The following is a 115,343-nucleotide window of genomic DNA, read 5'->3' on the forward strand; positions in this document are numbered from 1 at the left end:
TGCAGCTGAACCACCGTCATCGCGAGCAAGCTCGGCTCCCACAAGGATTTGTGGCAGTTACAGTTCTGTGAACACCCGCTCCCAGTGTCCAGGGCGGACCCAAATATTGGGTACATCCTCAGAACCAGTGTGGGAGCTGAGCTTGCTCGCGATGGCGGTGGCACATTCAACATCGATGCAGCTGAACCACCGTCATCGCGAGCAAGCTCGGCTCCCACAAGGATTTGTGGCAGTTACAGTTCTGTGAACACCCGCTTCCAGTGTCCAGGGCGGACCCAAATATTGGTACACCTCAGACCGGTGTGGGAGCAGCTTGCTCGCGAAGGCGTCCTTCCTGACGACCTGACTGCATCGGCTCAACGATCAACTTTCAGCGATCAACCAATCCATCTGCCACCCGCCCTGGGTCTGCCCCAGCTTTTTCGACAGCCACGGCAGCAGCTCGCGCAACTCTTCTTCCAGCCCCCACGGCGGATTGGCAATCGCCAGGCCGGAGCCGTTCAGGCTGTTGGGCGTCGCCAGTGGGTGCACCAGCAGCTCCACCCGCAACAGCTTCGGCGCGCCGGTGCCGGACAGGTCCTGGTAGAAGCGGCGCAACATCCGCTGGTCCTTCACCGGGTACCAGATGGCCGCCACCGTCTGACGCATCCGGCCAATGGCCTCCTTGAGCGAGGCGGCGCAGCGCTGCATCTCGTCAAGCTGCTCGAAGGGTGGATCGATCAGCATCAGCGCACGCTTTTCCGCCACCGGCAGCAACGCCCGCGGCACATGCCAGCCCTCACCCAAGTGCACCGCCACGCGACGGTCGCCTTTCATGTTGTCCTTGAGCAACACGCCGTCTTCCGGGTGTTTCTCGTTGAGCAGCACACGGTCCTGCGGTCGAGTCAGGCGCCGCGCCAGTTCCGGCGAGCCCGGGTAGTAGCGCAGTTGCCCGTCCGGGTTCATCTCGTGCAGCACTTTCATGTAGTCGGCAGTCAACGGCGGCAGGTCGCCCTCGCCCCACAACCGCGCAATGCCTTCCAGGTACTCACCGGTACGGTTGGCCTGGTCACCCTGCAAGTCGTACAGCCCGATGCCCGCATGGGTATCGAGGTAGGCGAAGGGCTGTTCCTTGCGCGACATCAACGCGATGAGGCGGGTCAAGGTCAGGTGTTTGAACACGTCGGCGTGATTGCCGGCGTGGAAGGCGTGGCGATAATTCATGGCGGCTCCTGCGAAGGGCGACGAGTTTACCTTGAAGCGCGTCGAACGTCAGGGGTTCGCAGCCCAGCGGACAGGCCACGATCAGCCCAACTCCCGCATCAAGTACGTCTGCAGTGACGCCTTCGGCGCGGCAGCCGGCTTTGATCGCTCAAGAAAGTGAGCAATCTTGCGCCGCAGGATGCGGGGTTCGACCCGCTCGAACAGATCCGGATGCTCTTCGCCCAACCATGTGAGCACGTTATCCACCAGACAGTCCGTCGGCGCCTCGGCCATAGTGTCCAGCAGCGCCACGGGCACTTCCCACCAAGGAAAAATCCGAGCCGGCCGCTGGGCGCTTCCTTTGATCTCAAGGGAGTGACCGTTGATCAGGCAACGACTGATGACCGGTAGGAGTTCCCCGACATCCACCGCCGTCGATTGCAGGATCGACCCCATGAAGCGCCCATCCCAAAAACGCAGGAAAACCGCCTTGCCACCCGGCAACAGCACCTGCGTCAACCCACGTAAATGCTCGGCAAGGGTTTCCTGGCTGGCACACGACACCGCCAACCACCCCCAATCGAGCGAATCGGTGGCCGCTATCCAATCAAGAAACTCACTGTCTGTCCGAACAATCCCTACATAGGGCATGACCGATTCCCACTCGGCGTACGGCGTATCGCCCCAGATCGGCGTGGGTGTCGCGGCCATCGAACGCCGCCAGGCAGACAACGCCCCGGCGCTGCTGGCGTTGCAGAAAATGGCGAACAATTGCTCGGACGCCTGCAACGGATGGTTCTCAAGCCAAGTATGGGGTGTTTGACCGCTGTTCATGGGCGCTCCTGGACGTCGACAGGTTTGTGAAAGGCCGAGGGTACGCAGACACCGTTCCTGCAACGCTCACACTCCTCGCAGAACGGCGCCGCGCCTTGGAAGCTGAGGATCTGCGCCAGGGAAAGCCGAGGCGCCGCCACTGGGACCGATTTCCCGACACTGCCCGACGAACCCGCTGACGCCCCCATCACCGCCATCGGCGCCCCACCGACCTCGATCGGCGCGCTGCTGAAAATCCCGTCGGCGCCAATGTTGATCCAATGGCCACCGGCCTGCAGGGTCACACTGGCGCCAGCCTCCAGGACCACTTGCTGGCCAGCACTGACATGAAACTGCTGGCTGGCGTTCAACATCTGGCTGCTCACGCGAACATGCCGCTCGCCGCTGACCAGCAAATGATCGTCCTGCCGGACTTCAGCCTGGCGCCGACCATGGGTAACGCGCTGCTCATCGGCCTTGAGTTCGTGCCGCGCCGTGCCGGTGACGACAATACTGCGCTCGTGATCGACCTGTACCCGCTGGTCGTGCAGCACATGCTGGGTCCAGTTTCGCTGGGCCCGCAGGTAAATCTCCTCCGCCCCCTTGCGGTCCTCGATGCGCAGTTCGTTATAGCCTTCCCCACCAGGGCTGCTCTGGCTGCGCCAGATACTGCGGGTCTTGTCCGCCGGCAGGTCCAACGGCACCGGGTTGGCGCCGTTGGGCAGGCAACCCACCACCAGGGGCTTGTCCACGTCGCCATCAATGAACCCCACCAGCACTTCCATGCCGACCCGGGGAATCATCACTGCACCGTAGTGATCGTGGGCCCACCCTGCGGCCACTCGCAGCCAGCAACTGGAATGCTCGTCGCGCGTGCCGTCGCGATCCCAGGCCAATTGCACCTTGACCCGTCCAAACTCATCGCAATGGATCTCGCTGTCCACCGGCCCGGTCACCACCGCTGACTGATAACCGTGGGCACGAGGCTTTTCGTGATGCAGGGGCGGCCGAAAGCACACGTCCCAAGGCGTGGCGAGAAAGGTGTTTCTGTAGCCCTGGAATTCATCCGGGCTGGCGGAGGCTGTTTCTTCCAGCACTTGGGGTTGACGGCCATGATGATCGATATGGGTCAGGAGCCAGAGATCGTTCCACGGCTCCCGGGGATGGGCCTCGATGCGCATGAAATGTCCGCTGACGAAAGCACTTGCGTCGCTGCCGCCCTGCGCTACGCGATGATCGGCACCGTGACGCTCAAGAGCACGCCGGGTCAGGTGCTTACCATCGTCACGGTCGCAGAACCCACCCGGGTACCGATAGTCCTCGAGCACAGGGAGCTGCCGATTGTCGAGATGGGTTTGCAATAACAAGCCGGGCTTGCGGAAGTCGTAGTCGCGCAACGTCACGGCCGTGGTGCGGGTCTGGAGTCGCACCGCCAAGCGCTTGATGGCCGGCGCATCGGCAGCCATGCCGCTGTCCGGCAGATACAGCGTCGATTCGGGCAGGCGAGGAAACCCGGTCTGGTCGTCGCCGAACACCAGCAGATGGCCGTCAGGGCGATGCCGAAAGTGGTAGTGGATACCGACTTCGGCGCAGATCCGCTCGATGAACGTCAGGTCGCTCTCGCCGTACTGCACACAGTATTCACGCTCGGGATAGTGCCCACCGAGGGTGAACTGGCAGTCCCCCGCCAGGATCCCGTGCTCCTTCAACACCCAGGCGACGATATCGGGCACGCTCAAGTGCTGGAAAATCCGCTGGTTGATGCGGTGGCGCAAATAAGCCAGGCGCGGCACCAGGCAGACCTGGTAACGGGTCAGGCGTTTGCCCGAATCGCCTTGGGCAACGCTATAGACCTGCCCGTGTATGCCACCTTCCCGGCCATACCGCAGAAATGCCTGGCGATGCAGGAGTGCTTCCAGTTCCAAGTCGCAGCGCTCGCTGACCAGTTCCACGTCAAAGCGATAGGGCTGGCTGATGGTTTCCTTGCCCTTGAACTCAAGCACCTTGAGATCATTCGGCCCGCTGTCGAGCGTCAGGGTGAAACGCGGTAGGTTGGCAGGCGGGAACATCCGATGTGCCTCTGCTGAATGGAGGCGGGCGATTCTGCATGAGCAATAAGGGAAGTGTATTGGAGGTCAGGAAAAACAGATTTGCCCTACAACCAAGAAGCTAAAAGCCGCAAAGCGTGATGCATTTTCCGATAGACATTCGAGACATTGCAGCCATCCGCACCGTCCTACACATCAATCAGCCGTTTCTTGCAACGCGCTCGATCTCACGGCGTTGGTGGGCGTGATAACGTGCCCGGGTCGCAAAAAAGCAAAGGACGCATGACATGACGACACGCTACGCAAAAATCGCAATGACCCTGGCGCTCGCCGCATTCGCCCTCCTGACCGTGTTCAACAACATCACGGACTACCGCTCCAACTTCAATTTCGTCCAGCACGTACTGAGCATGGACACCACCTTTCCCGACAATGCCGCTCGGTATCGCGCCATCGCTCAACCCTGGATGTGGCACGGCGCGTATTGGTTGATCATCCTCGGCGAAGCGCTGACCGCAGGGCTGCTGGGCTACGGCGCGCTGAAACTATGGCAGGTGCGCAAGGCCGAAGCCCAGGTGTTCGCCCGCGCCAAGCGCTGGACCATCGTCGGTTTGACGGTGGGCTTCTTCGTCTGGTTCTTTGGTTTCATGGTGGTCGGCGGCGAATGGTTCCTGATGTGGCAATCAGAGATCTGGAATGGCCAGGACGCTGCGTTCAGGTTCTACATGGCGATTTTGGGCGTATTGATCTTTCTCAATCAGCCTGACACCGAGGTGAAGTGATGCGCGTCCTTTGAAGATCCAGTGTGGGAGCGAGCCTGCTCGCGTATCAGCTTGCCTGGATGCTGAATGTGACACCTCATCGCGAGCAGGCTCGCTCCCACAGGTAACAGGCGCGGTCGATAAATTCGGCGCATAAAAAACGGCCCGTTTCCATTGGAGACGGGCCGTTTTTTATGTTCTTCAAGCGCGCCGTCAAGGCCGCGTTGAAGGCCTTACTGGTTCAGACGAAAATCTTTTTCCGCCGCGTCGAAGCGCTGCAGCATACCCGCGGTAGGCGAGCCCATCTTGCTGACGAAGTAGATGGCCAGGCTGGCGAAGATGAAGCCCGGGATGATTTCGTACAGGCCCAGCAACGCGAAGTGCTTCCAGACGATCACGGTGATTGCACCCACCAGAATGCCGGCGAGCGCGCCATTGCGGGTCATGTTCTTCCAGATCACGGAGATCAGGACAACCGGGCCGAAGGCGGCACCGAAACCGGCCCAGGCGTAGCTCACCAGGCCCAGTACGCGGTTTTCCGGGTTAGCGGCCAGGGCGATGGCCACCAAGGCCACCAGCAGCACCATGGCGCGGCCGACCCAGACCAGCTCCAGCTGGGAAGCGCTCTTGCGCAGGAAGGTCTTGTAGAAGTCTTCGGTCAGGGCACTGGAGCACACCAGCAACTGGCAGCTCAGGGTACTCATGACCGCCGCCAAGATGGCCGACAGCAACACGCCAGCCACCCATGGGTTGAACAGGATCTTCGCCAGCTCGATGAACACCCGCTCAGGGTTCTCGGTCACGGGGCCGGCCACGTCAGGGTGCGCCGAGAAGTAAGCGATGCCGAAGAAGCCCACAGCCACGGTACCGCCCAGGCAGAGGATCATCCAGGCCATGGAGATGCGACGGGCTTTGGCGATCGACTTGACCGAGTCCGCCGCCATGAAGCGCGCCAGGATGTGCGGTTGGCCGAAATAGCCCAGGCCCCAGCCCATCAGCGAGATGATGCCGATGAAGGTGGTGTTTTTCAGCATGTCGAAGGACGTAGGATCTTTCGCTTCAATGGCCAGGAACGTGGTGTCCACACCACCGGTGGCCAGCAGCACGATGATCGGCGTCAGGATCAGCGCGAAGATCATCAGGGTGGCTTGTACGGTGTCGGTCCAGCTCACGGCCAGGAAACCGCCGATGAAGGTGTAGGCGATGGTCGCTGCGGCACCGGCCCACAGCGCGGTCTCGTAGGACATGCCGAAGGTACTTTCGAACAGACGGGCGCCGGCCACGATGCCGGAAGCGCAGTAGATGGTGAAGAACACCAGGATCACCACCGCGGAGATGATCCGCAACAGCCCGCTCTTGTCTTCGAAACGGCTGGAGAAGTAATCCGGCAGCGTCAGGGCGTCACCGTTGTGCTCGGTCTGCACCCGCAGGCGGCCGGCCACGAACAGCCAGTTGAGATAGGCACCGATAACCAGACCGATGGCGATCCAGCTTTCCGACAGGCCAGACATATAGATGGCACCCGGCAAACCCATCAACAACCAGCCGCTCATGTCGGAAGCACCGGCGGACAATGCCGTGACCACGCTGCCCAGGCTGCGACCGCCCAGGATGTAATCAGAAAGGTTATTGGTGGAGCGGTAAGCCATCAGGCCGATCAGGACCATGGCTGCGATGTAGATCACAAAAGTGATCAAGGTGGGATTACTAACACTCATGAGTTACGCCCTGGCTTTGTTTTTATGGTGCGGTGGCAGTTGAAAGCGCCGACAACGCAGACGTTGTAGCGACGATTTGCAGTCCCGCGAATTTATGACTGATGTTTCCCCAGGAAAGCCATCAGCCGATGCCCCTCGGCTTGGAACCGGTTGCACCTTGGCCGTGAATGCTATTCAACAAATCAAATAAGGTGCAACCAGTTTCGTTCGAATAAGTTGCACCTGATCGGTTTTGTCGCATATTCGGCGTTTTTTGCTCCCTTTTAGTGCAGTCCAAAGCGCACCGTTAGAAGCCAAAGCACTATGCCGGTGCAGGAAGGACGGAGCCGAGCAGGCTTCCAGATGAGCTGCCGGTCATTTCACGAAAAAAAGGGTTGCACCCGGTTGCACCTCATTCATCGCGCAGCTAATCTTGCCGCCAGCTGATGCCACGCCATACGTGGTAAACATGAGGATAAAAATATGGCTACCACCACCCTTGGGGTCAAACTCGATGACCCGACCCGCGAACGCCTCAAGGCGGCCGCAACCTCGATTGATCGCACGCCGCACTGGCTGATCAAGCAGGCAATTTTCAATTACCTGGAAAAACTCGAGGGTGGTGCAACCCTGACCGAGCTGAACGGTTCCCCTCGTACTGACAGCGATGATGCTGGCGATGTACAGGTCGACCACGCTCACCAATGCTTCCTCGAATTCGCCGAGAGCATCCTGCCGCAATCGGTCCTGCGCGCCTCCATCACCGCCGCTTACCGTCGCCCTGAGCCGGAAGTGGTGCCGATGCTGATCGAGCAGGCCCGCCTGCCGGCCGAAATGGCCGAAGCCACCAACAAGTTGGCGGCTTCGATTGCGGAAAAACTGCGTAACCAGAAAAGTGCCGGCGGCCGTGCCGGTATCGTTCAGGGCTTGCTGCAGGAATTTTCCCTGTCGTCCCAGGAAGGCGTGGCATTGATGTGCCTGGCGGAGGCGCTGCTGCGCATCCCGGACAAAGGTACCCGCGATGCGCTGATCCGCGACAAGATCAGCACCGGCAACTGGCAACCGCACCTGGGCAACAGCCCGTCGCTGTTCGTCAACGCAGCCACCTGGGGCCTGTTGCTGACGGGCAAGCTGGTCGCAACCCATAACGAAGCAGGCCTGACCTCCTCCCTGAGCCGCATCATCGGCAAGAGCGGCGAGCCGATGATCCGCAAGGGCGTCGACATGGCCATGCGCCTGATGGGCGAACAGTTCGTCACCGGCGAAACCATCGCCGAGGCCCTGGCCAACGCCAGCAAGTTCGAAACCAAGGGTTTCCGTTATTCCTACGACATGCTGGGTGAAGCCGCACTCACCGAACATGATGCCCAGAAGTACCTGGCCTCGTACGAACAAGCCATTCACTCGATCGGCAAAGCGTCCCACGGCCGTGGGATTTATGAAGGCCCGGGCATTTCCATCAAACTCTCGGCCCTGCACCCGCGCTACAGCCGCGCCCAGTACGAGCGCGTCATGGACGAGCTGTACCCGCGCCTGCTGTCGCTGACCTTGCTGGCCAAGCAATACGACATCGGCCTGAACATCGACGCCGAAGAAGCCGACCGCCTCGAACTGTCCCTGGACCTGTTGGAGCGCCTGTGCTTCGAGCCGCAACTGACCGGCTGGAACGGCATCGGCTTCGTGATCCAGGCCTACCAGAAGCGCTGCCCGTATGTGATCGACTACGTCATCGACCTGGCTCGCCGCAGCCGCCACCGCCTGATGATTCGCTTGGTAAAAGGCGCGTACTGGGACAGCGAGATCAAGCGCGCCCAAGTCGAAGGCCTGGAAGGCTATCCGGTCTATACCCGCAAGGTGTACACCGACGTGTCCTACATCGCTTGCGCGCGCAAACTGTTGTCGGTGCCGGAAGTCATCTACCCGCAGTTCGCCACGCACAACGCCCATACCTTGTCGGCCATTTACCACATCGCCGGTCAGAATTATTACCCGGGCCAGTACGAATTCCAGTGCCTGCACGGCATGGGTGAGCCGCTGTACGAACAGGTTGTAGGCAAGGTCTCCGAAGGCAAGTTGAACCGTCCGTGCCGTGTGTACGCCCCGGTCGGCACCCACGAAACCCTGCTGGCCTACCTCGTACGCCGCTTGCTGGAAAACGGCGCGAACACCTCGTTCGTCAACCGCATCGCCGACCAGTCGATTTCCATCCAGGAGCTGGTGGCCGATCCAGTGGCCAGCATCGAGCAGATGGCAACCCTGGAAGGCGGTTTCGGCCTGCCGCACCCGCGCATCCCACTGCCGCGTGACCTGTACGGCAGCGACCGCGCCAACTCCAGCGGCATCGACCTGGCCAACGAGCATCGTCTGGCGTCGCTGTCCTGCGCCCTGCTGGCCACTGCCCATAACGATTGGAAAGCCGTGCCGATGCTCGGTTGCGCTGCCAGCGAAGAAACCCCGGCAGCGGTGCTGAACCCGTCTGATCACCGCGATGTGGTCGGCCATGTGCAGGAAGCCACGGTCGCCGACGTCGACAACGCCATCCAGTGCGCCCTCAACGCCGCACCGATCTGGCAGGCCACGCCGCCAGCCGAGCGCGCCGCGATCCTGGAACGTGCCGCTGACCTGATGGAAGGCGAGATCCAACCGCTGATGGGCCTGCTGGCCCGCGAAGCCGGCAAGACCTTCGCCAACGCCATTGCCGAAGTCCGTGAAGCCGTGGATTTCCTGCGTTACTACGCGGTGCAGGCGCGCAACGATTTCACCAACGACGCCCACCGCCCTCTGGGCCCGGTGGTCTGCATCAGCCCGTGGAACTTCCCGCTGGCGATTTTCAGCGGCCAGGTCGCCGCTGCATTGGCCGCCGGCAACCCGGTTCTGGCCAAGCCCGCCGAGCAGACGCCACTGGTGGCTGCCCAGGCCGTGCGTTTGATGCTTGAGGCAGGCATTCCGGAAGGCGTCCTGCAACTGCTGCCGGGTCGCGGCGAAACCGTCGGCGCCCGCCTGGTGGGTGACGAGCGGGTCAAAGGCGTGATGTTCACCGGCTCCACCGAAGTCGCCCGCCTGCTGCAACGCAACATCGCCGGACGCCTGGACAACCAGGGTCGTCCGATCCCGCTGATCGCCGAAACCGGCGGCCAGAACGCCATGATCGTCGACTCCTCGGCCCTGACCGAACAAGTGGTCATCGACGTAGTGTCCTCGGCCTTCGACAGTGCCGGCCAGCGTTGCTCGGCCCTGCGGGTCCTGTGCCTGCAGGAAGACTCCGCCGACCGCGTCATCGAAATGCTCAAGGGTGCCATGGCCGAATCGCGCCTCGGCAATCCTGAGCGCCTGTCGGTGGACATCGGCCCGGTGATCGACGCCGAAGCCAAGGCCGGCATCGAAAAACACATCCAGGCCATGCGCGACAAAGGTCGCACCGTCTACCAGATGGCGATCGCCGACAGTGACGAGTGCAAGCGCGGCACCTTCGTGATGCCGACCTTGATCGAGCTGGAAAGCTTCGATGAACTGCAGCGCGAGATCTTTGGCCCGGTGCTGCACGTGGTGCGCTACAAGCGCAAGGAACTGGATCAGTTGATCAACCAGATCAACGCTTCCGGCTACGGCCTGACCCTGGGCGTGCACACGCGCATCGACGAGACCATCGCCAAGGTCATCGACAACGTGCATGCCGGCAACGTCTACGTGAACCGCAACATCGTCGGTGCAGTGGTCGGTGTACAACCGTTTGGTGGCGAAGGCCTGTCGGGCACCGGTCCCAAGGCCGGTGGTCCGCTGTACCTGTACCGCCTGCTGTCGACACGCCCTACCGATGCGATCCAGCAATCCTTCGTCCGTGGCGATGCCCTGGCGGCGCCGGACCTGCGTTTGCGCGAAGCCATGGGTAAACCGCTGGCCGCTCTGCAAGCCTGGGCCGACAGCCAGAAGCTCGCCGAGTTGAGCGCCCTGTGCGTGCAGTTCGCCGCCCAGTCGCAAAGCGGTATTACCCGTCTGTTGACCGGTCCGACCGGCGAACGCAACAGTTACGCCATCCTGCCGCGCGAGCACGTGCTGTGCCTGGCCGACGTGGAAGGCGACCTGCTGACGCAACTGGCGGCCGTACTGGCCGTGGGCGGCTCGGCCGTGTGGCCGGAAACCGACACCAGCAAAGCGTTGTTCGCACGCTTGCCGAAGGACATTCAGGCACGTATCCAGCGGGTTTCCGACTGGGCCAAGGACGAAGTGGTGTACGACGCAGTCCTGCACCACGGTGACTCGGATCAACTGCGTAGCGTTTGCCAGCAAGTGGCCAAGCGTGCCGGCGCCATCGTTGGGGTCCATGGCCTGTCCCAGGGCGAAACCAGCGTGGCGCTGGAGCGCCTGGTGATCGAGCGGGCCTTGAGCGTCAACACGGCTGCGGCAGGTGGTAACGCCAGCCTGATGACCATCGGCTAAACCGCTGCAACCAGGCGCCTGCAAGGGGTGCCTGGTCATAGAAATCCCTGTGTGCGAGCTTGGTGGGAGCAAAGCTTGCTCGCGATCCAGGCGCTGCGGTCCTCAAGAGACCGCGGCGCTTTCATCGCGGGCAAGCCTTGCTCCCACAAAGCCCGCTCCCACATTGGATTAGTGTCACCCTAACCTCTGCATCACTGCCATCAATCATCCTGTTCAGCCTCCATTCCCACGCCTAGACTCGGCCCATTCCAAAAAAGGTAGGCCGCCATGTCCGAGACGTTGCTCAGTTCCCGCAATCTGGCTTTCGAGCTGTATGAAGTCCTCGATGCCGAGGGCCTGACCCAGCGCGAGCGGTTTGCCGAACACAATCGCGAAACCTTCGACGCAGCCCTCGGCACGGCCCGCAGTATCGCCGAGAAATTTTTCGCGCCCCATAACCGCAAGAATGATGAAAACGAACCGCGCTACGAGAACGGCCAGGCGATCCTGATTCCCGAGGTCAAGCCGGCGGTGGATGCCTTCCTCGAGGCGGGCTTTCTCAACGCCGCGCGCAGCTTCGAGGCGGGTGGCATGCAACTCCCGACGTTGCTGTCCCAGGCTTGCTTCGCACACTTCCAGTCGGCCAATGCCGCATCGACCTCTTACCCGTTCCTGACCATGGGCGCGGCGAACCTGATCGAAAGCTTCGGCAGCGAGGAGCAAAAGCAACGCTTCCTGCAACCGATGATCGACGGCCGCTTCTTCGGCACCATGGCCCTGACCGAGCCCCATGCAGGTTCTTCACTGTCGGATATTCGTACACGCGCTGAACCGGCTTCCGACGGTACCTATCGACTCAAGGGCAACAAGATCTTCATCTCCGGCGGCGATCACCCGTTGTCGGAAAACATCGTGCACATGGTCTTGGCGAAATTGCCGGACGCCCCACCGGGTGTGAAAGGCATTTCGCTGTTTATCGTGCCCAAGTTCCTGGTCAACGACGATGGCAGCCTCGGCCCGCGTAACGACGTGCTGCTGGCCGGGCTGTTCCACAAGATGGGCTGGCGCGGCACCACGTCGACCGCGCTGAACTTCGGCGACAACGGCGAATGTGTCGGTTACCTCGTAGGAAAACCGCACCACGGCCTGAGCTACATGTTCCAGATGATGAACGAGGCGCGGATCGGCGTCGGCATGGGCGCGGTGATGCTGGGTTACGCCGGCTACCTGTATTCCCTTGAGTACGCTCGCGAACGCCCACAGGGCCGAGTGCCCGACAGCAAGGACCCGACCACCGCCCCCGTGGCGATCATCCAGCACGCCGACGTGCGCCGCATGCTGTTGACCCAGAAGGCCTACGTCGAGGGTTCGTTTGACCTGGGCTTGTACGCGGCCCGGCTGTTCGATGACACCACCACCCTGGACAGCGAAGCCGAGCGTCGGCGCGCCCATGAACTGCTGGACCTGCTGACCCCCATCGTCAAATCCTGGCCCTCGGAGTTCTGCCTGAAAGCCAACGAGCTGGCGATCCAGATTCTCGGCGGCCACGGCTACACCCGCGAATACCCGGTGGAACAGTATTACCGCGACAACCGCCTCAACCCGATCCATGAAGGCACCCACGGCATCCAGTCCCTGGACCTGCTGGGGCGCAAGCTGGCGCAGAACGGTGGTGCCGGGCTCAAGCAATTGATCCGTCTGGTGGCCGACACCACTGAACGGTCCCAGGCTCACCCCTCATTGACGCCGTTGCGTCAGCCGCTGGAAGCGTTGGTGGCACGCCTGCAAACCGTCACCCTCGGCCTGCTGACGGACCTGGCCCAAGGCAAAGTCAACAGCAGCCTCGCCAACTCCGCACTGTACCTGAAGGTGTTCGGGCACATGGTGATTGGCTGGCGCTGGCTGGAACAGGCGATTCGGGCCGAGGAAGGCCTGGCCAAGGGCAATGCCGCGGACAGCGACTTCTATAACGGCAAGCTGCAAGCGGCGCGCTACTTCCTGACCTGGGAAGTGCCGGGGTGTCACCATGAGCTAGAGCTGCTCGAAGCGCGGGATGATACGTGTTCGGGGATGCGGGATGAGTGGTTCTGAGCCGGGTCTTGCAGCGGGGCTGAAAACCAATCGCGAGCAAGCTCGCTCCCACAGGGGGGGGCAAGTGGACACAATATTTGCGTTCACCACCAATCCATTGTGGGAGCGAGCTTGCTCGCGATAGCGGTATGTCAGTTGCAATTGATCTGCCTGATCCACCGCCATCGCGAGCAAGCTCGCTCCCACACAAACCCCACCGTCAGCATTCGCTAACGGTTCAGGCCTGCTGAATCGTCTTGGCAATCACCTCGACCGTGGCGCTGACTTGCTCTTGGTAACGGTCGAGTTCTGCCTGATGGCTCTTCTGCATTTCAATCTGTTGCGAACACAGATTCATGGCCGCCAATACCAGCAGGCGATCACCGATCAGTGTCGGGTATTTCCTTTTCGTGTCGGCCAGTGCGGCCTTGAGCATCGAAGCGGCGTCCAACAGGGCCTGCTCCTGCCCGGCCGGCGCTTTGATTGAATAGTCTTCTCCCAGGATCGAGATGACCGTCACCCCATCGACGCCGTGCTTCATGCGCTGACAGGACCGGCGCTAGCGCGCTCGATCAGGGCCTGGATGCGGGCGGCGGTGGCGCCGTGCAGTTCTTCCTGTTCCATCAGGCTCAGTTGCAGGCTTTCGTTTTCATCCTTGGCCCGGGCAAGTTCCGCGCTCAGGGTTTCGTTCAGGCCGGTCAGGCGCAGGTTCTGTTGCACCAGGTCGTTGACCAGTTGCTCCAGTTGGCTGAGGGATGTTTCCAACATATTGATTTCCAGGCTTTTCCAAGGGGCGCGTACGATAAAGAAAAGTCACCGCCGATGCCACGCTTTACAAAGGTGGCGGTGCTTGGCTCGCGAGCTGTAGAGACTACGATTCAAGCATCCGGTTCCTACCCTTCGTCGCGTGACAAGCGTTGCCCTGCGACAAAAGCCCACAGCGCCTCAAGACTTCAGGCGTATGACCGATAAGTCAGGGAACAGCAGTCTCAGCCCGCACGGACGCATCTTCTTTCGGTACTTTCCATGTCCCTACGTAATATGAACATCGCGCCGCGGGCGTTCCTGGGGTTTGCCTTGATTGGCGCCCTGATGCTGGCCCTTGGGGTATTCGCCCTGAGCCAGATGAGCAAAATCCGCGGGTCCGGCGAAAGCATTGCCCAAAACAGCGTGCCCAGCATCAAGGCCCTGGATGAGTTCACCCAGCTCACCCTGCGCCTGCGCGTATTGTCCTATCGCTTGCTGGTCAACCGCGAACCGGACATCCAGCAGAAAACCTACGATCTGTTCGAACAACGCAGCCAACAGATCCGCGCGGCCCAGACCGCCTACGAAAAGCTCATCAGCGCACCGGACGAACGAGCCGCCTACGATCAGTATGTGCAACTGCTCGGGCAGTACCGTCAGCTCGAAGAGCGCATGAAGACCCTGTCGCGCAACAATCAGGTCGATGAACTGCGCACGCTGCTCAACACTGAACTGCTGAGCAACTCCGATGCCATCAATGCCGCAATCGGCCGCTTGGTGGAGATCAACAACCAGCAAGCCGAGGCCCTCAATCAGGGCGCAGCGCAACAATATTCAAGCGCTTTCAACTGGGTAGTCACCTTACTGGTCATCGCCACCGGCCTGACCCTGCTGTTCGCCTGGCTGCTGACCAACAGCATCACCCAGCCGATTGCCAACGCGCTGGAGGCCGCCGAAGAAATCGCCAAGGGCAACCTGACCCGGCCGATTACCGTCGATGGCAGCGACGAAGCCGGCCGCCTGCTGCGGGCGATGTCGACCATGCAGGAAAAACTGCGCGACACCTTGCAGCGGATCTCCGGCTCGGCCACGCAACTGGCCTCCGCCGCCGAAGAGCTCAACAGCGTCACCGACGAAAGTGCCCGGGGCCTGACCCAGCAGAACAACGAAATCGAACAGGCCGCGACAGCGGTCAACGAGATGACCAGCGCCGTGGAAGAAGTCGCGCGCAATGCGGTCAGCACCTCCGAAGCCTCGAAACACGCCACCACGTCCGCTGGCGACGGCCGCGACCTGGTGCAGGAAACCGTCGGCGCCATTGAACGCATGAGTGCCGACGTGCAGAGCACCGCCACGCTGATCGGCAACCTGGCCAACGAGTCCCGCGACATCGGCAAAGTGCTGGACGTGATCCGTGGCCTGGCCGACCAGACCAACCTGCTGGCCCTGAACGCCGCCATCGAAGCGGCCCGTGCCGGTGAGGCCGGGCGTGGCTTCGCGGTGGTAGCCGACGAAGTCCGCGCACTGGCTCACCGCACCCAGCAGTCGACCAGCGAGATCGAACGCATGATCGGCAGCATCCAGAGCGGCACCGAACACGCCGTGGACTCGATGCGCAACAGCACCGAGCGCGCCGAATCGACCTTGAACATCGCCCGCGGTGCCGGCATGTCCCTGGACACGATCAACACCGCCATCGTGGAGATCAACGAACGCAACCTGGTGATCGCCAGCGCCGCCGAGGAGCAGGCCCAGGTGGCCCGTGAAGTGGACCGCAACCTGGTGAACATCCGCGACCTGTCGGTGCAATCGGCCACCGGCGCCAACCAGACCAGTGCCGCCAGCGCCGAACTGTCGCGCCTGGCCGTGGATTTGAACAGCATGGTTGGGCGGTTCAGCCTTTAACCGAACCTACCCTTGTGGCGAGGGGATTTATCCCCGCTGGGCTGCGAAGCGGCCCCCAATACTGTGCTGCCATACAGTCAGCAGGCGAGCGCTTCGCACTCGATCGGGGATAAATCCCCTCGCCACAAGGGTTGTACTCAGCTCCCCAATCCCCAACCTTTTTTGACAGCATCACATTTCAACAGGTTAGAATCGCTGGCACGCAGACTGCATGGTCAGTCTGTGCCCGCCCCTCAGTTTTCCCGGAGTAACGCCTTTGACTGCAACGACCATCAACAGCCTGTTCTTGATCGGCGCGTTGCTGGTAGGTGCGAGCATCCTGGTCAGTTCTCTTTCGTCCCGCCTGGGCATCCCGATTCTGGTGATCATCCTGGCCGTGGGCATGGTCGCCGGTGTCGACGGCGCCGGTATTCTTTTCGATAACTACGCCACGGCCTACCTGGTCGGCAACCTCGCCTTGGCGGTGATCCTGCTGGACGGCGGCTTGCGCACGCGGGTGTCGAGCTTTCGCGTAGCGTTGTGGCCGGCGTTGTCCCTGGCCACGGTCGGGGTGCTGATCACCACCGGGCTGACCGGCCTGGCGGCGGCGTGGCTGTTCAATCTGAACTTGATGCAAGGTCTGCTGATTGGCGCCATCGTCGGTTCGACCGATGCCGCGGCAGTGTTCTCGCTGCTGGGCGGCAAGGGCCTGAACGAACGGGTCAGCGCAACACTGGAGATCGAGTCCGGCAGCAACGACCCCATGGCGGTGTTCCTCACCGTCACCCTGATCGGCATGCTCGCCAGTGGCGAAACCGGCCTGCATTGGAACCTGCTGGGGCACCTGGTACGCGAGTTCGGCATCGGCGCGGTGATCGGCCTGGGCGGTGGTTGGCTGATGCTGCAATTGGTCAATCGCATCAACCTGGCCAACGGTCTCTATCCGATCCTGGTCATCAGCGGCGGCCTGGCGGTATTCGCGCTGACCAACGCCCTGCATGGCAGCGGCTTCCTGGCGGTGTACCTGTGCGGCCTGGTGCTGGGCAATCGCCCGGTACGCAGCCGCCACGGCATCCTGCACATGCTCGATGGCATGGCCTGGCTGGCGCAGATCGGCATGTTCCTGGTGCTGGGGCTGCTGGTCACGCCCCACGACCTGTTGCCGATCGCCCTGCCGGCCCTGGGGCTGGCGTTGTGGATGATCCTGTTTGCCCGCCCGTTGTCGGTCATGGTCGGCCTGCTGCCGTTCAAGGCGTTCCATGGTCGTGAAAAAGCCTTCATTTCCTGGGTCGGCCTGCGCGGCGCGGTGCCGATCATCTTGGCAGTGTTCCCGCTGATGGCCGGCCTGCCCCACGCCCAGCTCTATTTCAACCTGGCATTCTTTATCGTGTTGGTCTCGCTGCTGGTGCAGGGCACGAGCCTGCCGTGGGTCGCCAAGTTGCTGCATGTGACCGTCCCGCCCGAGCCGCTACCGATTTCCCGGGCCGCGCTGGAAGTGCACGTCACCAGCGAGTGGGAGCTGTTCATCTATCGCCTGGGCGCGGAGAAATGGTGCATCGGCTCGCCCCTGCGGGACCTGAAAATGCCTGAAGGCACCCGTATCGCCGCCCTGTTTCGGGGTCAGCAACTGCTCCATCCGTCGGGTAGTACGGTGTTGGAAGTCGATGATTTGCTGTGTGTTATCGGCCATGAACACGATTTGCCGGCCCTTGGAAAACTGTTCAGCCAAGCGCCGCAACGGGGCCTGGATTTGCGCTTTTTCGGCGACTTCGTACTCGAAGGAGACGCCCAGCTGGCCGCGGTTGCCGCGCTGTACGGGTTGAAGCTGGACGGCATCGATCCAGACATGTCCCTGGGCCGCTTCATTGCCCAGAAAGTCGGCGGTGCGCCGGTGGTCGGCGACCAGGTGGATTGGAACAACACCCTGTGGACCGTCGCGGCCATGGACGGGAACAAGATCGGCAAAGTGGGCGTCAGATTCCCCGAAGGAAGTCGCCCGGGTCCCGGCTTGTTCCTCTAAACTGCTCCCACTCTCACTTGCTCGACCGGTCTCTATGCCTACCCTGCGCTCCTTTTTCGCCATTGCCCTGCTGGGCCTGAGTCTCTCCGTCTGCACAGTACAAGCCGCAGATCTTCCCACCAGCACCTCGGTGCAGGCCAGCTTGGACAAGATCGCCGACCGCAAACTGCCGGAAGCCGACCAGAAAGCCCTGCAGGCCGTCTTGCAGAACACGCTGACCCAGCTCAACAACAAGGCTGACTACGAACAGAAGTTGCAGGCGCTCAAGCAGCAACTGGCCACTGCGCCCAAGCAGAACATCGAGAACCAGCGCGAACTGGCGCGGCTCAAGAGCACCACCGTGGTGCCGGTGGCGCAACGCTATGGCAACCTGCCGATTCCCCAGCTCGAGCAAATGCTCTCGGATCGCTCCACCCAGCAGAGTGATCTGCAAAAAGCCCTGGCCGATGCCAACAGCCTGATCATCACCGCCCAGACCCGTCCCGAGCGTGCCCAGGCGGAAATTTCCAGCAGCCAGACCCGCATCCAGCAGATCAATACCATCCTCAAGGCCGGCCGGGACGCCGGCAAGACCTTGAGCGGCGAGCAGCGCGACCAGCTCAACGCCGAGTTGGCGGCGCTCAATGCGCTGATCCCGTTGCGCCGCCAGGAACTGGCCGGCAACAGCCAACTGCAGGACCTGGGCAACGGCCAGCACGATCTGCTGATGGAAAAAATCGCCCGCATGGAGCAGGAAATCCAGGACCTGCAAAACCTGATCAACCAGAAGCGCCTGGCCCAATCCCAGGAGACGGTGACCCAGCAATCCATCGAGGCCCAGAAGGCCGGTGGCAGCAGCTTGCTGGCCACCGAAAGCGCGGCCAACCTGAAGCTCTCCGACTACCTGCTCAAAAGCACCGACCGCCTCAACGAGGTCACCCAGCAAAATCTGCAGACCAAGCAACTGCTGGACAACGTGACCCAGACCGACGCCGCCCTGGACGAGCAAATCAGCGTGCTCAAGGGCAGCCTGCTGCTCTCCAAGATCCTCTACAAGCAGCGCCAGACCCTGCCACGCCTGAAGCTCGACCAGAACCTCGCCGACCAGATCGCCGACATCCGCCTGTATCAGTTCGAAGTCAGCCAGCAGCGTGAGCTGCTGAACAACCCCAGCGCCTACGTCGACAACCTGCTGGCCTCCCAGCCTTCGGAACAAGCCACGCCGCAACTGCGCAAGACCTTGCTGGAACTGGCACTGACCCGCGTCGACCTGCTGGAACGCCTCAACCGCGAGTTGAGCGCGGTGCTCAACGAATCCATCACCTTGCAGCTCAACCAGAAGCAGTTGCTCAGCACCGCCCAGAACCTGCGGGCGACCCTCGAAGAGCAGATGTTCTGGATTCCCAGCAACAAGCCGCTGGATTTCGAATGGATGCGGGCCGTGCCGACGCGCCTGGAGAAACAGGTCGACTCGCTGCCCTGGGCCTCCAGTCTCAGTGAACTGGCCGATGGCCTGACTCAGCGGCCATTGCTGTTCCTGCCCCTGGCGCTGCTGATCGGTGCCCTGCTGTGGCGGCGCAAGCATCTCTATGCTCGCCTGAACAAGGTTCACCAGGACGTTGGCCACTTCAAGCGCGACAGCCAGTGGCACACCCCCCAGGCGATCCTGATCAATATCCTGCTGGCGATGCCGGTGGCCCTGGGGCTGACCCTCTGCGGCTATGCCTTGCAGATCGACGCCCGCGGCCAGAACGCCAACCTCGGCGCGGCGCTGCTGCAGATCGGCCAGGCCTGGCTGGTGTTCTACACCGCCTATCGAGTGCTGGCGCCGGGCGGCGTGGCCGAGTTGCATTTTCGCTGGGAGAAACCCCAGGTCGAATTCCTCCAAGGCTGGATCCGCCGGCTCGGGCTGGTGGTGCTGGCGTTGGTGGCCGTGGTGGCCGTGGCCGAGTTGCAACCCTCGACCCTGGCCGATGACGTGCTCGGCATGCCGGTGGTGCTGACCTGCTACGCGCTGATGGCCTGGTTGCTCAGCCGCCTGTTGCTCAGCAGCCCAACGCACAGGAACACCTCGCTGTTCCGCAAGGCCGTCGGGGTGCTGTTCACCGCGCTGCCGATCGCGCTATTCGTAGCAGTGTGCTTCGGCTACTACTACACCGCGCTGAAGCTCAGCGACCGCTTGATCAACACCCTGTACCTGCTGATGTTCTGGCTGGTGATCGAGGCCACCTTCGTCCGCGGCCTGTCGGTGGCGGCGCGGCGCCTGGCCTACCAGCGTGCCCTGGCCAAGCGTCAGGCCGCCAAGGAAGCCGGCGACGGCGAGGCGGTGGTCGAGGAGCCGACCCTGGACATCGAGAAGGTCAACGAACAATCCCTGCGCCTGATCCGCCTGGCCCTGCTGGGCGGTTTCATCGCCGCGCTGTACTGGGTCTGGTCGGACCTGATCAGCGTGTTCTCCTACCTGGACAACATCACCCTCTACGAATACACCAGCGGCACCGGCGCCAACATGAGCATGGTGCCCATCAGCATTGGCGACATGCTCGGGGCGCTGATCATCATCGGCATCACCTTCGCCCTGGCGCGCAACCTGCCAGGCCTGCTGGAAGTGTTCGTGCTGTCGAAGCTGAACCTGGCCCAGGGCAGTGCGTATGCCACCACCACGTTGCTGTCCTATGTGATCGCCGGCGTCGGCTTTGTCACCACCCTGTCCACCCTGGGCGTGAGCTGGGACAAACTGCAATGGCTGGTGGCCGCGCTGTCGGTGGGCCTGGGCTTCGGCATGCAGGAGATCTTCGCCAACTTCATCTCCGGGATCATGATCCTGTTCGAGCGTCCGGTGCGCATCGGCGACACCATCACCATCGGCAACCTGTCGGGCACGGTCAGCAAGATCCGCATTCGTGCGACCACCATCACCGACTTCGACCGCAAGGACATCATCGTCCCGAACAAGACCTTTATCACCGGGCAACTGATCAACTGGTCGCTGACCGACACCGTCACCCGGGTGACTCTGAAACTGGGCGTGGACTACGGCTCGGACCTGGATCGGGTGCGTGAATTGCTGCTCAAGGCCGCGCGTGACAACCCCCGCGTCTTGAAGGAGCCGGAGCCGATCGTGTACTTCCTGAACTTCGGTGAAAGTACCCTGGACCATGAGCTGCGCATGCATGTGCGCGACCTCGGCGACCGCAACCCGGTGCTGGACGAGATCAACCGCTTCATCAATCGGGAATTCAAGAAGGAGCACATCAACATCTCCTTCCGGCAGATGGAAATCTATCTGAAGAACCTTCAGGGCCAGGAATACAAACTGGTGCCTGCCGAGCCCGACAAAAAGACCATCACGCCCGTGCCGTCGGCTGTCGCCAGCATCAAGCCGGTGCCTGAACCGCCGCAAGGCACACTCGACTGATCGCGGGTTGCCTGCGGGCGTCCCGCCGGAGACGGCCATGAAAACGCTGGAAACCCTGACCTTCGATAACCGCTTCGCCCGCCTGGGCGACGGTTTCTCGGCCCACGTGCTGCCCGAGCCCATCGACAATCCACGACTGGTGGTCGCCAGCCCGGCGGCCATGGCGTTGCTGGACCTCGACCCCGCTGAAGCCGACGCACCGCTGTTCGCCGAGATCTTTGGCGGCCACAAGCTCTGGGCCGAAACCGAGCCACGGGCGATGGTGTATTCCGGGCATCAGTTCGGGCATTACAACCCGCAATTGGGTGATGGCCGCGGGTTGCTGCTGGGCGAGGTGTACAACGAGGCCGGCGAGCACTGGGACCTGCACCTCAAGGGCGCCGGCCAGACGCCGTTTTCACGGATGGGCGACGGGCGCGCGGTGCTGCGTTCCTCGATTCGCGAATTCCTCGCCTCCGAAGCCCTGCACGCCCTCGGCATCCCCACCACCCGCGCCTTGTGCGTGATCGGCTCGGACACCCCGGTGTGGCGGGAAAAGCAGGAGCGCGCCGCCATGGTGCTGCGCCTGGCCCCCAGCCATGTGCGCTTCGGGCATTTCGAATATTTCTACTACACCAAGAAGCCAGAGCTGCACGCGGCCCTCGCCGAGCACGTGTTGAATCTGCATTTTGCCGAGTGCCGCGAGCAGCCGGAACCGTACTTGGCGATGTTCCGCGAAATCGTCGAGCGCAACGCCGAGCTGATTGCCAAATGGCAAGCCTACGGTTTTTGCCACGGCGTGATGAACACCGACAACATGTCGATCCTGGGCATCACCTTCGACTTCGGACCGTTCGCCTTCCTCGACGACTTCGACGCCAACTTCATCTGCAACCACTCCGATGACCAGGGCCGCTACTCCTTCAGCAATCAGGTGCCCATCGGCCAGTGGAACCTCAGCGCCCTGGCCCAAGCCCTGACACCGTTCATCAGCGTCGACGCCCTGCGCGAGACCCTCGGGTTGTACTTGCCGCTGTACCAGGCCCACTACCTGGACCTGATGCGCCGCCGCCTCGGCCTGACCGGCGCCGAAGAAGATGACCAGAAGTTGCTGGAACGCCTGCTGCAATTGATGCAGAACAGCGGCGTCGACTACAGCCTGTTCTTCCGCCGACTGGGCGACCAGGCGCCCGAGCAAGCCGTCGCCACCCTGCGCGACGACTTCGTCGACCTCAAGGGCTTCGACGCCTGGGGCGAGCTCTATGTCGCCCGCGTCAACCGCGAAGGCCCCGTCGACCAAGACCAGCGCCGCGCCCGCATGCACGCCGTCAACCCGCTGTACGTGCTGCGCAACTACCTGGCCCAGAAAGCCATCGACGCCGCCGAATCAGGCGACTACGAAGAAGTCCGCCGCCTGCACACGGTGCTGAGCAAGCCGTTCGATGAACAACCGGGCATGGACAGCTACGCGCAGCGCCCGCCGGAGTGGGGCAAGCACCTGGAGATCAGTTGCTCGTCATAACACTCCCTTGCCACAGGTTCAGGGTTGTCTGGGAGAAAGTCATCGCGAGCAACCTCGCTCCCACATTGGGAACTGTGTGATCGCAATACTTGCGACAACACTCACCCCCTGTGGGAGCGAGCTTGCTCGCGATAGCAATCTTCAATTCATCAAAGACTTCTCAGTCCAACGCCTGAACATCAAGCCAATCCACTCCCGGTAAAAATCACCGCGTTTATTTCGATGTAGGACCATTCAGGAGCAGGCTACGCCGCCTTGCGCCATTGCCTACAACTACGCCAGAATCCGCCGGCTTGTGCGCCTTGGGGTCGGGCTTTATCGTTTCCCCGTCGCTGAAAATCAGCGATCGGGTTTAGCAGCTCGAACAACATCAAGGCACGCCAGTGTCGCCATTCGAACAGTTGATCACCATCAACTTGTCAGCATTATGGCGGCTATGCGTGGGGCACTTCGGTGCGCCGGGTTCCTTGATGCCTGGTCTGCTAACCCGCGTACAGCCGCCACCCTCTTCGTTTAGCAGCGACGGGTGACGACTCCACTCATCAAGGAGTTTCATCTATGTTCAAAGCAACCCCCAACCCACCCGATACCGATCCAGCCAACCCAAACTCAAAAGAATTCGACGAAACGGCCGACCGCGTCCTCGACTACTACCTCAACCCAAAACCCAGCAAACCCGAGGCCGATCCAGGCCAACTGTTCACCGTCGTCAATGGCGTCGACACAGAAACCCTGCTCGCCAACCTCAGCGAAAACCTAGCCTCGGCCAACGCCATGATCAGTGACCTGGCATTCGATCTGAAAGGCTCCAGGCGACACATTGCCATGGGCATTCAGCAGTTGATCGAACTGAGCGGCTTACTGGCGAACCGCGCACTGGACAGTGTCGAACCACACCAGTCGACATAGCACATCCTCTGTGGCGAGGGAGTTTGCTCCCGCTCGGCTGCGCAGCAGCCCCAACACCTCATAAGCGACGACTGCTTCGCAGCCGAGCGCGAGCTTGCTCCCTCGCCACAGCGCGCCAAGCCATCAAATAAAGGTTTCAACCGATACGCTGAAGCGCTCCGCCAGCCAGCGGATCTGCCTTAAATTGAGCTGGCGCTTGCCGCTCAATATCTCCGACACCACCGACTGGGTGCCTATGCCCGGCAAATCGCTCTGGCTCAAACCGTGTTCACGCATCAGATAACGAAGCGCCTCAACGCCAGTGGCCTTGGGCATCGGCCGGTGTTGATGGTCCCAGGCCTCGATCCATTCACCGATGATGTCCACCAGGCTCATCAGCGGATGGGCTTCTTCTTCGCCAACCAATTCCAACAATTCATCGAGCGCTGCAGCCAACCGGTCGTAATCCTCTTCGCTCCTGGGCTTACGCAGCAGGGGCGACACAAACTCCCAATGGGCGGCGACTTGTTCGATCAGTGCACTCATCCCTTTTGCTCCTTCCACTTGCCTCTGTCATATTCCCGATGGTCAAGCACGCATTTGATATACAGACGCTGCGCTCGGTATCGAATCACCGCAATCAGCCGCAACTTGTTTCCACCGATGTCAAACACATGCAGCGGACCGACCTTATCGGTTGCCGGAAATATGGATTTCATCGCTGCGAAATCTGCCGGGCTATTACGCTTGATCAGCCGATACCATTGATCCAACGCATTCGCTGAATGTGGCCATTTCTCCTTGGCCTCCCAAATGCGTTTCTCAGTGATCACATGCATGCAACGTCCTTATCGCATTTTGCTATGGAGGAAGTTAACCACAAATCTGGCGCATCGCAAATTGCGATAGCGCCAGTTAGACAAATGGTCAGCTCTTGCTGGTTTCCAGCCTAGTCGCCAAAAGCTTTAGGTCTCGGTAAGAAATGTGAGCAGATATGAGTCCTGCTCATCCAACCTTATCGTTCCCCTGCTCAGGCGTCTCGATCCCCGGTTCTGCCTCCTCAACCCCCTTCTCCTTGGGTTTGGCAGGTGGCTTTTCCTCGGGATAGCCGGGCATGCCGCGGACGTCTTCAGGGGTCAGTTCATCCCGGTCGTGGCGGCGGTCGATGGCGTAGGACGGAGCGGCGTTGGGATCTTCGTCGCGGCCGGCGGTGCCGAGGACGAAGCCGTCGTCATTGGGGTTGTCCACTGCCTGGGGCGTGGTTGGATCTTGAGGATGGCTCATGGGACCTCCTGGGTTGCAAACAGGTACGTGGTGTCTTTTTGAGGCCGTGACACCTTTTCAGTGCAGCGCACCTGATGAATGGCAGCCTTGGATACCTTTGGCGAAACTCGGAAGGAAGATCGGTGAAAAGCCTGTGGGAGCTGAGCTTGCTCGCGATGAAGGCACCACGATCTACCGGAAGATCGCGTTATCGTTCATCGCGAGCAAGCTTGGCTCCCACAGAAGCACGCTCACTCAAGAGCGCCTGCCCTACGCCATATCGCTGTGGCTGAATTCCTCGGCGAGAAAATCGATCAGCGTACGCACCGACGGCAGCAACCCACGTCGTGAGGCAAAGATCGCATGGACGATCCCGCACTTGGGCGTCCAGCCTGGCACCAGTTCCACCAGCCGCCCGGCCGCAACGTCCTCACGCACCACCACGGTGGGCAGGTGAGCGATGCCGATGCCTGCCAGCACGGCGTGACGCAGGGCCAGCAGGTCGTCGGTGACCATGCGCGGTTCATGGCGGATCAGCGCGCGGGTGCCGTCCGGGCCGAACAACTCCCATTGGTATTCCCGCTGCGCCGCGCCCCAGTGCACGCTGGGCAAGCCGTTGAGGTCCGCCGGGGAGGCCGGTGAAGACAAGCACTCCAGAAACGCCGGGCTACCTACCAGGCATTGGGTGCTGTTGCTCAGCACCTTCATGACCATGTCGGTGTTTTCCAGCGGTGGAAAGCGCACCCGCAAGGCGATATCGAACCCTTCGTGAATCAGGTCGACCCGGCGGTTGGTGCTCTCGATGAACAACTCCACCCGTGGGTACTTGAGCATATAGCGGGTCAGCATCGGCCCGACCCAACTGTTGAGCAGCGCCGTCGGGCAACTGATGCGCACCAGCCCTTGGGGCTCGGAACGGTTGCGCTCGATCACCTCCGCCGCGCTCTCGGCCTCGACCCGCATCGCCAGGCAGCGCTGGTAATAGGCCTGGCCGATCTCCGTCAACGTGCAGTGGCGGCTGGTGCGATGGAGCAAGCGTACCCCGAGCCGATCTTCCAACTGGGCGATGCGCCGGCTGAGCTTGGACTTTGGCATGTCCAGCGCCCGGCCCGCGGCGGCGAACCCACGGTGCTCGACCACCTGGGTGAAGTAGTAAAGCGTATTGAGGTCTTCGATGATCGTTCTCCAAATAGAACGCTAAGGCGGATTTTTGCAGTCTAGCGCTTCAAAGGTACCAGTTTTAATCTACACCCATCGAAACGCAACACGGTTTGAAGCCGAAGCGCTTCGACCGGATGAGTCACCGATCAATCGCTACACCGACATTAAAAACCTTAACCACGCCGAAACCTTCGGCAACCAAAACTTAATGAGGGCTACGCCATGACTACTTCCTACAACCGTCTCGACAAAGATAACGCCGCCGTTCTGCTGGTCGATCACCAAGCCGGCCTGCTGTCCCTGGTACGCGACATCGATCCGGACCGCTTCAAGAACAACGTGCTGGCCCTGGCTGATCTGGCGAAGTACTTCCAACTGCCGACCATCCTCACCACCAGCTTCGAAACCGGCCCCAACGGCCCGTTGATGCCCGAACTCAAGACCCTGTTCCCGGATGCGCCGTACATCGCTCGCCCTGGTCAGATCAACGCTTGGGACAACGAAGATTTCGTCAAGGCGATCAAGGCCACCGGCAAGAAGCAACTGATCATCGCCGGCGTCGTCACTGAAGTCTGCGTAGCCTTCCCGGCACTGTCGGCCCTGGCCGAAGGTTTCGAAGTGTTCGTGGTCACCGACGCGTCCGGCACGTTCAACGAACTGACCCGTCAATCGGCCTGGGACCGCATGTCGTCCTCGGGTGCACAACTGATGACCTGGTTCGGCCTGGCCTGTGAACTGCACCGCGACTGGCGCAACGACGTGGAAGGGCTGGCGACCTTGTTCTCCAACCACATCCCGGACTACCGCAACCTGATGACCAGCTACAACACGCTGACCAACGCCAAGTAATAGCCACACCGATCTACCCTTGTGGGAGCGAGCTTGCTCGCGATAGCGGTCTGACAGTCAATGCAGTATTGACTGATACGCCGCCATCGCGAGCAAGCCCGCTCCCACAGGTTTTTGTGGTGATTTCTATATAGTGTTCAATCTGTAAATGATTTTTCCTGGAGACTGACCTGATGCTGATCCCCTGCCCCCATTGCAACGGGCTCAATCGCATACCCGCCGAACGCCTGGGCGACCAGCCCAAGTGTGGGCGCTGCAAGGCCCAGGTGTTATTGAGCAAACCGTTCGAACTCAAGCAAGGCGACTACGCCAGCCAGATCAAGGGTGACCTGCCATTGCTGGTAGATGTGTGGGCCGATTGGTGTGGGCCGTGCAAGTCCTTCGCGCCGGTATTCGAACAGGCCGCCGCGCAACTGACGGGCAAATGCCGGCTGGCCAAGCTCGACAGCGAGGCCAACCAGCAGTTGTCGGCGCAGTTGGGGATCCGCTCGATTCCCAGCCTGATCCTGTTCAAGGATGGCCGGGAGGTGGCGCGCCAGAGTGGGGCGCTGCCGTTGCCGCAGTTGATGGGTTGGTTGCGTAGCCAGGGGATTTAAAACAAAGCACTGTGTGGGAGCGAGCTTGCTCGCGATGGCGATGTATCAGTCAATACTGCATCGACTGTCAGACCGCCATCGCGAGCAAGCTCGCTCCCACAGTGGACTTGTATAAGCCTGTCTATCAGGCACTTTCCAGCAAACTATGCAACTCCATGAACTGCTGGGTCAGCTTGTGCCGTGGGTCGAGATGGATCAGCGGCAGGCTGGCCTGGTGGGATTCGCGCATGCGTACTGAACTGCTCAGGTACACCGGCAATACCGGCAGGCCTTCGGCGATCAGTTCGTCGAGAATCTGCTGTGGCAGGCTGGCGCGAGCCTGGAACTGATTAACCACAATGCCTTCGACTTCCAGGCCTTCGTTATGGTCGTCCTTGAGCTCTTCGATTTCCGCCAGCAGGCCATACAGCGCCTGACGGGAAAAACTGTCGCAGTCGAAAGGGATCAACACCCGATCAGCGGCGATCAACGCCGAAACCGCATAGAAATTCAACGCTGGCGGGGTGTCCAGGTAAATCCGGTCGTAATCCTCCTCCAGCTCTTCGAGCAATTTGCGCAGCTTGTTGATCTTGTGCTTGGCCTCGAGCTTGGGCTGCAGGTCCGTCAACTCCGCCGTGGCGGTGATGACATGCAAGTTGTCGAACGGCGTTTCGTAGATATCCACCTTGTTCTTTTTCGAGAAGGGCCCGGACGACAGGGTCTGCTTGAAGAAGTCGGCAATGCCCATGGGAATGTCATCGCCGGTCAAGCCAGTCAGGTACTGAGTGGAGTTGGCCTGGGCATCCAGGTCTACCAACAACGTGCGATAGCCCTCGCTGGCGCTGACTGCCGCCAGATTACAGGCGATGCTGGACTTGCCCACGCCACCTTTCTGATTGAACACCACACGCCGCATGTCAAAACCTCCGTGTATCAAAGATTCCCGAGTGTAGTAGGCCGCGACACCGCTTAGCTACCTTCTGGGTAGAAGGACTACAGCAACAGTGGCTTTTCCAACGATTCAGGCGTCAATTTTGCCGGGGCAATGACAGAAACAACCGGCAGACACGCTCACGGTGATCACGACAATGGTCCAAGCCCTGGCATTGAGCGGACCGGCCCGTACATTTTGCTGGGCAAAATGTAACCAGTATTTGCTACAAGCCAACCGCACCGGGATAATGCGCGCCACTTGGGTCGCAAGACCATGCAGGGTTGGACGCGGGTCAAACCACTGAACCGTGACAATAAAAGCCCGCAGGGGTGGGATGAAGTTTGTGATCAATTTCAATATCGCCCAATGGCGCGCGTGGGCCCCTGGGCTCGAAAGCGTGGACGATTGGCAGGCATGGAGCCGACAGCCGGTGGTATTGCCGGCCAGCGACGCCGCCCCTGACGTATCGTTCCTGCCGGCCATGCAGCGTCGGCGCCTCAGCCGCCTGGCGCGGATGGCCTTCAGCGTCGGCTGGCCACTGGCCGAGGATCGGCCGGACCTACCGTTGGTCTTTATTTCCCGTCACGGCGAAACCCCGCGCACTTTCGAGATTCTCAAGGACCTGGCAGCCGACCAGCCCTTGTCGCCGACCCAGTTCAGCCTGTCGGTGCACAACGCCGTGATTGGCCTGTGGTCGATCATGCGCGGCGAAACCAGCGAAATGACTGCCCTGGCCGCTACCGGTGACGGCTTGGAACACGGTGTGCTGGAAGCCGCCGCATTACTGAATGAGGGCTCGCCGGCGGTGTTGCTGGTGATCACCGAAGAACAACCGCCGCAGGTCTACGCACCGTGGGTCAATGACGTGCCATTCCCCTATGCCGTGGGCCTGCTGCTGACCCCGGGCGATGACTGGCAACTGGACCTGTCCGCGCAGGCCGGCCAGTTGCATGGCAACGACTGGCCCCATGCCCTGGACCTATTGCGTACCCTGCTGAACAACGAAACCACCTGCCAACATGCCTGGAAGAATCGCGTATGGACCTGGCAACGCAACCGGTGACCGGTAAACATCGCGACGCCTATTACTGGCGCCTGGTCGCGACCGCCGCAAGCTTCGCCCTGTTCGGGCTGGGCGGGTTGTGCCTGCGTTTGCTGGTTTTTCCGTTGCTGGCCTGGCTGCCCGGCGATGCCCAGGCCCACCGACAAAGGGCCCGCCGCACCGTCGGGCGGTTGTTCTGGTTCTTTATCCGCTTCATGGCCCGCACCGGCGTGCTCACCTACCAGATCGACGGCGCCGAACGGCTCGGGCGCCCCGGGCAGATGATCATTGCCAATCACCCGTCGCTGATCGACGTGGTGTTCCTGATCGGGCTGGTGCCCGACGCCAACTGCGTAGTCAAGCAAAGCCTGTGGGACAATCCTTTTACCCGGGGCCCATTGCGTTCGACCCAGTACATCAGCAATGACGGCAGCATGGACATGCTCGATGCCGCCAGCGACGCCCTGCAAGAGGGCCAGGCGCTGATCGTCTTTCCCGAAGGCACGCGCACCCAGCCAGGCCAGGTGCCGGCCTTTCATCGGGGGGCCGCGGCCATCGCCCTGCGGGGTGCGAAAATCCTCACGCCCGTCACGATCAAGGTCAACCCCACGACCCTGACCAAGGCTGAACCCTGGTATCGCATCCCTCTGTGCCGCGTGCACTTCAGTTTTCACGTCGGGGCCGATATAGATCCACAGGCGTTCGCCGCGCTCGGCCCGCCGCCCCAGGCCTCGCGCAGGCTCAACGATTTTTTGCATCACTATTACATCAAGGAGCTCGCCGAAGATGAGCGATCTGCACCGTGACATCAAACAGCTGATCATCGACGCCCTCGGCCTGGAAGACATCGGCATCGACGACATCGGCGACCACCAGACCCTGTTCGGCGAAGGCCTGGGCCTGGACTCGGTGGATGCCCTGGAGCTCGGCCTGGCGATCCAGAAAAAGTACGGCATCAAGATCGACGCCGACGCCAAGGACACCCGTAATCATTTCAGCAATGTGGCGAGCCTTGCGGCCTTCGTCAGTGCAAAACAAGAAGCCTGAGACCGGACCATGCAAACTCGCGACGACATCTTCAACACCCTGCGTGATGCTCTGGTCGAGCTCTTCGAGCTGGACCCCGAGCGCGTGACGCTGGAATCGAACCTGTACCAGGACCTGGAAATCGACAGCATCGATGCGGTCGACCTGATCGACCACATCAAGCGCCAGACCGGCAAGAAAATCGCCGCCGAAGAATTCAAGTCGGTGCGCACCGTCAATGACGTGGTCGAGGCGGTCTATCGACTGGTTCAACCGGCCGCATGACCCGGCTGATTGGCCTCGGCCTGCTGCTGGCGGGCCTGCTGTACCCCTTTGCGGTGTATTTCGGCATGGAGCATTTCGCCCCGTGGCAGTTCGGGCTGCTGCTGGGTAGCCTGTGGTTGGCCCGGGCAGTGCTGGGCGAGGGCGGCGCCGGCAGCCGTTGGATGGCGGCGACGGCGATCGTGTTTTGTGTGTTGCTTGCGCTGTTCGACAGCCCGCTCCTGCTGCGCTGGTACCCGGTGCTGATCAGCGCGTTCATGCTCGGGCTGTTCGCCCTGAGCCTGAAATACGGCCCGCCGATGATCGAACGCCTGGCCCGCCTGCGTGAACCGCAGTTGCCGGCCAAGGCGGTGGTGTATACGCGTCAGGTCACAGTGGCCTGGAGCGTGTTTTTCCTGTGTAACGGTTTGCTCGCCGCCGCCCTGACCCTTTGGGCGCCGCTGAGCTGGTGGATGTTGTACACCGGCCTGATTTCCTACGGATTGATGGGGCTGCTGTTTGCCATTGAATGGCTCATACGACAACGGGTAAGAGGCCGCCCATGAATTGGATAACACTTGAGCAGATGTTGCTCAGGGCTCAGCCGGAACGCGCCGTCGCGGTCGATCCGACGCTGGATCATTCGCAACTGCGGGACGCGGCGCTGCGCCTGGCGGCCGGCCTGCAAGCCCGGGGCGTGCGCCATGTGGCAGTGCACCTGGAAGATGCCGCCGACCTGGCCATCGCCCTGCTCGGTGCCTGGCGCGCCGGGGTACGGGTCCTGCTTCCCGCCGACCTGCAAGCGCAGACACGCCAGCGCTGGGCTGCGGACGTCGACCTGTGGCTGACCGACCAGCCCGGCGACACCCATCCCGGCGATTTGCAACAGACGCCGATGGACGCCGCCGAACTGGACCTTGATCAGTGCTGGCTGAGCCTGTGCACCTCCGGCTCCAGCGGCGAGCCCAAGCGTATCGAGAAAACCCTGCGGCAGTTGAGTAACGAGGTCCAGGCCTTGGAACACCTGTGGGGCGCCGACCTGGGCCCGGCCTGCGTGATCGGCAGCGTTGCCACCCAGCACATCTACGGGCTGCTGTTCCGGGTGCTGTGGCCGCTGTGCGCCGGGCGTACCTTTGTGCGTCGGCAATTGGCCTTCCCCGAAGACCTGCAACGCGCCAGCCGCGAGCAACCGGTGTTCGCCTGGGTCGCCAGTCCGGCGTTGCTCAAGCGCATGGGCGATAACCTCGATTGGCCGGCCCTGAGCAGCGTGCGTCGGGTGTTCTCCTCCGGCGGCGCCTTGCCAACCGAGGCCGCGCAAAGCCTGCAGCGACGCCTGGGACAATGGCCGACGGAAATTTTCGGCAGTTCGGAAACCGGCGGTATCGCCTGGCGCCAGGGTGGCGGATTGTGGCAACCCTTTGCCGGCGTCGAACTGAGCCAGGACAGCGACGGCGCCTTGCTGATCGCTTCGCCCTATCTGCCGGTCGGGCATGTGGAGCACACCGCCGATGCGGCGCGGATTGCCGAAGATGGCCGCTTCGAACTGCTCGGGCGACTGGACCGTATCGTCAAGCTCGAAGAGAAACGCATCTCCCTGCCCATGCTCGAACACGCGCTGGTGACCCACGACTGGGTCAGCGAAGCACGGCTGGGGGTGGTACAGGAGAGTCGCGCCTCCCTCGGCGCGCTGTTGGTGCTGAGCGACGCCGGCCTGCGGGCCTTGCGCAACCAGGGCCGGCGCGCCGTGACCGAGGGCCTGCGCCGGCACCTGAGCGAACATTGCGAAACCCTCGCTCTGCCACGGCGCTGGCGCTGGCTGCGACAGTTGCCGCTCAACGCCCAGGGCAAGCTGCCCCAGGCCGAGGTCGAGGCGCTGCTGATGGCGCCACGCCCCAAAGCCCCCGAAGTGTTGGAGCAGGTCGAAACCGACGGTGAATGGAACCTGCGACTGGTCGTGCCGCCTGACCTTGCGTACTTCAGCGGCCACTTCCCCTGCGCTCCGGTATTGCCCGGCGTGGTGCAGGTCGACTGGGCCTTGAGCCTGGGCCAGCAACTGCTGGACCTGCCGCCCCGATTCGGCGGCATGGAAGTGCTGAAATTCCAGCAACTGGTGCGCCCTGGCGATGAGCTCCAACTGCACCTGCGCTTCGACCGCGAACGCGGCAAGCTGTACTTTGCCTATCGCAACGCCACGGCGGCCTGTTCCAGCGGGCGGATTGTGTTGGGGATGGCCGATGACTGATTGCACCGCGGTGCTCCTGTGGCGAGGGGATTTAGCGAAACGTCGCACCGCCCCGCTCGAGTGCGGAGCGCTCGCCATCAGTCTGTGTCGTTGCACAGAATTTGGGGTCGCTGCGCAACCCAGCGGGGATAAATCCCCTCGCCACAGGAAGGTTGTGCACAGTGAAACCGTGGAGGGAGCAGAATATGCATAACCCCTGCGCCGTCATCCCGGTCTACAACCACGAAACCGCCATCTCGGCCGTGGTCCAGGCGTTGCTCGCCAACGGCCTGCCCTGTGTGCTGGTGGATGACGCCAGCAGCCCGGCGTGTGCCGCTGTGCTGGAACGGCTGGCCGAGGGCGATCAGGTGCATCTGGTCAGGCTCGCCGTCAACCAAGGCAAGGGCGGCGCGGTGATGACCGGCTTGCGCGAAGCATCGCGGCTGGGTTTCAGCCACGCCTTGCAGGTGGACGCCGACGGACAGCACGATTTGGGCGACGTGAAGACCTTCATCGAGCAATCCCGTGCCCACCCGGACGCAGTGATCTGTGGGTATCCGCACTACGACGCCAGCGTGCCGAAAGGTCGCTTGTACGCACGCTACCTGACCCACGTCATGGTCTGGATCAACAGCCTGTCCCTGCAAATCCGCGACTCGATGTGCGGCTTTCGGGTCTATCCCCTGGCACCGGTCCTGGCACTGATCGACTCGGCCAACATCGGCAAGCGCATGGATTTCGACTCGGACATCCTGGTGCGCCTGGCCTGGCGCAATCAGCCAATGCGCTGGCTGCACACCCGGGTCCATTACCCTCAAGACGGGGTTTCGCACTTTCGCCTGTTCCACGACAACGTGCTGATTTCCAGCATGCACACCCGGCTGTTCTTCGGCATGCTCGTGCGTTTCCCCCTGATTCTCTGGCGACGGTGGCGGACATGAGCCTGCAGGCAGACAAGCAACATTGGGCCGACCGCCAGGAGCGCGGCAGTTTCTGGCTGATGAAACTCACCGCGGTCGCCGCCAAGGTCCTCGGCCGGCGCCTGCTGACCCCGGTGCTGTACGGCATCGTCCTGTACTTTTTCATTTTCGGCCGCAGCGCGCGCCAGGCCGCCTGGCAATACCAGCAACGCCTGGCCGACTGGAGCGCACGCCCCGAACTGCGCCCGACCCGCTGGCGGGTGTTCGGGCAGTTCATGGCGTTCGCCGATTCCCTGCTGGACAAGCTCGACGTCTGGAACGGTAAGCTGAGCATCGACCAGATCGAAATCGTCGACCCGGCGCTGCTGCGCAATCACCTGCGCGATGCCCGTGGACAAATGCTGGTGGGCGCGCACCTGGGCAACCTGGAGATGTGCCGGGCACTGGCCGAACTGGGCGAGAAAGTCACCATGAACGTGCTGGTGCACACCAAGCACGCCGAGCAGTTCAACCGTTTGCTGGGCGAGGCCGGTGCCACACACTTGCGACTGATCCAGGTCAGCGAGCTGAACCCGGTGATCATGTTGCAACTGAGCGAGCGCCTGGAGCGCGGCGAGTGGCTGGCGATTGCCGGCGACCGCGTACCGCTGCACGGCGGACGCAGCGTGACCGTGGACTTCATGGACCACCCGGCGGCATTTCCGCAAGGCCCCTGGCTGCTGGCCGGCCTGCTCAAATGCCCGGTCAACCTGCTGATGTGCCTCAAGCACGAGGGGCGCTATCGCGTCACCCTCGAACCTTTCGCCGATGCCGTGGCGTGGAAACGCAACGAGCGCGAGCAAGTGATCGCCCACTGGGCCGCCCGCTACGCCGAGCGCCTGGCGCAGTATTGCCTCCAGGGGCCCCAACAGTGGTTCAACTTTTACCCTTTCTGGAAGACCGATGACGATGCCCACTCTTGAGCCGGTAACCTTCGGCGAACGCCCCTTGCGCATTGAAGATGTGCTGGCCCTGGCCAACCGCCAGGCACCGACGCAATTGCAGGACGACCCGGCGTTCCGCCAACGCATTGCCAAGGGTGCGCAATTCCTCGATTCCCTGCTGGACAAGGAAGGCGTGATCTATGGCGTGACCACCGGCTATGGCGACTCCTGTGTGGTAGCCGTGCCGCTGCACCACGTCGAGGCCCTGCCGCGCCACCTGTACACGTTCCACGGCTGCGGCCTGGGCAAGCTGCTGGACACCCAGGCCACCCGTGCGGTGCTGGCGGCGCGTTTGCAGTCGCTGTGCCACGGTGTGTCGGGGGTGCGGGTAGAACTGCTGGAACGCCTACAGGCCTTTCTCGAACACGACATCCTGCCGCTGATTCCGGAAGAAGGTTCGGTGGGCGCCAGCGGCGACCTGACGCCGCTGTCCTACGTCGCCGCCACGCTGTCCGGTGAACGAGACGTCATGTTCCGTGGCGAGCGGCGCCTGGCCGCCGACGTACACCGGGAACTGGGCTGGACGCCGCTGGTGCTGCGGCCCAAGGAAGCTCTGGCGCTGATGAACGGCACCGCCGTGATGACCGGCCTGGCCTGCCTGGCTTTTGCCCGCGCCGACTACCTGCTGCAACTGGCGACCCGCATCACCGCGCTGAACGTCGTCGCCCTGCAAGGCAACCCGGAACACTTCGACGAACGCCTGTTCGCCGCCAAGCCACACCCGGGGCAGATGCAAGTCGCCGCGTGGCTGCGCAAGGACCTGGCGATCGACGCACCGACCGCGCCGCTGCATCGTCTGCAGGATCGCTATTCCCTGCGCTGCGCGCCCCACGTGCTCGGCGTACTGGCGGACAGCCTGAACTGGCTGCGTTCGTTCATCGAAACCGAACTCAACAGTGCCAACGACAACCCGATCATCGACGCCGAAGCCGAGCGCGTGCTCCACGGCGGGCATTTCTACGGCGGGCATATCGCCTTCGCCATGGACAGCCTGAAGAACCTGGTGGCCAACGTCGCCGACTTGCTGGATCGCCAGCTCGCGCTGCTGGTGGACGCGCGCTACAACCATGGCCTGCCCAGCAACCTGTCCGGCGCCAGCGCCGAGCGGGCGATGCTCAACCATGGCTTCAAGGCCGTGCAGATCGGCACCAGTGCCTGGACCGCCGAGGCTCTGAAAAACACCATGCCGGCCAGCGTGTTCTCGCGTTCCACCGAGTGCCACAACCAGGACAAGGTGAGCATGGGCACCATCGCCGCCCGGGACGCGATCCGCGTGCTGGAACTGACCGAACAAGTCGCCGCCGCCACCTTGCTGGCAGCCAACCAGGGCGTGTGGCTGCGCAGTCGCGCCGAAGACGCGCGACCGCTGCCGCCGGCCCTGGCCGCCATGCACCAGCAACTGGCCGAGGATTTCCCGCCTGTGATCGAAGACCGCGCCCTGGAAGGCGAACTGCGCCTGTGCCTGCAACGCATCGCCGAGCAACACTGGAGGCTGCATGCGTAGCCAAGGTGTTTTGCACGTCGACACGCAGATCGTGGTGCCGTTTTTCGACGTCGATTCGATGAACGTGGTCTGGCACGGCCACTACGTCAAATACCTGGAAGTGGCCCGCTGTGCGCTGCTCGACCTGATCGGCCACAACTACAACGACATGCTCGAATCCGGCCATGCGTGGCCGATCATCGACCTGCAACTTCGCTACGTGCGCAGCGCCGTGTTCGGCCAGGCCCTGACCGTGCGCGCGAGCCTGGTGGAGTGGGAAAACCGGCTGAAGATCAACTACCTGATCAGCGACGCAGCCACGGGCGATCGCTTGACCCGCGCCAGCTCGGTGCAAGTGGCGGTGGACGTCGCCAGCCGCGAAATGCTGCTGGCCTCGCCCCGGGTCTTTGTCGAAGCCGTTGAAAGGAAACTGCCATGAAGCGCCTGGCTATCTGGTTGTTGCTGTGCTGCCTGGCGCCTGTGGCCCAGGCATTCGACTTGCAACAACTGAGCGACCAACTGGCCCGCCCGGAAGTAATCCACGGACAGTTCATCCAGGAAAAACACCTGCGCGCCCTGCCCCAGCCCCTCACCAGCAAGGGCCGCTTCGTGTTGGCGAAAAACCACGGTCTGCTGTGGCTGCTGCAAACCCCGCTGCAACAGGACTACCGCATCACCGCCGAGGGTATCGCCCGGCGGGACGGCAATGCCTGGCAGATGCTGCCGAACAAGAGCGCCGGCGCCGAGCAGAACCGGCTGTTCCTGGCGGTTCTGCAGGGCGACAGCAGTGGCTTGCAACGGGATTTCGAGCTGAGCCTGTCGGGCGAACCACAACAGTGGAAACTCACCCTGACCCCGCGCTCGGTACTGCTCAAGCAGGTCTTCAACCAGATCAACATTGACGGCGGCGAACTGGTCCAGCGCATCGAACTGCTGGAGACCCAGGGCGACAGCACCGTGCTGCGCATGCAGGGCGCTACCGGCGCGCAACCGTTGAGCGAAGCGGAGCAACATGATTTTGCCGAGTGAACGGATGCTGCCCCGGCTGTTCCTGATCCTGCTGCTGGCGGTGTTGGCGCTCGCCGGTTGGCAATGGCGCAATGGCGCGCCGCTGTCGGCCAATCTCATGGAACTGGTGCCGGGGACGTCTCCCGATGCCTTGGAGATCACCGCCGAGCAGCGCATGCAGGAGCCGCTCAACCGCGAGGTGCTGGTGCTGGTCGGCCACACCGATCGCCAGCAAGCCATCACCCTGGCGCAAACCCTGGGCGAGCAATGGCAGGCCAGCGGCCTGTTCGACAAGGTGCAGTGGACGCTGCAGGCCGACTTGCCGGCGCTGCGCACGCAACTGCTCAACGGGCGGTTGGCGATGCTCTCGGCAGAGGACCGGGAGCAATTGATCGAACAGCCCCAGGCGTTCATCCAGCAACGGGTGCAGGCCCTGTTCGACCCGTTCAGCGGCTTCAGCCTGGTGCCGAACCAGGACGATTGGCTGGGCCTGACCGGGCGCATCCAGAACAGCCAGCCCCAACGCGGCGCGATAAAATTCGACATCGGTAGCGGGGCCTTGGTCGCCGATGCCGACGGTAAAAGCTGGGTGATGCTGCGGGCCCGTGCCCAGGGCAACGCCTTCGACATGAACCTGCCGCTGCAAGTGGCCGAACTGCTGCAACACAGCCGCGACCTGGCGAGCCAGGCTCAAGGGCAACTGCTGGCGGCCAGCGGCCTGCTGTACGCCGCCAGCGGCCAGCAACAGGCGTCGCGGGAAATCACCTGGGTCGGCGGTGGTGCGACGGTCGGCATCCTGCTGCTGTTGTTGCTGGCCTTCCGGCGCCTGCGCGTGTGGCTGGCGTTCGTGCCGGTGCTGGTGGGCATGCTGTTCGGCGCCGTGGCGTGCGTGGCCTTGTTCGGGCGCATGCATGTGATGACCCTGGTACTGGGTTCCAGCCTGATCGGCGTCGCGGTGGACTACCCCCTGCACTACCTGTCCAAGAGTTGGAGCCTCAAGCCTTGGCGCAGCTGGCCGGCCTTGCGCCTGACCCTACCGGGGCTGAGCCTGAGCCTGGCGACCACCTGCATCGGCTACTTGGCCCTGGCCTGGACACCGTTCCCGGCCCTGACCCAGATCGCGCTATTTTCCGCCGCCGGACTGGTTGGCGCCTACTTGACCGCGGTCTGCCTGTTGCCGGCGCTGCTCAAGGGTGCAGACCTGCGTCCAGCCCAATGGCCGCTGCGGCTGTGCGAATGCCTGCTTCAGACCCGCCAAGCATTGTTGGCGCGGGTGCCCACGCCGCTGCTGCTGGTGTTGTTGCTGAGTTTCTGCGCGGGCGGTCTCTGGCACCTGACCACGAAAAACGACATCCGCCAGTGGATCGGCACGCCCCAGCACCTCACCGACGAAGCCCGCGACATCGCGCGCATCACCGGCTTCCAGCCCACCAGTCAGTTCTTCCTGATCCGCGCCGACGATCAACCCCAACTGCTGGAGCGCCAGACCGCGCTCAACGAGCGATTGGATCAGTTGATCGCCCTGGACAAGCTCCAGGGCTACCTGTCGCTGAACCAACTGGTGAGCACGCCCGCCGACCAGCAGAAAGTACGCGAGGCCCTGGCCCGGTTGCCGGCCTTCTGGCAACCACTGCTGGACCTGGGCGTACCGGTCGCCGCGCTGCAAACAGAGCTGGCGCAATTGCAGGCCCTGCCGGTGGCAGACATCGATGCCGCGCTGGCCGGGCCCCTGGCCGAACCCTACCGCACGCTCTGGCTCGGCCCCACCGCCCAAGGCGTGGCCGCCATGATCAGCCTGCAAGGCTTGAACGATGCCGCGCTGCTGCGCGTGCAAGCCGTGGACCTGCCGGGTGTTCAACTGGTGGATCGCCTGGGCGACCTGAACCGGGTCTTCGCCGCCACGCAGGTCAGCGCCGCCGAGTTGAAACTGGCCTCCTGCGTGCTGATTGTGCTGGTGCTGATCTGGCCCTTCGGTGTCGGCGCGGCCTTGCGCATCGTCGCCCTGCCATTGTTGGCCGCGCTGTGCAGCCTGGCGAGCCTCGGCTGGCTGGGGCAGCCACTGACCTTGTTCAGCCTGTTCGGCCTGTTGCTGGTGACGGCCATCGGTGTCGATTACGCGATCCTGATGCGCGAACAGATCGGCGGTGCTGCCGTGAGTCTACTGGGCACCTTGCTGGCGGCGGTCACCACCTGGCTGTCGTTCGGCCTGCTGGCGTTGTCCAGCACACCGGCGGTGAGTAATTTCGGCCTGGCGGTGAGCCTGGGGCTGGCCTTCAGTTTCATGCTGGCGCCGTGGGCCGGGCGCCAGGAACACCCTATACCTGCTCAAGAAGACCAACGATGACCAAGGATATTCAAGGAACCCCAATGCCTGTCACTGAAACGGAATATCGCCAGGTCGTCATCATCGGTGCCGGCCCCTCCGGCGCCATCGCCGCTGCGCTGCTCAAGCGCAAGGGCCACGATGTGCTGGTCATCGAGCGCCAGCATTTCCCACGGTTCTCCATCGGTGAGAGCCTGTTGTCCCATTGCCTGGATTTCGTTGAAGAAGCCGGCATGCTCGACGCAGTGAATGCCGCCGGGTTCCAGCGCAAGAACGGCGCCGCGTTTGCCTGGGGCGAACGCTACAGCGCCTTCGATTTCGGCGATACCTTCAGCAACGGCAAGCCCACGACCTTCCAGGTGCAGCGCGCCGACTTCGACAAGTTGCTGGCCGACCAGGCCGCCCTGCAAGGCGTGGAGATCCGCTACGGCCAGGCGATTGCCAGTGCCGACTTCACCCTCGCCAAACCACGACTGGGCGTGCAGCGCGAAGACGGCAGCGAGTACTGCGTCCAAGCTGACTTCGTGCTTGATGCCAGCGGCTACGGTCGCGTCCTGCCGCGCTTGCTGGACCTGGAGGCGCCGTCGAACTTCCCGGTGCGCCAGGCCGTGTTCACGCACATCGAGGATCGCATCGATGCCCCGACGTTCGACCGGGAAAAGATTCTGATCACCACCCACCCGAGCAAACGCGACGTGTGGTTCTGGACCATTCCGTTCAGCGGCGGACGTTGCTCGGTGGGCGTGGTCGCGGCGGCGGAACATTTCGCCGGCCGCACCGACGACCTCGACGCCTGCCTGCGCGGTTTCATCGACGAAACCCCGAGCCTGGCCGGCGTGCTGCAGAACGCGGTGTGGGACACCCCGGCGCGGACCATCGGCGGCTACTCGGCCAACGTCAAGACCCTGCACGGCCCTGGCTTTGCCCTGTTGGGCAACGCCGCGGAATTTCTCGACCCGGTGTTTTCCTCCGGCGTGACCATTGCCATGCGCTCGGCGAGCATGGCCGCCGACGTGCTCCACCGCCAGTTGCAAGGTGAAAGCGTGGATTGGCAAAGCGAGTTTGCCGAACCGCTCAAGCGCGGCGTCGACACCTTCCGCTGCTATGTCGAGGGCTGGTACGCCGGCACCTTCCAGGACGTGATTTTCTACACCGAAGGTTCGGACGACATCCGACGCATGATCAGCTCGATCCTGGCTGGCTACGCCTGGGACCAGCGCAACCCGTTCGTCAGTGAACCCAAGCGGCGCCTGCGCATGCTCTCGGAGATCTGCGCGAGCCCGGCGCCGAGTCAGCAGCCATGAGCTACCTGAGCGACAACTACGTCGAAGAAACCCGCTTCGGCTTCTGGTTCCTGCGCAGCCACACCTGGCAGCATCACGTGTTGCGGGTGGCGATCAACGACCTGCGCAGCCTGTTCAGCAGCCCTCTGCCGGCCAACCCGGTGCTGCTGGATGCCGGCTGCGGCCAGGGCAAGTCGTTCCAGTACCTGCGCCAGGTGTTCGCGCCACACCGCCTGATCGGCGTGGATGCCGACCCCCACAGCCTCGACCTGAGCCGGGAGGAAGCCACGCGCCAAGGCATGGCCGTGGAACTGATCGGCAGCGACTGCGCGACCTTGGCGGTGCCCGACGCCAGCGTCGACCTGCTGTTCTGCCACCAGACGTTCCATCACCTGGTGGAGCAGGAAAAAGCCCTCGCCGAGTTCTACCGCGTGCTCAAGCCCGGCGGCTATTTGCTGTTCGCCGAATCCACCGAGGCCTACATCGATACCTGGGTGATCCGCTGGCTGTTCCGCCATCCCATGCACGTGCAGAAAAGTGCCGCGCAGTACCTGCAGATGATCCGCGCTCAAGGGTTCCAGTTCGAAGACCGCAACGTGTCCTACCCGTACCTGTGGTGGAGCCGTGCCAAGGATTTCGGCCTGCTGGAGCGCTTCGGCCTGCGTCGGCCCAAGCCCTTTGGCGAGCGTGAGGAAACCCTGGTCAACGTGGTGGCGCGCAAGCCTCACGAAGGGGCTGTCGGATGATCCGTGGCCTGCTGATCGCCTGTGTGTTGCTGCTCAGTGCCTGCGCCAGCCAGGCGCCGCTGCCCGCCCGCACGCCGACCCTGGCGTTGCCGATGCAATTGCACGTCGAGCGGACACTGGCCGGCCAACGCCAGGACTGGTTGCTGGTGATCCAGCGCGAAGACGCCGGCATCCGTTGGTCGATGATGGACCCGCTGGGCATTCCCGTGGCCCGCCAGCGCCTGGTCGACGGCCAGTGGCAGGCCGACGGTCTGCTGCCGCCCAATGCCGAAGCCCGGGAGTTGTTCGCCGCGCTGTTGTTCGCCCTGACCCCCGAAGGCGAGCTGTCCGGCAACTATCCGGCGGCCCGGAAACAGGCATCGCAACGGACCCTCGATAATCGTTGGCAGGTGCGCTACACGCAGCCGCTGGATTTTGAAATGAGCCTGCCCCAAGGCCCCCGCTACCGCATCACACCGTTGACCGAGAACGCCCCATGACCGCCTACCTGAATGCCCTCGGGGTGATCTGCGCCCTGGGCCGCGACAAGCACACCGTCGCACGCAACCTGTTTGCCGGCGACTGCTCGGGCGTGCGCAGCGAGGATGGCTGGGTGGCCGAACGGGCCTTGCCGGTCGCTGCGGTGTCGGGTGAGCTCGCGCCCATCCCGCCAGCCCTGGCGGCGCAACGCAGTCGCAATAATCAACTGCTGTTGGAAGCGGGGCTGCAGATTCGCGCCGAGATCGACCAAGCCATCCAAGCCTACGGTCACGCCCGCATCGGCATCGTCCTGGGCACCAGCACGTCGGGCATCGATGAGGCCAGCCAGGGCATTGCCCACTACTTGCGTGAGCAGCGCTTCCCCGACGGCTACGACTATCAGCAGCAGGAACTCAGCGCGCCGGCCAACTTTCTTTCCGACTGGCTCGGCCTCAGTGGCCCGTCCTACGTGATTTCCACCGCTTGCACCTCCAGCGCCCGGGCCTTGATGAGCGCCAGGCGCCTGTTGGACCTGGGCCTGTGCGATGCCGTGCTGTGCGGCGGCGTGGACAGCCTGTGCAAACTGACCCTCAACGGTTTTTCCGCGTTGGAAGCGGTGTCGAACGAACGCTGCAATCCGTTCTCGGTGAACCGCAGCGGCATCAACATTGGCGAAGCGGCGGTGCTGTTTCTCATGAGCAAGACGCCAGGCGAGGGAACACCGATTGCCTTGCTCGGCGACGGCGCCAGTTCCGATGCCCACCATATCTCGGCGCCCGAACCCAGCGGTCGCGGCGCGCGCCAGGCCATGGAAAAAGCCCTGCGCTGCGCCGGCCTCGACGCCCGCCAGATCGACTACCTGAACCTGCACGGCACCGCCACGCAACACAACGACGCCATGGAAAGCCAGGCCGTGGCCGGGCTGTTCCCGGCGGGTGTGCCCTGCTCCTCCACCAAGCCCATGACCGGTCATACCCTCGGCGCGGCCGGGGCGCTGGAGGCGGCGTTCTGCTGGCTGGCCCTGAGCGCGGAAAACCCTGCCCAGGCCCTGCCGCCGCACGTCTGGGACGGCCAGGCCGATCCTGCCCTGCCAGCACTGGACTGGGTCAGCGCCAACACCCGCCTGAACCCGGCCACCCCGCGCCGCCTGATGAGCAATTCATTTGCTTTCGGCGGCAATAACGTCAGCCTGATTATCGGAGACGCCCCATGATTGACTGGCCGCTCGCCGAACTGCTGCCCCATGCCGGCGACATGATCCTCATCGACCGGATCCTGTCGTTCGATGACGAACAGATCCATACCCACACCACCGTCAAGCCCGGTGGTTTGTTCAACCGCGACGACGGCGCGCTGCCGGCCTGGGTCGGCATCGAGCTGATGGCCCAAAGTGTCGCGGCGTTCGCTGGTTGCCACGCCCGCCGACGCGGCGATGCCGTGGAGCTGGGCTTTCTGCTCGGCACCCGCAAGTTCGAATGCAACGTCGACTGTTTTCCCGCCGGCACCGAGCTGAGCATCCATGGCGTGCGCTCCCTGGAAGACGACAACGGCATGGGCGTGTTCGAATGCCACATCCACGCCCCCGGCATCCATGCCACGGCCCGGCTCAATGTATTCCGTCCACCCCAGGCCGCTCATTACCTTCACGAACCGTCCGCAACAGGAAACCCGTCATGACTGAATCAGTACTGGTCACCGGCTCCAGCCGTGGCATCGGCCGCGCCATCGCCCTGCGCCTGGCCCAGGCCGGGCACGACATCGTGCTGCACTGCCGCAGCGGCCGTGCCGAGGCCGAAACAGTCCAGGCACAAATCCAGGCCCTGGGCCGCAACGCCCGGGTGCTGCAGTTCGACGTATCTGACCGCGCCGCCTGCAAGGCCATTCTCGAAGCCGATGTCGAAACCCACGGCGCCTATTACGGTGTGGTGCTCAATGCCGGCCTGACCCGCGATGGCGCCTTCCCGGCCCTGAGCGAGGACGACTGGGACGTGGTGATGCGCACCAACCTCGACGGTTTCTACAACGTGCTGCACCCGGTGATGATGCCGATGATCCGTCGTCGTGCCGCCGGGCGGATCGTCTGCATCACATCGGTTTCCGGGCTGATCGGCAATCGCGGCCAGGTCAACTACAGTGCTTCGAAGGCCGGTTTGATCGGCGCGGCCAAGGCGTTGGCAATCGAGCTGGGCAAGCGCAAGATCACCGTCAATTGCGTCGCGCCGGGGTTGATCGACACCGCCATGCTCGATGAAAACGTACCCGTGGAAGAACTGATGAAAATGATCCCCGCCCAGCGCATGGGCACCCCGGAAGAAGTGGCTGGTGCAGTGAACTTCCTGATGTCCGCCGAAGCCGGCTACATCACCCGGCAGGTCCTGGCCGTCAACGGAGGCTTGTGCTGATGAAGCGCGTTGTCGTCACTGGCATGGCCGGCATCACCTCCATAGGCAGCGACTGGGAGACCATCGCCGCCAACTTCGCCGCCAACCGCAGCGGCATCCGTCGCATGGATGAGTGGGACCGTTTCACCGAACTGAACACGCGCCTGGCCGGCCCCATCGACGACTTCCAGGTCCCGGCCCACTGGACCCGCAAGCAATTGCGCAGCATGGGCCGGGTCTCGCGCCTGGCGGTCGCGTCGGCGGAACAGGCCCTGGCCGACGCCGGCCTGCTGGGCGACGAATCGATCAAGGACGGGCGCATGGGCGTGTCCTGCGGTTCGTCCACCGGCAGCACCGATGAGATCAAGGCGTTCGGCAACATGTTGCTCAACAGCGTGGCAGAAGGCCTGAACGCCAACTCCTACGTACGCATGATGCCCCACACCACGGCGGCCAACATCAGCATCTTCTTCGGGCTGACCGGACGCCTGATCCCCACTTCCAGTGCCTGCACCAGCGGCAGCCACGGCATCGGCTATGCCTACGAGGCCATCAAGTTCGGGCGCCTGCCGTTGATGCTCGCCGGCGGGGCGGAAGAACTGTGCCCGACCGAAGCGATGGTCTTCGATGCGCTCTACGCCACCAGCTTGAAAAACGATGCGCCGCAAACCAGCCCACGCCCTTACGACAAAGGCCGCGATGGCCTGGTGATCGGCGAAGGCGCCGGCATGCTCGTGCTTGAAGAACTGGAACACGCCCTGGCCCGTGGCGCACGGATTCATGCCGAAATCGTCGGCTTCGGCAGCAACGCCGACGGCCAGCACGCCACCCGCCCTGAGCTGGTCACCATGCGTCGGGCCATGGAGCTGGCCCTGGAAGATGCCGGCCTCGAACCCTCGGCCATCGGCTACGTCAACGGCCACGGCACCGCCACCGAACAGGGTGACATTGCCGAAACCCTGGCCACCAGCAGCCTGTTTGGCGAGCACATGCCCATCAGCTCGCAGAAGAGTTTCCTCGGCCACACCCTGGGTGCCTGCGGGGCGTTGGAGTCCTGGTTCAGCATCGAAATGATGAACCGCGACCTCTACGTGCACACCTTCAACCTCGATGAGGTTGACCCCCAGTGCGGCCAGCTCGATTACCTGCGCAACGAATTCCGGCCGATGAGCCATGAATACGTGATGAACAACAATTTCGCCTTTGGTGGGGTCAACACCTCGCTGATCTTCCGCCGCTGGCACTGAATCGGATTCAAAACCCCGTTACCCCTCGTCAAGGAGACTCATGATGTCGTTGAAGAAAATCGCCGTGACCGCCGCGCTGTTGCTCAGCACCCTGCCAAGCCTCAGCCAGGCCCGTGATACCGCGCTGTTCCTGCCGTTTGACAAGGTTGTCGCCGAAGCCATCCGCACCGGCAAGATCGACGGCAGCGTGAAATTCTACCTGGCCGGCAACAAACCGGCGGGCAACGTCACCGTGGTCAGCCCCGGCGCCGTGACCAACAAGAAAACCAATGCCTTCAACAAGTCCGATGAAGTGGCCTGCGAATGGGTGCTGCAATCAGCCCTGATCAGCCTGCACCAGGCCGCCAAGAACGCCGGCGCCAACGCTGTCACCAATATCGTCAGCTTCTACAAGAGCAACGAACGCAAAGACCCCACCACCTACGAATGCCACGCGGGCGCGATCATGGCTGGCGTTGCGTTGAAGGGGGATTTGGCGAAGGTGCAATAAAAAGCGCGCCTTTTGAAGTCCCCGCTCAGGTGTAGGAGCTGTGTAGGAGCTGACGAGTGCAACGAGGCTGCGATCTTTCCCCTGACACTTGAGTCCCAAAAGATCGCAGCCTTCGGCAGCTCCTACAGTGTCCGATAGCGGTGGGTCAGGGCCGGTGATGTTGGCTGTACTGCCGTCATCGCGAGCAAGCTCAGCTCCCACAGGGTTCGGTGGCACACCCAAATATTGCCGACACCCCAGATCCAATGTGGGAGCGAGCTTGCTCGCGAAAGCGGTAGGTCAGTACCGGTGATGTTGGCTGTACTGCCGTCATCGCGAGCAAGCTCGCTCCCACAGGGTTTGGTGGTGTGACCAGGTATTCGTGTGCCAAGCACGAACCTTGTGGCGAGGGAGCTTGCTCCCGCTGGGCTGCGCAGCAGCCCCTCGTTCATTGGATGTCCTCCCTCATCGCATTCGAGTGCAAACGATGAACCTCGGCCAGCCGAAGCGCAGGCAAAAAATCCTCCGCCATCGGCACGCCCTCACGCACGATGATCATGAATCGTCGCTGAAGCGTATTGATAATCTCGTCGCCATTGCTCAAGCGACTGCCAACCAGCGCGATGTTGCTATTGGCTTCCCCGGCGCCGGTGATGATCCGTGCCGTGCTGCCATCGGCATACACCACCTGGTCGCCTTTCTGCGCGGCGCGTACTTTCCAGCCATTATCCAAGGTGAACGTCAACGACGATGACACCTGCTGGATCGTTCCGCCGTTACGCGTCTGGCTGCCCTCGGTGGCCACTCGATAAATAGCGATGGGTGGATGAGCTTCGACGAATGCTTTTTGTCGATTAACGAATGCCGCGACTTCTTCGCCGTAACCTTCCAGTTGGCGTGGCTCCAAGTACAAGTCATCCAAATGACGGAGAGATTCACGGGAAATTTCGTTGGTGTAAGGGGCATCCAAAGATGAGTGCATTTCCAGGGACCTTATTCATGGGCTTCAGGCTGCGCCCCTTGCCGCTGGGAAGGAGCACTGAGCCGGACGATTTGCAATGATGAATAAGACGTTGCAGCGCTGGCGAGTCGCAAGCCCAGCGGCGTGGTATCTGGAGCGAATAGGAAGTGTCGTAACCAGAAAAGCGCGTTTTCCTACAGTCCAGGCGCCTGACGCAACATCCATCCTTCCGCCCTTTTTCTGCCGCCCTCAATCGAAGCCGCACTTTTTGCCTGTTGTCGGAACTGTCAACTCTGACAGTAGCAAAAGTGCTCGGAATAGCTTCAGGCTTCCAGACGTCGACGCTCGATCAAACCGTTCGACCTTATGAGCTGTGATTCGCAGCCCATAAAATTACTTTGGCTCCAAACATGGATAAAAAATTGATAAACACAATAGCCTGGTCGGGCCGCCCCCCCATGTCCCTCAAACAGCACGACACATTGCCTTCAACGGAACCAAACAGCGTTGTTGTCGACGGCGCGACATTTACACATGCCTACGTATCCGTGAACGGTATTCGCCTCCACTACCTCATGGGCGGTGATGGCAAACAACCGGTCCTGCTGGTGCATGGGTTTCCAGGCAGTTGGCGTAGCTGGGAGCCATTGATGGGCGCGTTGGTGCATGCCGGTTTTACCCCCATCGTTCCTGATTATCGCGGCGCTGGCGAAACGGATATTTCAGTCGGTGGCTACGACAAAAAAAGCATGGCCCATGATCTGCACGAACTGGTCACCCTCTTGAACATCAAGCAGGTCGATATCATTGGCCATGACATGGGCTTGATCATTGCCTACGCCTACGGGGCGCTTTATCCGGCTGAAACCGGGCGCATGGTGTTGATGGATGGATTTATTCCGGGCATTCCCGGATGGGAAGTTGCCTATAACGGAGATGCAGCAGCCGGCATAACCAGCAAATGGCACTTTCGTTTCTTTGGCAAAGCGGCCCTGGCCCTGATTCAAGGACAAGAGAAAACCTACCTGGACATGTTCTTCGATGACTTCGTGCTCGCGCGCAACGCTAAAGTCAGTCACGAGGTGCGACAGGCGTTGGTGCAAGACTACTCCCGACCTGGACGCATGGAGGCGGCCTTCAAGCTCTATTCCGCCTGGGTAGAGCAGGATGCAAATGACAACCTGGAATTTTCCAAGAACAAATTGACTGCTCCACTGCTCACCATCGGCGGGGACCACTCGAGAGGAAAGACCTTGGCCGAACAGGCCTTGCACATTGCGACGCAACCGCACTCATTGATATTGGTAGATACCGGGCATTGGGTGCTGGAGGAACAAACGCAGGCAACCCGCGAGGCGATTCTGGCGTTTTTCACAATCACTCAATGACCCAAGGGCGCCTAATGCCGGCGGTTAAGCGCAATCCCTGTGGGAGCGGGCTTGCTCGCGAAGACGGCGGGACCGTCAACATTGAGGTTGTCTGACACACCGCTTTCGCGAGCAAGCCCGCTCCCACAGGTTCTGCGACTAACTGACAGACATTGCCGAGTGCCCCACGTCCTAGCCGCTCATTGATTGCTCTTACCCTATCGCCCCTCCCTGCATGCGGTAGCTATGTACCACCCACCCAAACTTTTATTGAATAGGTTGTGCTGCCAACATTCCTCCAGGAAGAAAGCAGTGGAACACACCCCCTTAACAACGTCTCATGACTTACTGTCGGCCGACAGCGCCGTGGTGGCGGATGCCCCGCTGGTCAGCCAGCTCAAGGTTTCGCAACAACACATGATTCGCCTGAACAACACCATCCCACGGCCTTCCCATGTAATGAGGCAACACCTGGATTATTGGTTCAGGAGAACCTTCCCTGCCTTGGCCGGCAATGTGACGGTGCACGAGCTGTCCGTGCGCACACTGCGAGAAGAGGCGATCCCGCCTGCGCAGCGCACAGCCGATGGCCCGGCGACCCGTAAGACGGTGACGGACATCCTCTTCCTGGAGACGCTTTTGCTGCAGGCCGTCGCCGGCAGGATCGATCCAGGCGCGTTGCTCCGTGACCTGGACAACATCGAGATTGTCACCCGCCGGGACAGCACCACCGCAGCGCCCGTCGCCCTGAACGAGCGCGCCGTAAAAACTGAAATCAAGCGGCTGATCAGCACCATGCCGGCGCTTTATGAACGCCTGCTCACCCACGCATTGGATGAGTTCTGGCACACACCGGCCGACTTCAGCCAGGACCGCAACGTCGGCGACTGGCTAGCGGATGAACTCGCCAGGCAACTCAAGGCCCAGGCCAATCTACATTGGCTGGACATGGCATTGAGCCCGCAGATGCATCAGGCGCTGACCGACTATGCGCTGTCGGCACCGGACGCGGCGTCTCGTGCACTGTTGGCGGAACGGGTCCGGCCCGGGGTCTTCAGCCTGGAGATTACACCCCAGCGGTGGAGCCTCAGCGTACCGGTGTCGGGCGCCGTGGCCTTGTCGCGATATGACAACGCCAGCGATTCGGGAAGTGCCGCGCTGTACCGTCCGGGCCAGCCGTTGCAACTGTATGACACGCTGGCGGCGCTCAAGGCCGACCTGGTGCAAGACGGTGACGCAGGGGATGAAGTCGACACCGAGCCTGTCACCGAGCACTTCTTCGCGCGTCTGGTCACGGAGCTACGGGCGGGGCAGAAAACCGCCGTGCGCAATGCCGTGCTGGACGGTCCCGCAGCGTCGGAAGAAATCACCGCCTGGATGAACAGGATCGACGTGGCGGCAGACATCGGCCACAAACTGGACCTGACGAACGCCATGGCCGAGCGCGAATTGCGGCTAAATCTGAAGAGACTCAATGACTGGCTGCACGGCAACCCGCACGTCACCGCCAGTGATCGCCTGGCGTGGTGGGCGGCGACCCAGGCTCTGCACAACACCCTGACGGATCTGCCCCCGCCGCCGGATCCGGTGACGCTGGCCACCCCGGACGCCCTCCGGGAGCGGACCCGTCAGCTGCTCGCCGACGTCATCGAGGCGAAATACCCGCCGGTCGACCCTGAGGACGTGTCCCTGAGCATCAGAAAAACCGTGGTCGATCCCCACGCTCCGACGGGTAGCTCGCCGTTTGGCTCCGGGGTTTCGCAAGGCAGCGTGAGGGGAATCGTCGATGACCGTCGCTCCCTGACGCAGTGGGCGATGTCCAACCTGACCCACGACGAACGCAATGCCCCTCACCCAACCGTGGAAGGGCCGCTGAGCTTCGCGCAAATTGTGGAAGTCATTGAAAGGGCGAACATCGGCGCTCGGCTTCCGACCGAGCTGCAACGTGTGACCCGGAAAGGCCAGGCGCAGTGGATGGTCCTGAAAGGGCAACAGATGCGCGCCCAAGTGTGGGCTGCCCATATTTCGGGAGACTTGAGGCACGACCGGGACAATACCGGCTTGAAGCTGGTGCTGGCCGCGCTGGACGGCCCGACCGCGGCGACGCGCGACAAGGTCAATGGGCACGAGGTGGTGGTCCGTCAACTGCAATGGGGGGACAGCGTACTGAAGGAGTTGCTGGCGTTTGGGGTGAAGAGGACGGCGAGCCGCCCCTCGTTGACGCTGTACACACCCGGCGCTCCCGACGGCAAGACGTTCAGGGAAGTGGATGCGCCAAGCGCGCGGGCGTTGGAAATAACCTTGGCGCAAACACTCACCGCCACATCGGAGATGATCCGTTGGCTCATTTCGCACCTGCCGCTGCTCGAACAGGCCAAGCAACTTGCCAGCCTGGTGCCGACTTCGGAGGATCTGACGCGCGAGGAAAAAATCAAGAAAGTCACACAGTCTGTCTTCGCGTGGGCCAAGGACCGGGCACAGGATGATTTCGCGAAGACCATCGCTTCGCCCGTGGTCGAGGGGGATTTGTTCAAAGCCTTGCACGAGACGCAAATCGCCCATGGGATCAAGGCGGTGGAAATGTTGACGGTAACCCATGCCGAGCGCGACAGCGCCTCCGCGCAGGAGGGACGCCGCAGCGCCGTCATGCTGCTGACGGGTGCGATGTCGATGTTCCCGGTCGGTCGGCTGGGCGGTCTATTGGGGCGTGCGATCCTGCCGACCATGACCGCGGGCGCCGCGGTATCGGCGATAGACATCGAGGGCGGCAGTCTCCATCAGTGGACCCATGATTTTATCGCTGGGTTGGGGGAGGTCCTGGCCGAGGCCGGGCAGGACTTGATCATGGCCCGCGCCGGCCGCCGTCGGAGCCAGGCACGCCAGGCGCTATCGACCCTGCCCCGAATGCCGGACCCGAACCTGGAACCGTTCGCTCTCAAGCGCTTTGACGGCAAGGGGTTGGTGCCCGAGGGGCGCAACCGCTACAGCGACGCCAGCGGACAGGAGTATCTGAAGTTGGGCAAGGATTACTACAAGACGCAGATGCAGGGCGGCGAAAGAATTATCTACGCGCCAAACAACCGCACGCACCAACGAACGGTGACTTGGGAGAACGGTCAATGGAAAGTTGAAGAACCGCTATGGTTGCGCGGTGGCGGCCCTGTACACAGCCTGTTCGGCTGGACTCCGGAAACCCCACGACAGACAACACTCAACGCGTTGATAGAGGGCGTGCTGGTCAAGAATCGCTATCGCTACGCCGATGCGGCCACTACAGCAGAGCGTATTTTCCATTCGATGCCCGATGAACTGGCCGAACGCATCCTTCGCGAAAGTATGGCGGAGATAGACGCGCCCGATATAGAAACTTATCGCTCGCGGATATCCGACCTGAGTCAGGGATACCTGACTTTTTCGACTCAATATGAAACGGCGTATGGCAACCTGCTGGACAAGATGAAAACCTGGAGCATCGTCACCCTCAGTAGCACTTCCATAGAAAGGAAAGTACGCGGCGTGCAAATTACCGCCACTCAAAAAATAAAAATTTATGACACGGTACTGACCCACAAAAACCAGTTCTTCAGCAGCGACCGGATCCAGGTCAATACAACAGTCATCACCGATTACATTACCGGTGCCGTATTCCTGGCCTACACCCCCAGACAAGGAAAAAAAAAGCTAGCCATAGAAAAAATAGCGAGAGACACCGTGCAGATGATAAAAGCCGCCGATGCGCAAATGAAAGCCAAAGCAACGAGCTTATTTCCAGGGGATGAGCCGGATGCCGTCGCCGCCAGAAGGGAATACACGACCTCAGTCGAATACTATAACGAGTTGATTGACGTCCTCAGGGAAGAGAAAGTACGCCGGCATAAACCCGGATTGCTGACAGAAATAAGGAATCATCGAATACCCTACCTGATCGCCAACAGAGGCAAGACACAACGAAACATGACGTTGGTCTCTGGGGAGGATATTAAAAAGTTTACGAATACCCTCTCTCACTATGAACCCTTCGATATCGAAATCGTAACCCAGGCACGCACACATAAAGTGACCGGCACCCAACCTGCCACCACCGCTCCTGCCTTACCCGAGCCAACACCCGCGCCGGACAAGTTCAGGGTAGACATCGGCCCACTGGCTGAAGCACAGATGTCATACGCCAACTTTCCCGAGACAGCCCAGGCGAAGATGCTGGAAATCATGGATGACATCCGCGCCGGCAGGGTGACGACCAAGCGAATCAATCGGTATTACTGGTACGACATGGCCCGTCTGGCCCCCGGCGGCGGCCGAGGCGCATGGCGCGCCGCGTTTGAACGCCAGGGCGATACCTGGACGCTGCAAGGGTTTTATGACTATCACGTCAACGGGCCTGCGACAGTCTGGGGGGATTGAGATAAAAGACCATTACTCTCTGAAAAACGCCGGGACATCTCAGCCGCATCGATGCTAGCTGAGATTGCAGTGCGAATACTGGAAACCAAAATGTGGGAGCGAGCTTGCTCGCGATGGCAGCCTCTCAGCCGATTAAGTATTGACTGATCCAACGCCATCGCGAGCAAGCTCGCTCCCACAGGACTTTCTTCGTCCCCGGCAATTTCTATTCAGGCTGAAGCCGGCGTTGCGGGTCAGGCAAGTATCCTCCGCGCCGACACTAACCACTGGATAACTCCACCCCATCGGTCAACAACGCCACAAACGCCGCCGCCATCGGCGAACGCTGATCCTTGCGCTGTACCAGCCACACCGCCGACACCGCCGCCGGGTCGAGCAGCGGTCGATAGACCACCCCGTCGATACGCATGCGCTGGTAGGACGCCGGCAGTACCGAGACGCCCAGCCCCGCCGCGACCAAGCCAATGATGGTCATGGCTTCGCCGGCCTCCTGGGCGAAATGCGGGCTGAAGCCGGCGTCACGGGCCAGGCTCAGGAGTTGGGCGTAGAGGCCGCTGCCGTAGCTGCGGGGGAAAAACACGAACGGTTCCTGGGCCAAGGCCGAGAGAAAAAGGCCGTCTTCATTGCCCTGGGCCAGGGGATGCTTGGCGCTGAGCACGGCCACCAGCGGTTCGCGGCTGAGTTCGATTTCCGTCAAGGTGTCCGGCAGCGGCAAGGGTCGCATGATGCCCACCTCGATCACTTCGTCGAGCAGTGCGTCGGCCACTTGGGTGCTGCTCATTTCCCGCAGGTTCAGGTGCACCGCAGGGAAGCGTTGCCGGAATGCAAAAATCGCCTGGGGAATAGTGGAATTGAACGGTGCCGAGGAGGTGAAGCCGATTTTCAGCTCGCCCAGTTCCCCCAGTTGCGCACGGCGGGCCACGTCGGCGGCCTTGTCGACCTGGACCAACACCCGTCGCGCTTCTTCAAGGAACAACCGCCCGGCTTCGCTCAATTCGACCCGACGATTGGTCCGCTCGAACAACCGTGCGCCAATCTCCTGTTCCAGTGCCTGGATCTGCTGGCTCAACGGCGGCTGGGAGATGCCCAGGGCCAGCGCGGCGCGGCCGAAATGCAGTTCTTCGGCAACGGCGATGAAGTAACGCAAGTGACGCAGTTCCATGGGCCATCCAATAGGTCGTTAAACGTCTTAAACAGGTCGAATAATATATTGGATAGAAACATTAGCGGGCTATATGCTTTTTTCATTGCCTGCCTGATCGTGCCCTTGCGAGGTCCACCGTGAAAACTGCCGTCGCTCCCCTGGCCCATGAAATCCCACCTCCTGCCGATAATGTCGGCGCCGAACGGAACGACATCTACATCGAAAAAGGCACCCCGCTGTTCATGCGTACGGTGATGGCGCTGTTCTGCGGTGGCTTTGCGACCTTCGCCCTGTTGTATTGCGTGCAACCGATGATGCCGCTGCTATCCAGGGAGTTTTCCATCAACGCGGCGCAGAGCAGCCTGATCCTGTCGGTGGCGACCGGCCTGCTCGCCATCGGTCTGTTGATCACGGGCCCGATTTCCGACCGCATCGGCCGCAAATCGGTGATGGTCACGGCGCTGTTCGCCGCCTCGATGTGCACGATTGCCAGCGCGATGATGCCGACCTGGGAAGGCGTCCTGCTGCTGCGCGCCTTGGTGGGGCTGTCGTTGAGCGGGTTGGCAGCGGTGGCGATGACGTACCTGAGCGAAGAGATTCACCCCAAGCACATCGGCCTGGCGATGGGGTTGTATATCGCTGGCAACGCCATTGGCGGCATGTGCGGACGCCTGATCACCGGCGTCTTGATCGACTTCGTCAGCTGGCACACCGCGATGCTGGTGATTGGCGGCCTGGCACTGATCGCGGCGGCGGTGTTCTGGCGGATCCTTCCCGAGTCACGCAACTTCCGTCCCCGTTCGCTGCACCCACGCAGCCTGCTGGATGGTTTCACCCTGCACTTTCGCGATGCCGGGTTGCCGCTGCTGTTTCTCGAAGCCTTCGTGCTGATGGGCGCGTTCGTGACGCTGTTCAACTACATCGGCTACCGCCTGCTGGCCGAGCCCTATCACCTGGACCAGGCCTTCGTCGGGTTGCTGTCGGTGGTGTACCTGTCGGGCATCTACAGCTCGGCCAAAGTCGGCGCACTGGCGGACAAACTCGGTCGTCGCAAAATGCTCTGGGCAACCATCGCGCTGATGCTGGCCGGCCTCGTGCTGACCATGGCCACGCCGCTGTGGCTGGTAATCCTGGGCATGCTGGTGTTCACCTTCGGCTTCTTCGGCGCCCACTCGGTCGCCAGCAGTTGGATCGGCCGCCGCGCCCTCAAGGCCAAGGGCCAGGCCTCGTCGCTTTATCTGTTCAGCTACTACGCCGGATCCAGCGTGGCAGGTACGGCGGGCGGCGTGGCGTGGCACCTGGGCGGCTGGAACGGGATCGGCCTGTTCATCGGTGGCTTGTTGGTGATTGCGTTGTGGGTGGCGGTGAAGCTGGCGAAATTGCCGTTGTTGCCGGGGAATGTGCAGGTCTAGTCATCGCGAGGGCCCTGTCCAACCCTGAGACAGGGCGAACACTTTGTGGCGAGGGAGCTTGCTCCCGCTGGGTGGCGAAGCAGCCCCAAAACCATACACCGCGGTGCAACAGGTGAACCCTGCAAACCGGCTTGCGACTGCTGCACAGCCGAGCGGGAGCAAGCTCCCTCGCCACACTTGCCACAGAAGCCTGTGCACCCCAAGACCCTGTGTGCCCTCTGGGGAAGCATGTCGCTGACACACTCCCACCATCCCACAAAGGCCTCTCATTCCCTGGTCAAAACCGCTGCGTGTCATTGACGCAAAACCGCCCGCGCGCCCAACACACCATTCTCCACTTCCAGCGTCAGCGACCGCAGCACCGCGCCCTCTCGCTCTTGTTGATCCAACCAACGAAGCAACGCACTCGCATCACCACTGACGGCGAGTCGCAACGAGTCGCCGTCGACCTCCATTTCAGCCATGTCCAACCCCGCCGCTGTCGCACTTTCATTGACGCGCACCGACAAGGGCCCTGTGGCGGCAGTCATATCCCGGGTAGGTTCCGCGCGCTGGATCCGGGCACTCAGTTCAACCTGCTGACGATGCTGTCGTTCGGCAACCTCCAACCGCTGCCGGGTTGGTTGCCAAATCACCGTGTAGGCCAGCGCCACCGACAACGCCCCGGCAAGCCCCAGCAACATCCCTTGTTCTCGGCGCGACAGGCTTCCCCAAGTCTGTTTCAAGACCCGCCATCCACTAACGTTCATCAACTGTTCTCCAGTGTGAGGATGGCCTGCACGCGGTTGCTCTGCTTACTGGCGCTGCCCAGGGTGACGGGCAATCCGTTTTGCTGCCCGCGCTCACGCAACTGTTCAAGCTCGACGAAACTGTTCGCCGTCAGCTGGATTTTCCAACCTTCGCCTTCGCGAAAATCGATGCGCTGCACCTCGACATTGCTGGCACCAATGACCTGCTCGGTCAGACGGGTCAGACGCGCGACCTGGGTGTCGTGGCTTTGCCCGCGCCGACTCTGCAATGCCTGGAACTGCGCCGCCAGGTCGACGATCCGCTCCTGCCCGGGATACAGCGATCTGAACCGCTGCTCATTCTGGGCATACAAACGCCGGGTTTCGCTTTCAAGAAAACGCACACGGGCTTCGCTGAAGACCCAGGTGAGCAGCAACATGCCCAGTGCCACCGCCGAAACGCCACGCCATGGCAACGGTCGGCGGCGTCGCCGGAACTCCCCTTGCAACAGGTCGATGGGACGCCCATCCGCGTTCAGCAGCCATTCATCGATACCCAGGCAATCGCGCTCTTCGTCCAGCCAGTGAATGTCCTCGGGCAAACCGGACTTCAGCGCCGTCAAGGCCCGCGCCGACAACGCCACCCGCGCAGGCAACCCTCCACCCAACAACCAACGCCCGAACCAGCGCACGCCCAATGCCTGGTCCTCAGCAAGCAGGTCGGCATCGACATGCACCGCCCGCGTATCGATGCCATGCTCGGCCAGCAACGCCAACAGTGCCTGGAACCGCGCCCGCTCCGTCACCATCAGCGGATAGCGGTGCTGACGGTCCCGCGGGCCGATGCCGATGTGCAGCGCCTCCAGGTTTTCACTCAGTTGTTCTTCGATGGCGAATGCCAGGGCCTGGGGCCGGGGCTGGCGTCGAGAGGGCCACGGATCGCTGCGCAACCAACTGCACATTTCCATCGGCAACAGCACATCGACGGGCCGTCCGCTCAACTCGCCGGCCGCCTCATGCAACGGCAAGCGACGACGCTCGCCGGTGGGCGACCACACGCAGCATGGCCAGTTGGCGCAAGACGCGGCCAGGCCCTCGGCTGTCAGGTAAAGCCAGGTTTTCATCAAGGAAGCTCACTGGGGCTGAAGGGTAAGAAACGTCGCTGACGAACCGTCCAGCGTCCACTGACAGAATCACGCTCGATATCCGAGGCCAGGCGCAGACGGCTGTCGGCATGAATCACGCTCACGGTGATGCGAAACCAGCGACTGCCCACCCCCAGCCCATGGCTGTTGAGGCCCACGCCGGACAGCAACGGGTCGTTGGTAAAGGCCTGCACGCTGGCATATGGCGCATTGCGACGCTGGCTGACCAACGCCTGGGCGGCCCCGTCTTCCATGCCATCGAGGGTCATCAGCACACGCTGCGGGGCGGTATTGATGTTCAATCGCGCGTCCTTGGGCAGCAACACCACCCAGGGTTCCAGGCGCCGTAGCGTCGGACCGTCGATGCCCGGCAACAGGCGCAGTTGACTCAATTCCTGCACCGGCCCGACCTGGGGTAACGACAGCGGCGGCAGATCCAGCAAGGCCAGCAGGCGGGTCCAGCGACCAAGGGTGGTCTGATCGATTTGACCCAGGGCCAACAGCCCATTGAGATTCAGGCGCCCGGACAAATCCTCGATACCGATGTGCAGCTCGGCACCATCCACTTCCAACACGGGTTCGAGCCGGGCCCAATCCTGGCTCAGGTCAACGGGCCCGGACGGCGTTATCCCACTGTTTTCCAACACCACCCGCGCCCAGTCTTCCCCAGCCAATCCCAATTGCCGCAACTGGACCTGTTGCAGTTGCTGCGCGCTGCTGTGCAACAACAGGCGATGACTGCGCAACAGGCCACCGACCAGCAGCAAGGCCAGGCTCAGCACCAGCAGCACGCTGATCAACGCCACGCCGCGTTGGCGCTTCATGGCAACGCCTCCGGCAACAGCAGCACTCGACGGATTTGTTCGAAACGCCCCGCCGACACGATCAACTCCAACGCCAGCGGCGCGGTGCCGCTCGCGGTTTCGCGGTGCCAGCCCCGTTGCCGGTCGAACACGCGCCAGCTCAGGGAATGGACGTCGTCGAGCAATTTCTGCCGCTGCACAAGCGTCATGCCTTCGCCGACACTCTCGCGCCATAACACGCCGGCCTTGAGTCGATAGCTCACCGTTTGCCGTTCGCTGCGAGGCTGGTCCAGCGGGTTGCGCCAATGACTGCGCTGCAACTGCAAATGCCCGGGGGCGAGCACGACCGAGTCGACAACCGCCTGCCACACATCTCGTTCGATCACGCCGACAGCACGCTGCAAGGCCCTGATGTCGCGTTCATGCTGACCGGCTCCCTGCTGGGTCCGCACGACCCCATCGAACAACCGCCAACTGGCCAGGCCGAGCAAGGCAAAAATGGCGATGGCGATGACCAGCTCCAACAAAGTGAAACCCGATTGCTTATTCATGGCGGTTGCGGATCCACCCGATGGTGCGGTGCGCGACGGTCGCGCTGTCGACGCGACTGACCTGGATCTCGACCTGCAACAGGCGCCCATCACGGGCCGGGGCGATGCGCTGTTGCAAGACCCAATCGCGTCGATCCAGGTGCCGGCTCAGTCGCTGTTGCCCGGGCGGCGTGACGGCTTGCAGGCGCAGTTCGCTCAGTTGATTGTCCGCCAACCAGGCGCCGAACAGACGATCCTCAAGCCCCGCGCTTTGCTTGAGCACGAACTGGCTGGCCGAAAGCACGGCCGCCGCCAGCGTCGCGAAAATCGCCAGGGCGATCATGACTTCCAACAGCGTGAAACCCTGGCATCCGGCGGCCTGCCTGCGCACGTTACTCATCGATCAGCGGCTCCGCCAGACCATCGCTGGACACCCGGGCAATCGTCTGCCCAGCGACGTTGATGAGCAGCCTGAACGGGCTGATCTCGTCACTGCTGAGTATCAGCAACTGGGGTGGGCCTTGAACGTGATCGAGGCGCAGGACATGGCCGTCCTGCTCCAAGCCAAGCGTCAGCCCCTTGGGCAATCGATGTGACGCCGACACCACCGTCCAGTCCTGGGCTTCGAGCCGCAACGCCTGATAACCGTCAGGCTGAACGCGCACACCGTATTCCTGCCCGTCCAACACCGCCCGCTCACGTAACTGCTGCACCACCGCGACGAAGTCCCGGGCCTGCTGCCGCGCCTCACGCGCCGGGCTCGCCCCCGTGGCGAAGTGGACCATGCCCGCCAGGATGCCGATCAAGACGATAACGACCATCAGTTCCAGCAAGGTGAAGCCCCGGCAACGACGCTGCATGTTCACTCGGCCCAATTACCGATATCGGCAGCCATCCCTTCACCACCCGACACGCCGTCGGCGCCCAGGGAATAGAGGTCATAGCTGCCATCGACGGACTTGTGCCCGGGATTGAGGTACTGGTAGGGCGTGCCCCAAGGGTCGACCGGCACGCTTTTCAGATAACCCTGGGGGTTCCAATTCCTGGCCGCGGGCGTGCCGGACGGGCGCTTGCTCAACGCCTCCAGCCCTTGTTGGGTCGAGGGGTACTGGAAGTTGTCGAGGCGGTACATTTCCAGGGCCGTGGCGATCGCCTGGAGATCGGTGCGGGCGGCCGTGACCTTGGCCTGGTCGGGTCGGTTCATGAACTGCGGCACCACGATGGCGCCCAGCACGCCAATGATGACCACCACCACCATGATTTCAATCAGGGTAAAGCCGCGTTGTTGATGGCGTGCAGGTCGGTTGCTTTGGAGTTTCATCGGTCAATTCACCAATTGGTTGAGGCTCAGGATCGGTAGGAGGATGGCCATGACAATCAGCAGCACGACGCCGCCCATCAGCACCAACATGGCCGGTTCGAAAAGGCTCACCACCAGCGCGATGCGCGCCGCTAGGCTGGTTTCTTGTTGTTCGGCGGCCCGGGCCAACATGTTTTCGAGTTCGCCGACCCGTTCGCCGCTGGCGATCATGTGCAGCATCAGCGGCGGGATATCACCGCCCTGCTCCAGGCCACGGGTCAGGGTTCCGCCCTCGCGGACCGAACGGGCGACGTCGGCCATGCGGGCGCGGATCGTCAGGTTGCCAATCACCTGCGCGGCGATGTGCAGGGCGTCCACCAGGGGCACCGCGCTTTTGCTCAGGATCGCCAAGGTGCTGGCGAATCGCGCCGCTTCCATCGCCCGCAACACTTCGCCCAACAGCGGCAGCCGCAGCAGCAAACGGTGCCAGCGCAGGCGCCAGGCCGGTTGGCGCAGGCTCCAGCGCCACAGCCCGAACAGCCCGGCCAGGGCACCGAGCAGCAGCAGGCCATGGCGGCGCAAGCCATCGCTCACGGCGATCAGCGCCTGGGTCAGCCAGGGCAACGGCTGACCGCTGTCGATGAAAATCTTCACCACGTCCGGCACCACGTAGCCCAGCAGGAAGGCGACAATCGCGACGCAGGCCAGCATCAGGATCAGTGGGTACACCAACGCCAGTTGAATGCGCTGGCGCGAGGCCTGGCGCGCCTGGGTGTAGCTCGCCAGCTGTTCCAATACCTGCCCCAGGTGACCGGATTGCTCACCCGCCGCGACCGTGGCGCAGAACAGCTCGGGGAACGCCTGGGGAAAGTCCCTCAGTGCCGTCGCCAGCGCGTGGCCCTCCATCACCCGGCTGCGCACCGCCGCCAGCAGGTGGGCAACACGGCGCTTCTGGCTCTGTTGCGCCACCGCCCCCAGCGATTCCTCAAGGGGCAGGCCGGCCTGGATCAGGGTGGACAGTTGCAACGTCAGCAATGCCAGATCAGCCGGGCTCAAACGCCCCCCAGCCTGGCGCCCACCCAGGGATCGCGGTTCCCTGGCTTCAGCCAGTTCGCTGGGCAGCAAGCCGCGCTCGCGCAGCAATTGCCGAGCATGGCGGGGGCTATCGGCCTCCACGCGGCCCTTGCAGCGTCGGCCCTGGAGGTCTTCGGCCCGATAGTCGAAGGTCGGCATGGCGCTAATCCTCCTGGGTGATACGCAGCAGTTCATCGACACTGGTCAGGCCTTCCAGCACTCGTTGACGACCGTCCTGGAACAGGCTGCGGGAGGTTTTGCGCGCCTCCGCGGCCAGCGCCTGCTCGGTGGCGCCCTGGTGAATCAGCTGCGACAGGGCAGCGCTGACACTCACCAGCTCATAGATGCCGAAGCGTCCGCGATAACCTTTTTGGCATTGCTCGCAGCCCTGGGCCTTGAACAACCGGGGGGCGGCCGCGGCGTCGAGGCCCAAGCGCCGGCAGGTGGCAGCGTCGGCCACATACGGCGTCTTGCAGGACGGACACAGACGGCGCAACAACCGTTGGGCGACGATGCCGGCCAGGGACGACGCCAGCAGATACGCATCCACGCCCATGTCCACCAGCCGCGTGACCGCGCCGACGGCGGTGTTGGTGTGCAGGGTCGACAGCACCAAGTGCCCGGTCAGCGACGCCTGGACGGCGATTTCGGCGGTTTCGCGGTCGCGTATTTCGCCGATCATCACCACGTCCGGGTCCTGGCGCAAAATGGCCCGCAAACCGCGGGCGAAGGTCATGTCGACTTTCGGGTTGACCGGCATCTGGCCGATGCCCGGCAGGTGATATTCGATGGGGTCTTCGACGGTGAGAATATTGCGGCTCTGGTCATTGATACTGCTCAGCGCCGCGTACAGGCTGGTGGTTTTCCCCGACCCCGTGGGCCCTGTCACCAACACGATGCCGTGGGGCTTGCCGAGCAACTGGCGCAGGCTCGCCAGGGTGTCGTCGGGCAGGCCCAGGCGTTGCAGATCCAGGCGCCCGGCCTGCTTGTCGAGCAGGCGCAACACCACCCGCTCGCCATGGGCCGACGGCAGGGTCGAGACCCGCACATCGACCTCGTGGCCGGCCAGGCGCAACGCCATCCGGCCGTCCTGGGGCACACGTTTTTCGGCGATGTCCAGGCGCGCCATGACCTTGATCCGCGACACCAACAGGTTCGCCAGTTCCCGGCGCGGACGGAGCATTTCCTGCAACTGACCGTCGATGCGCATGCGCACCGACAGGTATTGCTCGAACGTTTCCAGGTGCACATCCGAGGCGTGTTCGCGGACCGCCTCGCTGAGCAGGGCATTGATCAGGCGGATGATCGGCGCATCGCCCTGCTGTTCCAGCAGGTCGGTGGTCTGCGGCATCTGGTCGGCCAGGCTGAGCAGGTCCAACTCCTCGTCCAAGCCTTGGGCCACCTGTTCGGCGGCGCTCTGGCCCTGGCGATAGACACTGGCCAGGCGCGCAGCGAACGGCGCTGGTTCCAGCACCTGGATCGGCAAGTCCCGCCCACACAGGCGCCGCACTTCGGCCACGGCCGTCAGCGGCGTATCGCGCCGTATGACCAGACTCAAGGTTGGCCCAACGCCTTCCAGCAGCACGCCCAGGCGCCTGGCGAAACCAAACGGCAATGGGGCCTGCGGGTCAGTCACAGGGCACCCGAACGCTGCTGCGGATCGGTCGTCGATGCATCCGTGGATGACTCGAACAACTGGCGGGCATCCCGGGGCAACAGCAGCGAATTGTTTTTCCGCGAGCCGGGTTTGCTCAGCTCCCGGAGCGCGTCGTAGCGCTGGCGGCTGACCTCGGCCAGGTCTTCATTGCTGCGCACGATGGTCGGACGCAGGAACACCATCAGGTTGCTTTTGGTCTGGATGTCGCGGTTCCAACGAAACAACGCGCCCAGGTACGGAATGCTGCGCAGCAGCGGCACGCCGCTTTGCTGGGTGCGGACACTGTCGCGGATCAGGCCGCCGATCACGATGATCTCGCCATCGTCTGCCAGGATCGTGCTCTTCAAGGCGCGCTTGTTGGTGATCAGGTCGGAGGAATCCACACCGGAGACCGACGGCGCGATGTCCGAAACCTCTTGCTCGACTTCCAGGCGCAAGGTCGAGCCTTCGTTGATGTAGGGCTTGACCTTGAGGCTGATGCCGACGTCCTTGCGCTCCACGGTGGTGAACGGATTATCCGCGCCGTTGCCGCTGGTGGCGTAGGAACCCGTCTTGAACGGGACGTTCTGGCCCACGATGATTTCCGCTTCCTGGTTATCCAGGGTCAGCAGGCTGGGGGTGGACAGCAGGTTGCTGTGGGTATCGCTCGCCAGCGCGGAGACCAGCGCACTGAAGCGATCGCCGCCCAGCCGCAGGAAGGCGCCTTCGGTCTTTTTATCCAGCTTGTCGAGGTCCAACCCGATGATCGGGATGTCGGTTCCCGGAAAGTTGACGGCCCCTGTCGCGCTGCCACTCTTGAGCCCCCACTGCACCCCCAGCGCTTCGGAGATGTCCCCGGTGACCTCGACGATGGCCGCATGAATGAGCACCTGGGCTCGGGGCTGGTCCAATTCGCGGACGATGTTTTCAATGGTGCGGACCTGGGCCGGTTCGGCGATCAAGACCAAGGCATTCTGGCTTTCATCGGCCTTGATCATGAACGGGCTGGCGCTGGCACTTTCCCGCAGGCCAGCCAGGGCCGGCGTGGTTTTCTTGTCCTGCCCGACTGCCTCCAGCACCTCCGCCAGTTGCTTGGCATCGCTATGGCGCAGGCGGATGACCCGGGCGTTGTCCTGGGAGGCGGCGGCCGGGACATCCAGGCTCCGCGCCAGATCGACCAGGCGCTGGCGCACCGCCGGGGCGCCAATGATCACCAGCCGATTGCTGCGGGCATCGGCGATCACCACACCCGCCGTATCCCCCTCGCGCTTACCGCCGGAGGCTTCCATCAGCGGCGCGATGTCCACGGCCAAGGCGTGCTGCAGGCGCACTACCACATGATTGCGGTTACGCCCTGAGTCCAGCTGCTGCACCACCCCGGCGATGCGCTGGACATTGGCGGCGGTGTCGGTAACCACCAAGGCATTGGACGATACCGAAGGGCCGACGTAACCATTGGCCGACACCAGGGGCCGGACCAACCCGGCGACATCGGCCGCGATACTCGATTGCAGGTCGAGCACCCGGGTGACGAACTGCGACGGGGTGGCGCTGTGTTCGTCGGCGATACCGGCGCGCGTCTTCGCATCGCTGACCGGCGTGATCAAGATCCGCTCGCCCTCGTCGATCACGGTGAAGTTATGCGCATCGAGTACCGAATAGAACAACCGCCGCACGCCTTCGCGGTCCAGCGCCTCACGGGACATGACGGTGATGCGCCCCGACACCCGGGGATCGAGCACCACGGTCTTGCCCAGGATCGCGGAGAACTCCTCGACCACGTCGCGCAGTTCCGCGTTGTTCATCGCCAGTTGCCATTGGGTTTCCTCGGCGTGCAGCGAACCGGAGAGCACCAGCGGGCACGACGCGGCGAGGCAGAACAGGACGCGCGAAACACGGCCCCGGATAAAGCTGTTCATGAATTCGATCACTCTGATTGCCCGGCCACCGGGCGTAGGTATTGCGAGGAATGAAGCGCGGCATGGCGCCCGTCTTCGAGACCCAACCGGCGCAACAACGGCTTGGCCGCGGGTTGCAGGGCCAACCGCTCTTCCCGTCCATTGCGCCACAACGTCACATGGCTGGCCTCGACCCGACGCAGCACGCTGCCACCGGGCAGGCGCTCGCCCACCTGGTAAATGCGCGGGCCGGCGGCGTCCGCCAGCAAGGCCCGCGACAGACCTTGGTCGGCAACAAAACTGGCTTGCAACGTAATGGGTTCGGCGCTCGGTGCCTGGGCACCTTCAGGCGCCAGTCCGAGCACGGTCGCCACCGCTTGGACGTTGGGTCGGTCGCGAACCGGCGCCGCTGGCGAGTCGGTCACCACCGGCACGTCAAGGCCCAATGCCTGGCGAAAACGCCACTCTTGCCCGGCCAGGAATACTCCGTAGAGCAGCGGCACGAGCGCCAAGACCAGCGTCGGCAAACGGCTGCCGACCCGAAACGAGCGGCTCACCTTTGCGCTCTCTGACGCATGCTTGCAGGCTTGGCGAAGGACATCCGCCGCACCACCCGGCGTCCTGAAAACTCATGCCAGAGCACCGCGCACAGATGCAGCGCGACCAGCATCGCAAGCACCACGCAAGACAAGGTGTGGACGGTGTTGGCCAGTTCGATCAACACCGGATCAGCCAAGGGCTGGGGGAATCGAACGAGGCCGAAGACACTGATGGCGCTTTTCATCATCAGCACGCCAGTCACCAGCACGACGCCGATGACCAGGTAGATCAGCGTATGCACCGCCAAGGCCAGCCTTTTGTTCAATGTAAGCGCCGCCCCACGGGGCTCCAGCTCGCAAACGAACAGCCAGGCCCGCCATACGAAAAACGGAATGAACAGCGTGGTCAGCGACACATTGAGTGAGCCGACCCACTGTTCGGTCGAAGCTGACACCGGGTTGAACGCCACATAAAAACCGGACGCCAACGCCCATAAAATAATGACCGCCGACACCCAGTGCAGCAGCACCCGTCGCCTGGAGTAATGAATAGACATCACTGCGTTCTCGTCTGAAGGCCCCAGGCAAGCCAATGGATCGCCTGGGGCCATGCCTGTCAGGACTTACAGCTTGTTCCAAGCTTCAGTCCAGGAGGCACCGACACCCGGCTCGAAACCGTTCGACGTCGGGCTGTACTGCTTGCAGTAGCCAGACGCAGGGAACGGCTTGCATTCGAAGACTTCGTCAGTCTTGGGCTGCAGCACTTTCGTGCCGGCGGTGTAGTCGCTGACGCCTTCAGGGAACACGAAGTCGTACTCGATGCCGACGCCCTCACCGGTCAGGGTGACCGTCTGGGTCTGCTGGCGCGTGGTGCGGCCGTCTTCGGTGGTGCCTACCAGCGTCAGGGTGTGCGCGCCAGGGGCGGCGCCGCGCACGTCCAGGCTCAGGCCGGTATTGCCTTCACCTACGGTCTGCACGATACCCACCTGCTTGTTCTTCTCATCGAACAACGTGGCTTCGAGGTTCATCCTGCGGTTTGTCTGCGCGGTAAACGCCATGCTGACCCGGCCTTTGTCGAGTACATACTCTGGCTGCAGGGAGGACAGTTCCATGCTGGCGTTGGCGTCTTCTTGCATGTCCAATTGCACTTCATAGCGGGTCACACCGCTTTCTTTCTGGGCATACAGGGTGTTGGCGCCCTTGACCGGCGTGATGTTGTCGTCTTCGTCACGAATACCGGCACGAATGAGCGGGTGGGCGCTGTTGAGGGCCTCGGCCAGTTTGAACGACCAGTTTTCAGCCTTGCCTTCCTCAGCGTTGTCGATGCTGATTTCCACGCTGTACTCGGCATTTTCGCCGGTGGCGGAGAATGCCCGGGCCTTGACCTTGTCACCTGCCAGCAACGGGGTCGATGGCGAAATTCTGCCCACTGGCGACCAGCCGCCTGGCAGAGCGGCTTCGGCGAGGATGTTCACATCGATCGGGTTGTAGAAGGCGTTATCGGTGTCAGCCACCGTCCAGACCCCCAGGATGACGTGCTGACCCGTCTTGCTGTCGGGAATGACGCAATTGTGCGGGGCGCCGGCTACCGGAGGTTGATTACCGCCCTCCACCGTGCAGAACGGCGTGCTGTCGAACGAGGCACGCTTGAGCACTTCGTTCGGATTCCAGCCGTCACGGGTAATGAAGTATTCGTGTTTGGTCGCTGGATGCGCCGCGGAGTATTTCCATTGAAAGGTAATGTTGCGGTCACTGATTTCAGTCTGGTGCCAGCGCGTGGCCGATTGCGCATCGAGGGCAGAAAAATTGGCTTTACCGCCGCTGGCGATTTTGCCGTCGATAGGACCTTGCAGCGGTGCACCACCGACGCCATTCGGGAAGCCCTTGAAGGTTTCGCCGGTACTCTGCGGTTCGTATTGCGCGCCGCCGCAGTTCAGGTTGACACCTTTCTGACACAACAGTGCACGAGAAGGTGGCACTTCGACGAAGCCATGGGCCAGCACACTTTGCGATGCCGCCATGGCCGACAACAGAACTAATGAGGACGCACACCCCGTTAATACATTGCTCTTGTTGAAGTTATTTTTCATATAAGTTCCAGACTAGTCATCAAAAATGAAAGACGGATCACCGCCCTCTTGAAAGGTGCGCCAGACCGCTCAACGCTTGCCCTTTCAAGTGCCAGGAACCTTATAGAAAGTCGAACATTCTCTATGTAGGATAAATCTCTCAACATAGAAGGAATGATCTCTGAATCGATTTCCCCTACATAACTAGAGAAACATCTTACGAACAGAAATAACTAATCAACCAAAGACAAACAAACACATCCGAAAGAAACGATCGGCTGTTTTAGATCGGATCATTAAACGAACGGACATTAAAAAGCCCGTCCGGCACAGGTCCGGACAGGCTGGGTGGCAAGGGCCGCAATCAGACGTGATATTGCGCCGATAGCTCATGCACCGCCCGCAGGAAGGCGCCGGCGTGTTCCGGGTCGACTTCCGGGGTGATCCCATGGCCGAGGTTGAACACGTGGCCGCTGCCACTGCCGTAGCTGGCCAGGATGCGCCCGACTTCAGCGCGGATGGCTTCGGGCTTGGCGTAAAGCACGGTCGGGTCCATGTTGCCTTGCAGGGCGACCTTGTGACCGACACGCTCGCGGGCGTTGCCAATGTCGCAGGTCCAGTCCAGGCCCAAGGCGTCGGCACCGGCCTCGGCGATGCTTTCCAGCCACAGGCCGCCGTTCTTGGTGAACAGGATCACCGGGACCTTGCGCCCCTCGTGTTCGCGGATCAGGCCGCTGACGATCTTGCGCATGTAGGCCAGGGAAAATTCCTGGTATGCCGCCGCCGACAGGTTGCCGCCCCAGGTATCGAAGATCTGCACCGCTTGCGCACCAGCCAGGATCTGGCCGTTGAGGTAGGACGTGACCGACTGGGCCAACTTGTCCAGCAACAGGTGCATGGCTTGCGGGTTGTCGTAGAGCATCGCCTTGGTCTTGCGGAAGTCCTTCGACGAGCCGCCTTCGACCATGTAGGTCGCGAGCGTCCACGGGCTGCCGGAGAAACCGATCAGTGGCACGCGGCCGTTGAGCTCACGGCGAATGGTACTGACCGCGTCCATGACGTAGCCCAGATCCTTCTGCGGATCGGGAATCGGCAGGGCCTCGATGTCGGCCAGGGTGCTGACGACTTTCTTGAAGCGCGGGCCTTCGCCGGTCTCGAAGTACAAGCCTTGGCCCATGGCGTCGGGGATGGTGAGGATGTCGGAGAACAGGATCGCCGCGTCCAACTGCGGATAACGGTCCAACGGCTGCATCGTGACTTCGCAAGCGAACTGCGGGTTCATGCACAGGCTCATGAAGTCACCGGCCTTGGCGCGGCTGGCGCGGTACTCCGGCAGATAGCGACCGGCTTGGCGCATCATCCATACGGGGGTGACGTCCACGGGTTGCTTGAGCAGGGCGCGAAGGAAACGGTCGTTCTTCAGGGCAGTCATGTCGGCATCCGGAAAAAAAGTGCGGGCATTTTCTCAGAGCGCGACGCAAAAGGCACGGCAAGAGCCGTGCCTTTTATCTATCGGGGCAATTTGTCGCGGTGGAACACAGTTTTCGCAACTCCACAAAACCGATGTGGAAGCAGTTTTGTGGGAGCAAGGCTTGCCCGCGATGAAAACACCGCGGTCCATTGGGTACCGAGGCGCCTGGATCGCGAGCAAGCTTTGCTCACAAAGCTCGCTCCCACAGGGGTATTGCATTGCAACTCTGGATCGAGGTCAGACTTGCAGGTAATCCAGAATCCCTTCCGCCGCATTGCGGCCTTCGAAGATCGCCGTCACCACCAGGTCGGAACCCCGGACCATGTCGCCACCGGCGAAGATCTTCGGGTTGCTGGTCTGGTGCTTGTACTGGCCCTGCTCCGGGGCCACGACGCGGCCCTGGCTGTCGGTCTGGATGCTGAACTGCTCGAACCACGGGGCCGGGCTCGGGCGGAAGCCGAAGGCGATGACCACGGCGTCGGCCGGGATGATCTCTTCGGAACCCGGGATCGGCTCGGGGCTACGACGGCCGCGGGCGTCCGGTTCGCCGAGACGGGTCTCGACCACCTTCACGCCTTCGACCTTGTCTTCACCGACAATGGCGATCGGCTGGCGGTTGTAGAGGAACTTCACGCCTTCTTCCTTGGCGTTCTTCACCTCTTTGCGCGAGCCGGGCATGTTCGCTTCGTCGCGACGGTAGGCGCAGGTCACCGACTTGGCGCCCTGGCGAATCGACGTGCGGTTGCAGTCCATCGCCGTGTCGCCACCGCCGAGCACCACGACCTTCTTGCCTTTCATGTCGACGAAATCTTCCGGCGACTTTTCAAAGCCCAGGTTGCGGTTGACGTTGGCGATCAGGAAGTCGAGTGCGTCGTACACACCCGGCAGGTCCTCACCGGCAAAGCCGCCCTTCATGTAGGTGTAGGTGCCCATGCCCATGAAGACCGCATCGTATTCTTCGAGCAGTTGCTCCATGGTCACGTCCTTGCCCACCTCGGTGTTCAGGCGGAACTCGATGCCCATGCCGGTGAAGACTTCGCGACGATTGCTCAGTACGGTTTTTTCCAGCTTGAACTCGGGAATGCCGAAGGTCAGCAGGCCGCCGATTTCCGGGTTCTTGTCGAACACTACCGGGGTCACGCCACCGCGCACCAGCACGTCGGCACAGCCCAGGCCCGCCGGGCCGGCACCGATGATCGCCACGCGCTTGCCGGTCGGCTTGACCTTGGACATGTCCGGACGCCAGCCCATGGCGAATGCAGTGTCGGTGATGTACTTCTCCACCGAACCGATGGTCACCGCGCCAAAACCGTCGTTGAGGGTGCAGGCACCTTCACACAGGCGATCCTGCGGGCACACCCGGCCGCAGACTTCCGGCAGGGTGTTGGTCTGGTGGGACAGCTCGGCGGCCTGGAGGATGTTGCCCTCGGCCACCAGCTTCAGCCAGTTGGGAATGAAGTTGTGCACCGGGCACTTCCATTCGCAGTACGGGTTACCACAACCCAGGCAGCGGTGGGCCTGGTCGGCCGACTGCTGGGGTTTGAACGGCTCGTAGATTTCCACGAACTCTTTCTTGCGTTGACGCAACAGTTTCTTCTTCGGATCCTTGCGCCCGACATCGATGAACTGGAAGTCATTATTCAGACGTTCAGCCATTGTTAAAACCTCATCAAACTCTTCAGGCGCATATCACTGCGGGTTGGCACGAGTGCTGGAAAGCAACGACTTCAGGTTGGCAGCCTTGGGCTTGACCAGCCAGAAACGGCGCAAGTAGTCATCGAGGTTCTCGGCGAGTTCACGACCCCACTCGCTGTCGGTTTCCGCGACGTACTCATTCAGCACGTTTTGCAGGTGGCTGCGATAGGCTTCCATCGCCTCGCCGCTGATCCGCTGGATTTCCACCAGTTCGTGGTTGACCCGGTCAACGAAGGTGTTGTCCTGGTCTAGCACGTAGGCGAAACCGCCGGTCATGCCAGAGCCGAAGTTATAACCGGTCTTGCCCAGCACGCAGACAAAACCACCGGTCATGTACTCGCAGCAGTGATCGCCGGTGCCTTCCACCACAGTGTGGGCCCCGGAGTTACGCACGGCAAAACGCTCGCCCGCAGTGCCGGCGGCGAACAGCTTGCCGCCCGTGGCGCCGTAGAGGCAGGTGTTGCCGATGATGGCACTGTCCTGGGTCTTGTAGACGCTGCCCTTGGGCGGAACGATGACCAGCTTGCCGCCGGTCATGCCCTTGCCCACGTAGTCGTTGGCATCGCCTTCCAGGTACATGTTCAGGCCACCGGCGTTCCAGACGCCGAAGCTCTGGCCCGCGGTGCCCTTGAAGCGGAAGGTCACCGGCGCCTTGGCCATGCCCTGGTTGCCGTGCTTGCGGGCGATTTCGCCGGAGATCCGCGCGCCGATGGAACGGTCGCAGTTGCAGATGTCCAGCTCGAACTCGGCACCGCTCAGGTCGTTGATCGCCGCAGCGGCCATGTCGACCATCTTCTCGGCCAGCTCACCCTTGTCGAAGGGCGGGTTGCGGTCGACCTGGCAGAACTGAGGTTTGTCCGCCGGGATGAGGTCGCTGCCCAGCAACGGGGTCAGGTCCAGGTGCTGCTGCTTGGCGGTCTGGCCCTCGATCACGTCCAGCAGATCGGTACGGCCGATCAGCTCTTCAAGGGAGCGCACGCCCAGCTTCGCCAGCCACTCACGGGTCTCTTCGGCCACGTAGGTGAAGAAATTCACCACCATGTCGACGGTACCGATGTAGTGGTCCTTGCGCAGCTTGTCGTTCTGGGTCGCCACGCCGGTGGCGCAGTTGTTCAGGTGGCAGATGCGCAGGTATTTGCAACCCAGGGCGATCATCGGCGCGGTGCCGAAGCCGAAGCTCTCGGCGCCGAGGATGGCGGCCTTGATCACGTCCAGGCCGGTTTTCAGGCCGCCGTCGGTCTGTACCCGGACCTTGCCGCGCAAGTCGTTGCCGCGCAGGGTCTGGTGGGTTTCGGCCAGGCCCAGCTCCCACGGCGCGCCCGCGTACTTGATCGACGTCAGCGGCGATGCACCGGTGCCGCCGTCGTAGCCGGAAATGGTGATCAGGTCGGCATAGGCTTTGGCCACGCCGGCCGCAATGGTGCCGACGCCAGCTTCCGCCACCAGCTTCACCGAGACCAGCGCCTTGGGGTTCACCTGCTTGAGGTCGAAGATCAGTTGCGACAAGTCTTCGATCGAGTAGATGTCGTGATGCGGCGGCGGCGAGATCAGGGTCACGCCAGGGACCGCGTAACGCAGCTTGGCGATCAGGCCGTTGACCTTGCCACCGGGCAACTGGCCGCCTTCGCCGGGCTTGGCGCCCTGGGCGACCTTGATCTGCAGCACTTCAGCGTTGACCAGGTATTCCGGCGTCACACCGAAGCGGCCGGTGGCCACCTGCTTGATTTTCGAACTCTTGATGGTGCCGTAGCGCGCCGGGTCTTCACCGCCTTCGCCGGAGTTGGAACGCGCACCGAGGCGGTTCATGGCTTCGGCCAGGGCTTCGTGGGCTTCCGGGGACAGTGCGCCCAGGGAAATACCGGCCGAATCGAAGCGCTTGAGCACCGATTCCAGCGGCTCCACTTCACTGATGTCCAGCGGCGTGTCGAGCGTCTTGACCTTGAGCAGGTCGCGGATCATCGACACCGGACGGTTGTCCACCAGCGAGGTGTATTCCTTGAACTTGCTGTAGTCGCCCTGCTGCACGGCCGCTTGCAAGGTGTTGACCACGTCCGGGTTGTAGGCATGGTATTCGCCGCCATGGACGAACTTCAGCAGGCCGCCCTGCTGGATCGGCTTGCGCGGGCTCCAGGCTTCGGCGGCCAGGGCTTTCTGCTCGGCTTCGATGTCGACGAAGCGCGCACCCTTGATGCGGCTCGGCACGCCACGGAAGCTCAGCTCGCAGACTTCTTCGGACAGGCCGATGGCCTCGAACAGTTGCGCGCCACGGTACGAGGCGATGGTCGAGATGCCCATCTTCGACAGGATCTTGAGCAGCCCCTTGGTGATGCCCTTGCGGTAGTTCTTGAACACCTCATAGAGGTCGCCCAGCACTTCACCGGTGCGGATCAGGTCGCCCAGCACTTCATAGGCCAGGAACGGATACACCGCCGAGGCACCGAAACCGATCAGCACCGCGAAGTGGTGCGGATCGCGGGCGGTGGCGGTTTCCACCAGGATGTTGGAGTCGCAGCGCAGGCCTTTTTCGGTCAGGCGGTGGTGCACCGCGCCGGTGGCCAGCGAGGCGTGGATCGGCAGCTTGCCCGGAGCGATGTGGCGGTCGCTGAGGACGATCTGGGTACGCCCGGCGCGCGCGGCTTCTTCAGCCTGATCGGCCACGTTGCGGATCGCCGCTTCCAGGCCGACGCTTTCGTCGTAGTTCAGGTCGATGACCTGACGCGCGAAGCCCGGACGGTCGAGGTTGGTCAACGAACGCCACTTGGCCGGGGAAATGACCGGCGAGCTGAGGATCACCCGCGAGGCGTGTTCCGGCGACTCCTGGAAAATGTTGCGCTCGGCACCGAGGCAGATTTCCAGGGACATCACGATCGCTTCGCGCAACGGATCGATCGGCGGGTTGGTCACCTGAGCGAACTGCTGGCGGAAATAGTCGTACGGCGTGCGCACACGCTGCGACAGCACGGCCATCGGCGTGTCGTCACCCATGGAACCGACCGCTTCATAGCCCTGCTCGCCCAGCGGACGCAGCACCTGGTCACGCTCTTCGAACGTCACCTGGTACATCTTCATGTATTGCTTGAGCTGGTCGACGTCATAGAAAGCCGAGCCGTGGTCGTTGTCTTCCATGGTCGCCTGGATGCGCAGGGCATTCTTGCGCAGCCATTGCTTGTACGGATGACGGGACTTGAGGCGGTTGTCGATCGCGTCGGTGTCGAGGATCTGGCCGGTCTCGGTGTCCACGGCAAAGATCTGGCCCGGACCTACACGGCCCTTGGCGATGACGTCTTCGGGCTGGTAGTTCCAGACGCCGATTTCCGACGCCAAGGTGATGAAACCGTTGGTGGTGGTGACCCAGCGCGCCGGACGCAGACCGTTACGGTCCAGCAGGCACACAGCATAGCGACCGTCGGTCATGACGATACCGGCCGGGCCATCCCACGGTTCCATGTGCATGGAGTTGTATTCGTAGAAGGCCCGCAGGTCCGGGTCCATGGTCTCGACGTTCTGCCACGCCGGCGGCACCAGCATGCGCACGCCACGGAACAGATCGATGCCACCGGTCACCATCAGCTCCAGCATGTTGTCCATGCTTGAGGAGTCCGAGCCCACGCGGTTGACCAGCGGGCCGAGCTCTTCGAGGTCCGGCATCAGGTCGTTGGCGAACTTGGTGCGACGGGCCACGGCCCAGTTGCGGTTGCCGGTGATGGTGTTGATCTCGCCGTTGTGGGCGAGGAAGCGGAATGGCTGGGCCAGCGGCCATTTCGGCAGGGTGTTGGTGGAGAAGCGCTGGTGGAACACGCAGATCGCGGTTTTCAGGCGCTCGTCGCTCAGGTCCGGATAGAAGGCGGTGAGGTCCGCCGGCATCATCAGGCCTTTGTAGATGATGGTCTTGTGGGAAAAGCTGCAGATGTAGTGGTCGGTGTCGGCGGCATTGGCCACGGACGAACGACGACGGGAGCTGAACAGCTTGATCGACATGTCCTGGTCGCTCAGGCCTTCGCCGGCGATGAACACCTGTTCGATCTGCGGCAGGCGCTCGAGCGCCAGGCGGCCGAGGACGCTGGTGTCGATCGGCACTTTGCGCCAACCAACCAGTTGCAGGCCGGCGGCCAGGATCTCGCGATTCATGTTTTCGCGAGCCGCCTGGGCCTTCACCGGGTCCTGGTTGAAGAACACCATGCCCACGGCGTACTGCTTGGGCAGGGTCACGCCAAACGTTTCCTGGGCTACGGCACGCAGGAACTCGTCGGGTTTTTGAATCAGCAAGCCACAACCGTCACCGGTCTTGCCGTCGGCGTTGATCCCACCGCGGTGGGTCATGCAGGTCAGGGCCTCAATGGCCGTTTGCAAAAGGGTATGACTGGGCTCGCCCTGCATATGGGCTATCAGGCCGAAACCGCAGTTATCCTTGAATTCATCTGGTTGGTACAGACCTGCTTTCATAGACACTTTCTCACCAGGCTGCCTCTAATCGAGGCAAATTTCTTTTCAATTCAACCAGTTGCATGCCGCGCCGAACGTACGCCAGCTTTGCGGGGGCAAAAGGGAGGTCATTGTACACACCGACACAGGGGCTCACAAATTTGACGACGAACTGTCGCAAATCCATGTCGCATTTGTGAAAGGTTTAAAGCTATATGCTGTGCTAGTCAAAACTTTTTTGGGTTTGACCGCTACGACTCAAACGCTACTGTGACGCAGACACCACAAGGCGCGCGGCCTGAAAGGTCGCCCGCCCCTGCGGAAATTTTGAGGTTGCCGGGAGAGGCGGCCTGGGTAAGGCCGCCGAATCTTCAGCGAGTTGCTGCCAGTTCCTGTTGGACGCTGGCGACAGTGCGAGGCCAAGGTTTACCAGCCTGAACCTTCGCTGGCAAGGCCTTGATGGCGGAAACGGCCGCATCACGGTTGGCAAAGCTGCCGTAGGTGATGACATACAGCGGCTTGCCGTTGAGCACTTTCTTGAAATAACGGTACTCGCCGCCCTGCTCCTTGACGAAGTTCTGCGCCGCGGTTTCGGAACTGGTGCCGAGGATCTGCACCACGTAGTTGCCCGGTGCCTGGCCGGCGTACCAGCTACCGCCCGCGGCCTTGGCCGGGGCAGCAGGCTTAGCCGCAGGTGCTGGCGCCGCTGGCTTGGCCGCTGGCGCTGGAGTCGGTGCAGGCTTGGCGGTGGCCACCTGGGTCGGCGCCGGGGTCGGCTTGGCAGTCGGAGCAGGCGTTGGCGTTGGCGTTGGTGCAGGACCCGCCGGCACGCCCGCAGGCGGTGCGGTAGTGGTCACGGTCGGCGGCACGTCACTGCTGTCGTCGATCGGTGGCGCTGCGCCGTCGTCGCCTTCGGTGATACCTCCGGCCGCTTCGGCCAGCGGGCCACGCATGACCGGCTGCGACTGGCCGACCAGCGGCAGCGGCATCGGCTGGGTGTTACCGGCGAACTCCACGGCCGGCGCGCCACCGTTGGGTTGCGGCGTACCTTGGCCGGGGGGCAGTTGCGCCTGTTCGTTGGCTGGGGCACCCGTGGTGGGTGCCTTGGTGCGACCCGGCATCAGCCAGGCGGCGGCAACCGCGACCACGACCACGGCGGAAATTGCCAATACGTGTTTCTTCGGCATGTTGAACCCCATACTTGGACGCTTCACCGCTGAGCGGCTGGCAATCATGACTTCGATCAGAGCATCGCGGGCAACCTGGTTGATGTTGCCAGGCCAGCCGTCGGAGCTTTCGTGAATCTCAGAGATCTGATCGGCGGTGAAAAGTTCGATACCCCGGCCCGCGCCTTCAAGGCGCTGGGCCAAATATTCACGCGTCTCTTCCTCGGTGTAGGGCGCCAGTTCGATGACATGGAAGCGCTCTTCCTCGAGGTTCAACTGGTCCAGGTCGGCGATCAGCGAGGACTCGCCAAACAGGAACACATGAGGGCGTCCCTCCGGCGCACCGGCCGCCAAGGCCAGCAGGGCTTCGAGGGCCGACTCGTCGAGTTGCTCGGCATCGTCCACGAGCAGATAGACTTCCTGCCCGGTCAGCGCCAGTTGCACGATCTGCTCGAGAATTGCACCAACTTCGGCCTGGGCGACGTTCAGCGCCTGGGCCACCTGGCGCAACACACCGGCGGCATCGCCGGCGCCACGGGCCGACACCACCACGCTTTGCACGGACTGTTTGTTGGTGCTGGCCACCAGGGCCTGGCGCAGCAAGGTCTTGCCGCTGCCCTGGGGACCGGTGACTACCAGAAGCAACTGGCTGTAGCGCGCCAGGTGATGCAACTGACCCAGCACCGGCTTGCGCTGGGCGGGGAAGAACTTGAAGCCCGGGACCCGTGGGGCAAAAGGGTCATGACTCAATTGGAAATGGCCGAGGAAAGCCTCGTCGGCATGCAAACTAGTCATCGGAGTCTTATTAACCTTTAAGCTGAGCCAGGGCGCGGTAGTCCGCTCCCAGCGTGGCCTGTAGAACTTCTTTCGGATAATCGTCGGTCACCACCGCTTCGCCCATGTGGCGCAGCAGCACCAGGCGCAGACGACCGTCGATCACTTTTTTGTCGATTGCCATGTGTTCAAGAAAATCCGCCTCGCTCATTTCCTCGGGCGGAACCACCGGCAGCCCGGCGCGCTGGAACAGACGAATACCGCGATCGCGCTCCTGTTCGCTGATCCAGCCCAGGCGCGCGGACATCTCCAGGGCCATGACCGTACCGGCCGCAACCGCTTCACCGTGCAGCCAGACACCATAGCCCATGTGGGTTTCGATGGCATGGCCGAAGGTGTGTCCCAGATTAAGGGTGGCGCGCACCCCGGATTCACGCTCATCGGCACCGACCACGGCAGCCTTGGCGGCGCAGGAGCGCTCGATGGCGTAGGTCAGGGCCGCTTGATCCAGCGCACGCAGGCGGTCGACGTTCTCTTCGAGCCAACCCAGGAACGGTTCGTCGCAGATCAGCCCGTACTTGATGACTTCCGCCAGCCCCGCAGACAGCTCGCGGGCCGGCAAAGTATTGAGGGTGGCGGTGTCGATCAGCACCACGTTGGGCTGATAGAACGCGCCGACCATGTTCTTGCCCAGCGGATGGTTGATCCCGGTCTTGCCGCCCACCGACGAGTCGACCTGCGACAGCAGCGTGGTAGGGATCTGGATGAAATCGACGCCACGCTGATAACAAGCGGCGGCAAAACCAGCCATGTCGCCGATCACGCCACCGCCCAGGGCAATCACCGTGGTGCGGCGATCGTGCCGTGCGGTCAGCAGGCCGTCGAAAATAAGTTGCAGGGTTTCCCAGTTCTTGAAGGCTTCGCCGTCGGGCAATACCACCGAAATGACCGAAAAGGCCGACAGGCTGCGGGTCAGACGTTCCAGATACAGAGGCGCGACGGTTTCATTGGAAATGATCGCCACTTGCCGCCCGGCGATATGCGGCGCCAGCAGTTCGGGCTGGTCCAGCAAGCCTTCGCCAATATGAATCGGGTAGCTGCGCTCGCCCAGGTCGACCTTAAGTGTCTGCATGTGTCCCCACAGAGAAGATGGAATCAGGCGTCCTGCCTGCAATTAACGAAAGTCCACGGTGCTTGTTCCCACGCCAGTTAATGGCCATCCGCCACGCCCCAGCCGGGCCATGACGGGACGTCGAGGATAGCGCATTTCGCCAGGCGCATTAACGGGGCGGTAGTTGTTGAAGGCGCTCGAGGATGTCCAGCACCACCATCCGCGGCGGCCGCTCGTCGGTTTCCACCACCAGGTCGGCGATCTCCCGATACAGCGGGTCGCGCAGCGCCAGCAGGTCGCGCAGGGTCTTGGCCGGGTCGGCGGTGCGCAACAGCGGCCGGTTGCGATCCCGGGCGGTGCGGCCGACCTGCTGCTCGACAGAGGCGTGCAGATAGACCACTCGTCCGCCGGCATGCAGCGCCCGACGATTGGCTTCGCGCATCACGGCGCCGCCACCGGTGGCCAACACCACGCCCTCGAACGCGCACAATTCGGCGATCATCGCCTGCTCACGGTCACGAAAGCCCGGCTCGCCTTCCTTATCGAAGATCCATGGGATATTGGCACCCGTGCGCAATTCAATTTCCTTGTCGGAATCTTTGAACGGCAGGCGCAGCTCTTTGGCCAGCAAACGGCCGATGGTGCTTTTTCCAGCGCCCATCGGCCCAACAAGAATCAAATTTCGCACAGAATCAACGACTCACAGCAATCGCCTGGTTATTCATGATACGCGGAGTGAGGAACACCAGCAGCTCGGATTTTTTCTCCGAAACCACATCACGCCGGAAAAGGCGGCCAAGATACGGCACATCGCCAAGAAATGGCACCTTATCTACGACCTTGCTCTGAGTATTTGAGAAAACCCCGCCAATCACAATGGTCTCGCCATCATTGACCAGGACCTTGGCGTTGACTTCGTTTTTCTTGATCGGTGGCACTTCCTGCACCTTGTTCAGGTAATCAGGCTCATCCTTGGTGACCTTGACCTCCATGATGATGCGGTTGTCCGGGGTGATTTGCGGGGTCACCTCCAGCGATAGCGAGGCCTCCTTGAACGACACCGAGGTGGCGCCGCTGGAACTGGCTTCCTGATAAGGGATCTCCGTGCCCTTGAGGATCTTTGCCGTCTCCTTGTCAGATGTCACCACCTTGGGCTGGGAGACAATTTCGCCGTTGCCGGTTTTTTCCATGGCAGTCAGCTCAAGGTCCAGCAACACGTTGTCGGTGATGAACGCAATGCCGATCCCCGAGGTATTACCCGAGGCACCCAGGTCGACGAACGGCTGGTTGGTGCCGGTACTGCCCGGCGTGCCGATGGTCGTGGAGGTGCCAGTGGTCACCCCCGAGGAGTTCCAGTTGCCCTTGTTCTGTATCGACCCGCCCCAGCGCACGCCCAGGCTTTTGTCGTAGTCGACATTGGCCTCGACAATCCGCGCCTCGATCATCACCTGGCGCACCGGAATATCCAGCTGTGCCACGATCCGGCGCAGTTCGTCGAGCCGGTCCTGGGTCTGGTAGGCAATGATGTTGTTGGTTCGCTCATCGACCGTGATCGTGCCGCGCTCGTCGGCTTTCGCCTCGGCACTGGTCACCGACTGGAACAACTTGGCGATGTCCGCCGCCTTCGCATAGTTGACCTGCAACAGCTCACGCCGCAGCGGCGCCAGGTCGGCAATCTGCTTCTGCGACTCCAGTTCCTGGCGCTCGCGCGCCGCGATTTCATCGGCCGGGGCCACCAGCAGCACGTTGCCGACCTTGCGCTTGTCCAGGCCCTTGGTCTTGAGCACCAGGTCCAGCGCCTGGTCCCAAGGCACGTTCTGCAACCGCAGGGTGATGCCACCCTGCACTGTGTCGCTGGCCACCAGGTTCAGGTTGGTGAAATCGGCAATCAGTTGCAGGACCGAACGCACTTCGATGTCCTGGAAGTTGAGCGAGAGCTTCTCGCCGCTGTAGGCGGCGCGGTCGGCATTGCGTTTTTGCAAGTCGTCCACGGTCATGGGCCGGACGCTGACGGTGAGCTTGTTGTCGGTCTGGTAGGTCGAGTAGTCGAAGGTGCCGCTGGGCTCGATGCTGATGGTCGCCCGGTCGCTGCCAGCGCTGGCATTGACGAATTGCACCGGGGTGGCGAAGTCCTTGACGTCCAGGCGCACCCGCAGTGGCTCGGGCAATTGGGTCCTGGCGAAATTGAGGATGATCTTGCCTTCGCGCTCCTGGATGTCCGGGGCGATGGATGGATCGGACAAATCGATCACCACGTTGCCTTCGCCCTGGGTCCCGCGCTGGAAATCCACCCCACGAATCGCCTTGCCCGCCGGCGCACTGGCCCGCGCGGGCGCAGCGCTGGCAACCGCCGGGCGCGGGGCCTGGGCAGAGGGCTTCGAAGCAGTATTCTTCGGGGTCTGGCCCTTGCCAACCACCACGAACAGGTTATTGCCTTCGACCCGGGTTTCATACGGCGCCAGTTGGGTCAGGCCGATGATCAACCGGGTGCGATCCCCCGCCTCGACCACGGTGGCGCTGCGCGCATTGCCCCCGCCCAGGTCGTGACGCCTGTTGGTCAGTTGATTGGTCACGCCTGGCAGGTCCAGGGCAATCCGGGCCGGCTGTTCGGTGGTGTAGCCCCGGGGTGTTGGCGGCGGCCCGTCGAAGGTGAGCTTCAACTCGACACGGTCCCCCGGCAACGCCGCCACATCCAGCGTCTTCAGACTGGCCCCAAGAACCATCGGCGACAACAGCGCTATCCATAGCGAAATACCGAGGGCTGAAAAAATCCTGTTCATTGTTCGAGTTCCACTATGAATGCTCTTTCAAAGGAATGGTCCGTGGTCGCTCCAGCCAGGCACCCTCGCCATCGGGAACGATTTCGACCACATCGACCTGGGTGGCGCTGATGGCGACGATCCGCCCGTCATTGCGCCCCAGATAGTCACCGACCTTGAGCCGATGCACCCCGCCCGCGCCCCGCAGGAGCGCGAAGGAGCCACCGGCGTTGGAGATCGTACCGACCATTTCAAACTGCTCGATGTTGAAGCCTTCCAGGTATTGCTTGACCCGGTTGGGGTCGGGCCGGACGTTGCGCGAGCCGCGCTGCCGGTCGGCCTGGTCGACGCGGACCTGCCGGGAAAACGGGCTGCGCAGGTTCGCGGCGCTGTAGGTAAAGGTCTCGTAGGGCCTGAACGTCGGCGTCGGCTCGATCTTGCCGGGCGGACGCAGACGCACTTCGTTCATGTAGGCGTCCAGGTCGCTGAACCCGTTGTCGTTGTTGCAGCCCGCCAGCGCGACCAGGCCTGCCAGCAGGCAGAGGCGACACACCAGCGGCCTCATGGCTGAGCCTCCTGCTCGTTGTAGCGGTAGGTCTTGGCCTGGATGCTCATGCGCAGCTTCGTGCCTGCCTCGGGCTCCATCGGCGCAATTTCGAAATCGTGCAGCGTGACAATCCGGGGCAGCCCGGCCACCCCACTGACGAATGTCGCCAGGTCGTGATAGCCGCCGGTCACGGTGATCTGGATCGGCAGCTCGATGTAGAACGGTTGGGTGACTTCCGGCAGCAGCTTGATTTCCTCGAACTCCAGGCCGCTGCCCAGGCCGGTGCGAGTAATGTCTTCCAGCAGGCCCGGCACTTCGGTATCGCTGGGCAATTGCCGCAACAGCACACCAAAAGACGCTTCCATCTGCTTCATCTGCTCGGTGTAGCGTTCCAGGTTTGCGGCCATGTGCGCCTTGCCCGCGAATTGTGCCTTGAGGGTGTTTTCTTCCTCGCGCACCTGCTGCAGCTGGTTTTCCAGATCACTCAAGGCAAAGTTATAGCCCAGCCCCAGCACCAGGACCACCAGCAGGACGCCGGCCAGCCATTTGATCGGTGCCGGCCAGGAACCGATGTTGTTGGTGTCCAGGTCACTGATGTCGATCTTGCGCAGCGCGTCGAACCACTCTCCAGGCTTCATTGAGCGTCCTCCACTTCGACCGGGCGGGTCTGGCGAACCGTCAACTGGAAAACGTTGGCCTGGTCGAGCTGACCGGCGGTGGTGGCCTTGACCTCCGTCAAACTGGGCGCATCGAACAGGTCCGACGAGTCCAGGTTGCGCATCAGGTCCGAGACCCGGTTGTTCGATTCCGCGGCCCCCTTGATGAAGAGCGTCCGATCTTCCATCTTCACTTCGGTGAAATACACCCCGTCCGGCAAGGTTCTCACCAACTGGTCGAAGATGCGCCCGCTGACCGGTCGGTTCCCTTGCAAGTCCTGGATGATGCGCATGCGCTCCAGCAATTGCTGACGACGGGCTTTCAACTCGCTGATCTGCTTGATGCGCTCGTCCAGCACGGCGATCTGCTCGGAGAGGTGACTATTGCGGGCGACCTGGTGGTCGATGGCGCTGTCGAAGTAGCGCACGGCGACCAGGACCACGCCGACCGCCCCGACCAGCGCCCCGACCAAGGCCAGCAGAAAGCGCTTGCGCCGCTCTTCGCGCAGCTCTTCACGCCAGGGAAGCAGGTTGATCCGCGCCATCAGTCGAAACTCCTGAGGGCCAGCCCACAGGCAATCATCAGCGCCGGCGCATCACTGGCCAGGGCACCGGCATTGACCTTGCTGCTCAGGGCCATGTTGGTAAACGGGTTGGCCACCTGGGTCGGCGTGCCCAGGCGCTGCTCGATCAGCCGATCCAGGCCGGCGACCGACGCCGTGCCCCCGGCCAGCAGAATGTGGTCCACCGCGCTGTACTGGCCCGAGGCGAAGAAAAATTGCAGGGACCGCGAGACCTGCTGCACCAGGGCCTCGCGAAAAGGTTGCAGCACTTCGCTGAGATAATCGTCCGGCAACCCACCCTGCTTCTTTGCCAGGCCGGCCTGTTCGGGTGTCAGGCCGTAGCGGCGCTGAATTTCATCGGTCAACTGGCGCCCGCCGAACAATTGTTCGCGGGTATAGATGATGCGCCCGTTGTGCAGCACGCTGAGGGTGGTCATGGTGGCGCCGATGTCGATGACCGCCACCGTCAGCCGCTCCTGGGACGCGGCCAGTTGCGTGGCGAGCAGGCCAAAGGCTCGCTCCAGCGCATAAGCCTCCACATCGACCACCCGGGCCGTCAGCCCGGCGAGCGCCAACGCGGCCTCGCGAACCTCGACGTTTTCCTTGCGACAGGCCGCCAGCAGCACTTCGACGCGCTCGGCGCTGCGCGGCGAAACGCCCACCACTTCGAAATCGATGGCCACCTCATCCAGCGGATAGGGAATGTATTGATCGGCCTCGATCTTGAGCTGGTTCTCCATGTCGTCGTCGGAGAGGCCCGCGTCCATCTCGATGATCTTGGTGATCACCGCCGAGCCCGCCACGGCCACCGCCACGCTACGCAAGGGCGTCTTGGCCTTGGCCAGCAGCCGCGACAACGCCTGGCCCACCCCTTCGAGTTCGGCGATGTTCTTCTCGATCACTGCATTGGCCGGCAACGGTTCGACCGCGTAGGACTCGACGCGGTATCGCTCGCCCTGGCGACTCAACTCGAGCAGCTTCACCGACGTCGAACTGATGTCGATCCCCAGAAGTGCATGGGCTTTTTTATTGAAGAGTCGTAACACTACCAATTCCCTATGACTATCCGTGAGTTACGGACTCTCTAATATGCATTGCGTTCAATCACCGCCGTCCGACGGACGTCCGGATGGCGTTCCCGACGAAAAAAAATGCTTATAATGCCCAGCGTTTTTTTTCGCTTTGTTGCAAGCACGGGTCCATCCCTGCACCTGGCGCCTTTTTCATTCTTTGCCTGGATATCCAAAAGCCTTGATTCGTCTGCTGAAATTTTTCGGATGGTCCATCGTCGCCGTTTTCTGCGGACTGCTCTTGGGCCTGAGCGGTGCTTTTCTTTACCTTAGTCCGGGATTGCCGTCCGTGGAGGCGCTGAGAAGTATTCAGTTGCAGATTCCTTTGCGGGTGTACAGCAGCGACAACAAGTTGATCGCCGAATTTGGCGAAATGCGCCGTACACCGATCCGTTTCGCCGACATTCCCCCCAATTTCATCAATGCGTTACTAAGTGCTGAAGACGATAACTTCGCCAACCACTATGGCGTCGATCCCGGCAGCCTGATGCGCGCTGCCAGCCAGTTGATCAAGAGCGGGCACATCCAGTCCGGCGGCAGCACCATCACCATGCAGGTGGCCAAGAACTTCTTCCTGACCAGCGAGCGCAGCTTCTCGCGCAAGACCACCGAAATTCTCCTGGCCCTGCAGATCGAGCGACAGCTGACCAAGGATGAAATCCTCGAGCTGTACGTGAACAAGATTTACCTGGGCAACCGCGCCTACGGCATCGAGGCGGCGGCACAGGTGTATTACGGCAAATCGATCCGCGATGTGAGCCTGGCGCAGATGGCGATGATCGCCGGCCTGCCCAAGGCACCGTCGCGCTTCAACCCGCTGGCCAACCCGGCGCGTAGCAAGGAACGTCGCGACTGGATCCTGGGGCGCATGTACAAGCTCGGCAAGATCAGCGAGGCCGACTACACCGCCGCGATCAATGAGCCGCTGAACGCCAGCTATCACGTGCCGACTCCGGAAGTGAACGCCCCGTACATCGCCGAGATGGCCCGTGCCGAGATGGTCGGGCGCTATGGCAGCGACGCCTACACCGAAGGTTTCCGCGTGACCACCACGGTGCCAAGCAACTTGCAGGAAATGGCCAACACTGCATTGCACGAGGGCCTGATGACCTACGACCAGCGCCACGGCTACCGTGGCCCTGAATCGCGCCTGCCGGGCAAGACCAAGGAGGCCTGGGCCCTGGAGCTGACCAAGCAGCGCACCATCAGCAGCCTGGAGCCGGCGATCGTCACCTCGGTGGACAAGGACGGCATCAAGGTGCTGACCCGCAACGGCGAGCTGGAAGAACACGTGGCCTGGGACACCATGAAATGGGCCCGTCCGTTCCTCAATACCAACAGCATGGGCGCCAACCCACGGCAGCCGTCGGACGTTGCCCAGGTCGGCGACCTGATCCGCGTCCAGCGCCAGGCGGACAACACGCTCAAGTTCAGCCAGATCCCGGCCGCCCAGGGCGCGCTGGTGTCCCTCGACCCGCAGAACGGCGCCATTCTTTCGCTGGTGGGTGGCTTCGCCTTCGAGCAAAGCAATTACAACCGGGCGCTGCAGGCCAAGCGCCAGCCGGGCTCGAGCTTCAAGCCATTCGTCTACAGCGCCGCGCTGGATAACGGCTACACCGCCGCCAGCCTGGTGAACGATGCGCCGATCGTGTTCGTCGATGAGTACCTGGACAAGGTCTGGCGCCCGAAGAACGACACCAATACGTTCCTCGGCCCGATTCGCCTGCGCGAGGCGCTGTACAAATCCCGCAACCTGGTCTCGATCCGCCTGTTGCAGGCGCTGGGTGTGGACCGCACCATCGACTACATCAGCAAGTTCGGCTTCAACAAGCAGGACCTGCCGCGCAACCTGTCCCTGGCCTTGGGCACCGCGACCTTGACGCCGATGGAAATCGCCACGGGCTGGAGCACGTTCGCCAACGGCGGCTACAAGATCACCCCGTACATCATCGACAAGATCGAAAGCCGCAACGGCGAGACGTTGTTCGTCGCCAACCCGCCACGGGTTCCTACGGGCGAGCAGGTCAGCGATGGTGTCGCCGCACCGTCCACCGACACGTTCACGGTCAATGCGACGCCAGGCGAAGCCACCACGCCCCCGGGCCTGCCGCAAGCGCCCGCCGTGGCGGAACGCATTGTCGATGGCCGCACCACCTTCATTCTCAATAGCATGCTGCAGGACGTGATCAAGCTCGGCACCGGCCGTCGCGCGCTGGCCCTGGGTCGCACCGACCTGGCGGGCAAGACCGGTACCACCAACGAATCCAAGGACGCCTGGTTCTCCGGCTACAACGCCGATTACGTGACCACGGTCTGGACCGGTTTCGACCAGCCCGAAAGCCTGGGTCGCCGTGAGTTCGGCGGTACCGTGGCGCTGCCGATCTGGATGACCTACATGGGCGCCGCCCTCAAGGACAAGCCGCCGCACACCCAGCCGGAACCGGAAGGCATCCTCAGCCTGCGGGTCGACCCAGTCAGCGGCCGCGCGGCCACGCCGGGCACCCCAGGGGCGTACTTTGAACTGTTCAAGAGCGAAGACACGCCGCCGTCGGTCAACGAGCTGGGCAACGGCGTCGCACCGGGTAGCCCGCTGCCGGCGGACGAAGCGGCACCGATCGATCTGTTCTGACCGCCCCCAACCCAAAAGCCCTGCCTTCGCGAGAAGTGCGGGGCTTTTTTTGGCCGCACCATTCCTGATGTGGGAGCAAGCCACAGGGGCTGGATTGACGTTCAAGCGTTGGGCTGAAAGGCCTGGGGTGAATTGAAGAATGTCATCGCGAGCAAGCTCGCTCCCACAGGGGACTTTTGGCGGTCGCACAATCAACGTCCATCACCGGACCAATGTGGGAGCGAGCTTGCTCGCGATGGCGGCAGTCCAGGCAACCCAAACCCCGTGGCGCGGGAGCTTGCTACCGCTGACCTGCGCAGCAGGCCCCTGCATGCCTATAGACAGACCGCATTGCCCGGTTTGCGGCCGCTGCGCAGCCGAGCGGGGGCAAGCTCCCTCGCCACAGGGATTGGATTGAGGCTCAAGCGTTGGGCTGAAAGACCTGGGGTGAATTGAAGAATGTCATCGCGAGCAAGCTCGCTCCCACAGGGGACTTTTGGCGGTCGCACAATCAATGTCTATCACCGGACCAATGTGGGAGCGAGCTTGCTCGCGATGGCGGCAGTCCAGGCAACCCAAACCCCGTGGCGCGGGAGCTTGCTACCGCTGACCTGCGCAGCAGGCCCCTGCATGCCTATAGACAGACCGCATTGCCCGGTTTGCGGCCGCTGCGCAGCCGAGCGGGGGCAAGCTCCCTCGCCACAGGGATTGGATTGAGGCTCAAGCGTTGGGCTGAAAGACCTGGGGTGAATTGAAGAATGTCATCGCAAGCAAGCTCGCTCCCACAGGGGACTTTTGGCGGCCATAAAAAGTGGCGGCCAATAAAAAGCCCCGGCTCACAGGAGCCGGGGCTTTTTATTGAAGCGCTACAACGGCTTAGCCGTTGAACACGTCATCCACGCTCTTGAGCGGGTAGTTCTTCGGATACGGCAGGGTGGCCACGCCCGTCTCGATGGCGGCCTTGGCCACGGCGTCGGAGATCAGGGTGATCAGGCGGGCGTCCATGGGTTTCGGAATGATGTACTCACGACCGAATTCCAGCTTGATGCCGCCGTAGGCGTCGCACACTTCCTGAGGCACCGGCAGCTTGGCCAGTTCACGCAGGGCGTTGGCGGCCGCGACTTTCATCTCTTCGTTGATGCGCTTGGCGCGAACGTCCAGGGCACCACGGAAGATGAACGGGAAGCCCAGCACGTTGTTGACCTGGTTCGGGTAATCCGAACGGCCAGTGGCCATGATCACGTCGTTGCGAGTCGCGTGAGCCAGCTCCGGGGAGATTTCCGGGTCCGGGTTCGAGCAAGCGAACACGATCGGGTTCGGCGCCATGCGCAGCAGGTTTTCCGGGCTCAGCAGGTTCGGACCCGACAGGCCAACGAACACGTCGGCACCGTCCAGCGCGTCCGCCAGGGAGCGCTTGTCGGTCGCGTGGGCGAAGACGGCCTTGTACTGGTTCAGGTCGTCACGGCCGGAGTGGATCACGCCGGTACGGTCGACCATGAAAATGTTTTCGATCTTGGCGCCCATGCTCACCAGCAACTTCATGCAGGAGATGGCCGCAGCGCCGGCGCCCAGGCAAACGATCTTGGCTTCCGGCAGAGTCTTGCCGGCGATTTCCAGGGCGTTGATCATGCCAGCCGCGGTGACGATGGCGGTGCCATGCTGGTCATCGTGGAATACTGGAATGTCGCACTGTTCGATCAGGGCGCGCTCGATCTCGAAGCACTCAGGTGCCTTGATGTCTTCCAGGTTGATGCCACCGAAGGTGATGGAGATACGCTTGACGGTGTCGATGAAGGCTTGCGGGCTCTCGGAGTCGACTTCGATGTCGAATACGTCGATACCGGCGAAACGCTTGAACAGCACGCCCTTGCCTTCCATGACTGGCTTGGAAGCCAATGGGCCGAGGTTACCCAGGCCGAGAATCGCGGTGCCATCGGAAATGACTGCAACCAGGTTGCCTTTACCGGTGTATTTGTAGGCCAGTTCAGGGTCGCGAGCGATTTCGCGGACTGGTTCGGCTACGCCGGGGCTGTAGGCCAGCGACAAGTCGCGAGCAGTAGCGGTGGCCTTGGTGAGCTCGACACTCAGCTTTCCTGGACGAGGATGCGCGTGATATTCGAGAGCGGCAGTTTTCAGATCAGACATGTGGGCATTCCGCTTTTTACTGTGTTGGACAGACGGACCGCCGAGGATACGCGCCTCGCAAAGTCCCTACAAGACTGACCAGTCACTGCTGTCAAGCGCCCTGCCCTACGACTTTGGGCCAAGAGCCGCGAAACACAAGGGCTAGATGCATACAATTCGAAAGAATAATGTCTACAATTTTTTCTTACAGAACCGCTTCCAGCATGGCCGGATCGGTCAGCGGCAACATCCATCGCGCCTGTCCGGCCTTGTTGCCGCCACGCCGGGCGCGGTCGACGACCCAGCCACGGGCCTCGATTTTGCGGCCCTTGAGCCGCTCCAGGGCCGAGGCGTCGAAGCGCCTCTGCATACCGGGCGCAACGTGCAGGACAACCGGCCCCTGCAATTCAATCCAGATACCACCGCGATTGCGTCGCACGCTTTCTACACGCCCACTCGTCAGCACGAAACCGGGCGCATTGATCTGCTCCGCTCGCACGACGGGGGATTTTTTCCAGAGACCGGATCCGGTTTGCCGCGCATGACGTTCGGCCATTTGCTGGCAACTGACCAGGTCGACGTTCGGCGCGACCGCCACCAGAAACCCCAGCCCCTCGGCAATCAAGCGCTCTTCGAGGTTCTCGCCCTGGGCGTTGTAGACATGCGCCAGCGTACGGCCGTAGTCATCGCGGTCGTCCTTGCCAGGCAATACGCCCACCCGGCCATGGTTGGCGGCCACCAGGGCTTCGAGTCGCTGGCGTGCCGCCACGGCGAACGGCTCGTCGGCGCGGCCGCGCTTGCCCAACTCAGGGCTGTTCAGGCCGATCATCCGAATGCGTCGGCCATCCTCCAGGTACAAGGTGTCGCCATCCACCACGCGCTGCACCGCCACCTGGGGCAGGTTGCCCGGCGAAGGACAGGCCGCCTGGGCACCACAGAACCAAATCGCAGACACAAAAAAGGCGCCCGCAAGGGACGCCTTTTTCATCACTCTGGAGAAGCCGGAACGACTTTCCAAAATGATCAGCCTCAGGCTTTTGGAGCAACTTTGCCGAAAGCACCGAAACGATCGGCGAACTTCTGAACGCGGCCGCCGGTATCCAGAGTCTTTTGCTTACCGGTGTAGAACGGGTGGCATTCGTTGCAAACGTCGATCGCCAGGGCTTTGCCGTAGGTCGAACGCGTTTCGAACTTGTTGCCGCAGCTGCAGGTTACGGCAATTTCTGGGTATTCCGGATGGATATCGGTTTTCATGCTGTTTTCCTCAGGCTAGCGTGCCGCCACCCAACACTATTGTTGAATACCGCACGTAATTAGGCCGCGGATTCTACCAGACATCGTCGTTCGCGCAAGCTATGCCTTGTACCAACCGTCTGCTAGGCTCCCGCCCTCAGCACAATCCCTGTGGGAGCGAGCTTGCTCGCGATAGCGGCGATTCAGTCAGCATCAATGTGACAGAACTGACGCCATCGCGAGCAAGCTCGCTCCCACATTGAATCGCGCTAAGCCTTGCGAATTTGTCCGCCTACCGAGATCCCCCGCGTGCCCGACGCCATTCTGCGCCTCGCCCTGCCTTCGCCCCTGCGCCGCCTGTTCGACTACCGCGCCCCGGCCGGGGTCCTGCGCGCCCAGTTGCAGCCGGGCATGCGCCTGCGGGTACCGTTCGGCCGGCGGGAAATGATCGGCATCCTGGTGGAGGTCACCGATCACAGCGAGGTCCCGGCCGACAAGCTCAAGCCAGCCCTGGCCCTGCTCGATGCCACGCCGCCGCTACCTGCATCGCTGTTCAAGTTGTGCCTGTGGACGTCCCAGTATTACCAGCACAGCCTCGGCGACACCCTGAGCTGGGCGCTGCCGGTGTTGCTGCGCCAGGGTGAGCTGGCCGAGGCGCGCCAGGAGCGATTCTGGTCGGTGGCGCCGGGGGCTTCGCTGGACGATCCACGCATCGCCCGCGCCCCGCGCCAGCGCGAAGCCTTGGCGACCCTGGCCCAACATCCCCATGGCGTGGCTCATCAACTGCTGAGCAAACTGATGCTCAGCAAGGACAGCCTCGATCTGTTGCTGGCCAAGAACCTGGTCCAGGTGGAGGTCCGCCGGCACGCCCCCGGCGCCCGCCATGAACATTGGCTGGCCCAGCCGGAACTGCCGCTCAACGCCGAACAGCGGGCCGCTTGCGAAGCGATTCGTGCAGGTTTCGACAGTTATCACGCCTTTCTGCTGGCGGGCGTCACCGGCAGCGGCAAGACCGAGGTCTACCTGCAACTGATCCGCCAGACCCTGGAGGCCGGCAAGCAGGCCTTGGTGCTGATTCCGGAAATCAACCTCGGCCCGCAGACCCTGGCGCGTTTCGAGCAACGCTTCAATGCGCGGATCGCCCTGGTGCACTCGGCGGTCAACGACCGCGAACGCCTGGAAGCCTGGCTCGCCGCCCGCGACGGTGAGGCCGACATCATCATCGGTACCCGCTCGGCGCTGTTCACGCCGATGAAAAACCCCGGCCTGATCATCATCGACGAAGAGCACGACGGCTCCTATAAACAGCAGGAAGGCCTGCGCTATCACGCCCGCGACCTGGCGCTGGTGCGCGCCCGCCAGGAAAACATCCCGATCGTCCTCGGCTCGGCGACGCCCTCGCTGGAAAGCTTGCACAACGCCTACACCGGTCGCTACGGCCTGCTACGCCTCAACGAACGGGCCGGCGGCGCCAAGCAACCGCGCTTCCTGCGCCTGGACGTGAAAAGTCGACCACTGGACAGCGGTATTTCCGGGCCGATGCAGCAAGCCATCGGCCAGACCCTGGCCGCCGGGCAACAGGTCCTGGTGTTCCTCAATCGCCGGGGGTTTGCCCCGACCCTGCTGTGTCACGACTGTGGCTGGATGTCTGGGTGTGAGCGCTGCGATGCGCGGATGACCGTGCATCAACGCCATGGCGAGCTGCGTTGCCACCATTGCGGCCACGCCGAACGCGTGCCAAGGCATTGCCCGCAGTGCGGCAAAGTGGACTTGCGCCCGGTCGGTGCCGGCACCGAGCGCGCTGAGGAACGGCTGGGTATCCTGTTCCCCGATTACCCGGTACTGCGGGTGGATCGCGACAGCACCTCGCGCAAGGACGCGATGAATCAGCTGTTCGCGACGATCCAGAAGGGCCAGCCATGCATATTGGTGGGCACGCAGATGCTCGCCAAGGGGCATCACTTCCCGCGAGTCACGCTGGTGTCGATCCTCGACGCCGATGGTGGGTTGTTCTCCGGCGACTTCCGCGCCAGCGAGCGCATGGCGCAGTTGATTGTCCAGGTCGCAGGCCGGGCCGGGCGGGCCGAGGAGCCGGGCAAAGTGATTATCCAGACGCACTTGGCCGATCACCCGCTGTTGATCCAATTGACCGAGCAGGGTTATTTCGCCTTCGCCGAACAAGCCTTGAGCGAACGCCGCAGCGCCGGCCTGCCGCCCTTTGCTCATCTGGCGCTGTTGCGGGCCGAAGCCCACAAGCCCGGGCAAGCCGAAGGTTTCCTCGATGAGGCCTGCAGCGAGGCCGAGCGTTTGCTGGCAGAGCAGAGCCTTACCGGCATCGAACTATTGGGCCCGGTGCCAGCTCCGATGGAGCGGCGGGCCGGGCGCTACCGGGCGCAGCTTCTATTGCAGGCCAACGCCCGGGCGCCGCTGCATCGACTGCTGAGTGCCTGGCTGCTGGTGCTGGAACAGATGCCCAGCGGGCGGGCGGTGCGCTGGTCGCTGGATGTGGATCCGGTGGATTTGTATTGAATGGACCACATGCCCGCCCCCTGTGGGAGCGAGCTTGCTCGCGATAGCGACGGCACAGCCGACATCACCGTGACTGACCCACCGCTAATCGCGAGCAAGCCCGCTCCCACAGGGGATCGCGCACATCCAGGCCACCAAGAATAATCACCACACATCCCCAACCGACCCGCTACAGTTGGCAAGCTCGCCCGCGCCACGGATAATGCCCAGTTTTTCCACCAGCGCATCGAAGCGCCGCCGCGCCTGCGGTTGAAAGAGAAGACCATGAAAGACACCATTCGCCAGCTCATCCAGCAAGCCATCACCCAACTCGTCACTGAAGGTGTGCTGCCAGAAGGCCTGTCGCCGGCGATTCAGGTCGAGAACACCCGCGACAAGACCCACGGCGACTTCGCCAGCAACATCGCGATGATGCTCGCCAAGCCGGCCGGCATGAAACCTCGCGACCTGGCGGAGAAAATCATCGCCGCGCTGCCGGCCGACGAGAATGTCAACAAAGCCGACATTGCCGGCCCCGGGTTCATCAATTTCTTCCAGAACACCCAGGCCCTGGCTTCGCGCCTGGACGCAGCCCTGGCCGACGAGCGCATTGGCGTGCGCAAGGCCGGCCCGTTGCAGCGCACCGTGGTCGACCTATCGGCCCCCAACCTCGCCAAGGAAATGCACGTCGGCCACCTGCGCTCGACCATCATCGGCGACGGCGTGGCCCGGGTCCTGGAGTTTCTTGGCGACACCGTTATCCGCCAGAACCACGTTGGCGACTGGGGCACCCAGTTCGGCATGTTGATGGCCTATCTGCAGGAAAACCCGATTACCAGCGATGAGCTGTCGGACCTGGAGAATTTCTACCGCGCCGCCAAGCAACGCTTCGACGAGTCCCCCGAGTTCGCCGACCGCGCCCGTGGCCTGGTGGTCAAGCTGCAGGCCGGCGATGCCGAGTGCCTGGCGCTGTGGAGCAAGTTCAAGGACATCTCCCTGTCCCACTGCCAGAAAATCTACGAGCTGCTGAATGTCAAATTGACCATGGCCGACGTGATGGGCGAAAGCGCCTACAACGATGACCTGGCCAACGTGGTCAACGACCTCAGGGCCAAGGGCATGCTGGTGGAAAGCAACGGCGCCCAGTGCGTGTTCCTCGACCAGTTCAAGACCGCCGACGGCGAGCCGCTGCCGGTGATCATCGTCAAGGCCGACGGCGGCTACCTCTACGCCACCACCGACCTGGCGGCCGTGCGCTACCGCAACAGCGTGCTCAAGGCCGATCGAGTGCTGTACTTCGTCGACCAGCGCCAGGCCCTGCACTTCCAGCAAGTGTTCGAAGTGGCGCGCCTGGCCGGCTTCGTGACCCGCCCGATGGAAATGGAGCACATGGGCTTCGGCACCATGAACGGCGCCGACGGCCGCCCGTTCAAGACCCGCGACGGCGGCACGGTGAAGCTGATCGACCTGCTGACCGAAGCCCAGGATCGCGCCTACACCCTGGTCAAGGGCAAGAACCCGGACCTGGCCGAGGACGAACTGCGCAAGATCGCCAAGGTCGTGGGCATCGACGCGGTGAAATACGCCGACCTGTCCAAGCACCGCACCAGCGACTACAGCTTCAACTTCGACCTGATGCTCAACTTCGAAGGCAACACCGCGCCGTACCTGCTGTACGCCTACACCCGCGTGGCCGGAGTATTCCGCAAGCTCGGCAAGAGCTTCAGCGAAGTGGACGGCCAGATCGTCCTTGAAGCAGCTCAGGAACAGGAGCTGGCGGCGAAACTGGCGCAGTTCGGCGAGGTCCTGAACAACGTCGCCGACAAGGGCACGCCACACACCTTGTGCGCTTACCTGTACGATGTGGCCGGCCTGTTCTCCAGCTTCTACGAGAACTGTCCGATCCTCAGCGCACCGACCCCAGAGCAAATGCAGAGCCGCCTGCGCCTCGCCGCGCTGACCGGGCGCACGCTCAAGCAAGGCCTGGAACTGCTGGGCCTGGAAACCCTGGAGCGCATGTAAGTTGGCCGCCAAGAAAAAACCTGCACCCAAGCGCGGCGCCAGTCGTTACCAGCCTCCAGCCAAAAAACCGATTCCAGGTTGGTTGTGGATGGCCATCGGCCTGACCGTCGGCGCGTTCATTGTGTTCTTGATGAAGCTGGAGCCGGGCCAGGGCGATGACGTCAAGCGCGTCCGGCAAGAGCAGCAGAAAGCCACGCGTATCGCCGAGGCCAACAAGACCCCGCCGAGCCCGACGCAACCGGTGAAGCCGAAGTACGACTTCTACACGTTGCTGCCGGAATCGGAAGTCATCGTGCCGCCCGATGCCGTGCCGGAGAAAACCCTGCCGACGCCGCAAGTGCCACAGGTGCCCACCACGCCGGTGACCCCGGCCGAAGCGGCGAAGATCGACACCGCTCGCGCCCAGGCGGCCCTGGCCGGCATCACGCCGCCACCGGCCCCACCGGTGCAGAAAGCCGCACCGGTGACGAAGTTCTTCCTGCAGGCCGGCTCGTTCCGCAAGGAAGCCGACGCCGACAAGGTCCGCGCACAGATCATTCTGCTGGGCCAGTCCGTGTCCGTGGAGTCCGGGACGGTGAAGGACGAAACCTGGTACCGGGTACTGGTCGGCCCGTTCAGCAACCGCGAGGAACTGACCAAGGCCCAGAAACAATTGGCGGGCAGTGGTTTCAGCAACCTGTTGTTACAACAACGCCAGAGCCGCTGATCCAGGCGACACGCCCCCCCCTTGTGGCGAGGGGATTTATCCCCGCTGGGGCGCGAAGCGGCCCTAAAAACCTGCCGCCTCGGTGTGTCAGGGCCGAATACATCAAGCTTTTGGGGCTGCTGCGCAGCCCAGCGGGGATAAATCCCCTCACCACAGTAAGCTCCCTTCGCCACAAAAGCCTCTGCCAAAAAAGGCGGGGGACCGCTCATCCCCTCTGCGCCCCCGCAGTTGAAAAACCCCACGCCACCCCCATATGAGTTCCATCCGGGCATTTTCGCCCCGCTGCGTGGAGACTCTCCCTTGACCACCATCGTTTCAGTCCGCCGTCATGGCAAAGTCGTCATGGGCGGCGACGGCCAGGTTTCACTGGGCAACACCGTGATGAAAGGCAACGCGAAAAAAGTCCGTCGCCTATATCACGGCGAGGTCATCGCCGGTTTCGCCGGGGCCACCGCCGACGCCTTCACGCTGTTCGAACGTTTCGAAGGCCAGCTTGAAAAACATCAGGGCCACCTGGTCCGTGCCGCCGTGGAACTGGCCAAGGAATGGCGCACCGACCGTTCCCTGAGCCGCCTCGAAGCCATGCTCGCGGTCGCTAACAAGGACGCCTCGCTGATCATCACCGGCAACGGCGACGTCGTTGAGCCCGAAGATGGCTTGATCGCCATGGGTTCCGGCGGCGCCTACGCCCAGGCCGCGGCCAGCGCCCTGCTGAAAAAAACCGACCTGTCGGCCCGTGAGATCGTCGAGACTGCCTTGGGCATCGCCGGCGACATCTGCGTCTTCACCAACCACACCCAGACCATTGAGGAGCAGGACCTCGCCGAATAAGCCTGCCACCCGCGCACCGGCTCATTCTTGCTTGAGGACCGCCAATTATTATGTCCATGACTCCCCGCGAAATCGTCCACGAACTCAACCGCCATATCATCGGCCAGGACGATGCCAAGCGCGCCGTCGCCATCGCCCTGCGTAACCGCTGGCGCCGGATGCAGCTGCCCGAAGAGCTGCGCGTCGAAGTGACCCCCAAGAACATCCTGATGATCGGCCCGACCGGTGTCGGCAAGACCGAAATCGCCCGGCGCCTGGCCAAGCTCGCCAATGCGCCGTTCATCAAGGTCGAAGCCACCAAATTCACCGAAGTCGGCTATGTCGGTCGCGACGTCGAGTCGATCATCCGTGACCTGGCCGACGCCGCGATCAAGTTGCTGCGCGAACAGGAAATCACCAAGGTCCGCCACCGTGCCGAAGACGCCGCCGAAGAGCGCATCCTCGACGCCTTGCTGCCACCGGCGCGCATGGGCTTCAACGCCGACGCCGCCGCGACCCAGGATTCCAACACCCGCCAGCTGTTCCGCAAGCGCCTGCGCGAAGGCCAGCTGGACGACAAGGAAATCGAGATCGAAGTGGCCGAAATGGCCGGCGTCGACATTTCCGCGCCGCCGGGCATGGAAGAAATGACCAACCAGTTGCAGAGCCTGTTCGCCAACATGGGCAAGGGCAAAAAGAAAAGCCGCAAGCTCAAGGTCAAGGAAGCGCTGAAGCTGGTGCGCGATGAAGAAGCCGGCCGCCTGGTCAACGAAGAAGAATTGAAAGCCAAGGCGCTGGAAGCGGTCGAGCAGCATGGCATCGTGTTCATCGACGAAATCGACAAGGTCGCCAAGCGCGGCAATGTCGGCGGTGCCGATGTGTCCCGCGAAGGTGTACAACGCGACCTGCTGCCGCTGATCGAAGGCTGCACGGTCAACACCAAGCTGGGCATGGTCAAGACCGACCACATTCTGTTCATTGCTTCCGGTGCCTTCCACCTGAGCAAACCGAGCGACCTGGTGCCGGAGCTGCAGGGTCGCCTGCCGATCCGCGTCGAACTCAAGGCGCTGACGCCAGAAGACTTCGAACGCATCCTGAGCGAGCCCCATGCGTCCCTGACCGAACAGTATTGCGCGCTGCTCAAGACCGAAGGCCTGAGCATCGAGTTCACGCCAGAAGGCATCAAGCGCCTGGCCCAGATCGCCTGGCAGGTCAACGAGAAGACCGAGAACATCGGCGCCCGTCGCCTGCACACGTTGCTCGAACGCTTGCTCGAGGAAGTGTCGTTCAGCGCCGGCGACCTGGCCAGCGCCCACAACGAAGCGCCGATCCTCATCGACGCCGAGTACGTCAACAGCCACCTGGGTGAATTGGCGCAGAACGAAGATCTGTCGCGGTATATCCTGTAAGTAGCAATTACAGGCGAACGCAGACCTGTGGGAGCGGGCTGTGTGGGAGCAAAGCTTGCTCGCGATCCAGGCGCTGCGGTCCTCAAGAGACCGCGGCGTTTTCATCGCGGGCAAGCCTTGCTCCCACACAGCCCGCTCCCACATTGACTGTGTCGTTTTATAGATCAAGGCTCCTTCAGAGACGGATCACAGGCCATGACCAAACTCCCCACCGCCATCAACCTGCACAAAGCCTCCAAGACCCTGACGCTCAAATACGCGCCGGACGAGGAGTACCACCTGCCCGCCGAATTCCTGCGGGTGCATTCGCCTTCCGCCGAGGTCCAGGGCCATGGCAAACCTATCCTGCAATACGGCAAGCTCAACGTTGCCCTGACCAAGGTCGAGCCGGCCGGCCAGTACGCACTGAAACTGACCTTCGACGACGGCCACGACAGCGGATTGTTCACCTGGGACTATCTCTACCAGTTAGCGTTGCGCCAACAAGACCTGTGGAACGATTATCTCGGCGAGCTCAAGGCCGCCGGAAAAACCCGCGATCCGGACGCGTCCGTCGTCAAGCTGATGCTCTAACTCAAGGGCTGGCGCTTTAGGGCGATTTTTCTAGACTCATCTGCTTGAATGCCCGCGCAGCAACGTCAATGACTGGCCTGCTTGCGAAAAAAATTAAACTCGGGTAACCAATGGAGCTGGCAAGTTCCCTGCAAAGGAACCGGCGAGTTCCTGGCATACGTTTCCTCATTGGCCCTCGATGCGGAATTAATGGTCACCCGAGCAGCGTACCTGGTATCGGCTGTGTGGCTTCATGGCACCCACCGGGTACTCGTCTGAAGGACAATGGAGCGTCGTAGATGAGCAACAAGAACAACGATGACCTGAAGTACCAGGCCTCGGAAAATACCCTGGGGTTGAATCCCGTCGTCGGCTTGCGCAGGAAAGACCTGTTGGCCTCTGCCCGCATGGTGCTGACCCAGGCCATCAAGCAACCGCTGCACAGCGTCAAGCATGTCGCCCATTTCGGCGTCGAACTCAAGAATGTCCTGTTCGGCAAATCCGAGCTGCAACCGGCCGGCGACGACCGTCGCTTCGTCGACCCGGCCTGGAGCCAGAACCCGCTCTACAAACGCTACCTGCAAACCTACCTGGCGTGGCGCAAGGAGCTGCACGCCTGGATCGACGACAGCAGCCTCTCGCCCGCAGACATCAGCCGCGGGCATTTCGTGATCAACCTGATGACCGAAGCCATGGCCCCGACCAACTCGGCGGCCAACCCGGCGGCGGTCAAGCGCTTCTTCGAAACCGGCGGCAAGAGCCTGCTGGACGGCCTGTCCCACCTGGCCAAGGACCTGGTGCACAACGGCGGGATGCCGAGCCAGGTGAACATGGGCGCGTTCGAGGTCGGCAAGAGCCTGGGCGTGACCGAAGGCGCCGTGGTGTTTCGCAACGACGTGCTGGAGCTGATCCAGTACCGGCCCATCACCGAGCAGGTCCACGAGCGACCGCTGCTGGTGGTGCCGCCACAGATCAACAAGTTCTACGTATTCGACCTGAGCCCGGACAAGAGCCTGGCGCGCTTCTGCCTGCGCAGCAACGTGCAGACCTTCATCGTCAGTTGGCGCAACCCCACCAAGGAACAGCGCGAGTGGGGCCTTTCGACCTACATCGAGGCGCTCAAGGAAGCGGTGGATGTGGTCACGGCCATCACCGGCAGCAAGGACGTGAACATGCTGGGCGCCTGCTCGGGCGGCATCACCTGCACCGCGCTGCTGGGCCATTACGCCGCCCTCGGCGAGAAAAAGGTCAATGCCCTGACCTTGCTGGTGAGCGTACTCGACACCACCCTGGACACCGACGTGGCGCTGTTCGTCGACGAGCAGACCCTGGAAGCGGCCAAGCGTCACTCCTACCAGGCCGGCGTACTCGAAGGCCGCGACATGGCCAAGGTCTTCGCCTGGATGCGCCCCAACGACCTGATCTGGAACTACTGGGTCAACAATTACCTGCTGGGCAACGAGCCGCCCGTGTTCGACATCCTGTTCTGGAACAACGACACCACGCGGCTGCCGGCGGCGTTCCACGGCGATCTCATCGAGATGTTCAAAAACAACCCGTTGATCCGCCCCAATGCACTGGAAGTGTGCGGCACGCCCATCGACCTCAAGCAAGTCACCGCCGACATCTTTTCCCTGGCGGGCACCAACGACCACATCACACCTTGGAAGTCCTGCTACAAGTCGGCACAGCTGTTCGGTGGAAAAGTGGAATTCGTGCTGTCGAGCAGCGGTCATATCCAAAGCATCCTCAACCCGCCTGGCAACCCCAAGTCGCGCTACATGACCGGCGAGGACATGCCGGCCAAGGCCGAGGACTGGCAGGAAAACTCCACCAAGCACACCGACTCCTGGTGGCTACACTGGCAAACCTGGCAGGCCGAGCGCTCGGGCAAACTGAAAAAAGCCCCTACCGTGCTGGGCAACAAGGCCTACCCGGCCGGTGAAGCGGCGCCCGGCACCTATGTGCATGAGCGGTAAGGGATGCAACTCGTCTGCTGCGGGAGTGGGCTTGCTCACGAATACATCCCGCCAGCCGACACTGAATGCAAGGCCCACAGCGCTGGCGAACATAAAACTCATGTTCACGGCAGATCCCCTGTGGGAGCGAGCTTGCTCGCGATGACGGTGTGTCAGCCAACATTGATATTGGATGTATCGCCGTCATCGCGAGCGAGCTCGCTCCCACAAGGGATCGGGGAAAAATGAAAGACAGCGACCCAACCCACAGGGCTTGAAGCATGCCGCAACCGTACATTTTCCGTACCGTCGATCTGGATGGCCAGACCTTGCGCACCGCGGTACGTCCCGGCAAGCCTCACTTGACGCCCCTGCTGATTTTCAACGGCATCGGCGCCAACCTCGAGCTGGTATTCCCGTTCATCCAGGCCCTGGACCCGGACCTGGAAGTCATCGCCTTTGACGTGCCCGGCGTCGGCGGTTCATCGACGCCCAACCGACCGTATCGCTTTCCGGGCCTGGCCAAACTCACCGCGCGGATGCTCGACTACCTCGACTACGGTCAGGTCAACGTGATCGGCGTGTCTTGGGGCGGCGCCCTGGCCCAGCAATTCGCCTACGATTACCCGGAGCGCTGCAAGAAGTTGGTACTGGCGGCCACGGCGGCCGGGGCAGTGATGGTACCGGGCAAACCGAAGGTGCTGTGGATGATGGCCAGCCCCCGGCGCTACGTTCAGCCGTCCCATGTGATGCGCATCGCACCACTGATCTACGGCGGCTCGTTCCGCCGCGACCCGAGCCTGGCGGCCAGCCACGCGGCCAAGGTGCGTTCGGCGGGCAAGCTCGGTTATTACTGGCAACTGTTCGCCGGCCTCGGCTGGACCAGCATCCACTGGCTGCACAAGATCCACCAACCGACCCTGGTGCTGGCCGGCGATGACGACCCGCTGATTCCACTGATCAACATGCGCATGCTGGCTTGGCGCATTCCCAACGCCCAATTGCACATTATCGATGACGGCCACCTGTTCCTGATCACCAGGGCCGAGGCGGTGGCGCCGATCATCATGAAGTTTCTGGAGGAAGAACGTCAGCGTGCCGTGATGCATCCGCATCCCTCACCGTTGGGCGGCGGCTGAAACCGCCCATTCGCGCCTGGCAGGACGCCGGATTGCGCAGCGACCCGAAACAGCGACTATGTTGTCTGGTTCGGTGTGTTTGTTTTTAGCCTGATGACGAAGGAGTTGACTCATGCGCGACAAACCGGCGAAGGGTTCCATGCCCGCCCCTGCCAGCTTCATCAACGCACAAAGTGCGGTCACTGGCCTACGTGGCAGGGACCTGCTGTCCACCTTGCGCAGTGTGGCCGCACACGGCTTGCGCAACCCGGTGCACAGTGCCCGGCATGCATTGAAACTGGGCGGTCAATTGGGCCGTGTGCTGCTGGGCGAGACCCTGCACCCCACCAACCCCAACGACTCGCGTTTCGCCGACCCCACCTGGCAGCTCAATCCGTTCTACCGCCGCAGCCTGCAGGCCTATCTGAGCTGGCAAAAACAGGTCAAGAGCTGGATTGACGAAAGCGACATGGGTCAGGATGACCGCGCCCGCGCCCACTTCGCCTTCGCCCTGCTCAACGACGCCGTAGCGCCGTCCAATACCTTGCTCAACCCGCTGGCGGTCAAGGAGCTGTTCAACTCCGGCGGCTCCAGCCTGGTTCGAGGCATCAGCCACCTGGTGGACGACCTGCTGCACAACGACGGCTTGCCGCGCCAAACCACGCCCCATGCCTTTGAAGTTGGCAAGACCCTGGCGACCACGCCCGGCGCGGTGGTGTTTCGCAACGAATTGCTCGAACTGATCCAGTACCGGCCCATGAGCGAAAAGCAGTACGCCAAGCCATTGCTGATCGTGCCGCCACAGATCAACAAGTTCTATATTTTCGACCTCAGCCCCTCCAACAGCTTTGTCCAGTACGCCCTGAAAAACGGTTTGCAGGTGTTCATCATCAGTTGGCGCAACCCTGACGTACGCCACCGCGAGTGGGGCCTGTCCAGCTATGTCGAGGCTACGGAAGAGGCCATGAACGTCTGCCGGGCGATCACCGGCGCCCGGGAGGTCAACCTGATGGGCGCCTGTGCCGGTGGCATGACCATCGCCGCCCTGCAAGGCCACCTGCAAGCCAAGCGCCAACTGCGCCGGGTCGCCAGTGCCACGTACCTGGTAAGCCTGCTGGACAGCCAGATCGACAGCCAGGCCACGTTGTTCATCGACGAGCAGACCCTGGAAGCCGCCAAGCGCCGCTCCTACCAGAAGGGCATCCTCGATGGTCGCGACATGGCCCGGGTGTTCGCCTGGATGCGTCCCAACGACCTGATCTGGACCTACTTCATCAACAACTACCTGCTGGGCAAGGAACCGCCGGCCTTCGACATCCTCTACTGGAACAACGACTGCACCCGGCTGCCGGCGGCTTACCACGGCGATCTGCTGGACTTCTTCAAGCACAACCCACTGACCCACCCCGGCGGCCTGGAAGTGTGCGGCACACCCATCGACCTGCAGAAAGTGACGGTGGACAGCTTCAGCGTGGCCGGCATCAACGACCACATCACGCCCTGGGACGCGGTCTATCGCTCGACGCTGTTGCTCGGTGGCGACAAACGCTTCGTGCTTTCCAACAGCGGCCATGTCCAGAGCATTCTCAACCCGCCGGGCAACCCCAAGGCCAACTACATCGAAAGCGCAAAAATGAGCAGCGACCCCCGGGCCTGGTACCACGATGCCACGCACGTCGAAGGGAGTTGGTGGACGCAATGGCTGGGCTGGATCCAGGAACGCTCCGGCGCCCAGCGCGAAACCCAGATGACCTTGGGCAACGCCAACTACCCGCCTCTGGACGCCGCCCCCGGCACCTATGTTCGCGTGCGCTGAAGGCCCTATTCCACGGCCAGGCGCTTGGCCGTGACACGACTTGACCATTAAGAAGACCGGATGAAAACCCGCGACCGCATCCTTGAATGTGCCCTGCAATTATTCAACGAAAAGGGCGAACCGAACGTCTCCACCATGGAAGTTGCCAATGAAATGGGCATCAGCCCAGGCAACCTCTACTACCACTTTCATGGCAAGGAACCGCTGATCCTCGGGTTGTTCGAGCGCTTCCAGAACGAACTGGCACCGCTGCTCGACCCACCGGCGGACGCGCAGTTGGCGCCGGAAGACTACTGGCTGTTCCTGCATTTGATCGTCGAGCGCCTGGCCCAGTACCGGTTTCTGTTCCAGGACCTGTCGAACCTGGCCGGACGCCTGCCGAAGCTGGCCAAGGGCATCCGTCAATTGCTCAATGCCCTGAAGCGAACCCTCGCCTCACTGCTGGCGCAGCTCAAGGCCCAGGATTTGCTGGTCAGCGATACCCAGGCCCTGGGGCAACTGGTGGAGCAGATCACCATGACCTTGCTGTTCTCCCTGGACTACCAGCGCATCCTCGACCGCGAGGGCGAGGTTCGACTGGTGGTCTACCAGATCATGATGCTGGTGGCCCCGCACCTGCCACCCGCGACCAAAGTGGCGACCGAACGATTGGCGCTGCGATACCTGGAAGAACACGACTAACCGCCGACAGTGGTAGATCCATTGTGGGAGCGAGCTTTGTGGGAGCAAAGCTTGCTCGCGATCCAGGCGCTACAGTCCTCAAGAGACCGCGGCGTTTTCATCGCGGGCAAGCCTTGCTCCCACAAAGCTCGCTCCCACAGGTTGACCTGCGTACAAACAAAAACGCCCGACCTTCACAGGCCGGGCGTTTTTGCATGTCCCGCAGAATCAGGACTGGGTGGTAGGCGTCGATGGAGCCTGCGCCGGTGCTGGAGTGGCGACCGCCGTTGGAGCGGCGGCGGAGTTCGCCGTGCTCGCCGGGGTTGCCGGTTTGGCGGCCGCGGTGGGTGCGGTGGACGCCTTCGGTGCGGCAGCTTTTGGCGCGGCCGGTTTTTTCACGGCAGGCTTTTTCGCCGCAGCGGGTTTGGCCGCCGCTTTTGCCGCAGGCTTGGCTGCAGGCTTAGCGGCTGGTTTGGCCGCAGGTTTAGCCGCAGCGGGTTTAGCTGCAGCCGTCTTGGCCGCTGGCTTGGCAGCCGGTTTGGCGGCGGGCTTGGCTGCTGCTTTCGCCGCTACCGGTTTAGCCGCCGCCTTGGCAGCAGGTTTGGCCGCTGCGGTTTTAGCCGCCGGCTTGGCCGCTGCTTTCGCCGCAGGTTTGGCGGCGGGTTTTGCCGCAGCCTTGACCAGTGGCTTGGCTGCCGTTTTAGCGGCCGGCTTGGCCGCCGCCGTCTTGGTCGCCACGGGTGCGACTTTGGCGCCGGTGAGTTTTTCGATCTGCTTGGTCAGGGTGTCGACCTTGCTGTGCAGCGCCTTGACTTCATTGCGGCTCGGCACGCCCAGGCGCGAGATCGCGCTGTTCAGGCGCTTGTCGAAAGCCCCTTCCAGCTCGTCCCATTTACCCAGGGCACGATCCTTCACGCCGCCGATGCGCGACTTGGCGGAATCGACGGTTTCCTTGGTGGCATCGACTTGTTTGCCGACTGCCGTCTTGGTGAGTTTTTCGGCCTTTTCGCCGTCCTTAACCAGGGACTCGAAGAGCTTGCTGCCGTCAGTGTCGATCTTCGAGTACACGCCTAAACCAGCAAGCCAGATTTTGCGGGAATATTTTTCAATCTTCCCGGCCCACGAGCTGCCCTCTTTTTCTGTGATTTTTTTGCCAGCCATCCCGTTCTCCTTAATGTTTACGCGCGACACGTTCGAGCAATGCTGTCAGCTCATCGAGCTTAGCAGAGAGTGTCTCAACGTCATGTTTAGACGGAATGCCGATACGATTCAAGGCACTTGCAACACGGGCATCGAATACCTTCTCGACTTTATCGAGTTGTACTTCAACCCGGGCCTTGAAAGTATTGACGTCGGTCTTGGCTTCAATCAATTCGCTGTTGGCCGCTTCAAGTTTCCCGGCAATTTTCTTTTTGCCTTTGGTTTCAATAACTTCGCCCGCTTTTACCAACTCCTGGAAGTATCCGCTGCCTTCCTGGCCGACCTTCGTGTAGGCGCCCAGGCCCGCCAGCCAGATCTTGCGCGCGTACGTTTTCACGTCGCTGAGCGTGGAAGATTCAACGTCGGTTTTTTTCTTCAGAATAACTTTGGCCATGGTGCACCTCACTCGAAAAAAGGTTTGAGGAACTGCCCGCACATGGACGGGCTCAGGTACAAAGTAGTGACAATAATTAGAAACGGCACCCTAACAACTGACACAAAACCTGAAGGCGATGACTTCCCTTGTGGGAGCGAGCTTGCTCGCGATGGCGGAGTGTCAGCCAACCTTGATGCGACTGAAACAATGCAATCGCGAGCAAGCTCGCTCCCACAGTTGGATAGGTGGTGAACTTGAGTCATGTAATCCCACCCACCCTTCCGGTCGATCAGGCCAGCGCCTTATCCAGCGCCTTTTCGATTTCCGTCTTTATCGTGCCGCTCATGGCCGACATCAACATGCCCAGTTCCACGTCGACGCGGATCGAATCCTCGCCCACATGCACTTCGCCCTTGACCCCGGAACGCTTGAGCTTCAGGGTATCGCCCACCCACTGCGGCTCCAGGCCATAGCTGTCGGACAGCTTCTGCGCCAGCTTGTCGGCTTTCTCTCGCGCCACTTCCTTGCCCAGGCCATGGGCACGCTCAACAGTTATACGGGCCATCGGGTAACTCCTGTTTTATCGGGACTTGCCTGAACGTTTCAGACCCTGGCTGCGTCAAAACGTCCCGGCGGTAGCCCATCTTACCTTCAGCCTTGCCAAGACAAAGCCCTCCACCGGGATTAGAATGTCCCGCATTCTTTTTTGGTGACCGCGATATGACTGATCAGCGCAAAGGCAGCGATGCCGAACCCACCACTCACTTCGGCTTCAAGAACGTGCCGGAAAGCCAGAAAGCGGAAAAAGTCGCTGAGGTTTTCCACTCCGTAGCCGCCAAGTACGACTTGATGAACGACCTGCTCTCGGGCGGCATGCACCGGCTGTGGAAGCGTTTCGCGATCGAGCTGTCGGGCGTGCGCAGCGGCAATCGCGTGCTGGACATCGCCGGCGGCACGGGCGACCTGACGAAGAAGTTTTCCCACATCGTCGGGCCGACCGGCCAGGTGGTGCTGGCCGACATCAACGAATCCATGCTCAAGGTCGGCCGCGACCGCCTGCTGGACCTGGGTGTGGCCGGCAATGTCGAGTTCGTCCAGGCCGACGCTGAAAAACTGCCGTTCCCCGACAACCATTTCGACTGCGTGACCATCGCCTTCGGTCTGCGCAACGTCACCCACAAGGAAGACGCCCTGCGTTCGATGCTGCGGGTGCTCAAGCCCGGCGGCCGCCTGCTGGTGCTGGAGTTCTCCAAGCCGACCAACGCGCTGATGTCCAAGGCCTATGACGCCTACTCGTTCGCCTTCATGCCGCTGATGGGCAAGCTGATCACCAACGACTCGGAAAGCTATCGCTACCTGGCCGAATCGATCCGCATGCACCCGAACCAGGAAACCCTGAAGTCGATGATGGTCGAGGCCGGTTTCGACCGCGTGACCTACCACAACATGACCGCCGGTATCGTCGCCCTGCATCGCGGTATCAAACCCTGATGTTGCTCACCGGCCTGCTCGCCAGCGTCGAACTCGGCCTCAACCGGGTATTGCGCCTGGACAGCACGGCGCTCGCGCGCCTGGCGCACTTGAGCGGCAAGGTGATCGCCGTCGACTGCCGCAGCCCGGCGTTGCAGTTGTTCATTCTGCCCAGCGACGAAGGCCTGATGCTCGCCGCCCACTGGGAAGCCGAAGCGGATTGCACGCTGCGCGCTCCGGCGTCGAGCCTGGTGAACCTGGCCCTGGGCAAGGACAAGAGCGCGGTACTGCACAGCCCCGACGTGGAGCTCGATGGCGACAGCGGCGTGCTGCTGGAGCTGGCGGCGATTCTCCAGAACCTGGAACTGGACTGGGAATACGAAGTGTCCCGCTGGATCGGTCCGGTGGCGACCCAGTTGCTCAGCGGCCATTTGCGCAGCCGCCGCCACTGGTATCGCCAGGGCTTCGTCAGCCTGGGACAGAATCTGAATGAATACCTGGCCGAAGAATCGCGTACCCTCGTAGGCCAACGCGAGGCCCAGGCCCGTTTTGATGAACTGGACCAGGTCAAACTTGACCTGGAACGTCTCGAGGCGCGTTTCGAGCGCCTTTCCCGATCCCTTGAAACCAAGCGATAACGCATGAAGCTGCTTGCCGTCCGCCGTTTGTTGCGCATCCAGCGCGTCGTGATCCGCTACCGCCTCGATGACCTGCTGTTCGCCCTGCCGCTGCCGTGGTTTCTCCTGGCGCTGCGCTTCGTGCTGCCGTGGCGTTGGTTCCCTCGACGAACCCTGGACCTGCCGCGTGGCGCGCGCCTGCGCCTGGCCTTGCAGGACCTGGGGCCGATCTTCATCAAGTTCGGGCAGATACTCTCGACCCGTCGCGACCTGTTGCCCGAAGACATCGCCGATGAACTGATGCTGCTGCAAGACCGCGTGCCGCCATTCGATTCCAAGCTGTCGGTGGCGCTGATCGAGGAACAACTGGGCAAAAAGATCAGCGAAGTCTTCAGCCGCTTCGACGTCGAGCCCCTGGCCTCGGCCTCCGTGGCCCAGGTTCACGCCGCGCAACTCAAGAGCGGCGAAGAGGTGGTGGTCAAGGTCATTCGCCCGGGCCTCAAGCCCATCATCGCCCAGGACCTGGCGTGGCTGTTCATCCTCGCCCGCGCCGCCGAACGGTTGTCGGCCGATGCCCGTCTGCTGCACCCGGTGGACGTGGTCCAGGACTACGAAAAAACCATCTACGACGAACTCGACCTGCTGCGCGAGGCCGCCAACGCCAGCCAGCTGCGTCGCAACTTCGAAGGCTCGCCGCTGCTCTATGTGCCGCAAGTCTATTGGGACTGGTGCCGGCCGAAAGTGTTGGTGATGGAGCGCATCTACGGCATCCAGGTCACCGACCTGGCGACCCTGGCCGACCAGCGCACCGACATGAAACTGCTGGCCGAGCGCGGCGTGGAAATCTTTTTCACCCAGGTGTTTCGCGACAGCTTCTTCCACGCCGACATGCACCCGGGGAATATCTTTGTCAGCACCGTGCAGCCTTGGAGTCCGCAATACATCGCCATCGATTGCGGTATCGTCGGCAGCCTGACCCCCGAAGACCAGGACTACCTGGCCCGCAACCTGTTCGCCTTCTTCAAGCGTGACTACCGCCGTGTCGCCCAACTGCACATCGATTCGGGCTGGGTGCCGGCCGAGACCAAGCTCAACGAATTCGAAGCGGCGATCCGTACCGTGTGCGAACCGATCTTCGAAAAACCGTTAAAAGATATTTCCTTCGGCCAGGTACTGATGCGCCTGTTCCAGACCGCGCGACGCTTCAACATGGAGGTTCAGCCCCAGTTGGTGCTGTTGCAGAAAACCCTGTTGAACATCGAAGGCCTCGGCCGTCAGTTGTACCCGGACCTGGACCTGTGGAACACCGCCCAACCGTTCCTCGAGCGCTGGATGCGCGAGCGCGTCAGCCCCAAAACCTTGCTGGGCAACGTGCAGAGCCAATTCGAGCAGATCCCGCACCTGGCCAACATGACCCGCGACCTGCTCGAACGCATGTCCCAACCCCACGCCCATGACCCGGCACCGCCGTGGCACCGACGCAAGGATGACTGGTTCCTGCGCTTGCTCGGCGCCGCTCACCTGGGAGGCGGCGCCATGCTGGCGGCTGGTGGACCGTTGAGCGATTTGGGCCATTGGCCCGCCGCAATCATGGTGATCGTTGGTTTGTATCTGGTCGTTCGCCGATAGCCAGCACCGGCTCGCGCTGGCACACTGTTTCAACGCTGGGCCCGCCGACGTCAGGTGCGCGGTCCATGGTCGGAGTCGAAGATGAAAAACTGGCAGGACGAGATCAAGTGGGACGCTGACGGCCTGGTGCCGGCCATCGCCCAGGATCACAAGACCGGGCGCGTGCTGATGATGGCCTGGATGAACCGCGAAGCGCTGGCCCTGACCGCCGCCGAGAACCGCGCCATCTATTGGTCACGTTCTCGTGGCAAGCTGTGGCGCAAAGGTGAAGAGTCCGGGCATGTGCAGCACCTGCATGAGATGCGCCTGGACTGCGACGGCGACGTCATCATCCTGATGGTCGAGCAGGTCGGCGAGATTGCCTGCCACACCGGCCGTCAAAGCTGCTTCTATCGCGTCTTCGAGAACGGCGACTGGAAAACCGTCGACCCGGTGCTCAAGGACCCGCATGCCATTTATTCAGGACATACCCATGAGTGACACCCTGACCCGCCTGGCCCAGGTGCTGGAAGAGCGCAAGGGCGCCGCCGCCGACAGTTCCTATGTCGCCAGCCTGTACCACAAGGGCTTGAACAAGATTCTGGAAAAAGTCGGCGAAGAGTCGGTCGAGACCATCATCGCCGCCAAGGACGCCGCCATCAGCGGCGATTGCAGCGACGTGATCTACGAGACCGCCGACCTGTGGTTCCACAGCCTGGTCATGCTGGCCCAACTGGGGCAGCATCCGCAGGCCGTACTGGATGAACTGGACCGTCGCTTCGGTCTGTCCGGGCACGTCGAGAAAGCCTCGCGCCCGTCCGCCTGATCAATTTTTGAGAGGAGTAGCCACATGGGTATCTTTGACTGGAAACACTGGGTCGTCATCCTGGTCGTCGTGGTGCTGGTGTTCGGTACCAAGAAACTGAAGAACCTCGGCACCGATGTCGGCGAGTCGATCAAGGGTTTTCGCAAGGCCATGAACGATGACGAGAAACCGGCCGATCCGACGACCAACCAGGCTCAGCCCGCACAACCGACCCAACCGGTACACCCACAGGCCACTCAGCCGGTGAATGCGCCGAACACCATCGACGTGCAGGCCCAGAAAGTCGAAGAGCCCATTCGCAAAGACTCGTGAGCACTGACTAATGTTTGGGATCAGCTTCACTGAACTGCTGCTCGTCGGCCTCGTCGCCCTGCTGGTATTGGGCCCCGAGCGTCTGCCGGGCGCTGCGCGCACCGCCGGTCTCTGGATCGGGCGCCTGAAGCGCAGCTTCAATGCGATCAAACAGGAAGTTGAACGTGAAATCGGCGCCGACGACATCCGTCGGCAACTTCACAACGAACACATTCTGTCCCTGGAGCAGGAAGCGCGGAAAATCTTCACGCCGACCCAGCAGGAACCGACGCCAGTCCAGCCTGTGGCCGAGCCGATCGTGGCTTCCCAAGCGCCAGAGAGTGGCACGCCGGTGGCTGAACCGGCGCCCGTGACACCGACGGCAGCGGATACAGCGCCCCACGCTGTCCCTGCGCCTAACGATCCTACTTTGCCGCCGCGAGCCCCATGAGCGATATCCCTGAAAACGACCAGCCGATGCCGCTGGTATCGCACCTCACCGAGTTGCGCACCCGCCTGCTGCGTTGCGTCGCGGCGGTTTTCATCATCTTCGCCGGGCTGTTTTCCTTCACCCAGCAGATCTACACCTTCGTCTCCACGCCGCTGCGCCAGTACCTGCCGGTAGGCGCGACGATGATCGCCACCGACGTGTCGTCGCCGTTCCTGACGCCACTGAAGCTGACGATGATGGTCTCGCTGTTCCTGGCGATCCCGGTGATCCTGCACCAGATCTGGGGTTTCATCGCCCCGGGCCTGTACAAGCATGAAAAACGCATCGCCGTACCGCTGTTGGTATCCAGCATCCTGCTGTTCTACACCGGCATGGCCTTCGCCTATTACCTGGTGTTCCCGCTGATCTTCAAGTTCTTCGCCGCCGCCACCCCGGCGGGCGTGGAGATGATGACCGACATCAGCAGCTACCTGGATTTCGTCATGACGCTGTTCTTCGCCTTCGGCGTGGCGTTCGAAATCCCCGTGGCCGTGGTGCTGCTGGTGTGGATCGGCGTGGTCGACGTCGCCTACCTGAAGAAGATCCGCCCCTACGTGATCATCGGCTGCTTCGTGGTCGGCATGATCCTCACCCCGCCGGACATTTTCTCCCAGACCCTGCTGGCCGTGCCGATGTGGCTGCTGTTCGAAATCGGCATCCTGTTCGGTGGCCTGGTGCGCAAGCGCCGGGAAGAAGAACCCGAGGACCAGCCGGTCGATGACCACAACGACCAGCCGCCAGCGACCCAAGCGTGAACCTGCTGCTGCTCGAAGAGGCCGACTTCATTGGGCCTGACCGCGTGATCCTGAGCGATCGCCGGTTGACCCACATGCAGGAAGTCCATCGCAGTGCCGTCGGTGACAGCCTGCGGGTCGGGCGCATCGGCGGGTTGATGGGCTCGGCCCAGGTGCTGCGCCTGGAGGCTCGCGAGGCCGAACTGCAAGTGACCCTCGACCAGGCGCCGCCGGCCAAGTTGCCGTTGACCTTGGTGCTGGCGCTGCCGCGCCCGAAAATGCTCCGGCGAGTGTTCCAGACCATCGCCACCATGGGCGTGCCGCGGGTGGTGCTGGTCAACAGCTATCGCGTGGAAAAGAGCTTTTGGCAGACGCCGTTCCTCGAACCCGAGGCCATTCGCGAGCAACTGATCCTGGGCCTGGAGCAGGCCCGGGACAGCGTGTTGCCTGAGGTGGTTATCGAGAAACGCTTCAAGCCTTTTGTCGAGGACCGCCTGCCGGCCATCGCCAACGGCACCCTCGGACTGGTCGGCCACCCTGGCAACCACCCACCCTGCCCGCGAGCACTCACGGAGCCGGTGACCTTGGCCATCGGCCCCGAAGGCGGTTGGATTCCCTACGAGGTCGACCTACTGGGCAAGGCCGGCTTGCAACCGGTACAACTGGGCGAGCGGATTCTGCGGGTCGAGACCGCGGTTACCGCATTGCTTGCAAGGTTGTTCTGAAAGGCATCTCTGTTTCGCCACAAATAAGCCACTCGGAGAATCCTGAGCTCATTTCTACAGATCCCGTCAAAGCCGCCGATACAGTGCCCATAAAACCAATTCAGCGCTCCAAGGGAGTATCAGCATGTTCCGGTGGCTTGCCCAGGGTCTGGGAAATGTAAGCGTTAATCGCAAACTCGGTGCAGGCTTCGGCCTGGTGCTGTTCCTCACCTTGATGATCGCATTCACCGGTTGGTCCGGCCTGGGCAATGTCATCAGCCGGGGCGATAAACTGGGGTTCATTGCCAGTCTCAACGACTTGAGCAAAGACTTGAATCTGGCCAGCATCGACTACAACAGCACGCGGGGCGAGAAAGGGCCGCAACAGGTCAACGACCTGCTGGGCAAGCTCGAACAGGGCCTGAAGACTGCTCGCCAGTTGATCGAACAACCGGCCGATGTGGCGTTGATCGATGCACAGCTGGCCGCCGTTGCCGAATACAAGAGTGCCTTCGCCCAGATGACCAGCGCCACCGTCAGCCGCGAAGACGCCCGCAGCAAGCTCGGCGCCAGCGCCGACAACGCCGTGGCCCGCGTTGCCGAGGTGGAAAAAGCATTGCTGCAAAGCGGCGACGTTACTCAATTCAACAACGTGGTGGCCCTGAGCAAGGCGATCCAGCAGGCCCGCTATCAGGTTCGCGGCTACACCTACAGCGGAAAAAGCGAGGCCCAGCAGCCCGCCATCGATGCAATCACCGATGTCCTGAAACTGCTGGCACGCTTGCCGGCCCAGCTACCCGAGGAGTTCGCCGATAGTCTTCAGCAGGCCAGCGACTCGATGAACGTCTATCGCGCGGCGGTCAGCCAGTTCCGCGACTCCCAGATCGATAATGGCGCCGCGTTGCAGCGCATGAGTGAGCAAGGCCACGTACTGATCGATTCCAGTCAGAAGCTCACCGTGTCCCAGACGGCGGTGCGAGACCACGATACCGCCCAGGCCAAGACCGTTCTCATCGCAGCGGCTGCGCTGGCCCTGCTGTTCGGCGTGATTGCAGCGCTGCTCATCACCCGGCAGATCGTCGGCCCACTCAACGACACCTTGAAGGTTGCCGAACGCGTAGCCGCTGGCGACCTGACCCACAACCTCACTTCTGACCGTCGCGACGAACTGGGCCAACTGCAACGCGCCATGCAAAGCATGACCGTGGGCCTGCGGCAATTGATCGGTGGCATCGGCGAAGGTGTCACGCAAATCGCCAGCGCCGCCGAACAGCTCTCGGCCGTGACCGAGCAGACCAGCGCCGGGGTCAACAGTCAAAAGGTGGAAACCGATCAGGTCGCCACCGCCATGCATGAAATGACCGCCACGGTGCAGGAAGTCGCCCGCAACGCCGAGGAAGCCTCCGAAGCCGCCGTCGCTGCCGACCAACAGGCCCGCGAAGGCGAAAAAGTCGTCGGTGAAGCCATCGCCCAGATCGAACGCCTGGCCCTCGAAGTGGGCAACTCCACCGCGGCGATGGGCGACCTGAAGCGTGAAAGCGACAAGATCGGCAGCGTGCTCGACGTGATCAAGTCCGTAGCCCAGCAAACCAACCTGCTGGCCCTCAACGCCGCCATCGAAGCGGCCCGTGCCGGGGAAGCAGGGCGTGGTTTTGCAGTGGTCGCCGATGAGGTTCGCAGCCTGGCGCAGCGCACCCAGAAGTCCACCGAAGAAATCGAAGAGCTGATCGTCGGCCTGCAATCGGGGACCCAGCAGGTCGCGACCATCATGGACAACAGCCGCAACCTGACCGATAACAGCGTCGAATTGACCCGCCGCGCGGGGGGCTCGCTGGAGAACATCACTCGCACGGTTTCGGCGATCCAGTCGATGAACCAGCAGATCGCCGCTGCGGCCGAGCAGCAGAGCGCTGTGGCTGAGGAGATCAACCGTAGTGTGCTGAATGTACGTGATGTTTCGGAGCAGACGGCGTCGTCCAGTGAGGAGACTGCCGCTTCGAGTGCGGAATTGGCCCGGCTAGGCGTGCACTTGCAGACGCTGGTGGGGCGGTTCAAAGTTTAGAGGCATAGGCGCGTTTGTCACCAACGGCCGCTTAACGAGTTGCTCCAAACACATAACGCATGAAGCAGTGCATCAGTCCCTATTGGAGCTGAGGCACTGCTCTACCAATATGTGATGTTCGACATGCGTCTCTGCAGATTTATCATCCTTAAATAACCTCGCTGCTTTGGCCACCGGCCTACTTTAACTTTCAGACATAATTTATAACTGCGGCATTATCGTCAAACGATCGCAGCCAACATAAATAATGACAAAAGCATCAGAAAAATCGATTGGACTTTTCTAGAGCTCACGACAGAATGGCACCTCCATTAACTATACGAAACATTCTTCACGGAAGAGGAATTATGGTCACCTTTAACAAGCTTATACCTGAACTGATTGTGTCCGACATCAAGGCAAGCTCAAGATTTTATTGCAAGATCATTGGGTTCAGCGTTGAGTATGAAAGACCGAACGACGGCTTCATGTTCATCTCCTATCACGGTAGCCAGTTAATGCTGGAACAAGACGATCACGAAGAGTCACCGTGGCGAGTAGGCCCGCTACAAAAACCTTATGGACGCGGAATGAACCTCTCAATTGATTGCCCCGATGTCAGAGCGTTAGCGAAAACATTGATCGGTTCGGGATACGAGCTGCATAAACCAATAGAAGAATGCTGGTACAAAGAGAACAACCTGCTTCAAGGTCAAAGCAATTTTCTCGTATTAGACCCGGATGGTTATTTACTTAGGTTCGCTCAATACTTAGGCTCCAAGTCCAGCCGCAATGAACTAAGGTAAGCAAATGCTTGACTGAACACTCACCTTCTTGGAGAAGGTGAGCGTTTGTCACTCAAACGCCAAAAGGCCAATGATTAGGCAATAACCAATACAGCGCATGCCAATTTTTTTCGATAAACCTTTCGAATGAAAACCCATTGATCTTAACGCCCACTGACACCATGAAGGGTTTTCACAGCCTGAAGGAAAATGTTTTTAACGGTTACTTCCTCCTGTGCCGCCAAATGCGAGGTAACCACTAACTTTTTTGCGGGCAATGAGAGCAAACCATAGGGATCATCATGTTGTCCTTTGTTATCCACCCATTCGCTGTAATAGCCATCGATAAAACAAAATGCATCCGTATTGCGATTGAGGTAGGTCTTGAGCGCACGCGGGCAGATAATTTTTGGGTTGGACAAGTTCAATATCATCAGCTCCGTTGACGCGCGGGCTAATACAGATTCATCGATAAGATTGAAGGTTTCGGCACAACCACTAAGATGAATACATAAAACATCAACAGTGTTAACCAGATCACCGAGTGAGGTATATTGCAGGCCCAATGACTTTTCCAGAGACTCCTTTCGATTCCGGGACCAATAGCACATATTTTCAGATCCACGCATATGAAGCTGATATGCCACCTCTCCCGCAATCGATCCCATGCCAACAAAGCCAACTTTAAGATTCAACAATGATCGCCTGGGCGTCTGTATCCAAGCGTTACCCGCCCTTACACTTTCAGCGCTTTCAAAAACCCTTGCCGAACAGAGGAGAATCATTGCCAACGTAAACTCAGCCACCGCCTGCACGTTTAGGTTGGGCGTATTGGCTAATTTTATGCCTTTATCGGTAACACACTGCACGTCCACAAAACTGGAGGTACCTGTTCCCATCACAACTATATTCTCTAACCGAGTGGCGGCTTCAATCAGCTCCGCAGACAGGTATTCCGGCCCACCCAAAATATAGTCGTGCACATCGGGTAATACCTCTAAAATTTGCCGCTCATCAACAGGACGTCTAATGTGAATGAGTTCAATACTGTCTGGGAATACCGCCTTGTCAATATCAAAATCCCCAGTTACCAGGAGCTTTCTCATTGCGAAATCATCTCTACAGAATCATTGTAATCTTTGGCCGATTCAAGCTCGAGTAGGGCTTGTCTCAAGCGAGAGAGCGAAAACTCGAATTGGTCATCAGGTTTCAAAAGCGCAATTCTTATACGGTCGTGCCCTGCAACCTCATGACTATTCCAATAGAAATACCTCCCCGGCAACACGGCCACATCATAAGTTGCAAGATAATTAGTTAATTCAAGGTCCGATAGCCCAGTTCGTTTTATGTCAAGCCACATGACTGTCATGCCCGA

The 115,343-nt window shown here is 62.0% G+C and carries 98 protein-coding genes and 3 pseudogenes (1 of these 101 cut by a window edge); 56 read left to right on the plus strand and 45 right to left on the minus strand.

The window, feature by feature from the left end; translation table 11 throughout:
• Positions 1–363 precede the first annotated feature (363 nt).
• From AC3A5O_RS00870 to AC3A5O_RS00880, 3 genes are all read right to left on the minus strand, one after another.
• A complete protein-coding gene (locus AC3A5O_RS00870) occupies positions 364–1,203 on the minus strand; it encodes a 23S rRNA (adenine(2030)-N(6))-methyltransferase RlmJ (protein WP_305469413.1) in 840 nt (279 codons plus the stop codon).
• 81 nt (positions 1,204–1,284) lie between these two features.
• Positions 1,285–2,016, minus strand: a complete 732-nt coding sequence (locus tag AC3A5O_RS00875) for a DUF4123 domain-containing protein (RefSeq protein ID WP_305469411.1) — start codon at positions 2,014–2,016, stop codon at positions 1,285–1,287.
• On the minus strand, positions 2,013–4,064 hold the full coding sequence (locus AC3A5O_RS00880) for a type VI secretion system Vgr family protein (protein ID WP_487752755.1): 2,052 nt from the start codon (positions 4,062–4,064) through the stop codon (positions 2,013–2,015). Before AC3A5O_RS00880 ends, AC3A5O_RS00875 begins: the two co-directional genes overlap by 4 nt.
• Positions 4,065–4,330: 266 nt before the next feature.
• On the opposite strand from AC3A5O_RS00880, the gene AC3A5O_RS00885 reads away from it, so the two are divergent.
• Positions 4,331–4,825, plus strand: coding sequence for a DUF2165 family protein (locus AC3A5O_RS00885; protein WP_305469408.1), 495 nt, complete (start codon positions 4,331–4,333; stop codon positions 4,823–4,825).
• A 212-nt stretch (positions 4,826–5,037) separates the two neighbouring features.
• On the opposite strand, the gene putP is transcribed toward AC3A5O_RS00885, so the two are convergent.
• Positions 5,038–6,522, minus strand: a complete 1,485-nt coding sequence (gene putP, locus AC3A5O_RS00890; RefSeq protein WP_122565359.1) for a sodium/proline symporter PutP — start codon at positions 6,520–6,522, stop codon at positions 5,038–5,040.
• Between the two features lie 462 nt (positions 6,523–6,984).
• On the opposite strand from putP, the gene putA reads away from it, so the two are divergent.
• On the plus strand, positions 6,985–10,938 hold the full coding sequence (gene putA / locus AC3A5O_RS00895; protein WP_487752756.1) for a trifunctional transcriptional regulator/proline dehydrogenase/L-glutamate gamma-semialdehyde dehydrogenase: 3,954 nt from the start codon (positions 6,985–6,987) through the stop codon (positions 10,936–10,938).
• A 267-nt stretch (positions 10,939–11,205) separates the two neighbouring features.
• Entirely contained in the window at positions 11,206–13,008 is a 1,803-nt protein-coding gene (locus AC3A5O_RS00900) for an acyl-CoA dehydrogenase (protein ID WP_122565357.1), read from the plus strand.
• A 217-nt stretch (positions 13,009–13,225) separates the two neighbouring features.
• Here the strand turns inward: AC3A5O_RS00900 and AC3A5O_RS00905 are convergent, their stop codons facing one another.
• Together AC3A5O_RS00905 and AC3A5O_RS00910 are read right to left on the minus strand one after the other, a co-directional pair.
• Positions 13,226–13,528, minus strand: coding sequence for a cell division protein ZapA (locus AC3A5O_RS00905; protein ID WP_092475855.1), 303 nt, complete (start codon positions 13,526–13,528; stop codon positions 13,226–13,228).
• A complete protein-coding gene (locus tag AC3A5O_RS00910; protein ID WP_122565356.1) occupies positions 13,525–13,755 on the minus strand; it encodes a hypothetical protein in 231 nt (76 codons plus the stop codon). The genes AC3A5O_RS00905 and AC3A5O_RS00910 overlap by 4 nt, the downstream gene beginning before the upstream one ends.
• A 324-nt stretch (positions 13,756–14,079) precedes the next feature.
• Here AC3A5O_RS00910 and AC3A5O_RS00915 point away from each other — a divergent pair.
• The 6 genes and pseudogenes from AC3A5O_RS00915 to AC3A5O_RS00940 form a co-directional block, all read left to right on the plus strand.
• Positions 14,080–14,736, plus strand: a pseudogene (locus AC3A5O_RS00915) (MCP four helix bundle domain-containing protein); the annotation flags it as partial.
• A gap of 303 nt (positions 14,737–15,039) precedes the next feature.
• Positions 15,040–15,639: pseudogene (locus AC3A5O_RS00920) on the plus strand (methyl-accepting chemotaxis protein); the annotation flags it as partial.
• Between the two features lie 256 nt (positions 15,640–15,895).
• A complete protein-coding gene (locus AC3A5O_RS00925) occupies positions 15,896–17,638 on the plus strand; it encodes a potassium/proton antiporter (RefSeq protein ID WP_122565354.1) in 1,743 nt (580 codons plus the stop codon).
• A 34-nt stretch (positions 17,639–17,672) separates the two neighbouring features.
• Positions 17,673–21,035, plus strand: a complete 3,363-nt coding sequence (gene mscK / locus AC3A5O_RS00930) for a mechanosensitive channel MscK (RefSeq protein WP_122565353.1) — start codon at positions 17,673–17,675, stop codon at positions 21,033–21,035.
• Between the two features lie 37 nt (positions 21,036–21,072).
• Complete coding sequence (gene selO / locus AC3A5O_RS00935) at positions 21,073–22,536, plus strand: protein adenylyltransferase SelO (protein ID WP_305469404.1); 1,464 nt, start codon at positions 21,073–21,075, stop codon at positions 22,534–22,536.
• A 558-nt stretch (positions 22,537–23,094) separates the two neighbouring features.
• On the plus strand, positions 23,095–23,445 hold the full coding sequence (locus AC3A5O_RS00940; protein ID WP_305469403.1) for a DUF6124 family protein: 351 nt from the start codon (positions 23,095–23,097) through the stop codon (positions 23,443–23,445).
• Between the two features lie 123 nt (positions 23,446–23,568).
• On the opposite strand, the gene AC3A5O_RS00945 is transcribed toward AC3A5O_RS00940, so the two are convergent.
• The 4 genes from AC3A5O_RS00945 to AC3A5O_RS00960 all read right to left on the minus strand — a co-directional run bounded on the left by AC3A5O_RS00945 (position 23,569) and on the right by AC3A5O_RS00960 (position 25,863).
• Complete coding sequence (locus AC3A5O_RS00945) at positions 23,569–23,970, minus strand: helix-turn-helix domain-containing protein (protein ID WP_305469401.1); 402 nt, start codon at positions 23,968–23,970, stop codon at positions 23,569–23,571.
• Positions 23,967–24,263 (minus strand): type II toxin-antitoxin system HigB family toxin, encoded by a 297-nt coding sequence (locus tag AC3A5O_RS00950; RefSeq protein WP_305469399.1) that lies wholly within the window; start codon positions 24,261–24,263, stop codon positions 23,967–23,969. Before AC3A5O_RS00950 ends, AC3A5O_RS00945 begins: the two co-directional genes overlap by 4 nt.
• 166 nt (positions 24,264–24,429) lie before the next feature.
• Positions 24,430–24,708: a hypothetical protein gene (locus AC3A5O_RS00955; protein ID WP_305469397.1), complete on the minus strand. Its 279-nt coding sequence runs from the start codon at positions 24,706–24,708 to the stop codon at positions 24,430–24,432.
• Positions 24,709–24,957: 249 nt separating this feature from the next.
• Positions 24,958–25,863, minus strand: a complete 906-nt coding sequence (locus tag AC3A5O_RS00960; protein WP_205929588.1) for a LysR substrate-binding domain-containing protein — start codon at positions 25,861–25,863, stop codon at positions 24,958–24,960.
• A gap of 207 nt (positions 25,864–26,070) precedes the next feature.
• On the opposite strand from AC3A5O_RS00960, the gene ycaC reads away from it, so the two are divergent.
• Together ycaC and trxC are read left to right on the plus strand one after the other, a co-directional pair.
• Complete coding sequence (gene ycaC / locus AC3A5O_RS00965; protein WP_018603387.1) at positions 26,071–26,697, plus strand: isochorismate family cysteine hydrolase YcaC; 627 nt, start codon at positions 26,071–26,073, stop codon at positions 26,695–26,697.
• 173 nt (positions 26,698–26,870) lie between these two features.
• Positions 26,871–27,293, plus strand: a complete 423-nt coding sequence (gene trxC, locus AC3A5O_RS00970; protein WP_122565348.1) for a thioredoxin TrxC — start codon at positions 26,871–26,873, stop codon at positions 27,291–27,293.
• Positions 27,294–27,417: 124 nt separating this feature from the next.
• Here trxC and AC3A5O_RS00975 read toward each other — a convergent pair whose 3' ends face one another.
• Positions 27,418–28,188 (minus strand): ParA family protein, encoded by a 771-nt coding sequence (locus AC3A5O_RS00975; RefSeq protein WP_014336219.1) that lies wholly within the window; start codon positions 28,186–28,188, stop codon positions 27,418–27,420.
• Positions 28,189–28,540: 352 nt separating this feature from the next.
• Here AC3A5O_RS00975 and AC3A5O_RS00980 point away from each other — a divergent pair, with 352 nt between their 5' ends.
• The 20 genes from AC3A5O_RS00980 (at position 28,541) to AC3A5O_RS01075 (ending at position 46,079) form a co-directional block, all read left to right on the plus strand.
• A complete protein-coding gene (locus AC3A5O_RS00980; RefSeq protein ID WP_122565346.1) occupies positions 28,541–29,269 on the plus strand; it encodes a beta-ketoacyl synthase chain length factor in 729 nt (242 codons plus the stop codon).
• Positions 29,245–30,054: a lysophospholipid acyltransferase family protein gene (locus tag AC3A5O_RS00985; RefSeq protein ID WP_305469394.1), complete on the plus strand. Its 810-nt coding sequence runs from the start codon at positions 29,245–29,247 to the stop codon at positions 30,052–30,054. The genes AC3A5O_RS00980 and AC3A5O_RS00985 overlap by 25 nt, the downstream gene beginning before the upstream one ends.
• Positions 30,035–30,295 carry a phosphopantetheine-binding protein gene (locus AC3A5O_RS00990; protein ID WP_122565344.1) on the plus strand — a complete coding sequence of 87 codons (261 nt, stop codon included), beginning with the start codon at positions 30,035–30,037 and terminating at the stop codon, positions 30,293–30,295. The genes AC3A5O_RS00985 and AC3A5O_RS00990 overlap by 20 nt, the downstream gene beginning before the upstream one ends.
• A gap of 9 nt (positions 30,296–30,304) precedes the next feature.
• The gene (locus AC3A5O_RS00995) at positions 30,305–30,559 is read left to right on the plus strand and encodes an acyl carrier protein (protein WP_030140951.1); all 255 of its coding nucleotides are present in this window, start codon (positions 30,305–30,307) and stop codon (positions 30,557–30,559) included.
• On the plus strand, positions 30,556–31,101 hold the full coding sequence (locus AC3A5O_RS01000) for a COG4648 family protein (RefSeq protein ID WP_122565343.1): 546 nt from the start codon (positions 30,556–30,558) through the stop codon (positions 31,099–31,101). Before AC3A5O_RS00995 ends, AC3A5O_RS01000 begins: the two co-directional genes overlap by 4 nt.
• Positions 31,098–32,777, plus strand: a complete 1,680-nt coding sequence (locus AC3A5O_RS01005; RefSeq protein WP_305469392.1) for an ApeI family dehydratase — start codon at positions 31,098–31,100, stop codon at positions 32,775–32,777. Before AC3A5O_RS01000 ends, AC3A5O_RS01005 begins: the two co-directional genes overlap by 4 nt.
• A gap of 185 nt (positions 32,778–32,962) precedes the next feature.
• Entirely contained in the window at positions 32,963–33,697 is a 735-nt protein-coding gene (locus AC3A5O_RS01010; protein ID WP_305491583.1) for a glycosyltransferase family 2 protein, read from the plus strand.
• On the plus strand, positions 33,694–34,638 hold the full coding sequence (locus AC3A5O_RS01015; RefSeq protein WP_487752757.1) for a lysophospholipid acyltransferase family protein: 945 nt from the start codon (positions 33,694–33,696) through the stop codon (positions 34,636–34,638). The genes AC3A5O_RS01010 and AC3A5O_RS01015 overlap by 4 nt, the downstream gene beginning before the upstream one ends.
• Positions 34,619–36,163 (plus strand): HAL/PAL/TAL family ammonia-lyase, encoded by a 1,545-nt coding sequence (locus AC3A5O_RS01020; RefSeq protein ID WP_487752758.1) that lies wholly within the window; start codon positions 34,619–34,621, stop codon positions 36,161–36,163. The genes AC3A5O_RS01015 and AC3A5O_RS01020 overlap by 20 nt, the downstream gene beginning before the upstream one ends.
• Entirely contained in the window at positions 36,156–36,581 is a 426-nt protein-coding gene (locus AC3A5O_RS01025) for an acyl-CoA thioesterase (RefSeq protein WP_122565338.1), read from the plus strand. Before AC3A5O_RS01020 ends, AC3A5O_RS01025 begins: the two co-directional genes overlap by 8 nt.
• On the plus strand, positions 36,578–37,171 hold the full coding sequence (locus AC3A5O_RS01030) for an outer membrane lipoprotein carrier protein LolA (protein ID WP_460080596.1): 594 nt from the start codon (positions 36,578–36,580) through the stop codon (positions 37,169–37,171). The genes AC3A5O_RS01025 and AC3A5O_RS01030 overlap by 4 nt, the downstream gene beginning before the upstream one ends.
• Positions 37,155–39,494: an MMPL family transporter gene (locus AC3A5O_RS01035; RefSeq protein ID WP_122565336.1), complete on the plus strand. Its 2,340-nt coding sequence runs from the start codon at positions 37,155–37,157 to the stop codon at positions 39,492–39,494. Before AC3A5O_RS01030 ends, AC3A5O_RS01035 begins: the two co-directional genes overlap by 17 nt.
• 23 nt (positions 39,495–39,517) lie before the next feature.
• Positions 39,518–40,777 (plus strand): NAD(P)/FAD-dependent oxidoreductase, encoded by a 1,260-nt coding sequence (locus AC3A5O_RS01040; protein WP_122565335.1) that lies wholly within the window; start codon positions 39,518–39,520, stop codon positions 40,775–40,777.
• Positions 40,774–41,502 carry a class I SAM-dependent methyltransferase gene (locus AC3A5O_RS01045; protein ID WP_305469385.1) on the plus strand — a complete coding sequence of 243 codons (729 nt, stop codon included), beginning with the start codon at positions 40,774–40,776 and terminating at the stop codon, positions 41,500–41,502. The genes AC3A5O_RS01040 and AC3A5O_RS01045 overlap by 4 nt, the downstream gene beginning before the upstream one ends.
• A complete protein-coding gene (locus tag AC3A5O_RS01050) occupies positions 41,499–41,981 on the plus strand; it encodes a DUF3261 domain-containing protein (RefSeq protein ID WP_122565333.1) in 483 nt (160 codons plus the stop codon). The genes AC3A5O_RS01045 and AC3A5O_RS01050 overlap by 4 nt, the downstream gene beginning before the upstream one ends.
• Entirely contained in the window at positions 41,978–43,174 is a 1,197-nt protein-coding gene (locus AC3A5O_RS01055; protein ID WP_354338192.1) for a beta-ketoacyl-[acyl-carrier-protein] synthase family protein, read from the plus strand. Before AC3A5O_RS01050 ends, AC3A5O_RS01055 begins: the two co-directional genes overlap by 4 nt.
• Positions 43,171–43,638 carry a hotdog family protein gene (locus AC3A5O_RS01060; protein ID WP_487752759.1) on the plus strand — a complete coding sequence of 156 codons (468 nt, stop codon included), beginning with the start codon at positions 43,171–43,173 and terminating at the stop codon, positions 43,636–43,638. Before AC3A5O_RS01055 ends, AC3A5O_RS01060 begins: the two co-directional genes overlap by 4 nt.
• The gene (gene fabG, locus AC3A5O_RS01065) at positions 43,635–44,363 is read left to right on the plus strand and encodes a 3-oxoacyl-ACP reductase FabG (protein WP_122565330.1); all 729 of its coding nucleotides are present in this window, start codon (positions 43,635–43,637) and stop codon (positions 44,361–44,363) included. The genes AC3A5O_RS01060 and fabG overlap by 4 nt, the downstream gene beginning before the upstream one ends.
• Entirely contained in the window at positions 44,363–45,589 is a 1,227-nt protein-coding gene (locus tag AC3A5O_RS01070; RefSeq protein ID WP_122565329.1) for a beta-ketoacyl-ACP synthase, read from the plus strand. The genes fabG and AC3A5O_RS01070 overlap by 1 nt, the downstream gene beginning before the upstream one ends.
• 43 nt (positions 45,590–45,632) lie before the next feature.
• Entirely contained in the window at positions 45,633–46,079 is a 447-nt protein-coding gene (locus tag AC3A5O_RS01075) for a hypothetical protein (RefSeq protein WP_003197008.1), read from the plus strand.
• Positions 46,080–46,506: 427 nt separating this feature from the next.
• Here the strand turns inward: AC3A5O_RS01075 and AC3A5O_RS01080 are convergent, their stop codons facing one another.
• Positions 46,507–47,028 (minus strand): hypothetical protein, encoded by a 522-nt coding sequence (locus tag AC3A5O_RS01080; protein WP_305469379.1) that lies wholly within the window; start codon positions 47,026–47,028, stop codon positions 46,507–46,509.
• 401 nt (positions 47,029–47,429) lie between these two features.
• On the opposite strand from AC3A5O_RS01080, the gene AC3A5O_RS01085 reads away from it, so the two are divergent.
• Positions 47,430–48,407, plus strand: a complete 978-nt coding sequence (locus AC3A5O_RS01085) for an alpha/beta fold hydrolase (RefSeq protein WP_305482443.1) — start codon at positions 47,430–47,432, stop codon at positions 48,405–48,407.
• 291 nt (positions 48,408–48,698) lie between these two features.
• Positions 48,699–52,790 carry a dermonecrotic toxin domain-containing protein gene (locus tag AC3A5O_RS01090; protein ID WP_487752760.1) on the plus strand — a complete coding sequence of 1,364 codons (4,092 nt, stop codon included), beginning with the start codon at positions 48,699–48,701 and terminating at the stop codon, positions 52,788–52,790.
• A gap of 259 nt (positions 52,791–53,049) precedes the next feature.
• Here AC3A5O_RS01090 and AC3A5O_RS01095 read toward each other — a convergent pair whose 3' ends face one another.
• Entirely contained in the window at positions 53,050–53,952 is a 903-nt protein-coding gene (locus tag AC3A5O_RS01095) for a LysR family transcriptional regulator (protein WP_122565325.1), read from the minus strand.
• Positions 53,953–54,092: 140 nt separating this feature from the next.
• On the opposite strand from AC3A5O_RS01095, the gene AC3A5O_RS01100 reads away from it, so the two are divergent.
• Positions 54,093–55,346, plus strand: coding sequence for an MFS transporter (locus AC3A5O_RS01100; protein WP_305471136.1), 1,254 nt, complete (start codon positions 54,093–54,095; stop codon positions 55,344–55,346).
• Positions 55,347–55,639: 293 nt separating this feature from the next.
• Here the strand turns inward: AC3A5O_RS01100 and AC3A5O_RS01105 are convergent, their stop codons facing one another.
• The 24 genes from AC3A5O_RS01105 to AC3A5O_RS01220 form a co-directional block, all read right to left on the minus strand.
• Positions 55,640–56,095: a type II secretion system protein M gene (locus AC3A5O_RS01105; RefSeq protein WP_122565322.1), complete on the minus strand. Its 456-nt coding sequence runs from the start codon at positions 56,093–56,095 to the stop codon at positions 55,640–55,642.
• The gene (gene gspL / locus AC3A5O_RS01110) at positions 56,095–57,198 is read right to left on the minus strand and encodes a type II secretion system protein GspL (RefSeq protein ID WP_305469375.1); all 1,104 of its coding nucleotides are present in this window, start codon (positions 57,196–57,198) and stop codon (positions 56,095–56,097) included. The genes AC3A5O_RS01105 and gspL overlap by 1 nt, the downstream gene beginning before the upstream one ends.
• A complete protein-coding gene (locus tag AC3A5O_RS01115; RefSeq protein WP_305469374.1) occupies positions 57,198–58,043 on the minus strand; it encodes a type II secretion system protein GspK in 846 nt (281 codons plus the stop codon). Before AC3A5O_RS01115 ends, gspL begins: the two co-directional genes overlap by 1 nt.
• Positions 58,040–58,573, minus strand: coding sequence for a type II secretion system protein GspJ (locus AC3A5O_RS01120; protein ID WP_122565319.1), 534 nt, complete (start codon positions 58,571–58,573; stop codon positions 58,040–58,042). The genes AC3A5O_RS01115 and AC3A5O_RS01120 overlap by 4 nt, the downstream gene beginning before the upstream one ends.
• Positions 58,566–58,952: a type II secretion system minor pseudopilin GspI gene (gspI, locus tag AC3A5O_RS01125; protein ID WP_305469373.1), complete on the minus strand. Its 387-nt coding sequence runs from the start codon at positions 58,950–58,952 to the stop codon at positions 58,566–58,568. The genes AC3A5O_RS01120 and gspI overlap by 8 nt, the downstream gene beginning before the upstream one ends.
• Complete coding sequence (gspH, locus tag AC3A5O_RS01130) at positions 58,945–59,412, minus strand: type II secretion system minor pseudopilin GspH (protein WP_487752761.1); 468 nt, start codon at positions 59,410–59,412, stop codon at positions 58,945–58,947. The genes gspI and gspH overlap by 8 nt, the downstream gene beginning before the upstream one ends.
• A 2-nt stretch (positions 59,413–59,414) precedes the next feature.
• Entirely contained in the window at positions 59,415–59,873 is a 459-nt protein-coding gene (gspG, locus tag AC3A5O_RS01135) for a type II secretion system major pseudopilin GspG (RefSeq protein WP_305469371.1), read from the minus strand.
• Between the two features lie 3 nt (positions 59,874–59,876).
• The gene (gene gspF, locus AC3A5O_RS01140) at positions 59,877–61,085 is read right to left on the minus strand and encodes a type II secretion system inner membrane protein GspF (RefSeq protein WP_487752762.1); all 1,209 of its coding nucleotides are present in this window, start codon (positions 61,083–61,085) and stop codon (positions 59,877–59,879) included.
• 4 nt (positions 61,086–61,089) lie between these two features.
• Complete coding sequence (gene gspE, locus AC3A5O_RS01145; RefSeq protein ID WP_487752763.1) at positions 61,090–62,562, minus strand: type II secretion system ATPase GspE; 1,473 nt, start codon at positions 62,560–62,562, stop codon at positions 61,090–61,092.
• Positions 62,559–64,481, minus strand: a complete 1,923-nt coding sequence (gspD, locus tag AC3A5O_RS01150) for a type II secretion system secretin GspD (RefSeq protein WP_487752764.1) — start codon at positions 64,479–64,481, stop codon at positions 62,559–62,561. Before gspD ends, gspE begins: the two co-directional genes overlap by 4 nt.
• 8 nt (positions 64,482–64,489) lie before the next feature.
• On the minus strand, positions 64,490–65,017 hold the full coding sequence (locus AC3A5O_RS01155) for a type II secretion system protein N (protein WP_305469365.1): 528 nt from the start codon (positions 65,015–65,017) through the stop codon (positions 64,490–64,492).
• Positions 65,014–65,556: a cytochrome b gene (locus AC3A5O_RS01160; RefSeq protein WP_487752765.1), complete on the minus strand. Its 543-nt coding sequence runs from the start codon at positions 65,554–65,556 to the stop codon at positions 65,014–65,016. Before AC3A5O_RS01160 ends, AC3A5O_RS01155 begins: the two co-directional genes overlap by 4 nt.
• Before the next feature lie 66 nt (positions 65,557–65,622).
• Positions 65,623–67,089, minus strand: coding sequence for an N-acetylglucosamine-binding protein GbpA (gbpA, locus tag AC3A5O_RS01165; RefSeq protein ID WP_487752766.1), 1,467 nt, complete (start codon positions 67,087–67,089; stop codon positions 65,623–65,625).
• Between the two features lie 343 nt (positions 67,090–67,432).
• Complete coding sequence (hemE, locus tag AC3A5O_RS01170; protein ID WP_092175181.1) at positions 67,433–68,500, minus strand: uroporphyrinogen decarboxylase; 1,068 nt, start codon at positions 68,498–68,500, stop codon at positions 67,433–67,435.
• Positions 68,501–68,776: 276 nt separating this feature from the next.
• Positions 68,777–70,195, minus strand: a complete 1,419-nt coding sequence (locus tag AC3A5O_RS01175; RefSeq protein ID WP_003196992.1) for an FAD-dependent oxidoreductase — start codon at positions 70,193–70,195, stop codon at positions 68,777–68,779.
• A 33-nt stretch (positions 70,196–70,228) separates the two neighbouring features.
• Positions 70,229–74,677, minus strand: a complete 4,449-nt coding sequence (gene gltB / locus AC3A5O_RS01180; protein WP_305469359.1) for a glutamate synthase large subunit — start codon at positions 74,675–74,677, stop codon at positions 70,229–70,231.
• A gap of 350 nt (positions 74,678–75,027) precedes the next feature.
• A complete protein-coding gene (locus AC3A5O_RS01185; RefSeq protein WP_305469358.1) occupies positions 75,028–76,617 on the minus strand; it encodes an AAA family ATPase in 1,590 nt (529 codons plus the stop codon).
• Positions 76,618–76,627: 10 nt separating this feature from the next.
• Positions 76,628–77,728, minus strand: coding sequence for a 3-dehydroquinate synthase (aroB, locus tag AC3A5O_RS01190; RefSeq protein ID WP_305469357.1), 1,101 nt, complete (start codon positions 77,726–77,728; stop codon positions 76,628–76,630).
• Positions 77,729–77,876: 148 nt separating this feature from the next.
• Positions 77,877–78,395 (minus strand): shikimate kinase AroK, encoded by a 519-nt coding sequence (gene aroK / locus AC3A5O_RS01195; RefSeq protein ID WP_122565305.1) that lies wholly within the window; start codon positions 78,393–78,395, stop codon positions 77,877–77,879.
• Between the two features lie 4 nt (positions 78,396–78,399).
• The gene (locus AC3A5O_RS01200) at positions 78,400–80,487 is read right to left on the minus strand and encodes a type IV pilus secretin PilQ (protein ID WP_305469355.1); all 2,088 of its coding nucleotides are present in this window, start codon (positions 80,485–80,487) and stop codon (positions 78,400–78,402) included.
• A gap of 13 nt (positions 80,488–80,500) precedes the next feature.
• The gene (locus AC3A5O_RS01205; protein ID WP_305469354.1) at positions 80,501–81,031 is read right to left on the minus strand and encodes a pilus assembly protein PilP; all 531 of its coding nucleotides are present in this window, start codon (positions 81,029–81,031) and stop codon (positions 80,501–80,503) included.
• The gene (gene pilO, locus AC3A5O_RS01210) at positions 81,028–81,651 is read right to left on the minus strand and encodes a type 4a pilus biogenesis protein PilO (RefSeq protein WP_122565302.1); all 624 of its coding nucleotides are present in this window, start codon (positions 81,649–81,651) and stop codon (positions 81,028–81,030) included. Before pilO ends, AC3A5O_RS01205 begins: the two co-directional genes overlap by 4 nt.
• Positions 81,648–82,214 (minus strand): PilN domain-containing protein, encoded by a 567-nt coding sequence (locus tag AC3A5O_RS01215; protein ID WP_122565301.1) that lies wholly within the window; start codon positions 82,212–82,214, stop codon positions 81,648–81,650. Before AC3A5O_RS01215 ends, pilO begins: the two co-directional genes overlap by 4 nt.
• On the minus strand, positions 82,214–83,278 hold the full coding sequence (locus AC3A5O_RS01220) for a pilus assembly protein PilM (RefSeq protein WP_122565300.1): 1,065 nt from the start codon (positions 83,276–83,278) through the stop codon (positions 82,214–82,216). Before AC3A5O_RS01220 ends, AC3A5O_RS01215 begins: the two co-directional genes overlap by 1 nt.
• Positions 83,279–83,486: 208 nt before the next feature.
• Between AC3A5O_RS01220 and AC3A5O_RS01225 the strand changes: the two genes are divergently transcribed.
• The gene (locus tag AC3A5O_RS01225; protein ID WP_439653599.1) at positions 83,487–85,931 is read left to right on the plus strand and encodes a penicillin-binding protein 1A; all 2,445 of its coding nucleotides are present in this window, start codon (positions 83,487–83,489) and stop codon (positions 85,929–85,931) included.
• Positions 85,932–86,786: 855 nt separating this feature from the next.
• Here the strand turns inward: AC3A5O_RS01225 and AC3A5O_RS01230 are convergent.
• The 3 genes from AC3A5O_RS01230 to rpmE form a co-directional block, all read right to left on the minus strand.
• Positions 86,787–88,055, minus strand: a complete 1,269-nt coding sequence (locus AC3A5O_RS01230; RefSeq protein WP_053117649.1) for a malic enzyme-like NAD(P)-binding protein — start codon at positions 88,053–88,055, stop codon at positions 86,787–86,789.
• A 184-nt stretch (positions 88,056–88,239) separates the two neighbouring features.
• Positions 88,240–89,022, minus strand: coding sequence for a thermonuclease family protein (locus AC3A5O_RS01235; RefSeq protein ID WP_122565298.1), 783 nt, complete (start codon positions 89,020–89,022; stop codon positions 88,240–88,242).
• A gap of 41 nt (positions 89,023–89,063) precedes the next feature.
• The gene (rpmE, locus tag AC3A5O_RS01240; protein WP_122565297.1) at positions 89,064–89,288 is read right to left on the minus strand and encodes a 50S ribosomal protein L31; all 225 of its coding nucleotides are present in this window, start codon (positions 89,286–89,288) and stop codon (positions 89,064–89,066) included.
• A 288-nt stretch (positions 89,289–89,576) separates the two neighbouring features.
• Here rpmE and AC3A5O_RS01245 point away from each other — a divergent pair, with 288 nt between their 5' ends.
• From AC3A5O_RS01245 to AC3A5O_RS01290, 10 genes are all read left to right on the plus strand, one after another.
• Positions 89,577–91,796, plus strand: a complete 2,220-nt coding sequence (locus AC3A5O_RS01245; RefSeq protein WP_305469352.1) for a primosomal protein N' — start codon at positions 89,577–89,579, stop codon at positions 91,794–91,796.
• A 264-nt stretch (positions 91,797–92,060) separates the two neighbouring features.
• Positions 92,061–93,797 (plus strand): arginine--tRNA ligase, encoded by a 1,737-nt coding sequence (argS, locus tag AC3A5O_RS01250; protein WP_305469351.1) that lies wholly within the window; start codon positions 92,061–92,063, stop codon positions 93,795–93,797.
• Position 93,798: 1 nt separating this feature from the next.
• Positions 93,799–94,503 (plus strand): SPOR domain-containing protein, encoded by a 705-nt coding sequence (locus AC3A5O_RS01255; protein WP_030140998.1) that lies wholly within the window; start codon positions 93,799–93,801, stop codon positions 94,501–94,503.
• 300 nt (positions 94,504–94,803) lie between these two features.
• Positions 94,804–95,334, plus strand: a complete 531-nt coding sequence (hslV, locus tag AC3A5O_RS01260) for an ATP-dependent protease subunit HslV (protein WP_003196958.1) — start codon at positions 94,804–94,806, stop codon at positions 95,332–95,334.
• 50 nt (positions 95,335–95,384) lie between these two features.
• Positions 95,385–96,722 (plus strand): ATP-dependent protease ATPase subunit HslU, encoded by a 1,338-nt coding sequence (gene hslU, locus AC3A5O_RS01265; protein ID WP_053117636.1) that lies wholly within the window; start codon positions 95,385–95,387, stop codon positions 96,720–96,722.
• A 195-nt stretch (positions 96,723–96,917) separates the two neighbouring features.
• The gene (locus AC3A5O_RS01270) at positions 96,918–97,295 is read left to right on the plus strand and encodes a gamma-butyrobetaine hydroxylase family protein (protein WP_305469349.1); all 378 of its coding nucleotides are present in this window, start codon (positions 96,918–96,920) and stop codon (positions 97,293–97,295) included.
• A 278-nt stretch (positions 97,296–97,573) separates the two neighbouring features.
• Complete coding sequence (gene phaC, locus AC3A5O_RS01275) at positions 97,574–99,253, plus strand: class II poly(R)-hydroxyalkanoic acid synthase (protein ID WP_305469348.1); 1,680 nt, start codon at positions 97,574–97,576, stop codon at positions 99,251–99,253.
• Positions 99,254–99,513: 260 nt separating this feature from the next.
• Positions 99,514–100,371: a poly(3-hydroxyalkanoate) depolymerase gene (phaZ, locus tag AC3A5O_RS01280; protein ID WP_003186648.1), complete on the plus strand. Its 858-nt coding sequence runs from the start codon at positions 99,514–99,516 to the stop codon at positions 100,369–100,371.
• Between the two features lie 112 nt (positions 100,372–100,483).
• On the plus strand, positions 100,484–102,166 hold the full coding sequence (gene phaC, locus AC3A5O_RS01285; RefSeq protein WP_305469347.1) for a class II poly(R)-hydroxyalkanoic acid synthase: 1,683 nt from the start codon (positions 100,484–100,486) through the stop codon (positions 102,164–102,166).
• 60 nt (positions 102,167–102,226) lie between these two features.
• A complete protein-coding gene (locus AC3A5O_RS01290) occupies positions 102,227–102,847 on the plus strand; it encodes a TetR/AcrR family transcriptional regulator (protein ID WP_122565290.1) in 621 nt (206 codons plus the stop codon).
• A gap of 207 nt (positions 102,848–103,054) precedes the next feature.
• Here the strand turns inward: AC3A5O_RS01290 and AC3A5O_RS01295 are convergent, their stop codons facing one another.
• The 3 genes from AC3A5O_RS01295 to AC3A5O_RS01305 form a co-directional block, all read right to left on the minus strand.
• Positions 103,055–103,987 carry a phasin family protein gene (locus tag AC3A5O_RS01295; RefSeq protein ID WP_122565289.1) on the minus strand — a complete coding sequence of 311 codons (933 nt, stop codon included), beginning with the start codon at positions 103,985–103,987 and terminating at the stop codon, positions 103,055–103,057.
• Positions 103,988–103,997: 10 nt separating this feature from the next.
• On the minus strand, positions 103,998–104,420 hold the full coding sequence (locus AC3A5O_RS01300; RefSeq protein WP_122565288.1) for a phasin family protein: 423 nt from the start codon (positions 104,418–104,420) through the stop codon (positions 103,998–104,000).
• 271 nt (positions 104,421–104,691) lie between these two features.
• Positions 104,692–104,967 carry a polyhydroxyalkanoic acid system family protein gene (locus AC3A5O_RS01305; RefSeq protein WP_092175253.1) on the minus strand — a complete coding sequence of 92 codons (276 nt, stop codon included), beginning with the start codon at positions 104,965–104,967 and terminating at the stop codon, positions 104,692–104,694.
• 155 nt (positions 104,968–105,122) lie between these two features.
• Here AC3A5O_RS01305 and ubiE point away from each other — a divergent pair, with 155 nt between their 5' ends.
• The 11 genes and pseudogenes from ubiE (at position 105,123) to AC3A5O_RS01360 (ending at position 113,989) form a co-directional block, all read left to right on the plus strand.
• A complete protein-coding gene (gene ubiE, locus AC3A5O_RS01310; RefSeq protein ID WP_003196937.1) occupies positions 105,123–105,893 on the plus strand; it encodes a bifunctional demethylmenaquinone methyltransferase/2-methoxy-6-polyprenyl-1,4-benzoquinol methylase UbiE in 771 nt (256 codons plus the stop codon).
• Positions 105,893–106,517, plus strand: a pseudogene (locus AC3A5O_RS01315) (ubiquinone biosynthesis accessory factor UbiJ). Before ubiE ends, AC3A5O_RS01315 begins: the two are co-directional and overlap by 1 nt.
• Entirely contained in the window at positions 106,514–108,118 is a 1,605-nt protein-coding gene (gene ubiB / locus AC3A5O_RS01320) for a ubiquinone biosynthesis regulatory protein kinase UbiB (RefSeq protein WP_122565285.1), read from the plus strand. Before AC3A5O_RS01315 ends, ubiB begins: the two are co-directional and overlap by 4 nt.
• An 81-nt stretch (positions 108,119–108,199) precedes the next feature.
• Positions 108,200–108,598, plus strand: a complete 399-nt coding sequence (gene hisI, locus AC3A5O_RS01325; RefSeq protein ID WP_003196931.1) for a phosphoribosyl-AMP cyclohydrolase — start codon at positions 108,200–108,202, stop codon at positions 108,596–108,598.
• On the plus strand, positions 108,591–108,923 hold the full coding sequence (locus tag AC3A5O_RS01330) for a phosphoribosyl-ATP diphosphatase (protein ID WP_003186671.1): 333 nt from the start codon (positions 108,591–108,593) through the stop codon (positions 108,921–108,923). Before hisI ends, AC3A5O_RS01330 begins: the two co-directional genes overlap by 8 nt.
• A 24-nt stretch (positions 108,924–108,947) precedes the next feature.
• The gene (locus AC3A5O_RS01335) at positions 108,948–109,235 is read left to right on the plus strand and encodes a twin-arginine translocase TatA/TatE family subunit (protein WP_060739575.1); all 288 of its coding nucleotides are present in this window, start codon (positions 108,948–108,950) and stop codon (positions 109,233–109,235) included.
• 10 nt (positions 109,236–109,245) lie between these two features.
• The gene (gene tatB, locus AC3A5O_RS01340; RefSeq protein WP_122565284.1) at positions 109,246–109,665 is read left to right on the plus strand and encodes a Sec-independent protein translocase protein TatB; all 420 of its coding nucleotides are present in this window, start codon (positions 109,246–109,248) and stop codon (positions 109,663–109,665) included.
• Positions 109,662–110,459, plus strand: coding sequence for a twin-arginine translocase subunit TatC (tatC, locus tag AC3A5O_RS01345; RefSeq protein ID WP_060739577.1), 798 nt, complete (start codon positions 109,662–109,664; stop codon positions 110,457–110,459). Before tatB ends, tatC begins: the two co-directional genes overlap by 4 nt.
• A complete protein-coding gene (locus AC3A5O_RS01350) occupies positions 110,456–111,163 on the plus strand; it encodes a 16S rRNA (uracil(1498)-N(3))-methyltransferase (protein ID WP_487752767.1) in 708 nt (235 codons plus the stop codon). Before tatC ends, AC3A5O_RS01350 begins: the two co-directional genes overlap by 4 nt.
• 124 nt (positions 111,164–111,287) lie before the next feature.
• The gene (locus tag AC3A5O_RS01355) at positions 111,288–113,204 is read left to right on the plus strand and encodes a methyl-accepting chemotaxis protein (protein ID WP_487752768.1); all 1,917 of its coding nucleotides are present in this window, start codon (positions 111,288–111,290) and stop codon (positions 113,202–113,204) included.
• A gap of 347 nt (positions 113,205–113,551) precedes the next feature.
• On the plus strand, positions 113,552–113,989 hold the full coding sequence (locus AC3A5O_RS01360; RefSeq protein ID WP_122565281.1) for a bleomycin resistance protein: 438 nt from the start codon (positions 113,552–113,554) through the stop codon (positions 113,987–113,989).
• 143 nt (positions 113,990–114,132) lie between these two features.
• Here the strand turns inward: AC3A5O_RS01360 and AC3A5O_RS01365 are convergent, their stop codons facing one another.
• Complete coding sequence (locus tag AC3A5O_RS01365) at positions 114,133–115,074, minus strand: 2-hydroxyacid dehydrogenase (protein WP_487752769.1); 942 nt, start codon at positions 115,072–115,074, stop codon at positions 114,133–114,135.
• Positions 115,071–115,343, minus strand: the end of a protein-coding gene (locus AC3A5O_RS01370) for an aminotransferase class I/II-fold pyridoxal phosphate-dependent enzyme (RefSeq protein WP_122565279.1). It continues 921 nt past the right edge of the window; 273 of the gene's 1,194 nt are visible here — the last part of the coding sequence; the start codon falls outside the window, past its right edge; its stop codon occupies positions 115,071–115,073. The genes AC3A5O_RS01365 and AC3A5O_RS01370 overlap by 4 nt, the downstream gene beginning before the upstream one ends.

It is taken from the genome of Pseudomonas sp. Soil_N_39, from assembly GCF_057655955.1.

What these genes read in the sequence shown, in the direction of transcription:
- AC3A5O_RS01120 (WP_122565319.1), bottom strand. Translation starts at nt 58,573, where the DNA reads ATGAATAAGCAATCGGGTTTCACTTTGTTGGAGCTGGTCATCGCCATC.
- gspL (WP_305469375.1), bottom strand. Translation starts at nt 57,198, where the DNA reads ATGAAAACCTGGCTTTACCTGACAGCCGAGGGCCTGGCCGCGTCTTGC.
- AC3A5O_RS01040 (WP_122565335.1), top strand. Translation starts at nt 39,518, where the DNA reads ATGCCTGTCACTGAAACGGAATATCGCCAGGTCGTCATCATCGGTGCC.
- AC3A5O_RS01175 (WP_003196992.1), bottom strand. Translation starts at nt 70,195, where the DNA reads ATGGCTGAACGTCTGAATAATGACTTCCAGTTCATCGATGTCGGGCGC.
- AC3A5O_RS01060 (WP_487752759.1), top strand. Translation starts at nt 43,171, where the DNA reads ATGATTGACTGGCCGCTCGCCGAACTGCTGCCCCATGCCGGCGACATG.
- AC3A5O_RS01300 (WP_122565288.1), bottom strand. Translation starts at nt 104,420, where the DNA reads ATGGCCAAAGTTATTCTGAAGAAAAAAACCGACGTTGAATCTTCCACG.
- AC3A5O_RS01055 (WP_354338192.1), top strand. Translation starts at nt 41,978, where the DNA reads ATGACCGCCTACCTGAATGCCCTCGGGGTGATCTGCGCCCTGGGCCGC.
- AC3A5O_RS00905 (WP_092475855.1), bottom strand. Translation starts at nt 13,528, where the DNA reads ATGAAGCACGGCGTCGATGGGGTGACGGTCATCTCGATCCTGGGAGAA.
- AC3A5O_RS01115 (WP_305469374.1), bottom strand. Translation starts at nt 58,043, where the DNA reads ATGAAGCGCCAACGCGGCGTGGCGTTGATCAGCGTGCTGCTGGTGCTG.
- gspD (WP_487752764.1), bottom strand. Translation starts at nt 64,481, where the DNA reads ATGAACAGCTTTATCCGGGGCCGTGTTTCGCGCGTCCTGTTCTGCCTC.
- gspG (WP_305469371.1), bottom strand. Translation starts at nt 59,873, where the DNA reads ATGAAACTCCAAAGCAACCGACCTGCACGCCATCAACAACGCGGCTTT.
- AC3A5O_RS01105 (WP_122565322.1), bottom strand. Translation starts at nt 56,095, where the DNA reads ATGAACGTTAGTGGATGGCGGGTCTTGAAACAGACTTGGGGAAGCCTG.
- aroB (WP_305469357.1), bottom strand. Translation starts at nt 77,728, where the DNA reads ATGCAGACACTTAAGGTCGACCTGGGCGAGCGCAGCTACCCGATTCAT.
- gspI (WP_305469373.1), bottom strand. Translation starts at nt 58,952, where the DNA reads ATGAGTAACGTGCGCAGGCAGGCCGCCGGATGCCAGGGTTTCACGCTG.
- AC3A5O_RS00910 (WP_122565356.1), bottom strand. Translation starts at nt 13,755, where the DNA reads ATGTTGGAAACATCCCTCAGCCAACTGGAGCAACTGGTCAACGACCTG.
- argS (WP_305469351.1), top strand. Translation starts at nt 92,061, where the DNA reads ATGAAAGACACCATTCGCCAGCTCATCCAGCAAGCCATCACCCAACTC.
- phaC (WP_305469348.1), top strand. Translation starts at nt 97,574, where the DNA reads ATGAGCAACAAGAACAACGATGACCTGAAGTACCAGGCCTCGGAAAAT.
- AC3A5O_RS01025 (WP_122565338.1), top strand. Translation starts at nt 36,156, where the DNA reads ATGCGTAGCCAAGGTGTTTTGCACGTCGACACGCAGATCGTGGTGCCG.
- AC3A5O_RS01030 (WP_460080596.1), top strand. Translation starts at nt 36,578, where the DNA reads ATGAAGCGCCTGGCTATCTGGTTGTTGCTGTGCTGCCTGGCGCCTGTG.
- AC3A5O_RS01355 (WP_487752768.1), top strand. Translation starts at nt 111,288, where the DNA reads ATGTTCCGGTGGCTTGCCCAGGGTCTGGGAAATGTAAGCGTTAATCGC.
- AC3A5O_RS01045 (WP_305469385.1), top strand. Translation starts at nt 40,774, where the DNA reads ATGAGCTACCTGAGCGACAACTACGTCGAAGAAACCCGCTTCGGCTTC.
- AC3A5O_RS01230 (WP_053117649.1), bottom strand. Translation starts at nt 88,055, where the DNA reads ATGTCTGATCTGAAAACTGCCGCTCTCGAATATCACGCGCATCCTCGT.
- AC3A5O_RS00885 (WP_305469408.1), top strand. Translation starts at nt 4,331, where the DNA reads ATGACGACACGCTACGCAAAAATCGCAATGACCCTGGCGCTCGCCGCA.
- tatC (WP_060739577.1), top strand. Translation starts at nt 109,662, where the DNA reads ATGAGCGATATCCCTGAAAACGACCAGCCGATGCCGCTGGTATCGCAC.
- ycaC (WP_018603387.1), top strand. Translation starts at nt 26,071, where the DNA reads ATGACTACTTCCTACAACCGTCTCGACAAAGATAACGCCGCCGTTCTG.
- AC3A5O_RS00940 (WP_305469403.1), top strand. Translation starts at nt 23,095, where the DNA reads ATGTTCAAAGCAACCCCCAACCCACCCGATACCGATCCAGCCAACCCA.
- AC3A5O_RS01215 (WP_122565301.1), bottom strand. Translation starts at nt 82,214, where the DNA reads ATGGCGCGGATCAACCTGCTTCCCTGGCGTGAAGAGCTGCGCGAAGAG.
- AC3A5O_RS00995 (WP_030140951.1), top strand. Translation starts at nt 30,305, where the DNA reads ATGCAAACTCGCGACGACATCTTCAACACCCTGCGTGATGCTCTGGTC.
- AC3A5O_RS01085 (WP_305482443.1), top strand. Translation starts at nt 47,430, where the DNA reads ATGGATAAAAAATTGATAAACACAATAGCCTGGTCGGGCCGCCCCCCC.
- AC3A5O_RS00900 (WP_122565357.1), top strand. Translation starts at nt 11,206, where the DNA reads ATGTCCGAGACGTTGCTCAGTTCCCGCAATCTGGCTTTCGAGCTGTAT.
- AC3A5O_RS01160 (WP_487752765.1), bottom strand. Translation starts at nt 65,556, where the DNA reads ATGTCTATTCATTACTCCAGGCGACGGGTGCTGCTGCACTGGGTGTCG.
- hslU (WP_053117636.1), top strand. Translation starts at nt 95,385, where the DNA reads ATGTCCATGACTCCCCGCGAAATCGTCCACGAACTCAACCGCCATATC.
- selO (WP_305469404.1), top strand. Translation starts at nt 21,073, where the DNA reads ATGAAAACGCTGGAAACCCTGACCTTCGATAACCGCTTCGCCCGCCTG.
- phaC (WP_305469347.1), top strand. Translation starts at nt 100,484, where the DNA reads ATGCGCGACAAACCGGCGAAGGGTTCCATGCCCGCCCCTGCCAGCTTC.
- AC3A5O_RS00990 (WP_122565344.1), top strand. Translation starts at nt 30,035, where the DNA reads ATGAGCGATCTGCACCGTGACATCAAACAGCTGATCATCGACGCCCTC.
- AC3A5O_RS01205 (WP_305469354.1), bottom strand. Translation starts at nt 81,031, where the DNA reads ATGAGGCCGCTGGTGTGTCGCCTCTGCCTGCTGGCAGGCCTGGTCGCG.
- AC3A5O_RS01200 (WP_305469355.1), bottom strand. Translation starts at nt 80,487, where the DNA reads ATGAACAGGATTTTTTCAGCCCTCGGTATTTCGCTATGGATAGCGCTG.
- tatB (WP_122565284.1), top strand. Translation starts at nt 109,246, where the DNA reads ATGTTTGGGATCAGCTTCACTGAACTGCTGCTCGTCGGCCTCGTCGCC.
- AC3A5O_RS01330 (WP_003186671.1), top strand. Translation starts at nt 108,591, where the DNA reads ATGAGTGACACCCTGACCCGCCTGGCCCAGGTGCTGGAAGAGCGCAAG.
- putA (WP_487752756.1), top strand. Translation starts at nt 6,985, where the DNA reads ATGGCTACCACCACCCTTGGGGTCAAACTCGATGACCCGACCCGCGAA.
- AC3A5O_RS00985 (WP_305469394.1), top strand. Translation starts at nt 29,245, where the DNA reads ATGGACCTGGCAACGCAACCGGTGACCGGTAAACATCGCGACGCCTAT.
- pilO (WP_122565302.1), bottom strand. Translation starts at nt 81,651, where the DNA reads ATGAAGCCTGGAGAGTGGTTCGACGCGCTGCGCAAGATCGACATCAGT.
- AC3A5O_RS01095 (WP_122565325.1), bottom strand. Translation starts at nt 53,952, where the DNA reads ATGGAACTGCGTCACTTGCGTTACTTCATCGCCGTTGCCGAAGAACTG.
- AC3A5O_RS00945 (WP_305469401.1), bottom strand. Translation starts at nt 23,970, where the DNA reads ATGAGTGCACTGATCGAACAAGTCGCCGCCCATTGGGAGTTTGTGTCG.
- AC3A5O_RS00875 (WP_305469411.1), bottom strand. Translation starts at nt 2,016, where the DNA reads ATGAACAGCGGTCAAACACCCCATACTTGGCTTGAGAACCATCCGTTG.
- ubiE (WP_003196937.1), top strand. Translation starts at nt 105,123, where the DNA reads ATGACTGATCAGCGCAAAGGCAGCGATGCCGAACCCACCACTCACTTC.
- hisI (WP_003196931.1), top strand. Translation starts at nt 108,200, where the DNA reads ATGAAAAACTGGCAGGACGAGATCAAGTGGGACGCTGACGGCCTGGTG.
- AC3A5O_RS01005 (WP_305469392.1), top strand. Translation starts at nt 31,098, where the DNA reads ATGAATTGGATAACACTTGAGCAGATGTTGCTCAGGGCTCAGCCGGAA.
- putP (WP_122565359.1), bottom strand. Translation starts at nt 6,522, where the DNA reads ATGAGTGTTAGTAATCCCACCTTGATCACTTTTGTGATCTACATCGCA.
- rpmE (WP_122565297.1), bottom strand. Translation starts at nt 89,288, where the DNA reads ATGAAAACCGATATCCATCCGGAATACCCAGAAATTGCCGTAACCTGC.
- AC3A5O_RS00880 (WP_487752755.1), bottom strand. Translation starts at nt 4,064, where the DNA reads ATGTTCCCGCCTGCCAACCTACCGCGTTTCACCCTGACGCTCGACAGC.
- AC3A5O_RS01360 (WP_122565281.1), top strand. Translation starts at nt 113,552, where the DNA reads ATGGTCACCTTTAACAAGCTTATACCTGAACTGATTGTGTCCGACATC.
- AC3A5O_RS01305 (WP_092175253.1), bottom strand. Translation starts at nt 104,967, where the DNA reads ATGGCCCGTATAACTGTTGAGCGTGCCCATGGCCTGGGCAAGGAAGTG.
- AC3A5O_RS00950 (WP_305469399.1), bottom strand. Translation starts at nt 24,263, where the DNA reads ATGCATGTGATCACTGAGAAACGCATTTGGGAGGCCAAGGAGAAATGG.
- AC3A5O_RS01295 (WP_122565289.1), bottom strand. Translation starts at nt 103,987, where the DNA reads ATGGCTGGCAAAAAAATCACAGAAAAAGAGGGCAGCTCGTGGGCCGGG.
- AC3A5O_RS00870 (WP_305469413.1), bottom strand. Translation starts at nt 1,203, where the DNA reads ATGAATTATCGCCACGCCTTCCACGCCGGCAATCACGCCGACGTGTTC.
- gspF (WP_487752762.1), bottom strand. Translation starts at nt 61,085, where the DNA reads ATGCCGACCTTCGACTATCGGGCCGAAGACCTCCAGGGCCGACGCTGC.
- mscK (WP_122565353.1), top strand. Translation starts at nt 17,673, where the DNA reads ATGCCTACCCTGCGCTCCTTTTTCGCCATTGCCCTGCTGGGCCTGAGT.
- gbpA (WP_487752766.1), bottom strand. Translation starts at nt 67,089, where the DNA reads ATGAAAAATAACTTCAACAAGAGCAATGTATTAACGGGGTGTGCGTCC.
- AC3A5O_RS01070 (WP_122565329.1), top strand. Translation starts at nt 44,363, where the DNA reads ATGAAGCGCGTTGTCGTCACTGGCATGGCCGGCATCACCTCCATAGGC.
- AC3A5O_RS01010 (WP_305491583.1), top strand. Translation starts at nt 32,963, where the DNA reads ATGCATAACCCCTGCGCCGTCATCCCGGTCTACAACCACGAAACCGCC.
- AC3A5O_RS01050 (WP_122565333.1), top strand. Translation starts at nt 41,499, where the DNA reads ATGATCCGTGGCCTGCTGATCGCCTGTGTGTTGCTGCTCAGTGCCTGC.
- AC3A5O_RS01235 (WP_122565298.1), bottom strand. Translation starts at nt 89,022, where the DNA reads ATGAAAAAGGCGTCCCTTGCGGGCGCCTTTTTTGTGTCTGCGATTTGG.
- AC3A5O_RS01335 (WP_060739575.1), top strand. Translation starts at nt 108,948, where the DNA reads ATGGGTATCTTTGACTGGAAACACTGGGTCGTCATCCTGGTCGTCGTG.
- fabG (WP_122565330.1), top strand. Translation starts at nt 43,635, where the DNA reads ATGACTGAATCAGTACTGGTCACCGGCTCCAGCCGTGGCATCGGCCGC.
- AC3A5O_RS01270 (WP_305469349.1), top strand. Translation starts at nt 96,918, where the DNA reads ATGACCAAACTCCCCACCGCCATCAACCTGCACAAAGCCTCCAAGACC.
- AC3A5O_RS01020 (WP_487752758.1), top strand. Translation starts at nt 34,619, where the DNA reads ATGACGATGCCCACTCTTGAGCCGGTAACCTTCGGCGAACGCCCCTTG.
- AC3A5O_RS00955 (WP_305469397.1), bottom strand. Translation starts at nt 24,708, where the DNA reads ATGAGCCATCCTCAAGATCCAACCACGCCCCAGGCAGTGGACAACCCC.
- gspH (WP_487752761.1), bottom strand. Translation starts at nt 59,412, where the DNA reads ATGCAGCGTCGTTGCCGGGGCTTCACCTTGCTGGAACTGATGGTCGTT.
- trxC (WP_122565348.1), top strand. Translation starts at nt 26,871, where the DNA reads ATGCTGATCCCCTGCCCCCATTGCAACGGGCTCAATCGCATACCCGCC.
- AC3A5O_RS01185 (WP_305469358.1), bottom strand. Translation starts at nt 76,617, where the DNA reads ATGACTAGTTTGCATGCCGACGAGGCTTTCCTCGGCCATTTCCAATTG.
- AC3A5O_RS00975 (WP_014336219.1), bottom strand. Translation starts at nt 28,188, where the DNA reads ATGCGGCGTGTGGTGTTCAATCAGAAAGGTGGCGTGGGCAAGTCCAGC.
- AC3A5O_RS01015 (WP_487752757.1), top strand. Translation starts at nt 33,694, where the DNA reads ATGAGCCTGCAGGCAGACAAGCAACATTGGGCCGACCGCCAGGAGCGC.
- AC3A5O_RS01000 (WP_122565343.1), top strand. Translation starts at nt 30,556, where the DNA reads ATGACCCGGCTGATTGGCCTCGGCCTGCTGCTGGCGGGCCTGCTGTAC.
- AC3A5O_RS01365 (WP_487752769.1), bottom strand. Translation starts at nt 115,074, where the DNA reads ATGAGAAAGCTCCTGGTAACTGGGGATTTTGATATTGACAAGGCGGTA.
- AC3A5O_RS01290 (WP_122565290.1), top strand. Translation starts at nt 102,227, where the DNA reads ATGAAAACCCGCGACCGCATCCTTGAATGTGCCCTGCAATTATTCAAC.
- hemE (WP_092175181.1), bottom strand. Translation starts at nt 68,500, where the DNA reads ATGACTGCCCTGAAGAACGACCGTTTCCTTCGCGCCCTGCTCAAGCAA.
- phaZ (WP_003186648.1), top strand. Translation starts at nt 99,514, where the DNA reads ATGCCGCAACCGTACATTTTCCGTACCGTCGATCTGGATGGCCAGACC.
- AC3A5O_RS01035 (WP_122565336.1), top strand. Translation starts at nt 37,155, where the DNA reads ATGATTTTGCCGAGTGAACGGATGCTGCCCCGGCTGTTCCTGATCCTG.
- gltB (WP_305469359.1), bottom strand. Translation starts at nt 74,677, where the DNA reads ATGAAAGCAGGTCTGTACCAACCAGATGAATTCAAGGATAACTGCGGT.
- AC3A5O_RS00980 (WP_122565346.1), top strand. Translation starts at nt 28,541, where the DNA reads ATGAAGTTTGTGATCAATTTCAATATCGCCCAATGGCGCGCGTGGGCC.
- ubiB (WP_122565285.1), top strand. Translation starts at nt 106,514, where the DNA reads ATGAAGCTGCTTGCCGTCCGCCGTTTGTTGCGCATCCAGCGCGTCGTG.
- AC3A5O_RS01075 (WP_003197008.1), top strand. Translation starts at nt 45,633, where the DNA reads ATGTCGTTGAAGAAAATCGCCGTGACCGCCGCGCTGTTGCTCAGCACC.